The following is a 114389-nucleotide window of genomic DNA, read 5'->3' as shown; positions in this document are numbered from 1 at the left end:
ACGCGCCGCCGTCGCCCTCGGGCCCACCGAGGCGGCAAGCAGATTGTCGTCATCAGCCCAATCAACGCTTGCGCAATCATCTGCCCTCTCGTAAATTGTTACGTTATAACCTTGGAGGCCCACAATGAAACTTGGCATTCACCCCGATTACCGCACTGTGCTGTTCCACGATGTAGCCGCAGACGCTTTCTGGCTTATCCGCTCCACAGTCAGCACGGACAAGACCTACACTCACGAAGACGGCAATACCTACCCCTACGTTGCCCTCGATGTGTCCAGCGCTTCCCATCCCGTCTATACCGGCAAAGAGCGTCGGGCCAAGACCGAGGGTCGAGTAGCCGGTTTCAACAAGCGTTTCGCCGGTTTCGCTGGCAAGGCGAGCTGATGGCCCGCCGTCATTCAATCTCCACCACGCCATTAGCGGGCTCCCTGCTCTGCCGCTCGGCGGCGTGGCGTATGGGCCTGGCGCTGGTCGTATTGACGCCCCTGTGGTTGGCTGTGCTGTGGGCGGTCGCCCTTCCATGAGCGCAGACCTTCGGCTTGACAAGCTACTTCTGGCCTACGACGGACGCGCCGCGCTGAACGACCTCAGTGGTCGCTTCAGCGCTGGCAGCCTCACAGCGATCGTTGGTCCGAACGGCGCCGGCAAATCAACGCTTTTGAAAGCCATGGCTGGGGTGCTCAAGCCTAGCCAGGGCAGCCTGGACCTGGGTGGGCTCGATAGTCGAGCGCTGGGCTACCTGCCGCAGATCGCTAACCTGGAGCGCAGCTTTCCATTGACCGTCGCGGACGCCGTTGCCATGGGGGCTTGGGCCAGTCTGGGCGCCTTTGGCGGCATGAGCCGCGCGCAGGCTGCCCGGGCCCAGGCTTGCCTGGCGGCGGTAGGGCTGCCAGGTTTCGAGCGCTATAGCATCAGCATGCTGTCGGCGGGCCAACTGCAACGTGTGCTTTTCGCTCGGCTCTTGCTGCAGGACGCCCCGGTGTTGCTGCTCGATGAACCCTTCACCGGGGTCGATGCCCGAACCACGGAGGACCTGCTTCGGCTGATCCAGGGTTGGCACAGGGAGGGCCGCACGGTGATCGCCGTACTGCATGACCTGGAGCAGGTCCGCGCGCACTTCCCGACCACTCTGCTGCTGGCAGGCCGGGCGGTGGCCTGGGGCCCGACGGTCCAGGTGCTCACCGACGAAAACCTGCGTCATGCTCGTGCCTTGGCGGCGGCCGCCACCGAGCGGCAGACGTTCGCCGACCCGCTAAGGGCTGCCTGATGTCGCTCTATAGCCTGGCCCTGGAGCCCTTCGCCAACTTCGGCTTCATGCGCCGCGCGCTGGTCGCCTGCCTGGCCCTGGGGGTGGGCTCGGGCCCTGTCGGGGTACTGCTGATGCTCAGGCGCATGAGCCTGGTGGGCGACGCCATGAGTCATGCCGTGCTGCCCGGGGCCGCGGTAGGTTTCCTGCTCGGTGGTCTTTCACTGCCTGCCATGGGGTTCGGTGGCTTGGTGGCGGGCCTTACCGTGGCTTTGTTCGCGGGCCTTGTCAGCCGCGTCACCAGCTTGAATGAAGATGCCAGTTTCGCCAGCTTCTACCTGACGTCCTTGGCCGCAGGGGTGATGATCGTATCCTCGCAGGGTTCCAGCGTGGACCTGCTGCACGTACTGTTCGGCACTATCCTGGCCATCGATACCACGGCGCTTACCCTGGTCGCGGGCATCGCCTCGTTGAGCCTGCTGACCCTGGCGTTGATCTACCGGCCGCTGGTCATGGAGTGCTTCGACCCAGGCTTCCTGCGTGCCGTCGGCGGGCGGGGCTCGCTATACCACGTCCTGTTCCTGACGCTGGTGGTGTTGAACCTGATCGCGGGCTTTCAGGCCTTGGGAACCCTCATGGCGGTGGGCATGATGATGCTGCCGGCCACTGCCGCCCGCTTCTGGGCGCGCTCGCTGGGGGCCCTGATGGCTGTTGCCGCCTTGATCGCCAGCCTTTCGGGCCTGCTCGGGTTGGTCCTTTCTTACCACCTGGGCGTGGCCTCCGGCCCCGCCATCGTGTTGGCGGCCAGCACCTTCTATGGCCTCTCACTGCTGTTTGGCCGCGGCGGGCTGCTGCGACGCCTGGCTTCCTCTCCTTCCTCGCCCCTTGAGCATCCCTGATGAACCTGAACATGTTTTCCCGCGGCCTGACGGCCGCAGCCTTCATACTGTGTAGCCTGATGGCTCAGGCCGAGCCCTTGAGGGCGGTGGCTTCGTTCACCCTCCTTGCCGACATGGTGCGCAACGTCGGCGGCGATTACGTGCAGGTCACGTCCTTGATCGGCCCCAATGGTGATCCCCACGTCTACGAGCCCTCGCCCGCCGACGCCCAAGCCTTGAGCAAGGCCGACATCGTGTTCGTCAATGGCCTGCACCTGGAAGGCTGGATGGACCGCCTCATCCAGGCCTCCGGCTATCCAGGCCAGCCCGTCGCGCTGGCCAGCGGTGTTCCGATCCGGTCCATGGAAGAAGACGGTCAGCGTGTTGTCGACCCGCACGCCTGGACAAGCGCGGCCAATGCCTTGTTTTATGTCGATAATATCGTCGCCGCGTTGAGCCAGCAGGATCCCGCCCATGCGCCTGCCTATGCCCGCAACGGCCAGGCCTACCGGGCGCGCCTGCAAGCGCTGGATGCTTACGCCCGCGAACAGATCGCCAGCGTGCCTCAGGCGCAGCGCAAGGTGCTTACCTCCCACGATGCCTTCGGCTATTTCGGCGATGCCTACGGCGTGACCTTCCTTGCACCCCTGGGCTTGTCCACCGAGAGCGAGGCGTCTGCCGCGGATGTGGCCCGGTTGATTCAACAGATCCGCCAGGTCCAGGTGCGGGCCTACTTCATCGAGAACGCTGCTGATCCTCGACTGGTGCAACAGATCGCCAAGGCCAGCGGCGCGCACCCTGGCGGCGAGCTCTATGTGGAAGCCCTGAGCCCAACGGATGGCCCAGCGCCCACCTATGAACGCATGTTGCGCTACAACGTGGATCTCATGGTCGCTGCCATGAAATCAGGGCCCACGTCCCGCTGATGGGCGAAGCTCACCAGCGCCGTGCAAGAAGGCCCGTTCGGAAACTGAAACAATCTGAAACATCTGTGCGGTTCGCTGTCCATGGGGGTATCTCACCACAGGTCCCGTCATGAAAGCTGTCCATCCCGATCAACGCTCCGAACCACTCATTCAACTGCGCAACCTCAAGATGGCCCGCTCCGCTCATGCCTATGTGCGTGGCAGCACGGTGCAATTCTATGAATGGTTGCATAGTCAGCCAGGCCGCCGCTTGCCCAACGGGCCGCCGGTCTGGATCTGCGGCGATTGCCATGCCGGTAACCTGGGCCCTACTGGCGACCTGAAGGGCCGCATAGACATCCACATCCGAGACCTGGACCAGACGGTCATTGGCAACCCGGCCCATGACCTGGTGCGCCTGGGCCTGTCGCTGGCTACCGCTGCCCGTGGGTCGGACCTGCCCGGCGTGGTGACGGCCTACATGATCGAAGAAATGGTGCGTGGCTATGAAGAAGCCTTCGAGCAGGATGCCGAGGAAGAGCCCGAGCGGCCGGCCCAGATCAAGGCAGGAATGCGCAGCGCCGTTGCCCGCACCTGGAAACATCTGGCCAAGGAACGGATCGAGGACCTGCGCCCTACCCTGCCACTGGGCAAGCATTTCTGGCCGCTTTCCAAGGAAGAGCGGAAGGCCGTGCAGAACCTGTGCGCGAGTCCTGAAATCCATGGCCTGGTGACCTCTTTGAAAGGACGCTCCCGCAACGATGAGGTGGAGTTGCTGGATGCCGCTTACTGGGTGAAAGGTTGCAGCTCGTTGGGGCTGTCCCGATACGCAGTGCTACTGGGCATCGGTACGGGCGACGATCAGGAATTCTGCCTGATCGATATCAAGGAAGCCGTCGGCGCCGCGGCGCCGCGGGTGAACCGGGCGCCCATACCCCGTGACAACGCCCGACGGGTGCTGGCCGGGGCCCTGGCTTTGTCGCCAGGCTTGGGCAACCGGATGGTGGCCATCCGCATGCTCGAGCGTGGATTTTTCATCCGCGAACTGCTGCCCCAGGACATGAAGCTGGAACTGGACGAGCTTGATCAACGCCAGGCCATGGGGGTAGCGGCCTACCTTGCCCGGGTGGTGGGCATCGCTCATGCGAGGCAGATGGACATGGCCACGCGCCTGGCCTGGATCAAGGACCTGCAAGCCAACCGCTCGCGCACGCTCAACGCGCCTTCATGGTTGTGGTCGAGCGTGGTGCAATTGGTTGGCAGCCATGAACGCGGCTACCTCGAGCACTGCCGTCGCTACGCCCTGGAACATGGCCGCGAGCGATAGAGGCCCGCGGTTGTCCGAAAGTGTCCGCGACCGGGCCGAACCCTGCCTGTTGCGGATCTACCCAGCTCTCTAGGATGGACTGCACCCCACCACCGAGCGTTAACCATGAACAAGCGCGCGTTGATCGTGATCGATGTACAGGAATCCTTCCGACACACCCCTTACTGGTCGGACGCCGACCTACCCGCCTACCTGGCTCATCAACAGCGATTGATCGACCACGCGGTCAGGGAAGGCATCGCCACGGTGCAAGTACTACATGTGGGCCACGGGCCGTTCGCATTGGCCTCTGGCCATGTGCGCACGCTCCAAGGCCTGGACTTCACGCCGGATGTGACCATCCACAAGCAATACCACAGCGCTTTGGCCGGCACGCCATTGGCCGCCTGGCTGCTCGAGCGTGGCATTCGCCAGCTGACCGTGAGCGGCATCCGCACTGAGCAGTGTTGTGAAACCACCACCCGGCATGCTTCAGACAGCGGCTTTTGCGTAGACTTCGTCAGCGAAGCGACCCTCACTTTTCCCATGACCCATGCCCGCAACGGCCGCACCTACAGCCCGGCGCAGATCCGCGAACGCACCGAGCTGGTGTTGGAAAAGCGTTTCGCACGTATCCTGTCGGTCGCCGAAGCGACGGGAGGCTAGGCATGACAACACGGCCGGTATTGTTCATCGTATTGCCCAACCTGCTGATGCTCGACCTGGCCGGCCCTGCCGAAGTGCTACGCCTGGCCAGCAAGCTGGCCGCGCCGAAAGATCCGCGCTTCCACCTCGCCTACGCCAGCCCGGCCTCTGGCGTGACCACCTCCATCGGCCTGCCGCTGGCGGGCCTGCCCACGCTGCCCGAGCGCCTGGCTCCAGGCACCCTGGTGGTACTGGCCGGTGTTACCGCGGGCGACAACGATGAGCAACGGCAAGCCGGGGAAACAGCGGCAATAGCCCTGGACAGCTGGCTGCGCCAGGTCTGGGAGCCGTCCGGCGAGCGTTTGTTGTGCGTCTGCGCCGGAGCCTTGAACGCGGCCCGGGCCGGCCTCCTCGACGGCCTCTGCTGCACCACCCACCACGGCCTATGCGCGCCGCTGCGCGCCCTGGCGCCGCGCGCCCGCGTTCTCGAAGACCGGCTCTACGTGACCGACGGTCGGGTCAGCACCAGCGCTGGGGTCACCGCCGGTATCGACATGATGCTGCAACTGGTGGCCGAACTGGGCGATGCGCGCCTGGCCAGTGCGGTGGCTCGGGAATTGGTGGTCTATATGCGTCGGGGTGGCGGCGACCCGCAGCTTTCAGCCTGGACCAGTGGCCGGAACCATCTGCACCCGGCCGTGCACCGGGTGCAGGATGCGGTCAGCGCCGCCCCGTGCGAACCTTGGGACCTGACCCGCATGGCGGGCATCGCCTGCACCAGCGGACGGCACCTGAACCGGTTGTTCCAGGAGCATGCAGGGGGCAGCCCACTGGATTACCTGCACCGCCTTCGAATAGCCGTGGCTCGCGGCCTGTTGGCGCAGCCCGCGCTGGACATGGAAGTGATAGCCGAGCGCGCGGGCTTCGGCTCGGCCCGCCAGTTAAGGCGAGTATGGCGAAAATACGAGGCTACCCCTCCGTCACAGGCCAGGCCGGCGGCAAGCGGCAGCCATTGAAACCCTGACGCTCATACCGCTGGCGTTTGCTGAAAAGGCAGCTAGGGTGAGAAGGCCGTCACACTATGGCCCCTCTGCCCACTCTTCAAGGATTGAATCATGGCTGCCTACAACCCTCTGGAAACCGCAAGTTCCACCACTCGCTATGCGCCCGGAAGCGTTGTCGTTGACGTGGCAGGCTTCGATGACGTCAACCAAAGCATCGCTGTGCAGGCCAACGGCAAGATCCTGGTAGCCGGCTTCAGCTTCTATGGTGGCCCTATCGAAACGGCCTATGACTACTCAGTGGTGCGCTTCAACGCTGACGGCACCCTGGATACCGATTATGGCCTCAACGGCCGTAGCCTGATCAGCGCCGAGGTTCCAATCGATGAAGGCTACAGCCTCACCGTGCAGAGCGATGGCTCGTTGCTGGTACAGACCCCCGCCCATCGCAACGGCAATGACAGTTTCGGCCTCAGCCGTCTGCTCCCCAATGGCACCGCTGACGCTGCGTTCAACGCCAACGCCAAGGCCGGTATCCCCTCAGGCCTGGGCAGCGAAGGCACCCGCGTGACCGTCAACGATGACGGCAGCCTGTTGATCAGCCAAAGCAGCGACCAGGGCGCCGTGCTGGTTCAGCTCAACCAGGACGGCACCCTGGACAGCCGTTTCGGCGACGATGGCGTGGTTTACCTGGCCGAAGGGTTGAGCTTCAACGGCGAAGTGCATTCCGTGGCCTTGGACAACGGTCAGTTTCTCCTCGCCGGAGACTTCGATAGCGGCAATGGCTATCACTATGGAATTGTCCGAGTGAACGCCGACGGCACCCTGGACGCCAGCTTCGGTGACGCTGGCCAGGTCGTGTTCGGCGATGAGGTACTGACGGACTACCGTGGCGCGCTGGCTGTGCAGGCTGACGGTAAGATCGTGCTGGCTGGCAGCAATGAGGGCTATGCTGATTTCCAGGTGGTGCGTCTGAGCGTCGATGGTCAGTACGACAGCAGCTTCGGCGACAATGGCGTGGCCAGCATCGATACCCAGGGCGAATATGATTCGGCCCGTTCGATCGCAGTACTGCCTAACGGCAAGCTTTTGATTGCCGGGGTGAGCGACCTGGGCAACGGCCAGACTGTCGACTTCAACGCCGACTATGGGCTGGTTCGGCTCACCCCAGAAGGCGAGCTCGATCTGAGCTTCAGCAGCGAAAGCAACCTTTCAATCGAAGGCTCGATCAACGCTGACCTGCTCCAGGGCCGGGACCTGGCTGAAATACTGGACGGCGCGGGTGGCAATGACCTTTACCAGGGCAACGGCGGTCGCGATAGGCTCTACCTTGGCGATGGCGCTGACGTGATCCGCTTCCTGTCCGTTGAGGACAGCTACCGCACCGCTACACAAAGCGCCAGCGACACGCTGATCCGATTCGACGCCAATGAAGATCGCATCGATCTGATCGGCCTGGGATTCACAGGGCTGGGCAATGGGCACAACGGTACGCTCGCGGTCGCCGTAAAGGGCAACCAGACATTCCTGAAAAGCTACGACTACGATGCCCAGGGCCACCGCTTCGAGCTGGTACTCAACGGCAACCATGCAGGGCAGCTCGATCAAAGCAATGTGCTGTTTGCCCCGGTGAGCGTCCTCGGCGGCAGCGGTGGTGACACCCTCCAGGGCTCGGCGGTCAAGGAAGTGCTCTTGGGCCTGGCTGGGGCTGACCGCTTGAACGCCGGCGCCGATGACGATGTGCTCATCGGCGGCGAAGGCCGCGATTTGCTTACCGGCGGCAGCGGGCGGGATGTGTTCCGCTTCACCTCGTCCACGGATAGCTACCGGGACGCCAGTGCCAGCCACGCCGACATCATCACTGACTTCGACGCCTTCGAAGATCGCCTGGACGTCTCTGCCCTGGGCTACACAGGGCTGGGCGATGGCCGGGACGGTACGCTCCAGGTGAGCTATAACGCCGCCTTGCATCGCACGTTCATCAAGGATCTGACCCCGGACGCCCAAGGCCAGCGATTCGAGGTATCCCTGGCGGGAGACCTTGAGTATGACCTGGATGCGTCCAATTTCCAGTTCAGCGAAGGCGCGCCGGCACTGGTGGCCCTTGGTGTGCAGGAGGAGTACGTCTGAGCCGGTTCGGCAGCTTCGCTACCTTCCACGGCGAGTGGCCGATAAGCCACTCGGCCCTCCCTGGTGGGCGCTTGCGAAGCAAGCGAGCTTCCGGCAGTTCGGGGCCTGCCGCGGCCTCACCCGCTGGCCCTATCCTCGTTTCTACACCTTGAACCGCCCGGCCAGATCACTGAGCCCGGCGGCCAGGCGCGACAGTTCCTGGCTGGCGGCATGGGTCTGTTCCGCGCCGGCTGAGGTACGGATGGAGAGGTCGCGGATACGGACCAGGTTACGGTCCACCTCCCGGGCAACCTGAGCCTGCTCTTCCGCAGCGCTGGCAATGACCACATTGCGTTCGTCGATCGCAGCCACCGCATGAGAGATCGCGCCCAGGGCATCGCTGGCGGCATGAGCCTGCTCCTGGGTCTGCCTGGCCTGATCGGCGCTGGTCAGCAGCGCGTCCACGGTCTGGGTGGTACCTGCCTGGATGGTCGCGATCATGGATTCGATCTCACGAGTCGACTCCCCGGTACGACTGGCCAGGGAACGTACTTCGTCGGCTACCACGGCGAAGCCACGCCCGGCTTCGCCTGCCCGGGCCGCCTCGATGGCCGCGTTCAGGGCCAACAGGTTGGTTTGCTCAGCGACGGCGCGGATCACATCCAGTACCCGGGTGATGTTATGGGCCTGGGAAGCCAGGGTACGAGCGTGTTCGGAGGCGCCCAGCACGTTGTCCGTCAGCGAGCCGATCGCCGACAGGGTGTCGCCCAGTTGGCCTTGGCCACGTCGCGCGGTTTCGCTGGCCGAACGGCTTTGCTCGGAGGCTGAAACGGCATTGGTCGCCACCTGGTCCACCGCCTGACTCATCTCGGTGACGGCCGTGGCGGCCATCTCGATCTCGTCGTTCTGTTGGGCAAGCCCCGTGGCGCTCTCGCTCATGACCGCGCTCATCTGTTCGGTGGACGAAGCCAGTTGTTGGGCGGACTGCATGATCTTGTCCAGGGTCTGGCGCAGAGTGCCTTGCATCGAGGCCATGGCTTGCAGCAGAAGCGCCGCCTCATCGCCGCCGCGGGTGTCAAGACGTTCGGTGAGGTCGCCCGAAGCGATGGACTGGGCAGCCACTACCGCGGCCTCCAAGGGCTTGGTCAGGCTACGGGTGAGGCGCCAGGAGAGCAGTACGGTCAAGCCCAAGGCCAGGAAAACGGCCGCCAGGGTAACAGTGCGAGACTGTGCATAAAGGGCATCTTCACGCTGGTCGTGCGCCTGGGATTCATCTAGGTTCTGTTGCTGCAACGCGGCGGACAGGTCGTTCATTCGGGTGCCCGCTTCGGTCATGGCATCCACGACCATGCGGCGCGCGCCGTCTACGTCCCCGGCCAGTACCAGCGCTTCCACCTGGTGGGTTTGCTGCAGATAGTCGCGATACAAACGGGTAAGCCCTTCGTAGCTGGAACGTTCGTTCTCGCTGCCCACCATCGGGCGGTAGGTTTCGAACAGACCGTCCAGCTTGCCGCTGATCTCACGGATGGTCGACTGCGTTTGCGCCGCGGCAGCAGGCACGGCCACCAGACGGAGAACCTGAAGGCGCAAGCGTGCCAACTGCAAGGCGATGGCGTCACTGGTAACGATCCCCGGTACCCCTTCGCTGGTTACCAGCTTGGCCTGGGTACGGATGTTGGCCATCTGATAAAGGCCGAACAGGCCAAGGGCAGCCAACACGGTGGCGATAACACCGAAGCACAAGATGCTGCGCTTGGCGATTTTCAGGGATCGTAGGTTCATGGGAGGTCCGTGGCTGGAAGGGGCATGGCGCCGGTCTGCCTGGTTAGCGGCACGGAAAAGAAAATATTTAGCCGCGCCAGCCGCGCGCGGCTGAACGGGCTTCGCAGGCCCGTTGCTGTGTGACCCTCAGCCCTCTACCAAGGCTCGCAATAACCTGACCGCGCTGTCCGGGCTACTGAGCACGGGCCCGGCGAACGCCGCTTCGCAGGCCGATACCGCGCTGCTCATGGAAAACTGCGCCAGGCAAAGCACATCGTAGTGGCCACGCAGCTTACCCGCCGTGGCAGCGATCAGTTCGTCGTGCCGAGTGACGTCTCCGGCCTGGAGCGCGGCGAGGGCGCCCTCGCAGAGCACAGGGCTTACCTTTGGCTGGGTAGCGCCGATGCTGGGGCCTGCCTGAGCGAGCGCGACGCTCTGGGCGGCAAAGTCCGCGGCAATAGCGTCCGCCGCGGGCCCGAAGGTGGTCAGCGCGGCGATACGCGACCCTATGTTCAACGCCTCGCGCACCATGGCCTCGTTGGGCTTGAGCATGGGAATCCGGTATCGCCGCTGGCAGCTGGCGATGGCATCGGGATAGGAAGAGCACGTGAAGAGCACCCCGTCGGCATCAGCGCGGACCGCGTGCTCGGCCAAGCGCCAGAGCCGCTCGGTCAATGCAGGCGTCACGTGCCCTGCCGCATTGGCATCCACGGACAGTGAATCGTCCCAGAGGTTGAAACAACGGGCCTGGGGCCATAGACGCGCAAAGCCTGCATTGACAGGGTCCATTGCCAGCCGAGTCGCATGGATCAGAAATATACGCTTCGTGCTCATGAAAGCTCCCTGGCGACCCTCTGTCGCTCCTGAATAGATGCTCCCCGCGGTTCGCCTGCTTAGCCACCGGGCCCGGGCTGATGAGGCGGGGTTACCAACGCACGTTAAAGATTGTTTCCAGCTCCCGAATCGCCGCTTCGCTCAATGGGGCGGGTCGCGGTCGCACTTGCAGCCACAGCCGTGCCGTTTCCTCCAGCTCTTCCATGGCGAAGCTGGCTTTGCTGACAGAGGTTTCCCAGATTACCGGCCCCAATCGTTCGAGCATGACCCCACGCACCTGGGCCGCCAGGGCCGCCACCTCGTCGGCGACCTCGGCCGCACCCGGTCGACGATAAGGAACCAGAGGAATTCGACCTACCTTCATCACCTGGTAGGGCGTGATAGGCGGCAGGATGGCTTCCTCGCGCCAGCAACCGGCGAGCGTCAAGGCTACCAAGGCCGTGGCGTGGGAATGCACCACAGCCTGGGCCTGGGCATTGTTTTCGTAGATGCGTCTATGCAACGCGAGTGTTTTCGATGGCCTGTCGCCCGATACCCATTCGCCGGCCGAGGAGACCTTGGCAATGGCGGCCGGATCAAGGCGTCCCAGGCACGCATCGGTCGGAGTGATGAGCCAACCGTCTTCCAGCCTGGCGCTGATGTTGCCGGCGCTTCCTACGCAATAACCCCTTGCGTACAGGCTTTGGCCGGTATCGCAAATCTCTTCGCGGAGCTCGGATTCGGTACTCATCGCCATCCTCGGGCTGTGGTGACGTTGGCCACTGAGCACCGTCACGCTTGAACACAGGGTGAGCTTATCAGTTTTTCAAAATAACGAAATACAATTTAGTATCTGCGAGTTTTACTTGAAGAGATGGCGACAGGCCTTTGACGAGAGCGTCTCGATCAGATAATCGGTCCCAAGAAGCTAACCGTCTGTCCGTGCAGGAGTTTCGGCCTACCAGTTGTCGAAATGACCGGTAGAAAAGGGTTATGCCTTCAAAAAAATTGTATTGCGGGTGTTTACAGAACAATAACGCTCGCCGTACCGTTGAGCATCAGAGTGGCTCGAACTACAAGAAATCACAATCGGAGAGCAACAGATGAGCAAGCGCATTGCATTCGTTACGGCGGGCATGGGCGGACTGGGCACTGCGGTATGTCAACGCCTTACCAGGGACGGTTTCACCGTGATCGCGGGATGTGGGCCGGACTCGCCTCTCAAGGAGGACTGGCTGAAGACGCAACAGCGCCTGGGCTTCGATTTCATCGCCGCCGAAGGCAACGTGGCGGACTGGGAGTCGACCAAAGCGGCTTTCACCAAGATCCGTGACGAGGTAGGGCCTGTGGATGTTCTCGTGAACAATGCCGGAACGGCCTGCAATGTGGTCTTTCGCGACATGCGCCCGGATGACTGGCAAACGGTCATCAACACCAACCTGAACTCTTTGTTCAACGTTACCAAGCAAGTGATTGACAGCATGACTTCCCGAGGCTGGGGGCGGATCATCAATATTTCCTCGGTCAATGCGCAACTGGGCCAGGTCGGCCAGGTCAACTACTCCACCGCCAAGTCGGCAATCCGCGGCTTCACCCGGGCTTTGGCCCGCGAACTGGCGTCTCGCGGCGTCACGGTCAATACCGTTTCGCCTGGTTACATCGCTACGCCCAGGCTCAAAGCGCTGACCCGCACGGAATTGATGGATCGTATCGTCCATGAAATCCCGGCCCGGCGGCTAGGGACGCCGGAAGAAATCGCTGCCATGTGCTCTTGGTTGGCATCTGATGAGTCGGCCTTCGCAACCGGAGCGGACTTCTCCATCAACGGTGGCCTGCACATGAGCTGATGCGCCTCAAGCGCTCTCCCCAGTGATAAACATAACAACAATTGTACTCTGGCATTAGGAGATACATATGCTCTCTGTTCTTGGCTACGGCATGATTATCACCTTCATGGTGCTGATCATGACCAAGCGCCTGCCACCCCTGGTGGCCCTGACACTGGTCCCGATCATATTCGCCATCATTGGCGGTTTCGCCCCGGACATGGGCCCGATGATGGTCGAAGGGCTGAAAAAGGTCGCGCCCACGGCGATCATGGTGATGTTCGCCATTCTGTTTTTCGGGCTGATGTTCGATACCGGCCTGTTCGACCCCATCATTCGCGCATTCATCAAGATCATCAAGGGTGACCCGGCCAAGGCCGTGTTCTTCGCGGCGCTGCTGGCCGGCCTCGTGTCGCTGGATGGAGACGGCTCGACTACCTACATGATCACGGTCACCGCCATGCTGCCGCTGTTTCGTCGGCTGCGGCTCAATCCCCTGATCCTTCCCTGCGTGGTGATACTGGCGGCGAGCGTGACCAACCTGCTGCCATGGAGCGGGCCTATGGCACGGGTGGCCGCGGCGTTGCAGGTCGAAACCTCAGAGCTGTTCATTCCGCTCATCCCCTCGATGATCATCGGTTTCCTCGGTGTGTTGCTGCTGGCATACCTGTTGGGACTGAAAGAGCGCCAGCGTCTAGGACTGCTGCGAGCACCGGGCAATCCCCTGCGCAGCACGAGCATGGACGAAGACATGGGCGACCTGCTTACACTGAGTGATGAGAACGCTGAGCTGCGTCGCCCGAAGCTGTTCTGGTTCAATGCGCTACTGACCCTGGCGCTGATGACATGCCTGGTGATCGAGCTGTTGCCGCTGCCCGTGTTGTTCATGGTCGCCTTCTGCATTGGCCTGACCATCAATTATCGACAGATGGATGAGCAGCGCCGGCGCATTTCCGCGCACGCGCCCGCCGCGCTGACCCAGATATCCATCTTCATCGCCGCTGGTATCTTCGCCGGGATTCTCTCCGGCACCGGCATGGTCAAGGCGATGTCCAGCTCTCTGCTATGGGCGCTGCCAGACGCTTGGGGCAATTACCTGGCGCCGATCACCGCGTTACTAAGCATTCCCGGCACTTTCTTCATGTCCAACGACGCCTTTTACTATGGCGTACTGCCTGTGCTGGCGCATGCCGCTGAAGCCTATGGCATTACCGCAGCGGAAATTGGCCGTGCGTCCCTGATCGGGCAGCCGGTGCATCTGCTGAGTCCGCTCGTAGCCTCAACCTACTTGCTGGTGGGCCTGGCTGGCGTGGAGTTCAGCGATCATCAGCGCTACACCATGAAGTGGGCATTCGCGCTGAGCTTCCTGATCATGGCAGCCGCGATGCTGATGGGGTTGTTCCCGCTCTACTCCTCGCTATAGGGGTCTGGACGCCGCCAGGACGCGGCTTCGGTGAGCACGAGCATGGCCTGGGGATATGGTAGATTCACTGCCTCCCCCTACGGCTGTGTAGGGCCGACCTACATGGGCAGCGCCAGAAGACTGACATGAAAAGAGACCTTGCCGAACACCTTGCGCCGCGCATTATCGAGCTGGCGCGTGCGCGCTCGATGAAAGCGGGTGAGCCGCTTCGTGAAGAAGCTTTTGCCAAGGAGTTGGGGGTATCGCGCTCCCCGATCCGCCGGGGCTTCGCCCTGCTCGAACAACTGGGGCTGGCACGCAAGGAGCCCAATCGCGGCTTCTACCTGACCCGTAACGCGACCACTATCGAAGCCGCCTCGCTGCCGCCGGAAAGTGACCCCTACGAGGAGCTGTACCTACGAGTAGTGGATGACATGCTGCGCGGTGATATCAAGCACAGCTTCTTCGAAGCCGAGCTGCTGCGGCGCTATGAGATCCCGCGAGGGCAATTGCTGAAGGTGCTCAACCGGTTGGCCAGCGAGGCCATGATCGAGCGCCGCGCCGGTCAGGGCTGGGAGCTCAAGGCGTTTCTGCATGACAGCGATGCCCACATTCAGAGTTATCGGTTCCGCATGGCCATCGAACCCTTCGCGCTGCGTGAACCCGGCTACACCGTGGACAAGCGTGCCTTCAGCGCTGCCCGGGCGCAGCAGCAACGCCTGCTCGACGGAGATATCTTTACCCTCTCTCGGGCACAGTTGTTCGACATCAACTCGGCATTCCATGAGCTGCTGGTGCGCTGCTCCGGCAATGTCTTCTTGCTCGAAGCCATTCGCCGGCAGAACCAGCTTCGCCGGTTCATGGCGTACCGCTCGAACCTGGAGCGAACCAGGTTCATAGGCCAGACCCAGGAACACCTCCACCTTATCGACCTGATCGAGGACGGCAGCCGCGAGGAAGCGGCGAATTTCCTGCATCACCATCTGGACGTAGTGAGCCATCTGAAGGCCGAACAGGACCGCCGGGCCGAGGCGGCTCAAGGAGAACGCGAGGCTGCCACCCCGCCAGTGCTGGCCCTGGGTCTTTAATTCGCCACCTTGAAAGCAGCATCCCCTGCTTTCGCTGTTGCATAAATTGTTTTTAGATGTAATAAGGTACAAACAAACCGTACCCGGCTTGCTTTGGTGTAAAGGCACCGATTCCTACTCAGACGCTTCAACAAGGAGAAAAACAATGCGCATTCTGGTTCTGCCCTGCGACGGTATCGGCCCGGAAATCATCCAGGCCTCCATGTCGGTCTTGGAAGTGGCCAACGAAAAATTCGGCCTGGACCTGTCCTTCGACTACGACGATGTCGGTTTCACCAGCCTGGAGAAATACGGCACTACGCTTCGCGAGGAAATCCTGGAAAAAGCCAAGACCTATGACGGGGTTATCCTGGGCACGCAGTCTCATGCAGACTATCCAGCGCCGGAGAAAGGTGGCCGCAACGTATCGGCAGGCTTCCGTATCGGCCTTGACCTGTATGCCAACGTTCGCCCGGCGCGTACCCGCCCGTTCCTGGCCTCGAACATGAAAGAAGGCAAGAGCTTGGACCTGGTGATCATGCGTGAGGCCACCGAAGGCTTTTACCCCGACCGCAACATGACTCGTGGCTGGGGCGAAGTGATGCCTTCCCCTGACATGGCATTGTCGACCCGCAAGATCACTCGGCATTGCAGCGAGCGCATCGCGCGCCAGGCGTTCGAACTGGCCATGAAGCGCCGCCGCAAGGTGACCGCGATCCACAAGGCCAACAGCTTCCATATGACCGATGGGCTGTTCCTGGAATGCGTACGCAACGTGGCCAAGGAATTCCCGGAAGTGCAACTGGACGACCTGTTGGTGGACGCGTCCACCGCGCACCTGGTGCGCAACCCCGAGCGCTTCGACGTGCTGGTGGCCACCAATTTCTATGGCGATATCATCAGTGACCTGGCCAGCGAGCTGTCCGGCAGCCTGGGTCTGGCCGGCTCCATCATGGCCAGCAACATCCATTGCTGCGCCCAGGCCCAGCACGGTTCGGCACCAGACATCGCCGGCCAGGACAAGGCCAACCCGGTGTCGATGATGTTGTCCATCGCCATGATGCTGCACTGGATGGGCGAGCACCGTAGCAGCGGCAAGCTGCAGGAAGCCGCCGCTGCCATCGACAAGGCCGTGGACCTGGTCCTGGAAGACCCTGCCAAGCGTACTCCGGACCTGGGTGGCAGCCTGGGCTGCGCAGCCTTTGGCCAGGCCGTGGCCCAGGCGCTGCGGGGCTGATTCGCCACCGCGCCTGCCCTTGACGCACCCGCCCTCTTCGCCGGGGCCGGGCGCGCCGACCAGAAGCCCATAACGACAAGAAGGAGACAAGCTATGGCAAAGCCGCTGTTAGGCTGCATAGCAGATGACTTCACCGGTGGCACGGACCTGGCCAGTACGCTGGTAAACCATGGCATGCGCACCGTGCAGGTACTGGGCGTGCCACATGGCCCCTTGCCTGACGACATCGATGCCGTGGTGGTGGCCTTGAAATCGCGCACCACCCCGGCCGAGTCGGCGGTGGCCGAGTCCCTGGAGGCTCTGGAGTACCTGCGCGGGTTGGGTTGTACACAATTTTTCTTCAAGTACTGCTCGACCTTCGATTCCACCGCCCAGGGCAATATCGGTCCGGTGGCCGACGCCCTGGCCGACGCTCTGGGCGCCGACCTCTGTATCGCCTGTCCCGCCTTCCCGGATAACGGACGCACCCTTTATCTGGGCAATCTGTTCGTAGGCCAGGTGCCGCTCAACGAGTCGGGCATGCGCGACCACCCCCTGACGCCCATGACCGATGCCAATCTCAAGCGCGTCCTGCAAGCGCAGACAGACCGTAGGGTCGAGCTTTTACCATGGCCGACGGTACGCCAGGGCGTGGCCGCCATCGTCGACCAATTGCGCGCCATGCAGGCCAGCGGGGCGCGCTACGCCATCGCTGACGCCCTTACCAACGAGGACCTCATGAATCTGGGCCAGGCGGTAGCCGATCATGTTTTGGTCACGGGAGGCTCAGGTGTCGCACAGGGTTTGCCGGCCAATTTCCGTCAGCGCGGCCTGCTGCCTGACATCGCCCAGGCCTCGGCCTTGCCCGCCGTTTCAGGGGCGAGCGCGGTGCTGTCTGGAAGCTGCTCGACCGCGACTCGGGGTCAGGTGGCCCACTGGCTCGCAACGCGCCCCGGCTACAAGCTCGATGTTCTGGCCCTGGCTGCGGGGGAAGATCAGGTGAGCCAGGCCCTGGCCTGGGCAGAGCGTCATTTGGTGGAAGGGCCGGTTCTGGTCTACGGCAGTGCCGAGCCGGAGGAAGTTCGCCAAGCGCAGGAGCGCCTGGGCGTAGAGCGGGCCGGGCAATTGATGGAAGCGGCCCTGGCAAAAGTGGCCATCGGGCTGAGCGAGCGTGGCGTAGGCAAGCTGGTGGTCGCCGGTGGCGAAACCTCGGGCGCGGTGGTGAAGGCGCTGGGTGTGGATACCCTGCGCATCGGCGTCACCATTGATCCGGGGGTGCCCTGGACGCTTGGCTCCGGGACCCGGGCACCCGTCGCCCTGGCATTGAAATCCGGCAACTTCGGTAGCACGGACTTCTTCATCAAAGCATTGAACATGGCGCCCTGATCCGGCGCTCTGTTCGCCGTCGTTACGTTTCAAGGCTCAACCATGCCCAGCTTGGCTTTCCTTCGCGACAAAACCTGGTGGCCCACGCCCATCATCGGCGTGTGCGGAGGCTGGCTGGCCAGCCTCGTGCACTGGCCACTGCCCTGGATCACTGGCGCCTTGATCGGTGTCACTCTGAGCCGCTGCAGCGGCTGGCGGCTAGCGGCGATCCCCCATGGCCGGCCCGCTGGCCAATGGATCATCGCCACGGCGGTCGGGCTGCACCTGACCGCACAGGTGGCGCAGGAAATACTGACTCACCTGCCCCTGATGGCCATTGCCGCCGTAACCACCATCCTCCTGGCCTTGATCGGTATCCTGCTGCTGCACCGTCTTGGCATGAACAGGGAAACCGCGTTCTTTGCGTTCATGCCCGCCAACTTCGCCGAGATGATCAACCTGGCCGAGCGCTACCAGGCCGATACCAGTCGCGTGGCAGCCGCGCACAGCTTGCGTCTGGTGCTGATCGTACTGGTGGTGCCGCCTACCATGCTCTGGGGCATGAGCGCCGGAGCTCCGGCTCCATACCCAGCCGCGCCACCGGACTGGTACTGGCTGGCGCCTCTGCTGGCTGGTGGGCTGGTCTGCGGCATGGCATGGAAGCGCGCCGGCTGGCCGAACCCCTGGATGTTCGGCCCGCTGATGCTCTGCGCCACGCTCACCGCAAGCCTCGACCTGGTTACCAGCCTGCCCGGCTGGTTGAGCCATCTGGCTCAAGTGTTGATCGGTTGTACGCTGGGTTGTCATTTCGACCGAGCGTTCTTCCGCCGCGCGCCGACCTTTCTACTGCTCTCGACGGCCTATACGCTTACCACCCTGGCTTGCACCTTCGCCGTGGCCTGGCTGCTGTCGTGGTGCTTCGCCCTGCCCTTCGCCACCCTGGCCCTGGGGATGACCCCAGGCAGCATGACCGAGATGTACCTGACCGCTGAAACCCTTGGCCTGGCGGTCGGAACGGTAACGGCGATGCAAATCCTGCGCTTGGTGGTAGTCATGGCCGTGGCCGAGCCTTTCTATCGGCGGTGGCGCAGGCGTGGCGGAGCATGAGCGAGCGGCCGGGCGTCAGCCGCGACCCACGAAAGGCATCTGGGTGGCCATCAAAGTGTGAAAAAGCACATTGGCGTCCAGCGGCAGCCCAGCCATGTACACCACTGCCCTGCCTACCAGTTCGGCGTCGATGAGCGGCTCGACCGCTATCTCGCCATTGGCCTGAGGCACGCCCTTTGCCATCCGCGAGGCCAGGTCGCTCATGGCATTGCCGATGTCTATCTGCCCTACGGCGATGTTCAGCGCGCGGCCGTCCAGAGCCGCGGCCTTGGTCAAGCCAGTGACGGCATGCTTGGTGGCGGTATAGGCGATGGCATTGGGCCGAGGCGCGTGGGCGGCGAGGGAGCCGTTGTTGATGATGCGTCCGCCTTGGGGTTGCTGTTCACTCATCAGCTTGAACGCCTGTTGCAGGCAATAGAACATGCCGTTGAGGTTGGTTCCCACGACCGCCTGCCACTGCTCGGGGGTCCACTCCAGGAAAGAGCCCGGCGGGTTGCCTCGACCAGCGTTGTTGAACAACAGATCCAGCCGACCGAAGCGCTGGCGAATGACCTCGAACAGGCGCCCGACCGCGTCCGGGTCGCTTACATCGGTCGCTACCGCTATGGCTTGCCCTGCGGGAAGCGCCTCGATCACTGCCACTACTTCCTCCAGCGGGCCCAGACGCCGCCCGGCCAGTACCAGCGCATAGCCTTCGGCGGCCAAGGCACAGGCTACGGCCTTGCCAATGCCACTGCCAGCGCCCGTGACCAGTGCGATTCCTTTCATATCGGACTCCTTTGTTCTGGAAAGGTAAAGGTCGACAGGGGCTACGGTCTCGGAACCGCCGCCTGAGCCTGGGGCTGACTCAAGCCACTACCGAAAAATGCTCTACCTGCGGTGGGCTGATGAAGAATTCGCCAACGATGGCCCGCCATTGCTCGAACGCCGGAGACTGGCGAAAGTCCAGGGTATGGTTTTCCACAGTTTCCCACCGGATTTGCAGCAGTACCCGGCCAGGTGATTCGATCCCGCGAATCACCTCATAGCCGAGGAAGCCCTTGGCGTTGGCGATCACCGTAGTGACGCCTCGCACAATAGCGGCTTCGAATTCGGCGCTACGCTGCGGGTCGATACGCAGCTCTGCCACTTCTATGATCATCAATACCTGCCTCTATGACGTCTGGAAAGTAAGGGTCAGCGTTCGCTGTAGAGCACGCCGCCCCGCGCCTTGTTGTTCGGGTCCGACTCGACGATCTGCACCACTACCTTGTCCCGGGGCACGTCGAAGCTTTCGATCACCGCGTCGGTGATCTTCTGCATGAGCATTTTCTTCTGTTCATGGGTACGGCCTTGAACGGCATAGACAACGACTTCAGGCATGGGCGTAACTCCGTGGATATAGCGGGTTTGGGTTCAGGCGGTTCAGCTGGCGTGCTCGGCGGCGATTGGACGGGTTTCGCCGGTTTCCACCAAGGTACGGTTGGCGTCTACCGAACCATACACCCAAAGGATCTTCATGGATTGGGTTTCAGAGGCATTGCGAAAGCGATGGGGCACCCCGGCAGGGATGAAGGTGACGTCCTGTGGCTTGACCTCGAAGGATTCGCCGTCGATGTCGAACCAGGCATGGCCTTCGATGAGCATCACGGTTTCTTCGCAATTGTGATAGTGGAACGGGATCTTCGCACCGCCCTTGAATTCAGTGAAGCCGGTGATAAAGCCGGTGGCGCCCAGGCCCTTGGTTACCAGTGGCGTGGTGGCCGCGCCACCGCCCCGGTCGTGCTTGGCGATCGCTTCAGGCTTGAGCAACCAGGCGTTGGATGACGTCTTGATCATAAGTGGTCTTCTTGTAATTAATGGTTGGGGCCTTGCCAGACCGTCTTGATATTAGTGAACTCCCGTATACCGAAGTCGCCAAGCTCGCGTCCGTAGCCTGATTGTTTGATGCCGCCGAACGGCACCCGTGCATCGGAGGCCACCAGGGCATTGATGAATACGGCACCGGCCTGGATCTGCCTTGCCAAGGCGCGGGCCCGCCCCAGGTCACTGGTCCAGAGTGCGGCGCCCAAGCCGAATTCCGTGGCATTGGCGATCTCGATGGCTTGCCGGGCATCCTCGACACGGATTACCGCGGCTGCCGGCCCGAAGGTTTCTTCGGTGGCCGCGGCCATCGCGGGTGTTACATGATCGAGCACTGTCGGAGGGTAGAAAAAGCCCGGGCCTGGAAGCGGCTGCCCGCCGGTGAGCAGTTTGGCGCCAGCCTCGACGCTACGAGTGACCTGGGCGTGAATGTCTGCTCGCAGGCTGGCCCGTGCCAACGGCCCCACCTGGGTATCCCGCGCCGCGGGGTCGCCGACCTTGAGCTTCTCCACCCCGCTGACAAAGGCGTCGACGAAGCGGTCTGCGACGCTCTGTTCGACGATGAAGCGTTTGGAAGAAATACAGCTTTGCCCGGTATTTGAAAAGCGCGCCTTGACGGCGGCGGCGGCCGCAGCCTCGATATCGGCGTCTGCCAGCACGATGAAAGGGTCTGACCCGCCCAACTCAAGCACCTGCTTTTTCATCAGCGCGCCTGCCTGGGCGGCCACCAGCTTGCCCACCGCCGTGGAACCGGTAAGGGTAACCGCGGCAATGCGCTCATCGGCCAACACGGCCGCGACCTGGGATGAGTCGATCAGCAGGGTGCCAATCAGCCCTTCCGGCAGCCCGGCTTCGACGAATAGCTGTTCAAGTGCCAAGGCACAGCCCGGGACGTTATTGGCATGCTTGAGAATGGCGCCATTGCCTGCTGCAAGGGCTGGCGCGGCGAAACGGATGAACTGCCAGAACGGATAGTTCCACGGCATCACGGCCAAGACTACGCCCAAGGGGTCGAACACCACTCGGCTATCCGCCGCGTTGGTACTCACCGCAAGGTCCGCCAGGAAGACCGGGGCCTGTCGGGCATAGAACTCGCAGGTAGCCGCGCATTTTTCGATTTCACTTTCCGCCTCGGTGATGGGCTTACCCATCTCGCGAGTGATCAGCAAGGCATAGGCCGCTTGCCTTTGGCGAAGCACGTCGGCAATACGCAGCAAAGCACCGCACCGCTGCTCGATATCGACCTGTGCCCAGGCGCGTTGCGCTGACTCTGCCCGGGCCAGTATGTCCTCTAGCTCGGCGCAGCTATGCAGTTCGTAGCGTTGCAAGGGTTGCTCAGTAGCGGGATTGGTGGAAACAAGCGTCATCGGGGGCTCCATTGTTCATTGTTATACCGAGTGAGTACGGGCTGGATACTGCATGAAAGGCCCTACACGCGCATTTAGTACTTTGTTGCGACGATATACCATTTTGGACGATAAGGGACAATAAATTGTCAGGACATCCCTGCCCATCCAGGAATGTCCAAGCGTCAGTCACGGTTTTTATACGTCGACCCTTAAGGGCATTTATGTATGAGAGATGCTCGCGAACCTGAATCTGAAGGTTCAGGGTATGCTGATGCGGCCTTCCTTTCCCGCCTCCCGGTAACGGCTTTCCAGCACCTCTGCCAGGCACAGCTTGGCCTGGTCTTCGCCGTGTATGAGGCGGATTTCCTTGGGCCACTGCTTCATGCGGGTGACGAAACCGACCAGGTCGGCCTGGTCCGCATGCGCCGAGTAGCCACCCACACTGTCGATACCGGCGCGGATGTCGATGCGCTCCCCCTCCAGCATCACGAAGCCGCCTTCAGGGCCGTGGGTCTGGATGTCGCGCCCGGGGGTGCCCTGGCCCTGGTAACCGACGAAGACCACATTGTGCCTCGGGTCGCCCAGCATGGCCTTGAGGTAGTTGACGATGCGCCCGCCCGAACACATGCCATTGCCGGCGATCACGATAGCCGGCCGTGCGGTTTCGGTCAGATGCTGCACGATGCGTGTATGGTCTTCATGGCTGTCCACGGTGATCAACTGTTTGAAAGACAGCGGTTTGCGCCCCTCTTCCAGGCGGTGCTGGGCATCTTCGTCCCAGTAACCCTGCAACGCCTTGTAGGTTTTGGTGAAGCGGCTGGCCAAAGGCGAGTCGAGAATGATAGGCACCTTGGGCCAGTCGATATCCGGGGCGCCCCTGTTGCCGCCCTTCGCATCCTCGTTCTCACCTGTTGGCGCGGCGGCCTCGGTTTCGTCGTGAAGAATTTCTTCCAGTTCGTAGAGTAACTCCTGGGTCCGCCCGATGCTGAAGGACGGAATCAATACAGTCCCCTGGTCGGCCAGGGCCCGTTCGATGGCGACCTGCAGGCGCTCTCGCCGGTGGGCACGATCTTCGTGGCGGCGATCGCCGTAGGTGCTCTCCAATAGCAGCAGGTCGGCCCGCTCCGGCGGTACCAGATCCGGCAGGATGGGTGAATGAGGCGCTCCAAGATCGCCGCTGAACACAATCCGCTGGCTATGCTCTTCATTCCCAGGCTCACCCAGGTCAAGCTCCACATAGGCCGAACCAAGCACATGCCCGGCAGGCTGCAGCCGCAGCTTGCAGAGGGCCGTATCGGTTTCATGCACGGTGAACCAGTTGCCGTAGGGCAACGGAAAGATTCGCTGCTCCACCACTTTCAGGTAACGTTCCAGTTGTTCCTGGTCACGGCTGATGGACAGGCGGAAGGCATCTTCGAGCACGATAGGCAGCAACTGGGCCGAAGGCTCGCTGCACAGGATAGGCCCCTCGAACCCGGCAGCCAGGAGGTTGGGGATGCGCCCCACATGGTCTATATGCACATGTGTGACCACCAGGGCCTTGATTCCCTCTATGGGAAAGTCCAAGCCCAGCGGGTCCTCGCCAGCCAGTCCTTCATCGACGCCCTGGAACTGGCCGCAGTCGATGAGCAGGCTGAAGGTATTATCCAGCCAAACCTGGTGGCACGACCCGGTGACGCCCTCGGCGGCGCCATGGTGGATCAATTTTACAGAGTTCATTGAGGGTCCTTGGCAAATGGGCGGTTACGCCGGATGGCCTGGATAAGGCCGATCATCCAGCGCCTGCGGCGTCCCGATTTGGGCAACGAAGCCGCGGCCTTAGTTTCCCTGCTCGATAGCCAGCTCATTGGCCCTTTTCACCAGCTTCGCTGATTCCCATCGCGGTAACGCCAGCGGTAGATCCGCTATAGTGCCGCCCTACGCGCGTTCCGGACCCCATGCCATGCATAAGCTCAAGCGCTACGAAAAGCTCGCCGATGAAATCGCCGCGCTGATACGCTCCGGCGTGCTGGCTCCCAATGAACGGGTGCCCTCGGTCAGGTTGGCCTGCCAGAACTACGGGGTCAGCCCGGCTACCGTGTTCAAGGCGTACTACCTGCTCGAAGACCGCGGGCTGATCCAGGCGCGGGCGCGCTCGGGTTATTACGTTCGCGCGCTGGCGCGGGACTCGCTAGCCGAACCGGAGATCAAGCGCCAGGAGGGTATTGCCCAGGACGTGGACGTAAGCGAACTGGTATTTTCAGTGCTCAGCTCCCTGCGTGACCCCCATACCGTGCCCTTCGGCTCCGCGTTTCCCAGCGCCGATCTGTTTCCCCTGCCGCGCCTGGCCAAGTCCATGGGCCAGGCCCTGCGACGCTTGTCGGCTCATCAGATCATCGCTGACCAGACCAACGGCAACGACGCACTGAAACGCCAGATCGCCCTGAGGTACACCCTGGCTGGGGTCATGTTGCCCCTGGAAGAGCTGGTCATCACTACGGGTGCCATGGAGGCGCTCAATCTGTGCCTGCAGGCGGTCACCTCGCCCGGGGATCTGGTGGCGATCGAGGCTCCGGCTTTTTATGCGTCGCTGCAGGTGCTGGAACGTCTCAAGCTCAAGGCCGTGGAGATTCCAGTGCATCCTCGGGACGGTATCGATCTGGATGTACTGGCCGATACCCTCGACAAACTGCCGATAAAGGCCTGCTGGTTCATGAGTTCCTTCCAGAATCCCATGGGCGCCAGCCTGAGCGATGGGCGCAAGCGCCAGCTCGTGGACCTGCTGCATCGCCATGGAACGCCACTGATCGAAGATGACGTATACGCCGAGCTGTACTTCGGCGACCACCCCCCAACGCCGATCAAGCACTATGAGCGCGATGGACTGGTCATGCATTGCGGTTCGTTTTCCAAAAGCCTGGCCCCGGGTTACCGGGTCGGCTGGGTCGCGGCCGGGCGCTTCGCCAGCAAGGTGTTCCAGCTCAAGCTGATGACCACCATCTCGCCGTCGGTGCCAGCGCAGGCGGCAATTGCCGATTACCTGCAGCACGGCGGGCATGATCGCCATTTGCGCAGGCTAAGGCACGGCCTCGAAACCCAACAACAGGCCATGCTCCTGGCGGCCTCTCGATACTTTCCCGCGCCGACCCGGGTCACGCGCCCGGTAGGCGGGTATTTTCTCTGGTTCGAGTTTCCCGCCCAGGTCGACGCGCTCAAGCTCTTCAGGCTGGCCATGGCAGAGGGCGTGAGCCTGGCACCCGGGCCGATCTTTTCGGCGACGCGCTCGTTCGGCCACTGCGCTCGGCTCAATTATGGCCATCCATGGACCGATGAATCGGAACGGGCCATGCAGCTGCTCGGGCATCTTATTGAATCATTATCGTGAGCAACCTTGGCTGCGCGTGGAGCGCGGCACGGGGTAACTCACGAATACCGCGGGCTTGAACGAAGTTGACCGTTGTAGTGCCTGTCCATAAGACAAGGGCGCATTTTTGCCGGTGCCCACTATAATGCGCTTCCTTCACCGACTATTGCCCTATGAAAAACACTTTCCTTGCCCCGCTGTTGTCGTTGCTTGTCGCTTTTCCTGCATTTGCCGATCCGCCCGCCACCTTCGCCGAAGCCAAGGTTATCGCCAAGCAGAAGATTTACTTCGACCAGGCCAACAGCGACCTGGGTGAACTCTATTGCGGCTGTCACTGGACCTGGACTGGCAAGTCCGGCGGACGAATCGATGCACAGTCCTGCGGCCTGCAAACCCGCGCCCAGGAAACTCGCGCCAAGCGTACCGAGTGGGAACATATTGTTCCGGCCTGGACCTTCGGCCAGCAGAGGCAATGTTGGCAAGACGGCGGTCGGGAGCATTGCGTGAAAGACGACCCTGTCTTCCGTGTCATGGAAGCCGACCTGTTCAACCTTTACCCCTCCGTGGGCGAAGTGAATGGCGACCGCAGTAATTTCAACTATGGCATGGCGTCCGGCGTCGCGCCGCAATACGGCCAGTGCAAAACCCGTGTGGACTTCGAGCATCGAACCGCTGAGCCACGCGATGAAGTCAAGGGCCTCGTGGCCCGCACCACCTTCTACATGTTCGATCGCTACAACTTGAGCATGTCCAGGCAACAGCAACAACTTCTAATGGCGTGGGACAAGCAATTCCCGGTGACCGCCTGGGAGCGCGAACGCAACACGCGGATCGCCGCCATCATGGGCCATGACAACCCTTTCGTTACCAAACAGCGAGCCTGGAGCCTGGGCTATAAACCTGTGGGCGATGGCGTGGTCAGCCCGGTACCGATGCGGCCGACCACGCAGCCCAAGCAGGACAATTCAGCCTCGAAGGCCGCGCCCGGCTCGATCATCGGAAACCGGGGCAGCCATGTCTATCATCTGCCTGAAGGCTGCCCGGGGTATACCCAGGTCGGAGACAAGAACCGGATCAACTTCGCCTCCGAGGCCGAAGCGGTCAAGGCGGGCTACCGCAAAGCTGGCAACTGCCGATAGCGACCGGGCGCCTATTACCGACGCCCTGGTCTGAGCGAGGCTGCCGGCGACGGCTTCGCTCAGATGACCCGTATCATTGCAGCCAGGATTCAACAGTTTCGGCGCCGTATTGGGCCTTCCACTCTTTCAGCACTTTATGATTGCCGCCTTTGGTTTCCACCACTTCGCCGCTTTCAGGGTGCTTGTAGCGTTTGACCTGGCGTGCCCGGCGGGTCGCTTTTTCCGGCTCTGGGGCCGGCGCGCGAGTACGCCGGGAAGAACCCTGCGGATCGAGAATCTCGACGATATGCTTCAAACTAAAGCCATATTCGCCAAGCAGGTCGCGCAGTTTTTCTTCGAACTCGACCTCGCGCTTGAGGCCTTCATCGTTCTTCATGTTTTCAAGCTCTGCGAGCTGCGCGGCGAGCTGTTGTTCAAGGGCACGGAATTCTGCGAGGCGCGACATAAGATAATCCTTCGAGTTGGAGCCCACGAGTATAGGGAGTGCTGTGCATTTCTGATAGTAGAGCAATTGAAAGATACGAATGTCTCGTCGAAGAACTACAGCAGTCTCCATATCGACCTACTTCAATGCGTTGCGCTGAACATACGCGCGCACATTTCTTGCCGGCACATAGACTTGCGCCGAGCCCGCCGTCGAAGTTTGCAGGATTTCCACTGCCATGTCCTGCCTGGAGAGCCGACAGCCACGGATCAGTTGGTAGTCGCCCTGCTCGAGGCGCTCGATGGGTGCCGCGCTGTCACAAAGTAGCGACCCCTTGGGAAGTGTCCGGTCAGCACCGTGGGCGCTCTGGACACTCGCTACAAAAAGCCCCATGCACACCAACGTACCCTTTTTCATATGCGCTTCCTTAGCTTGCGAAAGCGCAATGAAAGACCAAAACCGAAATATTTTCCACTGCCAGGTTCGTCACATGAAAGTGGCAGCCCTTAAGGCTGTGAGCGAATGCTTAGGGGCTGCCGTAACCTGGTCGCCCCTGGGGCGTCTGCATCCCTGAGGCAGAGAAATGAACAATGAGTCCCGAAGCCATGCTTTTCAGCAGCGTGGTCGCGGATCTATCACCGTGCAGCGCGGCAAGGTAGGCCAGGGAACGCCAAGCCTGGGTCAGGAAGAGCTGATTCCCGCGATTGAAGATCTCCGTGATCTACGGCCTCAAGGCGTGCCAGGGTCCGCCAATGGCGCGCGTTCGTCCAGGAGTTCGGCGAGCGCGTCGGCCACGTCGCCATCCAGTTCAGCGATATCCTCTTCGGCGTCGTCCAGGTCATTCAATGGCGATTCGTCAGCGCGCCAGGGCCAAGGCATGTGAAGCGGCCGTGCCAGGCCGCTGTGGTCGGAAATACAGTGAGCGATCATGGTTGAAACTCCTCAGCGAAGATAGAAGCTCTTCCTTTAGTCCTCCGGAAAGGCCGAAGGTTACAGGCAGCGACGATCAGGCTGACCCTCCCGCTCCATTACTTGGCGAACAACTGGTGCATATCCTTGAAGGCTTTGAACTCAAGCGCATTGCCACAGGGATCGAACAGGAACATGGTTGCCTGTTCACCCACCTGGCCCTTGAAGCGGACATAGGGCTCGATCACGAAGGCCGTACCACGAGCCTGGAGCCGTTCTGCCAGTGCTTCCCACTCTGGCCAGCTCAATACGATGCCAAAGTGCGGCACCGGCACCTCGTGACCATCCACTGCATTGGTATGAGCCGCCTCTTGGCTCGCGGTTCTGGGGTGTTCGTGGATCACCAGCTGATGGCCGTAGAAATCGAAGTCGACCCAGTGCTCGCTGGAACGCCCTTCGGCCAGGCCGAACGTTTGGCCGTAGAAGGCGCGCGCCGCGGCCAGGTCGTAGACGGGGATCGCGAGGTGAAAGGGAGATAGGCTCATCCAGTAACTCCTTATCGGGCTGACAACGACGTACCGGCTTCAAGGTCTTGGCAGAAATCCGGCTATGCCGCACTTTAGCCGTTGGCCAATCAACAAGAAAAACAATATATTTTTGCGAGACCCACAAATTAATTCGATCAATGATCCGTGAATTGAGAACCCTGATCGCGGTAGCGCGTGAAGGTACGTTCGCAGCGGCCGCTCAAAAGATCGGCCTGACCCAGGCCGCCGTCAGTGCGCAGATCGCCCGCCTCGAAGCGGACATCGGCGTCCGCTTGTTCGACCGAACCGGGCGCACGGCTGTCTTGACCCCTACGGGTCATCGAACCCTCCTGCAAGCACAGGAAATGGTCACGCTGTACCAGAACCTGGGCTCCCCTGCCCCTGAACCCCAGCCGCCGAGGATGGTTACCCTGGGCGCGATCGCGTCGGCGCAACGAACGCTCCTCCCTGGCGCACTGGCTGGTTTCCATGGGCGATACCCGGACGTTCGTACCCGCGTTCTGCCGGGCCTGTCGATGACATTGCTGGATCAGTTGGATGCAGGTGACATCGACATGGCGGTCATCATTAATCCCGCCTTCTCGCTGCAGAGCGACCTGCGCTGGACGCCGATCGCGCGGGAGCCCTACCGTTTACTGGTGCCCAGGGATACACCAGATGCCCACTGGCGCGACCTGCTCGCTTCGCAGCCCTTCATCCGCTACGACCGAGCTTCGTTCGGAGGCCGGCAAGTGGACAGATTCCTGCGCAGCCTGCCAGTCGTGCCCCAGGAGCGCTGTGAACTGGACGAGCTTGAAGCCATCACCGAGCTAGTGGCCAAGGGTATCGGGGTAGCTCTGGTGCCGCAGACACTGGGGCATCAGGGCTGGCCGGAAAGCGTCCGGGCCATGGATCTGGGAAAGCACGGTTTCCATCGCGACATCGGCTTGGTTCACCGACCCGAGCGGACCCTGAGCGACCTTGCGCGGATATTGGCCGGGCTAATCGAATCATCAGCTTTGAAACTGGGCGAAAACCCACCCACGAAGGCCATCTTACCAGGTGAAACTCAGTCGCCCACCGACGGACTTAAGGGAATCGTCAAAGACTGTTGAGAGCTTGCCTGATCACTTCCGCCATAACGATGCCCGGATGAGGCCCAGGGATCGCTCGAGCATGGCAAGGGTCCGAAGGAAGGGGCCGGTCATTCAGGAGGCGGTTATGGCGAATCTACCGGTGTGGCTGCAGGCCGGGCTGTGGGGGCTGTTGGCGGGCGGTGCGCTCCTGATAGGGGCAGTCGTCGCGTATTTCATCAAGGTGCCGCGACGGCTGATCGCCGCAGTGATGGCTTTCGGCAGCGGTGTGCTGATTTCGGCGCTGTCCTTTGAACTGATGCAGGAGGCCTACGAAAAGGGCGGTTTCGATTCCACAGCGTTCGGGTTTCTCACCGGGGCAGCGGTCTATACCCTGGCGAACTGGGTACTCGCTAGCTACGGTGCCAGGCACCGAAAACGCTCAGGCGAGCGCCAGCCCTCGGAAGCGGACGACCAAGGCAGTGGCGCCGCCATTGCCATCGGCGCGCTCCTCGATGGCATTCCCGAGTCCATCGTCATCGGGCTGTCGATGCTTGAGGGCGGGGCCGTGAGCAAGGTCGCGGTCATTGCCATTTTCCTCTCCAATATCCCGGAAGGCCTGGCGAGCGCGGCGGGCATGAAACGAGCGGGACGCTCGGCGGCCTATATATTTGGCGTGTGGGGCAGCATTGCGCTGGCTTCGGGCATCGCGTCACTGGTCGGCTATACGCTGTTCCGCGACCTTTCACCGGATGTGGTTGCCGCCACCACTGCCATCGCGGCGGGCGCCATCCTTTCCATGCTCGTGGATACCATGATCCCGGAAGCGTTCGAGGAAACCCACAACTTCGCCGGGCTCATCACCGTGGCCGGTTTCCTGGCGGCATTCGTCCTGAGCAAGCTGGAAGGCTAGCCATGGTTAGGCTCATTCTTACCGCAAGGGCACTACCTTGGACTTCTCCGGTCCCATCACCGCTCCGATCGCCTCGCGCAGCGCTTGCTGACTGAAAGGCTTGGCTAGTACGTGGCGAGGTCTGTCGACCTCAGACAGTTCCGCGTAGCCAGTGGCCAGCAGGGCCGGCATCCATGGCCATTCCATGGCTGCAACCTGGATAAGCTGGGTGCCGGTCATTCCAGGCATCATCTGGTCCGTGATCATCAGATCAAAGCCCGTCGAGGCCCGTAGGGCGACGAGTGCAGCCTCTGGAGTGCTGGTCACTGTAACTTTATGGCCCAGGTCCTCGAGCAAGTCGCATGTGTTGGCAAGCACCAGAGGGTCATCGTCGACCAATAGGACCGAGAGCGCCCGTACACCTACATTTGCAGGGGGTTCGACCGTACTGGCTACTGTTTCGATTGACGGGGCGGTCTGACCAACCGGCAACCAGAGCTCGATACAGGTACCTTTACCCAACTCGCTGTGTATTTCGAAGCGGCCGCCAGACTGCTCGGCCAGACCATGGGCCATGGAAAGGCCTAGACCAGTACCCTTGCCGGGCCCCTTGGTGGTGAAGAACGGCTCGGTAGCCCGCCTCAGCGTTTCCGGGCTCATGCCCGTGCCGGTATCCCGGACGCTAAGCACGACGTACTCGCGTTCCGCCTCCTGGGGCGAGGGGCAAGCCAGACGCAGTTGCCCCTCGATGAAGATGGTCCCCCCAGCGTGCATGGCGTCCCGGGCATTCACGACCAGGTTCATCAACACCATTTCAAGCTGATTGACGTCCACATAGGCCGGCGGCAGGCTCAAGGCGAAGCGGCATTCGATCGCAATGCTGGGACCGGCTGAGCGCTGCAAGAGGTCACGCAGGCCGAGGACGGTTTCGGCAAGCCCCGCCGAGACGGGCTTGAGCTCCTGTTTCCGAGCGAACGCCAGCATGCGTTGGGTCAGGGCCGCGCCGCGCTGAGTGGCCATTAGCGCATTGTCGATCAGCTTTTCGGCACGGGGAATGTCGCTTGGCAAGCGGGCGCGCAGCAATTCCAGGCTACCGCTGATCACGTTGAGCAGATTATTGAAATCATGGGCAACGCCACCGGTGAGCTTGCCCACCGCTTCCATCTTCTGCGCCTGCCGAAGCGCAGCCTCGGCATTCTTCCGCTCGGTGATATTGATCAACCCGCCGATGATCAGCGGGCCTTGGGACGTTTCCTCCCAACGGACCGAAGCCAGGACGTCGATGAACTTGCCATCGCGGACCACCAACCGGTATTCGGAATTCAGGCATTCGCCAGTCTGAAGCAAGAACGGCCAATCCTGGCTCAACAATTGCCGGGCCGAGCTTTCGGTCATGAAACTGGTCAGCGGTCGGCCTATGACATCCTCCCGCCGATAACCCACCAGCCTTAACCAGGCGTCGCTCACCGACTCCAAGCGACCTTCGCTGTCCAGCGCATGCAGTGGCAATGGTGTCTTGCTGTAGAGGTGGCGCAGTCTGGCTTCACTCGACCGCAAGGCCTGGGCCTCCCGCTCACCCATCATCGCCATGCGCCTGTCGTGAAGGGAGGCGGCTAGCCCGAGAAAAAGAATGATGAACGTGGAACCTGCGACCGAGATGGCGAGGGTCAGCAGGTCCAGTTCGCTGCCTGGCGGTAACGAGACGGCGTCCTCCATGGGCGTGAAGTTGGCGCCTGCCATAGCGGTGTAATGCATGCCCGCCACCGCTACGCCCATGGCGAGTGCGGATATCGCCTGGAACGAGAGCCGCCTGGCCTGGGCGGACAGCCACAGCGCAACCGTCGAAGCGCTGATGGCAATGATGAAGGACAAGACTACCCAGCCCCAGGTATAAGACAACTGGGCATGCAAGGTCATTGCGGCCATGCCCATATAATGCATGGCGCCGATACCGAGCCCCATGAACACCCCGCCAGTTGCCAGCGTCCGCCGATTGAGCTTGCCGGCTGCTACCGCGAAGAAGCTGATGGCCGTGACCGCGATCGGCACCAGCAGTGACCCCAGCGTAAGCCCCAGGTCGTACTGGATTTCCATGCCCGGCATGCCAAACGCCAGCATGCCGACGAAATGCATCGACCATACGCTGCCGCCCATGCAAAAGGCGGCGGCGCAGAGCCAGATCCGCGACATCGAGCCGCTCGATGCCCGCGCGCGACCGGCCAGGTCCAGCGCGGTGAACGAACCGGCGATGGCGATCAGCACCGAAAGGCAAACCAGGGAAACGCTATAGGTCGTGTGCATAGGCATCATCTGCATCGTGTTTGGCCTGGCTCAGGGTGGGTCCGCGCGCCGATGGCGACTACACACCGGGGCGATCGCACAGGCGCCCGGACGCCCGAATGCTGACGAAGCACCCATGAAAGTATGTTACTCAATTGGAGCCTTGGTGGCTGCCGGTCGTTCACGCGGTGGAAGCCGTGCTGCCGCCAGGATCTTTCTCCACCGGTGATGCTGGGCTTGTACGTGAACCGCGCCGCCGAAGCTCGGCCGCTCGGGCCAGAGCTCGCTACCGGCCCTTTGGCTACCATGCGATACTAGCGCCGAGGACGACCTCACCCACGTCGGGCGATCATCCGGGACGGCCCGGTTCACGGAGAACCGAGCATGGCTTGGATTTACCTGATCCTGGCAGGCGCGCTGGAAGTGCTCTGGGCGTTTGCCATGAAAACCTCCGAGGGCTTCAGCAAACCCCTGCCCACCCTCGTGACCCTGGTGGCGATGACGGCAAGCTTCGGCCTGCTGAGCGTCTCCATGAAGACGCTGCCCCTGGGCACGGCCTATACACTCTGGACAGGCATTGGCGCAGTCGGCGCCTTCCTTGTAGGCATCTTCGTACTGGGAGAGCCGACCACGCCCATGCGCCTGGTCGCGGCGTCGCTGATCATCGGTGGCTTGGTGATGATGAAGCTGGCCTCGGGGTGAGCCCAATGACCAGGCCGGGCCAGGCTGAGCGACGCGTTCCCCGTGGGGCGGAAGACGCGCCGCCCAGCGTTCACCCCATGGACGCCAGCCAGGCCTTCCATCCCCTCCATTGGCTGATGTCCGTTGCGCCCTCAAGGCCGTCGGATTCGCAGATGAACCCCGTTTCCCAACGGCCGTCGCTCAGCTCCACCTTGCCCAGGCCCAGGGGCGCGGGTATCCCGGTCAGGAAGGAACCCAGTTCAGCGCTGGGCAACTGCCACACCTCCACGGCAATGGCCACTCCGCCGTCTCGTACACGTACCATGCCTGGACGCTTCACTGGCCCTCCCGCCAAGGCGTACAGACGGTACGCAGCGGCACTTTGGGTAGCCTCCAGCAGTACGCCGCCTCGCTGCCTGAGCTGCCAGTTCAAGGGCAGGCCATCGAGGTGAGCACCGCAGACCACCACCCGGGCTTTGTCGTTACGGGCCAGGGGAGCTGGGGCCGCCAACCCTTGATAGGCGTTGCCAAGGCTCAGCAGGTATTGGTCCGTAAAGGCCCTTGCGAAGAGCGTGATGCCCCAGGGCAGCCCGTTGGCCATCCGGGCACTGGGCAGCGCCACGGCGGCATAATCGAGCAGGTTCATGAAGTTAGTGTAGTGGCCCAGTTCGGCGTTGCGCAGTACAGGCTCCTCGGCCAGTTCGGCCAGGGTAACGGGCCGCCCGATGGTGGGGGTGAGTATGCAGTCCAGACCGTTCACGACACGATCACACTGAGCCTTGAGCGCCTGCAGTCGATACTGAGCGCGGAAGGTTTCCACCCCTGTCATTCCGGGCGCCTTGGCCAGCACCGCATGGATCACCGGCAATAGCGCCTGCGGCTGTGCCGCGGCCAGATCCCCGACCACGCTATAGCGCTCGGCCACCCAGGGTCCCTCGTACAGGAGCCTGGCCGCGTCCAGGAATGGAGACAGGTCGATGGTGACAGGCTCTCCACCCAGCGCCTGCAGCCGTTCCACGGCATCGCTGAACAAGGCCGGGCCTTCGGCGCATCCGAAGAATTCCAGGTCCTGCTGGCGAGGAATACCGAATCGGAAAGTGCCGACACGTCCGTAGGCGCTCCCATCGTTCCAGGCCGGGTTGCTTCGGCTGTAGTCATCCGTGGGGTCGGCTTCTGCCAGCAAGGCCAATAACCGACTGGCTTCGGCTGCCGTTTGGGTGAAGGTGGTTACACAGTCCAGCGTACGACAGGCCGGCACTACGCCCGCCGTGGAGATCAGGCCCTTGGTGGCCTTCAGGCCCACCAGGCCATTGAGCGCCGCCGGCACCCGGCCGGAACCGGCGGTATCGGTACCCAGGGCGAAACTGACCAGGCCAAGGGCTACCGCTACCGGCGAGCCAGCACTGGAGCCGCCCGAGGGATAATCGCGCAGTACGCTGTTCACGCATGCCCCATAGGGTGAGCGGGTGCCGTTAAGGCCCGTGGCGAACTGGTCCAGGTTGGTCTTGCCCAGCGGAACGGCGCCAAGGTCGATCAACTGCTGCACGACGGTGGCCGAGCGCTCAGGTGTATAGGCAAAGGCCGGACAGGCAGCGGTCGTAGGAATGCCAGCGAGATCGATATTGTCCTTGATCGCAAAGGGTACGCCGTATAACGGCAGGCTTTCGATGGACGAAGCTTCAAGCGCTTCCAGATACGGCTGCAACTGCGCCGTGGTCAACACATGGATGAACATGTTGTAGTCGGGGTTCATCGCTTCGGCTTGATCACGTAGCCCAAGGATCAGTTGCCGGGGCGTCACGTCGCCGCTCAGGTAGCGTTGGCGCAGCGAATCGAGTTGAAGAGACGGGTTCATGCTGCGACTCCATTGGTTGACGGCTCGATGACAACGACACGTTGGCCAGCCCGCACGGCGGCGCCGGGCTCGACTTTCACTTCGCGCACTACGCCAGCGCAGGGTGCTTGCAGCGGTATCTCCATTTTCATGGACTCAAGGACGACCAGGGTAGCCCCGGCCTCTACCTGGTCACCAGGCCTGACCTGGGCCTGCCACAGGTTCCCGGCGATAGGACTTTCCACACTGAGCAGGTGCACAGGCAATACCGCCTCCTCGGCCTGCTCAGTCATGACTTCGGGACTCTCGAAATGCGCCTGGCCGCTGTCTACCCAGCGCTGGCGCTCCGCCGCGAACGCGGCCCGTTGCCGCTGGCGGAACGCGCAGATGCTGTCGGCCTCCTCCGCCAGAAAAGCCTGGTAGTCGGCCAGCCGCAGCTGACTCTGCTCGATATGCAATTCGAAGCGGCCCAGGGGGAAATCCCGGCGTATGCGCTCAAGCTCCACGGCCGTCACGGGGTAGAAACGGATCTGGTCGAAGAACCGCAGTAACCAGGGCTTACCGCCAAAGGCCGGCACCTCGCGGTAGCGATTCCACATCTGCAGGGTGCGGCCCACGAACTGGTACCCGCCGGGCCCTTCCATGCCGTAAACGCACATGTAGGCGCCGCCGATGCCCACCGAATTCTCCGCCGTCCAGGTGCGCGCAGGGTTGTACTTGGTCGTGACCAGGCGGTGTCTCGGGTCCAGCGGCGTAGCTACGGGCGCGCCCAGGTAGACGTCACCCAGGCCCATGACCAGGTAGCTGGCGTCGAACACTGTACGCTGTACCTCATCCAGGTCGGGCAGATCGTTGATCCGACGGATGAACTCCAGGTTGCTGGGGCACCAGGGTGCGTCCCTGCGCACCGTGGTCATGTACTTTTCAATCGCCAATTGGCAGGCCGGGTCGTCCCAGGACAGTGGCAAGTGGACTATCCGCGAGGGCACCTCCAGGTCGGTCTGCGCGCAAACCACGTCCCACAGGCACGCGACTGTCTCAAGCAGTTGCCGCAGGGGCAAACGCTCCGGCTGGTAATGCACTTGGAGCGAGCGGATGCCTGGGGTCAGGTCAAACACTCCCGCCAGCCCCGCCTGCTCCAGCACCTGCATTAATGCATGTGCGCGAAAACGTAATACCAAGTCGAGTTCGGGGTCGCCGATCTCCAGAAGCAGATGCGTATCACCCGCCACCCGGGCGACCAGCCGGGTATCGCCGCTGCCCACGTCCATGACAATCGGGGAACCCAGTATCCCCGCTGGTTCTGGCGCTGCAGGGCTCACCTGTTCCTCGCTCTGCAGCGGCGCGGTGGCCAAGGCGCGGGCGGTAGGGATATCGGTGGGCACGAAGCGTACCTTGTCTCCAGCCTTGAGCTGGCCCAACTGCCAGAGATCCGCTTCGATCACCGTGACCAGGCAAACGAAGCCGCCCAGGCTCGGACCATCCGGCCCGAGGATCACCGGCATGTCACCGGTGAAATCCACGGCGCCGATGGCGTAGGGGTTGTCATGGATATTGGACGGGTGCAGGCCCGCCTCGCCACCGTCCTGGCGTACCCACTCCGGCTTGGGCCCGATCAGGCGGACCCCCGTGCGGCTGGAGTTGAAATGAACTTCCCATTCGGTGGCCAGGAAGGTCTCGACGTACTCGGGCGTGAAGTATTCCGGGGCGCCATGGGGCCCGTAGATCACCCGTAGTTCACGGATGGCGGCGAGCGGCTTCCGAGGGGGCAGCCTGGCGCCGACCGTCTCGTCAAGCAAGGGCGCCAGGTGCAGCACATCACCGGCTCGCAGCGCCCGCCCGCCGTGCCCACCGAACTGCCCGAGGGTAAAGGTGCTCTTGCTGCCCAGGTAGCGGGGCACTTGAATGCCGCCGCGTACACAGAGATAGGCTCGTGCGCCCGCGCCCGAGATGGCGCCGAGGCTCAGTACCGAGCCCGCCCGGACCAGCAGCGCGGTATCCATCTCGGCAGCGCGGCCATCGACAGTGACGGGCAGGGCCGCGCCTGTGACTGCCACTACCGCGTCGGTATTGAAACGCAGCGAGGGTCCGGCCATGGTGATTTCCAGCGCCGCCTCGCCTTCGCTGTTCCCTAGCAACAGATTGCCCAGGCGCAGTGCCCGACTGTCCATGGGCCCGGACGGCGGAACGCCGACGGCCCAGTAACCCTGGCGACCCGGAAAATCCTGTACGCTGGTCTGGGTACCGCCATTGAGCACTTCCACCGTAGCGGCCCGGTACACCAGTTGCTCAAGGCAGCGGGTCCAGGGTTGGCCCTGAGCGAAGGGCGCATCCTGCAGGACCTGCTTGAGGTAGGTCCGATTCGTTTCCACGCCATAGACCAGGGTGCTATCGAGCGCCTCTTGCAGTCGCGCGCAGGCCTGTCCACGGTTCTCGCCCCAGGCGATCAGCTTGGCGAGCATTGGGTCGAAATAGGGCGGGACCTCGCAGCCGGCCTCTATCCAGGTGTCCACCCGAAGCGTTTCGCCATCGGCCTCCGGGAACTGGACAGCGGTCAGCAATCCCGGGCTTGGCTGGAACTCCTTGCCTGGGTCCTCGGCGTAGAGCCTCGCCTGGACCGCATGCCCCCGTGGTTGCAAGCGGCTGGCCAGCGCCTCAAGAGGGGGCAACGCACCGGCAGCCAGCTCGACCATCCAGCGTACAAGGTCAATGCCCCATACCTGCTCGGTCACGCCGTGCTCCACCTGCAGTCGGGTGTTGACTTCCAGGAAATAGAAACGCTGCGCCTGGGCGTCGAACACGAACTCCACGGTCCCCGCGCTACGGTAGTCCACTGCCTTGGCCAGCCGCACCGCGGCTTCGCACAGGGCTTCGGCTATCCCTGGCGCGAGATTCGGCGCGGGCGTTTCTTCCACGACCTTCTGGTTGCGACGCTGTACCGAGCAATCCCGTACACCCAGGGCGATGACGCCCCCCTGCCCATCGCCGAAGACCTGTACCTCCAGATGTCTGGCGCGCTGGATGTACTTCTCGATGAACACGCCGCTGTCGCTGAAATTGTTCTGGCCAAGGCGGCGAACCGCCTCGAAGGCTTCCTCCAGTTCACTGGCCGAACTGCACACCCGCATGCCGATTCCGCCCCCGCCCGCTGTGCTTTTGAGCATGACCGGGTAACCCACATGGTCGGCGGCGACCAGCGCATCCTCAAGGGTGTCCAGTAAGTCCGTGCCTTCGAGCAGCGGTACGCCATGGGCCCGGGCCAGGGCGCGGGCGGTGTGTTTGAGGCCGAACAGCTTCAGCTGTTCCGGTGTCGGGCCAACGAAGGCGATACCCGCGTTTTCACAGGCCTCGGCGAAGGCCGCGTTTTCGGAAAGAAACCCGTACCCGGGATGGATAGCCGTGGCGCCGGCCTGGCGGGCGGCGGCAATGATCTTGTCCACCGCAAGGTAGGTGCTGGCCGCCGCGCCCTCCCCGAGGCTGATGGCCTGGTCGGCCTGGGTGACATGACCGCTGGCCACGTCGGCCTCGGCATAGACCGCGATGCCCTTGACCTTCATCTGGCCAAGGGTGCGCAGGATCCGGCAAGCGATGGCGCCGCGGTTGGCGATCAACAGTGATTCGAACATGAGTAGCCCCTGAACGGCCTGCGCCGTTCGGCTGGGTTGTGGGTCGTCCCACAGTGCTTACGAGGTCTTGGGGCCGTCCCCAGACTGAATCATGAATGCGGGCGGAAACGGTCGGGCGGCTCGCAGCGATACAGAAAACGGCCCGCCCGGACCTGGCAGCACAGGTACAGCCATTGCCGCAGCAGGCGCGCCCAACACCTCAGGCCCATATCGTCAACTCCGCCGGAGTCGGGTTATAGCCGTTGCAGGGGTTGTTCAGCTGGGGGCAGTTGGAGATCAGCACCCAGACGTCCATCTCGGCACGCAAGAGCACATACTTGCCAGGCGCGGAAATGCCGTCTTCGAACGTCAGGCCGCCCTCGGGCGTCACCGGAACGTTCATGAAGAAATTGATGTTGGGGCTGATGTCCCGCTTGCCCAGGCGGCCATCATGGGCGCAGGCGCGCAGATAGTTATCCCGGCAGCTGTGCATATGACGCTTGTCCAGCGCATAGCGAACGGTATTGCTCTCTTGAGAACAGGCGCCGCCGAGGGTGTCATGGCGTCCACAATTATCATCCACCAGGGTCAGCATCGGGCGGCCCAGGTTCGAATACAGCACGCTGCCCTTGCCCAGGTATACATTGCCCTGCCGGCGCAGGGTCCGCTGCACGTCATAGCGCTCGCGGGGGTTGGCGGCGCTGTAGAATAGCGTGTCGATGGCCTGGTTTCCTTCCAGGTCGAGAATGCGTAGCGTCTGCCCGGCTTTCACCTCAGTGAGCCAAGGCTCGCCTGCCGGCACGGTTGCACGGTAAAGGGCCGTTTCAGGTTGCAGTGGCGCGTTCATGAGGTTCCCCTTCAAGCGAAAAGTCGTTCGGTGTTGACGAAGCCGCGCTCGTTCTCCGGGCGTGAGACGCGGCAGTGCTCGGCAGCGCTGGCGTCGGCCTTCATGAAGGTCAGCTGTACCGGCTTGGGGGCGTACTCTGCGTATGGGTCCATGGGGTGCTGCAGGGCGGTGATCACGAAGAGCGTGTCCATGGGCGCGTAGAGCTCGATGCACTGCCCTGCCCTGGAGTTTCCTTCGACGAAATGCAGCCCGCCTTCGGCGTCGACGTCAACCCGGCTGAAAAGGTTGAGCACCATGGTCAGGTCGCTCAGCCCAAGGCCCCACTTGCCCATTTCCACCAACAGATTGTCCGCGCCGTTGCGGAAAAAGCCGTTGCGCAGTTCCTGGTAGCGCCCTTCCCCATATTTTTCTCGCACTTCTTCAGCGCAGAGCACGCCGCCGATGCTGTCGCTCCAGCCGCAGGTGTCCCGGACAATGGCCGCCAGCACCCGCCCCATGTCTGAGTACAGACAGTGCCCGGCGGTAAGCTTGGCGGTGTGCTGGCATTTAAGGCTGTCTGGCAGGTTCAGGCGCTCGGTCTTTTCGCGAGCGTTGAACAGGGTAAGGCTCACATTGGCGCCGCCTTCCAGATCGGTCACGCGCAGCAGCTGGCCACGCTTGAGCACGAAGGAGGCATGCCCCCCGCCTGGCAGCAGCTCTTCGGAAAACACAGTCGGTTCATTCATAGGTCAGGGCCTCGTTTCATGGCATGGCAGACGATAACGACGCGGCAGTAGCCTGATGGCCGTCGATACGTTTGCCATTGAGTGGAAGGTCGTAGGTGACGCGCGCGCCGAAGGCCAGCGGCGCATGTGGGTCGATGCGGACTTTGTCGAATACCATCAGGCGGGTGCCCAGGCTGAAGCCCTCGCTCAGGTCATGGGTAACCATGAAGACCGTGAGCCTGGTCTCTTTCCACAGTTCCAGCAGCAAGGCGTGCATGTCTTTACGAATGCCGGGGTCCAGCGCACCGAATGGCTCGTCCAGGAGCAGGATCCGCGGTTTCATGATCAACGCCTGGGCAATGGCAAGCCGTTGCTGCATGCCGCCGGACAGCTGCGCCGGGTATTTTTCCAGCGCGGGCCCCAGCCCTACCCTATGCAGCAGACCGGCCGCCTGCTCGCGTGCGGCGCGCTTGCGTCGGTCGAACAGCCGCCCAACCCAGGGCGCGCTCGGCAATTCCAGGCCCAGTGCCACGTTGTCCAGCACAGTCAGGTGCGGAAACACCGAATAGCGCTGGAACACGACCCCGCGGGTGGGATCCGGCTCCGCCGAAAGCGGGCGGCCGTCGAGCAGGATCTGGCCCTTGCTGGGCCGTTCTTGCCCTAGCAACAGGCGCAGGAAGGTCGACTTGCCGCACCCGGAGGTACCGACCATGGTGCAGAACTCACCTTCCTCCACGCTCAGGCTCAAGCCTTCGAGCACAACGTGGTCGCCGTATTGCTGCCAAACATTCCTGACTTCGATGAAGCTCATGCCCTCGCCCCCTCGTACCAAGGGAACGCACGATGGGTCAGCGCCTTCAAGCTCCAGTCCATGAGCCAGGCCAGCAGGGTGATCCAGACCACATACGGCAGGATGACATCCATCGCCAGGTAGCGCCGGACCAGGAATATGCGATAGCCCAGGCCGTCTTCCGAGGCGATGGCCTCGGCGGCGATCAGAAACAGCCAGGCCGAGCCCAGCACCAACCGAAGCGAGATCAGCAGGCGTGGCAGCAGTTGCGGCAGTACCACTCGCAGGATGAGCGTCCAGGTGCTGGCCCCAAGCGTCTGGGCCTTGATCAGAAGCTCGGCCGGGATCTCCCGGGCACGTTGCTCCAGGTCTCGGGCCAATAGCGGAGTGATGCCGATCACGATAAGCATCACCTTGGACAACTCACCCAAGCCGAACACGATGAACAGAATCGGCAGTATCGCCAGGGGCGGAACCATCGACAGCACTACCAGCACGGGCGACAGGGAAGCGCCGACCATGGGCAGCGTGCCCGCCGCGATACCCAGGCCCAGGCCCAGCCCGGCGGCGATGGCAAGCCCCATCCCCAGCCGCTGCAGGCTGGCAGCCGTGTCCTGCCACAACAATACCGCTCCACTGCGCTTGTCTTCGCTGAAGGCCAGGCGTTTGACGGCCTCGCTCATCTGTCCCGCGCTGGGCAGCAGCTTGTCATTGGGGTTTTCTGCAAGACGCTGCGCCGAACCCAGCAGGTAGGCGCACAGCACCAGCACGAAGGGCAGGATCACCAGCATCAGACGCATCGGGCGGTCCGGCTGTCGGTTGATCAATCGCATAGGAAGACTCCTGCTCACAGCGTCCCGTCAGCGGCCATCTGCACGAAGGTCGGGTCGAAGCGCAGCTTAAGGTTGGCTTCATTGCCGCGAGTCACGCCGTTGGGGAAGGCCATACCCACCGCATCGCTGTCAGGAGCGCCTTCTCCTAGCAGGCCATGATCGAAAGAGAACTGCGCCACCTTGGCCATGGTCTTGGGCAAGTCCGGGCTGGTCACGAAAGCGAGGGCCTGCGCCGGGGTGTAGAACAATCGAGTAGTCTTGAGCTGGCCCCTGAACCCTTCCAGGTCAGTACCGGAAGCCTTGGCCATGTGCTCCAGCGCGGCATCGGCGCTGGTATTGCCGGCATTCATCAAGGCCACCACCTCGAACCAGGCGCCAGTCAGTGCCTTGCCCAGCGCGGGGTTGTCCTTGAGGGTCCGGGTGTTGACCACCATCATGTCCAGGATCTCGCCAGGGATCTGGCTGGAGTCGAATACCTCGCTGACCTTCGGCACTGCCTTGATGCTGGACAGCATCGGGTTCCAGGTGGTGACAGCCTGGACCGTCTCGGTATTGAAGGCCGCGGCGATGTCCGCGTCGGAGGTATTGACCACCTTGAGGTCACGCTCGCGAAGCCCGACGGTGTCCAGCGCGCGGGCCAGCAGATAGTGGGACACCGACAGCTCGACCAGGTTGACGTCCATGCCCTTGAGGTCTTTCAGGGTTTTGCCGGCGCCCTTGATCACGATTCCGTCATTGCCGTTGGAGTAATCGCTGACCACCAGGGCGGTGCTGTCCACACCCCCGGCAGCGGGGATGGTCAGCGCATCCATGTTGGTCATGGTGCAGCCATCGAACTGGCCAGCGGTGTACTGGTTGATCGATTCCACGTAGTCGTTGAGCTGGGTGATCTTGACGTGGATACCGTATTTGCTGGCCCACTTGTCCATGATTCCCTGGGCCTGGGCGTATTCCCACGGCATCCAGCCGGCGTAGATGGTCCAGCACACCTCGAAGTCTGACTTGACCGCCGCCAAGGATGAGGTTGCGGTCAGCAGGCTGATGCCGGCTGCCATGAAAGCGGATAGAACGGGCTTTCTCATGGTGGGACTCCAATTGACGGTTAGCGGACAGGAGCAGCGCATCACCGCGTGGTCGGTGGTCTGTCTCCCGGGCTTTTATCCCGCCGTGTAACCTCAATTGGAGGTCGTCAGCTCTCGGTCCAGACATTCGCCGCAGCGAACCGGAACCCTAGCCGACCTTTTTCATATTGTAGTGCGCTCAGCTTGCACTGCTCCTGCACGACGATCTCAATGCGACCCTTGTGCCAACATTGGCGCAAGGTAGCAAAATGACCAGACAGCCCTGGTTCCAGCGGCTTGTAGCCTGATTCGGCGGCCCGTTGGCCCGATCGCTGGGCCAGCGGGAAAGCGCCGCTGCGTCATTTCAGGGCGCGGCGCGCCAAATGCGGGCAGTCAGTCATGGCAAGACCGATGGATGGCATTGCACAATGGACATGGACCGCTCGCAATTGTGGCCGGGCCTCGCAACCCCATTAATTGCAGCCTGTCGAAGCAGAAACGGAGCCGTCGCCGATGAAAGTCTTGTTCATGTGCCCCCATAACAGCTGCCGCAGCATTCTTTCCGAAGCGTTGTTCAACCATCTGGCGCCGCCAGGCCTGGAGGCAGTCAGTTCCGGCAGTTTTCCCAGCGGTCAGGTCAATGCGCGTGCACTGCAAACCCTGGAGGCGGCCGGCATTTCCACGGTCGGGTTGAGCAGCAAGGCGTCGGACGCCTTTGAAGCGTCCCCTCCGGATATCGTGATCACGGTGTGTGACCGCGCCGCTGGCGAAGCCTGCCCCGTGTTCTTCGGCCCGGCATTGAAAGCTCACTGGGGCCTGGCCGACCCATCGCAAGCGACCGGTTCGCAAGCGCAGATCACAGCGGCGTTTGAAACGACGCTCGCCAGGATTCGCCAGCGAGTCGGTGCGTTTCTAGCCTTGCCGCTCGATTCCATGGACGCGGAGAGGCTCAAGACCAAGCTAGGCCGAATCGGGTCACTTTGAAGATCACTTACGCGTGCGTTTGCCTGAGCGCAGGATTCATTCGCCTTGGGGCACTTCGCAACGCCTTCGTCATCGCACTTTCATCAGTTCGTCCAACCGCGTCGTATAGCTCTGGCTCATCAGCGCTCGCCGCATGCCCCAGTCCGGGTCGAGCGGTACGGCGGCGGTCCGCATCGTCCCCCTGCCCCAGCGGGCGTTGATTTCGTCCACCAGGCTCATCAGGCGGTCGCTGGCCGTCGGCGGGGATACCGTGAACAGGTCCTGGGTGTATTCACCGCGCTGGCATAGCTCCAGCAACATGACCTCCGCCTTGCTGTAGCGAAAGCCGGGCCGGTAAACCCGTTCCAGCGCCTCACAGGCGTAGCGGGTCATCAGCCGTGTGTCATCGGTGGGATAGGGCAGTTCCACCACCACGCCATTGACATATTTGGCTTCCTCTGGATTGAACAGGCCGGTACGGATGGCGACGCGCATTTTCTTGCAGAGCGAACCCTGGCCGCGCAGTTTCTCGGCGGCGCGGAAGGTGTAGCTGGCCACGGCCTCTCGTATGGGCTGCAGGTCACTCAGGCGATCACCGAACATGCGGCTGCAGCAGATTTCCTGGCGGGGCGGGTCGACATCTTCCAGCTCCAGGCAGGAGGTACCGGCCAGTTCCCGGGCCGTTTTCTCGATGACCACACTGAACGTGCGGCCGAGGGCGCGGGCGTCCGCTTGGGCCAGGTCCCAGGCGCTGCGGATGCCCAGCGGTTGCAGATGCGCCTTCATCCGTCGGCCCACGCCCCATACCTCGCCAACGTCGCAGTGTTTGAGCACCCAATCCCGTACGGCAGGAGCACGCAGGTCCACGACCCCGCCGGTCTGCCTCTGCCAGGTCTTGGCGGCGTAGTTGGCCAGCTTGGCCAGGGTCTTGGTAGGCCCAATGCCCACGCCTACCGGAATGCCAGTCCACTGGCCGATGCGGGTGCGCATCTGGCGGCCCAGCTGTTCGAGGTTTTGGCTGACACCTGTGAGCTCGGCGAAGGCTTCATCGATGCTGTATACCTCCAGGCGCGGCACCATGGCCTCGATGATGGTCATTACCCGCTCGCTCATCTCGCCGTAGAGCGCGTAGTTCGAGGAGAACGCCTTGATGCCATGTCGGCGCAGGATGTCCCGGACCTGAAAGTACGGCTGGCCCATCTTCACATAGGGCTTGGCGTCGGCCGAGCGGGCGATGATGCAGCCATCGTTGTTCGATAGAACCACGATCGGTGTCCTCGCCAGGTCCGGCCGGAACACGCGCTCGCAGGATGCGTAGAAGCTGTTGCAGTCGATCAGGGCGAAGGTCGAATCGTGCTCAGCCATGGTCGGGCTCGCTGTGGCGAAGTTCAAGCGGGAGGGTCATTCAGGGTACTAATAGAAGCCGGTCGTGAACACACTGAAGCTGTATGTATTTACAGTATTACAGGCTTGGCAAGTCCGGCAAGGTCTGTTCCTTCAAACCACCGCGAGGCAATGTTTCATTCCAACTGGGTGTCTTGGGAGCCATGCTTGCGCTTATTGCGTTGATATTTCACACACTCCTGGGTGTATGCGCCGCGCGAATCGGCAAAGCGTTGAAGGATTCCGGTCGGTTTCCCTTGGCCAACTACGCGTTCGCGGCAGTAATGACCGCCTTGGCGGCAAGGCTGCTGCTGCTTCAACGGCCGGCTTGAGCCGTCTCTCGAAGGAGATCTACCATCGCGAACGCCAGATCACGCCTTCACATCATGGCTGCGCAGGCTAAAGGTCACCACCCCCCAGATCTGCAACTCATCACCGTCGAGAATGTAACGCGGCGGGTAGCCACGATTTTCGGACAGCAAGGCCACTTCCCCGCTCCGCCGGTGCAGGCGTTTGCAGACCGGCTCGCCATTCACCGCGGCAATCACCACCTGCCCGTGGGAAGGCTCGATGGCGCGGTCGACGATCACCAGGTCGCCATCGAAGATCCCCGCGCCCACCATGCTGTCCCCTTCGATGCGTACCAGATAAACGTGCGGGGCTCTCAGGCTCAGCAGCTCATCGAGGGAAATCGCGCGCTCCAGGTGATCCGTGGCTGGCGACGGAAAGCCCGCCGGAACGCGAAAGGAATAGATCGGCAAGCGTGCCGAGCAAGGGCCAAGACGGCCAAGGATGGTTGCCATGGGAGGTTAGCCAATTACTGTAATTTTGTACAGTTAACCTTTTACCAGTACCCGTGGTCAATATGAGATGACTCGGGAAACGATAGGTGGCAGTTGTGTGTGGACGGTTTGTGCAAGACCGCAGCCTGGCGGACTACGTGGACTGGTTGGGCAGTACAGCAACCAGTGGCTACGACGGGGTGCCGCTGGAGCGGTACAACGTGGCGCCTACGGCAACAGTCAACGTGTTCCAGGGTGACGGCGACGGCCTGCTGATTTCTTCCCTGAAGTGGGGCTGGCTGCCCTTCTGGGCCAAGGGCAAGCGACCACCGGCGATCAATGCCCGGGTGGAAACCGTGTCATCGAGCGGATTCTTTCGCGACGCCTGGCCCAATCGGCTGCTGATACCCGCCGCCGGCTGGTACGAGTGGGTGAAAGACCCAAGAGACGCGAAACGTAAACAGCCTTATTTTATCCGGCTCAGATCTGGCGAGCCCGTGTTCTTCGCGGGCATTGGCCGCAGCGACGAGGGCTTCGTGATCCTCACCGCTGACTCCATGGGCGGCATGGTGGACATCCACGATCGGCGTCCCATTGTGCTTGCCCCTGAGCTGGCACGGGAGTGGATGGACCCGGCCACCTTGCCGGAACGCGCCGAGGCCATTGTCCGCAATGAAGGCGTCGGGGTGGAGGCCTTCGAGTGGTACCCGGTGGACAAGGCGGTAGGAAACGTACGTAATCAGGGGGAACAGCTGGTGTTACCGCTGGACCGGGGGCCGGAGTGGTGAGGCACCATTGACCCAGGCCTGCACGGTCGCTGCATGATAACAGCCCCGCCCTGCTCAGGTTCCGGCACTCCCGGTTGATAACGACGAGGTAGCTTGCCCTGACCGGCCTCATGCCCCGGATTTTTGCCCATGCTGATCGCCCCCTACCCGACCAACGAGACCGCGCGCGTGGAATTCCTCCGCACCGTGCTCAAGCCAGCGGTATTCGAAGCGCTCTCGCCCTATTTCGACCGCGCCCTGGCAGGCGAGCGCAGCACCCGTGATGACATCCGTTATGACGAGAATGACGGCCGAATCTGGCGCGCCACCTACATTCCGGACGTGCGCGATGACACTGTGATGGGCTTCTTCGTGAGGTCGCAGGACGTGACCGAACAGAAGCGCAAGGAAAAGACTCTGACCGACAGGGCTTTGCTCGACCCCTTGACGGGCCTGCCCAATCGCGCTGCCCTCGTCGAAAAGCTGGCCGAAACCGTGGACTTGGCGGAACGGGGTCAGACCGATTTCTCGCTGTTCTTTCTGGACCTGGATGGACTCAAGCGGGTGAGCGACGAATACGGCCACGACCTGGGCGACGAATTGCTGTGCCAGGTCGCCGAGCGGCTTCGCCAGAAAGTACGCCAGTATGACACCGTGTGCCGCCTGGCTGGGGATGAATTCGTGGTCATCGCCTCAGGCGCGAAGGCCCAGGACACCTGTGAGCGAATCGCCGGGGCCATGTGCGCGACACTGTCCCAACCCTTCCATTTGCGCGGTCAGACAGTGCGCATCGGCACCAGCGTCGGCGTTGTCGTTTGCCCTGCCTATGCCCAGGTCACGCCAGAGCAATTGCTGGCCAACGCCGACACCGCCATGTACGACGCCAAGCGCCGGGGGCGCAACTGCTACCGATTCGCGCCAGCGGTATCGATGCAGGACGGACATGGCTAGGCAGGTCAATCCAGTCACCGATGAAGGATTGGCGCCATTACCATCTGATAGAAGCGGGCACGTTCTGCTTTCTATTTACATGCCGATGTCATGACAACGAAGTACCGACCGTAAAATCAGGCGAAGAGCGTCAAGGACCCCAGCAAGGCGGCTGCCACGAACATGACCATGCAGGTACCGATACTCCACCCGATGGACGCTTTCTGGTTGTCGCCGTAGTCGACATTGAGCAGCCCGCACAGCAAATAGGTAGATGCCACCAGGGGGCTGAGCAAATGCACCGGCTGGCCAATCAGGCTGGCGATAGCCATTTCTTTCGCCCCTATCCCATAGTGCGCCGCCGTTTCCGCAAGGATCGGCAATATCCCGAAGTAGAAGGCATCGTTCGTGAGAATATAAGTGAACGGCATGCTGATGATTGCCGTGAACACGGACATGTAATGCCCGGCGGAGGCTGGAACCACTTTGACCAAGCTGTCCGATACGGCCTTGATCATCCCGGTGCCGGACATCACACCTACGAATATACCGGCGGCGAAGATGAGCAAGGTTACCGCCAGTACGCTGCCCGCGTATTTTTCCACCACCGTTTTCTGCGCTTTCAAGGTCGGGTAGTTGACGACCAGGCCCAGGCTGAATGCGATCATGAACAGGATGGGAAGCGGCAGCAGGTTCATCATCATCAGAGCGATCAGTGCTACGGTAAGCGCAGCGCTGAAACAGAACCGCCAGCCTGAAAGCCGGGCCTGCTGCAATTCTCCGATGCGTTGGGCGAGGTTGACGGGGGTCACGCCCAGACGAGCGCGCTCACGCCGCCCAAGTATGAAGGACACCACCAACACCCAAGCCAGGCCGGCCAGCATGATCGGAAGCATCTCGACGAAGAGTTCGGTAATGTCCACATGCATGGCACTGGCGGCACGGGAGAAAGGCCCAGCCCAGGGCAGTATGTTCATTACGCCTATGGTCAGGAGCAGCACCGTGGCCATTACCTGAGGGCGGATGCCGGTCTGTTTGTACAGTGGCAGGAGCGCGGCGGTAGTGATGATGTAGGTGGTCGCACCATCGCCGTCGAGGCCAACGCAGATCCCCAGGATCGCCGTACCCATCACAATCTTCTGAGGGTCGCCTTCGACGATTCGCAGCACTCGTTCAATCAGCGGGTTGAACAGGCCAGCGTCGGTCATCATGCAGAAGTACAGGATGGCGAAGGTCAACATGATCCCGGTAGGCGCCAACATCTTCAGGCCGTCGAACATCATCGGACCCAGGGAGCTGGCGAAGCCGCCAAGGCAGGCGAAGGTGATCGGGACCAAGATCAGCGCAACCAGAGGCGACAGGCGCTTGGACATGATCAGGTACATGAAGCATGCGATCATGGTATAGCTCAATAGCGTAATCATGAAGCTCTCTTCTTATTGGTGGCCTAGCTATCGGTTCACGCTTGTCACTGGCGCGCTGAACTTGCGCGTGGCGGTGCATGCCGCCATGCTTCGCTTCAGCCAGTGTGGTGGGAGTACATGGGCTTGCCGGTGTGTGGCAGTTGCGCTGTCAGAACGTGGCCGGTCGCTGACTCGGTGATGTAAAGAGTGCTGCCGTCGGCCCCGCCGAAGGCCAGGTTGGTTACCGTCCGCCCTGGTGTGCAGGCTTTGATCCGGTAAAGAGGCACCGCATGGGGGTCGAAGACCCAGACACACCCATTGCCTGCGTCACAGACGTACAGGTTGCCCTCGCTGTCTAGCGCCATTCCGTCCGCCCCACTGACACCGCCTGCCATGGCGGTGAAAATACCGACCTTGGAAGTAGTGCCATCGGCTTGAAGAGGTAGGCGCCACACCGCGTTTCCGCGGGTCATGGCGACCAGCAGCGCCTTCTCTTCGAGGTCCATCACTAGCCCATTCGGGCTGGGCCCATTGTCGAGCAGGCAATCGAGGCGTTGCTGCTGGAAATCGAAACGAAACACACGACCGCTGGGGTCATGCATGCCCGTCTGGCCCTGATCAGTGAAATACAGACGCCCCTGGCGATCGAAGAAAAGATCATTCACCCCTTTAAAGCTCTCGCTGCGCCTGTGGGTGAGGAAGGGCCGGACACTGCCATCGCGCGGATCGACGATCAGAATTCCTTGCTTGTAGTCGGCAACGAACAAGCGCCCATCCCTGTGTACCTTCAAGCCGTTGGGCCAGCCGTCGTATTCGACGACCAGATCCCAGTTACCTTCCGATGAAATTCGGAAAATACGTCCGTAAGGAATATCAGTGACGTACAGGTTGCCAGCCTGATCGAACGCAGGGCCTTCGAGAAAACTCGTCACACACTGGCCTGGCTTATTCGCTCTGACCCAATCGGAATCACCCTTACGCCAGTAGGCTTCGGGCAACCGGGCAAATACGCGGGTAGGGATGTCCTGAGGCGGAGCATAAAGGCTCATGAGGCAGTCTCCGGCGGCAGCTGTAGCATGCACAGCCCATTGTTATAATTGTTCTGAACAGCAGAACGTCATTGCTTTATGCAGAACACTTTTTCAGACCTTCGTGCTACCTGTCAAGCCTCGCCCTTTTAGCAAGACCCACCTCTGATACGACCTCTATTGCGGGCAAGCGGGATTGACAGTTACCAACTCATGCTCTAATACTGAAAAAAGAACGATATTCCGCCTGACAGAACAATCATAAAGCTGGCCTGCGTAGCGTTGGCATTCATTGACTGTTCACGCCAGGCCCTCCACCCATCAGGAGAACCTTCATGCACCATGGGTCAGACATCGACATCCTCATCAGTGAAGTCGCGCCGCGGGATGGGTTGCAGAGCGTCAAGGCGACCATGCCTACCGAACTCAAAAAACAGTGGATCACTGCCCTGGCAGGAAGCGGGTTGAGGGAAATCGAAGTCGGTTCGTTCGTTTCGCCGAAACTATTGCCCCAGATGGCTGATTGCGCTGAACTGGTAGCACATGCCCGGACGATTTCTGGGCTGTTCGTCACGGCCTTGGTGCCAAATCTGAAAGGCGCCCAGGCGGCGTTCGAAGCTGGCGCCCAGAAGATAACCATGCCCATTTCGGTCAGCGAACCGCATTCGCTTTCCAATATCCGCAAAACTCACGCGCAAGTTTTCGACGAGGTGAAATCAGTCGTCGCGCTGAGGAACGAGCGCTTTCCAGATATCCAGATCGAGGCGGGGCTTTCCACGGTATTTGGCTGTTCCATTCAGGGCGTGGTGACCGATGATGACAGCATCGCCATGGCGCTGAAGATGGCGGAGCTGGGTGTTGATGAAGTCGGGCTTGCCGACTCGGTGGGATATGCGAATCCCGTTCAGGTTCGTCGTTTGTTTACCCGCTTGCGTGCCGAGCTGGGCGCCCTGGCCGGTAGCGCGCACTTCCACAACACCCGTGGTCAGGGCCTGGCCAATGTGGTCGCGGCGCTCGAGGCAGGCGTCACCACCTTCGATGCTTCCCAGGGCGGAATTGGCGGTTGCCCCTATGCCCCGGGGGCGTCGGGCAACATCGTGACCGAGGACCTGGTGTACCTACTGGAGTCGATGGGCCTGCGCACCGGGGTGGACATCGACCGCCTGGTCGCCGCTCGGCAATGGCTCAAGGAAGGCCTGCCCGGCGAATCACTGTACGGTTTCATTCCTGACGCCGGCGTGGGCAAGAACTTCAAGTATGCCAGGGAGGCCGTATGAGCCAGACACAAGGCAAGCAACTACCCCTGACTGGCGTTCGTGTCATCGAGTTCGTGCACATGGTGATGGGCCCTACATGCGGCCTGGTGCTGGCCGATCTCGGGGCGGAAGTGATCAAGGTGGAACCTGTCCCGGAGGGGGATAACACCCGACGCCTGATGGGCTCCGGGGCCGGTTATTGGTTGACCTACAACCGCAACAAGAAAAGCTTTGCCGTGGACATCAAGTCCGAAGAAGGAATGGCGGCGGTTCAAAAGTTGATCGCGACCGCGGATGTGGTGACGGAAAACTTCAGGCCTGGCGCAATGGAGAAACTTGGCCTGGGCTATGAGCAGGTCAAGGCGATCAAGCCCGATATTATCTATAGCTCCATGAAAGGCTTCCTGCCGGGGCCTTATGAAAACCGTACCGCCTTGGACGAGGTAGTACAGATGATGACGGGGCTTGCCTACATGACCGGCCCCGTAGGTCGACCTCTTCGCGCGGGCGCTTCGGTCAACGACGTAATGGGAGGCATGTTCAGTGCCATTTCGGTGCTGGCCGCGCTGCTGCAGCGAAAGGACAGCGGCAAGGGGCAGTTCGTACAGACGGGCCTGTTCGAGAACTCTGCCTTCCTCGTAGCCCAGCACATGATGCAGAAGGTCGTTACCGGCGCTCCGGCCGCGCCCATGCCTAGTCGGATTTCTGCCTGGGCCATCTATGACGTGTTCGACACGGCCAAGGAAGGAGAGCAGGTATTCATCGGGGTGGTCAGTGACAGTCAGTGGAGCGCTTTCTGCCAGGCGTTCGACTTCCCGGACCTGGGCGCTGATCCGTCTCTGCAGCGCAACAACCAACGCGTTCAGGCTCGCGATCGCATCATGCCCGCCGTACGTGCCAGGCTTGAGCAGATGGACAAGGCCAGCGTGATGAGTCTTTGCGAGTCCGCGGGGCTACCCTTCTCGCCTATCCAGCGTCCGGAAGACATGTTCGACGACCCCCACCTGAATCAGTCGGGTGGCATGGCGCAGCTGGAACTGGCCAATGGACAGCTGACCAAGGTGCCCATGTTGCCTTTCGAGATGGACGGGCAGCGGTTCGGCGCACGTTTACCAGTACCGCCGCTTGGCAGTCACTCGCGCGAACTGCTCATCGAGCTCGGTTACAGCGATGGCGACGTGGACAGGCTTCACGAAACCGGAACCGTGAAAGCGGACTGATCCGCAAGCAGGCCCGCCGAGCGGGCCTGCGGGCTTTGCGGTAGAAGCCGCCGAGGCCGGGCACCACTGAACAAGATAACAACAATATCGAGGTAGACCGTCATGACGAACGTCACGACTGCTGCAGCGCCCTTGGCGGCTGCTGAAACCGAAGTGTTGAGCGCCGTGCAGAAGCGCGCCTTGCGCAAGGCCGCCTGGCGCCTGATTCCTCTGTTGGCCCTGGCCTATTTCTTCAACTATCTGGATCGCACCAGTGTCGGATACGCCGCACTGCAAATGACCGATCAACTGGGCCTGACCGCCGCCCAGTTCGGCCTGGGCGCCGGCATTATGTTCGTTGGATACTGCCTCTGCGAAGTGCCGAGCAACCTGGCCATGTACCGCTTCGGCGCCCGGCTTTGGATGGCGCGCATCATGATCACCTGGGGCCTGGCCGCGGCTGCCACCGCCTTCGTGATTGGCCCCTACAGCTTCTATGCGATTCGATTGCTTCTAGGCATCGCCGAAGCGGGTTTCTTCCCAGGGGTGATCTTCTTCCTTACCTTGTGGTTTCCGTTGCAATACCGCACCCGGGTGCTGGCATGGTTCACCGTTGCCACGCCCATTTCCTTCCTGGTGGGCGGACCGCTGTCGGTCTGGCTGTTGCAGATGCATGGCCTGCTGGGCCTTGCCGGGTGGCAATGGATGTTCATCATCGAAGGCATACCGGCCTGCATCCTGGGCCTGGTGACCTTGAAGGTACTGGCCAACCGGCCAAGCGAAGCCAGATGGCTGGACGCGCAGGAACGCGAGGCGCTGGCGGGCCTGTTGGCCGCCGAAGGTGACAAGGCGCAGAAGCGCCATGCCTTCACCGCCGCCCTGAAGGATCCACGGGTCTGGATCCTCAGTAGCATCACCTTCAGCTTTACCATCGGAACCTATGGCATTGGCATCTGGTTGCCACAGATGCTGAAAGGCCAAGGAGTCGAGCTGGGTCTTATTGGCTGGGTCGCGGCGGTCCCCTACTTTTTCTCCACCGTGGGGTTGCTGATGTGGGCTCGACATGTGGATAGAACAGGCCGCGGCATCGCCAATCTAGTGACTGCGCTGGTACTGGCCGGCCTGGCGTTGATCTTGACACTGAAAATGAACGCCTTGGTGCCAGCCATGATCGGGATCACCCTGGCCATGGTGGGTACCATCTCGGCCAAGACCATTTTTTATACCTTGCCGGCCAAGTTCCTGAGTGGCCAAGCGGCCGCCGGGGGCATAGCCTTGATCAACTCCGTCGGCGCCTTTGGGGGCTTCGTTGGGCCTTTCGTGATGGGCTACTTGAGAGAAGCTACTGGATCCTTCTCGGCTGGCTTGATGGCAATGGCTTGTATACTTTTCATCGCCGCCATCATGGCCGGGTGCCTCAAGCTGTACATGCGCGATGCCTGAACGGGCAGTGCCGGCTCCAACCTGGCAGGTTCGGGCTTTTACAGGTTAAAGTCGTTTTACCTCGGCCAACCTCGAAATGCGAGGGTTGGCCTTTTTTCCAGGTAAGGCAGCGTAATGAACGACACAGACTTGAGCACGACAACTGAACCGGATACCACTACCGAAGGCGGCGTAGCCGCTGTGGATCGTGCCTTCGCCATCCTCGCTGCATTCGACGCAAGCCGCGCAAGCCTGCCATTGGCGGAACTCTCACGGCGCACCGGCTTGTACAAAAGCACCATCCTTCGGCTGATGACTTCCCTGGAGCGAGGCGGCTATGTACGTCGCCTGGGCGATGGCCAGTTCGCGGTAGGCCATGAACCGCTCAGGCTGGCTCAGCTGTATCAAAGTTCGTTCAATCTCCGGGAAATCCTGTACCCCATCCTCCAGTCGCTTTCAGAGGAATGCGGTGAAACCTCTTCTTTTTATGTGGCCCAAGGAGATTCCCGGGTAGTGCTGTTAAGGGTCGAGCCTCGCCGCGCGGTACGCGTTGCGATCCACGAGGGGGATCGGTTCCCGATCTCAGCCGGCGCGTCCGGCAAGGTGCTGCGCGCCTTCGGCTCCGCCCAAGACCCTACCCTGGCCGAAGTCAGGGCGAAGCTGTGGGCTGAATCCTATGGGGAACGAGACAAAGAGACGTCCGCTATCTCGGCGCCTGTATTCGGCTACCCTGATGATTTACGTGGCGCGCTTACGCTTTCGGGCCCCTTGCAGCGCTTCGATGCCACTCGCATTGCGCAAGTGCGGAATGTAGTGCTTGCAAAGGCAGCACAAGCCAGCACGGCGCTTGGTGCAGCCAGCGAGCGTTTTAGCGACGCCCTGACAACCCTGCGCTCCCTCGAAGGCTGACCCTCTGGTAATCGGCCAAGCCATTCAATCCGCTCTATAGTTATTCTTTTTTGGTATTTAACAGATAGTTCTTATAACGATAATGTTCGGGCATATCTTCTCTTAACCTCATGAGAGCCGGAGCGCTGTATGCCCGCCGCATCCCTCGCAGCACCTTCCAAGCAAATATTCGATATCCGCCCGTTCGATGGCCAGGTAGGCGCCGAGATTGTCGGGCTGGACCTGTCTTACCCTCTCGACGATGCGGATTTTCGTCGCGTGCATCAGGCTCATCTGGATTATCACGTGGTGGTGTTCAGGGACCAGCGCATTACCCCGGAACAGCAGATCGCTTTCAGTCGTCGCTTCGGCGTACTGCAGATTCATGTTCTCAAGCAGTTCCTGCTGCCGGGGCATCCGGAAATTCTGATCGTTTCCAACATCGTGGAAAACGGTGTGCCGGTGGGCCTGGGAGATGCGGGCAAATACTGGCACTCGGACCTGTCCTATAAGGCACTCCCGAGCCTGGGCTCCATGCTCCATGCTCAGGAGCTGCCGAGCGAAGGGGGCGATACCCTGTTCGCCGACATGCACCGTGCCTGGGATACCCTGCCCAGGCACTTGCAAGCGGCGATCGAAGGGCGCCAGGCAGTGCATTCCTACACGGCACGCTACAGCGAAGGCAAGGATGCCGCGAACTGGCGCCCTACCTTGACCCCGGAACAGCTGGCCCAGGTAGTCACGGTCGCGCATCCGGTGGTGCGTATTCATCCGGAAAACGGGCGCAAGGCGCTGTTCGTCAGCGAAGGTTTCACCACCCATATCGTCGGGCTTCCCGAAGACGAAAGTCGCGACCTGCTTGCCCAGCTGTATGCCCACAGCGTGCAACCGGACAACCTTTATCGGCATGCATGGCAGCCCCACGACATGGTGTTCTGGGACAACCGTTCGCTGATCCACCTGGCCACTGGCTGCCCCAATCACCTGCGCCGCAAATTGTATCGCACCACCATCCAGGGCGACGCGCCGTACTGACCAGGAGTTTCACATGAGCGCTGCATTGCCAGGCCACACGGCCAGCGAGGGCACCCTGTCGCCTGCCGAATTGCATGCCGCCCCAGATCCACTGCTGAGGGTCGCGAACGTCAGCCTTGAATACCGCACCAGCGAACGTGTAGTGCGCGCAACCCATGAGGTAAGTTTCGAAGTCGATCAAGGAGACCGCTTCGTGCTCCTGGGCCCGTCCGGTTGTGGCAAATCGACCTTGCTCAAAGCCGTCGCCGGCTTCATCAAGCCGGCACGGGGTGAGATCCTGCTCGCCGGCAAGGTCGTTCGCGAGCCGGGGCCGGACCGGATCGTGGTATTCCAGGAATTCGACCAACTTCCGGCCTGGAAAACGGTTCTGGAAAACGTGATGTTTCCCCTGCTGGCTTCGCGGACCCTCAAGCGGGCCGAGGCCAGGGACCGGGCGTACCTGTACCTGGAAAAGGTCGGGCTTGGCGCCTTCGCCAATGCCTATCCGCATACGCTGTCCGGCGGCATGAAGGCGCGAGTGGCGATTGCCCGGGCCCTGGCGATGCAACCCAGCATTCTGCTGATGGACGAACCTTTCGCCGCGCTGGATGCGCTTACCCGTCGCAAGATGCAGGAAGAACTGCTTCAGCTGTGGGGCGACGTAGGCTTTACCTTGCTGTTCGTGACCCACTCCATTGAGGAAGCCCTGGTGGTGGGAAATCGTATCCTGTTGCTGTCGCCGCATCCGGGCCGGGTTCGCGCCGAGATCAACAGCCATCAATACGACCTTCGCAGCCTGGGGGGTGCTGAATTCCAGGCCAGCGCCCAGCGCATCCACCGCTTGCTGTTCGACGAAGGGGACAGGTCGCAGGCCAGCACGGATGTGGACTTCCGTAGCCTGCGCATCGCTTATTGACCTTGCAGAGCCAGCCCGACATGAGCCGACCTACGCCTGTGCGCCAAGAATACGAAGTGGCGCTGGAACCCTTTATCCCTTCCGAACTGTCACGCGCCCTGCCCCTGCCCCAACGCATCTGGCGCCACGGCTGGGTGCGCAAGACCCTTATCCTGCTCGCCCTGGCGTTGCTGTGGGAGGTGGTGGCGCGCATACAAGACAACGACCTGCTGCTGCCCAGCTTCCTGCAAACCGCCGAGGCGTTCGCGAGGGGCATGGCCAGCGGCGAGCTGCCTGGCAAGATCTGGCTATCGCTGACGGTACTGGTCAAGGGCTATGTGATCGGCATTGCCCTGGCGTTCGGCCTGACCACCCTGGCGGTGTCGACGCAACTGGGCCGCGACCTGCTGAGTACCCTGACCTCCATGCTCAATCCTCTGCCGCCCATCGCGCTGCTGCCTTTGGCACTGCTGTGGTTCGGCCTGGGCCAGAACAGCCTGGTCTTCGTACTGGTGCACTCGGTGCTCTGGCCTCTGGCGCTCAATACCTATGCCGGATTCCTCGGTGTATCGGAAACCCAGCGCATGGCCGGACGCAACTATGGCCTGCGGGGCATTCGCTTCATCGCCTACATCCTCGTTCCCGCGGCGCTGCCGTCCATCCTGGCGGGGCTGAAGCTGGGCTGGGCATTCGCCTGGCGCACCCTGATCGCCGCCGAACTGGTGTTCGGTGCCTCATCGGGCAAGGGCGGCCTGGGCTGGTACATCTTCCAGAACCGCAACGAGCTCTACACCGACAAGGTCTTCGCGGGGCTGGCGGCGGTGATCCTGATCGGCCTGCTGGTGGAAAACCTGCTGTTCGCCAGCATCGAACGGGTCACGCTTCGGCGCTGGGGCATGCAACGCACCTGACCCGGTACCTCCAGCGAAACCAGGCCCGCCTCGAACATGATCCTGGCCAGACCGGCCCACTACCCATGACGTGAGTACCTTCATGACCTCCCTGAAAAAGCTTTCCCTGGCCTTGGGCCTGATTGGCGCGGCATTCGGCGGCAGCGCCCAGGCCGAGGGCAAGATCAGCATCGCGCAGCAATTCGGCATCGGCTACCTGATCCTGGATGTGGTGCGGGACCAGCACTTGATCGAGAAGCACGGCAAGGCCGAAGGCCTGGATATCACCGTTGACTGGAGCAGCATCTCCGGCGCCACGGCCATGAACGAAGCGCTGCTGGCCGGCGCCCTGGACGTCGTATCAGCCGGCGTACCTCCCATGTTGACAGTGTGGGACCGTACCCGTGGCAGACAGAACGTGAAGGCTATCGCCTCGCTCGGCTCCATGCCCAACTACCTGCTGAGCAATCGTCCGGAGGTCAAGACACTCAAGGATTTCACCGACAAGGATCGTATCGCCGTGCCCGCGGCAGGCGTGGGCTTCCAGTCGCGTACCCTGCAACTGGAAACGGCGAAGGTATTTGGTAACGAGGACTTCAAGCGATTCGACAGCTTGTCGGTAAGCCTGCCCCACCCGGACGCCACCTCGGCGCTGATCGCCGGTGGCTCGGAAATCACCGCTCACTTTTCCAGCCCTCCTTTCCAGTACCAGGCGCTGGAGAGTGGCAAGGTGCACAAGGTGCTCAGTTCCTACGACATTCTGGGTGGCCCGGCGACCTTCAACGTGCTCTACACCACCCAGGGATTCCATGACCAGAACCCGAAGACCTATAGGGCGTTCTATGCCGCCCTGGTCGAGGCTGCGGAGCTGATCCAGGCGGACAAAGCCGCAGCCGCCCAGACCTACATTCGGGTGGAGCAATCGAAGTTGCCCCCCGCGCTGGTCGAGAAGATCGTCAAGGACCCGGAGATCGACTTCACCGTAGTACCGCAGCGCACCTTTATCTATGCGGAAAAACTGCATGAACTGGGTGTATTGAAGAACAAGGCCGACAGCTGGAAGGACTACTTTTTCGAAGAAGCCCACGGTGGGGCGGGTAGCTGATCGAGCGCCCGAAAGGTGCAACGGCGACTTGAAGTAGTGCGCCGCGCGCTTATCGTCAGCCCGACTCGCTTCGAGCGCAGCGGCGTTCTTTGCCAGCGACTGCCGTTCGTTTGACATCTTTTCGCCCATGTTCGCGGCAAACTCCGAAAGCGGCCTGTGAATTGCTCTTCTGCCAGCGCTTGCCTTCCGGCAAGCGTCAGCCAAGGAGAACGCGATGAACTCAGCAGGAGAGTTTCCGTTAAGTGAAGCACCCGCTTCGGCCAGGAAAGGATTGCTGTCCATTTCCATGGTGCTGTTCAGCTTTACCTTCTTCACCGGCACCATGTTCGCGGGTGGCAAGTTGGGAATGGCCTTCTCTTTCACTGACATGCTATGGGTCGCCTTCATCGGCAACAGCCTGTTGGCACTATACGCGGCGGGGCTGGCGTTCATTGCCTCGCGCAGTGGCCTCAATACCGTGTTGATGGGGCGCTTCTGCTTCGGCGAGGCGGGCAGCCGTCTTTCGGATTTTCTGCTTGGGTTCGCCGAACTGGGGTGGTATGCGTGGGGCACCGCGACCGTTGCCATCGTGCTGGTGAAGATTCTCGGGCTCAGCGAAGGGTTGACCACGCCGCTGATGGTGCTGTTCGGCTTTGGCTTCAGCATCACGGCGCTGGTTGGCTACAAGGGCCTGGACGTATTGTCCCGGGTGTCGATACCGCTGATGTTCGCCCTGCTGATGGTTTCGATGTACCTGGCCACAGGCCATGCCGGGGGCTTCAAGGGCCTGGCCGCGGTCATCCCCCACGAAACCATGAGCTTTTCGGCGGCTGTCACCATGGTGTTCGGCACCTTTGCCAGCGGCGCGACCCAGGCCACCAACTGGACGCGCCTGTCGCGCACCGGGCGGGTGGCGATCATTGCCAGCGCCCTGAGCTTTTTGCTCGGCAATGGCCTGATGGTGGTCGCCGGGGCCTGGTGCGCCATCGTTTACCAGCAGGCCGATATCGTCGAGGTGATGATTTTGCAGGGGCTGTCGTTCGCCGCGGTGATCATGCTCTGCCTCAACCTCTGGACCATCCAGGGGCCGACCATCTATAACGTTTCTGCCGCGGCCTGCCATCTGTTACGTACACCACGCCGCCGGACAATGACCCTGATTTCCGCGGCCGTGGGTGTGGTGCTGGCCATTGGCGGGATGTACGAGCTGCTGATTCCCTTCCTGGTGCTGCTGGGTTCCATCATCCCGCCAGTGGGGGGTGTGATCATGGCGGACTTCTGGTATCGCCATCGGGGCAAGTACCCTGTACTGGCCACGACCCCACTGCCGCGCTACAACTTCAAGGGGCTGCTCGCCTATGCCGTGGGCGCGGTCTTGGCCTATTGCTCGCCCTGGGTAGCGCCATTGATAGGTATCGCCGTGGCTGCTGTGTGCTATATCGGCCTGATGCCGTTCAACGGCAGCCGCGCCGGAAGCTGGTCCAGGGCGCATGCTTATACCAAGGAGTTACCATGAATATTCTCAACGCCCGCCTGCGCGGCAAGCCAGGCCTGTATCGCATCGGCCTTCAGGGCGATCGGATCGCCGCCGTCACCCCCCAGTCCGGCGTGCTCCAGCCAAGCACCGGCACCGACCTGGACGCTGGCCAGAACCTGGTCACCGCGCCCTTCGTCGAACCGCATATTCATCTGGACGCCACCCTGACCGCGGGGGAACCGTCCTGGAACATGAGCGGCACCCTTTTCGAAGGCATCGAACGCTGGGCCGAGCGCAAGGCCGTGGTAACCCATGAAGACACCAAGGTCCGCGCGCGGCGGACCATCGACATGCTGGTCGATCACGGCATCCAGCACGTGCGCACCCATGTGGATGTCACTGATCCAAGCCTGGCCGCGCTCAAGGCCATGCTGGAGGTGCGTGAGGACGCCAGGCACCTGATCGACCTACAGATCGTCGCCTTCCCCCAAGAGGGTATCGAGTCCTTCAAGGATGGCCGTGCGCTCATGGCTGAGGCGATTGCCATGGGCGCGGATGTGGTGGGTGGGATTCCCCACTTCGAAAATACCCGCGAGCAAGGCGTCGCGTCGATCAGATTCCTGATGGACCTGGCCGAGCGCACCGGCTGCCTGGTAGACGTCCATTGCGATGAAACCGACGATCCGCAGTCAAGGTTCCTTGAGGTGCTCGCCGAGGAGGCCCGAGTGAGGGACATGGGGGAAAGGGTCACGGCCAGCCATACCGTGGCCATGGGTTCCTATGACAACGCTTATTGTTCCAAATTGTTTCGCCTGCTCAAGGCCTCCCGGATCAACTTCGTCTCCTGCCCCACGGAGAGTATTCACCTCCAAGGGCGCTTCGATACCTACCCAAAACGGCGGGGGGTTACCCGGGTAGCCGAGATCGACCGGGCCGGCATGAATGTCTGCTTCGGCCAGGACTCCATCGTCGACCCTTGGTATCCACTGGGCAATGGCAATATCCTGCGCATCCTCGAAGCGGGCCTGCATATCTGCCACATGCTTGGCTACGAAGACCTGCAGCGTTCCCTTGACCTTATCACCGACAACAGCGCTCGCGCGCTGCATCTGGGCGAGCGCTACGGCCTGGGGGTTGGCCGGCCAGCCAACCTACTGATGCTTTCGGCGCCGGACGATTATGAAATGGTTCGTAGCCAGGGGCAGGTACTGACTTCGATCCGTGCCGGCAAGGTGCTGATGCAGCGCACCCCGGCGCGCGTCGAACGCTTCGGCGCCTAGCCTGGGCTTGCTTGGGGAACCACGGAGGGCGCCTTTGCTCCCTGCTTGAACCATCGCTTCGGCGAAGCGCTGGAACCGTAGCGGCCGGCTCTAGGGCAGCCCCCCTGTCGCGGCCCACGGGAAAAAACCGGCTGGTGGGCTATGCTCTTAGGTACTCAGTTTTACCTAAGAACAACAAGGATGAGCCATGCTATCTCCGCTAGAGCTGCGACACATTATGGAAAACGCGTTTCTGCCTACTGTCTGCAAGTGCGAAATCGATACGGCCGGCATGATGAACCTGAAGCTGATCAATGCCCGCACCAATGAAGCCATTCTGGAAGAACGAAACATCCGGACGGCCGACCTGTCTTCAGCGCGGGAAATCGCGACCTTTGTCGCCGAGCTCAAGAACAGGTTGTCGACCATCACCGTGGTTAACCCCGAGCGCAGGCGCCATCGGCGCTAGGGCGGCCAGACAGCGGTAGGGCCCGAGCCACCCTGGCAGAAGCAGGCGCAAATCATCGAGGCGAGTGGCGCGCTGGGCAATATCCCGAATCCCTCCGGCCTGTCGAGCAGCGCTGCTCCTGTCCATCAGGCTCGGACACCGCCTGGCGCCCTTGCTCAGCACGCTTCCAGCAACTACCCTTCGTAGCTTCACCAGGCGGCCTGCCTACCCCATGTCGCCTGGCATCGCGTCACTCGCCTACCTGCCCAGAGCCCCTGAAGCCCTTGATGACCGCCTCGCTGCCGTATTTCCTTCGTCGCCTGCTCCGCCCTCTGCTCGACCCCTTCCGCCGCTTTCGCCATGCCCGGCTGATCCATGCATTGCGGGTGTCCATCGGCCTGGTGGCCACTATCCTGCTTACCACCGGCATCCACCTGCCCCATGGGGAATGGGCATCGGTGACCATGCTGATCGTGATCGGTGGGCTGCAGCATCATGGCAACATCAGGCGCAAGGCCACCGAACGCGCCTATGGGACCTTGATCGGCGCGGTCATAGGGCTGGCCATCGTGGCCCAGCAAAGCTACCTGGGCTGGCCGCTGCTCACCTACGTGTTGATGTCTTCGGCGTGCGGATTCTTTGCCTACCATGCCATCGGCAAGGGCGGCTACACGGCGCTGCTTTCAGCCATCACGATATTCATAGTCGCCGGCCATGGCGACAACCCCATGTCGGATGGCCTCTGGCGCACAGTCGACATCCTCATCGGCAATGTCCTGGCCCTGGCCTTTTCCTTTGCGCTGCCGCTCTACGCGGTGTACTCCTGGCGCTACAACCTGGCCAGCACCCTGCGCGAATGCGCCGCGGTGCACGGGCGGATCATCGCGGGTGAAGCCGTTACCAGCGACGCCCACCTCAAGCGCATGCGCAACCTGAGCGCTTCGCTGGTGCAACTGCGCGGCCTGATGGCGTCGGTGTCCAAGGAAGTGCATATCTCGCAAACCGAACTGGACGCGCTGCAGCGAAACCTGCGCTTGTGTATTTCTTTCCTGGAAATTCTCGCCGACACCCGCCCGCCAGCGGAGGACCTCGCCGCCATGGCTGCGTTGCGTGACTCGCTACAGGCCGAGCACCGTTTCATTCGTCGACAACTGGTCGCCATGGCGCGTGCCCTGCGTGACGGCCACAGCGAGCGACTGCTACGCGTTGAAAGCCTGGCTGGCCAACCACTCGAAGCCCTGCCCTATCCTGCGCTGGACGGCTACCGAGCAATGACCCGGCAATTGGCCGCCAACGTCGACGACATGCGCCACCGTCTGGCCAAGACGGCCCCGCGCTGGAACTTCGCCCACACGCCCGAGGACGCCGTGCCCCATGACTGAACCACGCCTTGAACGTGTACTGCTGACCAATCAAGTCGAACGGGCGTCAGGTTGAATTCCGAACGACGGGTTCTAGTCACAGCCCGGCCAGGAATTTCGACCACGGTACCCGGCCAGAGCGGATTTTACAGGGTACAAAGCACCTACGTGTCCAAGGAAACGTAGGCGAGCAGTACAATGCTGATGAACAGCGTAGTGCGCATGATTGCGGATTCCTGGCCCACTAACTTCAGCGCCGCTGCCGGCGCCGCGCTGATGGAGCTGCAGTGGACTAGCACGGCCGTGTCACTTTCTACCCTAGTGAATGCCTGCGTGTACCGCGCAGTAGCTAACCGCTCCACCGCTCATGTTGCTCAGGAATCCGCGTGTTGGCGAGCGCCTGGACCAGTCCTAGCCCCCGAGAGGTGCGTCGCTGCTGGCGCGTAGTGATAAGATGGGCTGTGAGATCGCAGGCGCAACCGTATGCCTACCGCGTCCATGCCTGCCGAGAGCACCCTGGTGCAATCTTAGGTGGACGACTGCAATCGTTTGCTGCCAGCGGCAATGGGCCCCTATCGACCCATAGACGCCAATAGCGACAACAGCCCCCCTCAGGCTGCCAGTATTTTTTTAAGCTGACACAAGGTCACATGCAGGCTTGGTTTTCTGCAGTTGGAACAATGAGAAAGGTGATAGTGGCCGGATCAAATCTCACCCGCCCAGCTGCTACCTGTACAGCGTCGAACGCCGGCACCGTATCATTATCTGATACCGCCAAAACCTTCCCATTGAGCATTACATCCTTCGTCGACAGACCTGAGCTTGAGGATAGTGTATAGCGCTCGGAGGGAATAGGCAGCTCGATGCTACTTGCATTAGTTTCATCGTTGTTGATCACCAACAAAGAAACGCTTCCTGGAACCGAACGCGTGCAATGGGCATAGATATGCAAACCCACACGGTTTTTCAAGCCTGCCTCCAACACTGCCGCCCCCATGGTCTTGCTCCACAAGGCGGCGGCCCAGTAGTTCGGACGCGGAGTAAAATCATGCTCGTCGATCAGGCCATAGTCGCTTGCAACGAGCGTATTATGGGCGACCATCTGGACTCCTTGTTTGGCCAGGCGACCCAATTGGTCTAGATAACGAAACGTGTCTCGGAATGTGGCCGCCCATGGGTTGCCACCACAGGCGGCGTCTCCCGTTTCGGTGAGCCAGATCGGCTTTCCAGGCTCAAAGGAATCTCTGAGCTTTCGGTAAAAAGCAAGACTGATCTCTGTGCGCTCAAGCCATTGCTCACTCAACGCCGCTTGCTCTGTTGTCTGACTAGCAGGCGCACAACGCTGGGAAACAGCACTGTAATGATGGTAGGAAAAACCATCTATCCCACGTCCGGCGGCGCTAAGAAGCTCTGAGGTATCAACCATGGGCAACCCGGTATGGGACATTCCCCAGTCAGCGTCGTTTTCCCCGACCGAGCCTGGTCCGAGTATTTGTATATCAGATGCAGTTTTGCGAAGAAACTTATGGAAAACTTTGAAATCCCGACCGTACGCTGCGGCATCGTACCCCGGCGGAGCACCTCCGATCGCCGGAGCGTTAGGCTCATTCATGAACTCAGCCGCAGCAATATGACCATTTATTTCACGAGTGTAGGCAAGGAAGCGCTCCGCCTGTGCACTTGTCCAGGCACCGCTGCTGTCACGCACGCCCGCACTGATTGCAAACGACGTAATGATGGGGGCATCTACTTCATTTGAAAAATCGACCAGTTTTTTCCACTGCTCCCGGCTCAATACTCCTCCAAAACCATCCGGTATCTTGGTTGGAAGCGTATCCGACTCAGGGAAATACGTGTTGTTCGCCCAGCTACCACTAGTACGAACATATGCGGGCGACAAGGCTGCTGCAAGGTTACGTAGACGTTTATTATTGAGATCAACCGGTGGTCTGTAGCCAAAGAGCTCTGGATTCATGCCCTTCGAGCCCGATGCCTTTGCCTCTCCCTGCTTTTCGAGGACAGGACCTATATCAGCATATGGCTTCCAGAACCTGCCCCCAGTGACTTCAACCATCTCAACGTTGTATGACTGAAAGCGGTCGTCGACCTTCCCGATCAGAGGCAAATACCTTGGTGAAATCGAAGAATCTTCCCCGTCCGCGAGAGCATACCCATAACTACCCGAGAAGAGTGTCAAGGCCAATACTCCTCGACATGCCAAGCCGCGCCCTATCATTTTCCATTCCTTCTTATTTTGAGCAAGACATTGTTAGAATTTCGACACAATTCTGTAGATCACAGATACTCCATCCGCGCCGTGCAATTAAGCTGCCGAAGGGCATAGGACAATATCCCTAGGTAGACACGTAGATGTCAATCTTAAAAGGCCAGACCGGGTGTCTTTGAAAGCATGTTTTTTTCTGATGACAGGCATCTCGACAAGCGATGAGCAACCAATTGACGATTTCATAAATACGACGCTATAACCTAATTAACACCCGATGCGTGCGCCGAAGCGACATCTTGGCTATAAAAGACGGCTGACCTTATAGTTAACATATACACGTTCGCCCTATAGGCGTCAGCCTCAATATGTTCGGCTCAGAAGTATCGCTCGGCAATTAGAAAACTCGAACTATAATTACAAGAAGGCGATTTTCCTGATGTCATTTAATGCTACGCGCTCTATTTTGACTATCACCATCCTGACCATGGTAAGTTCAGCTTCTTTCGCAGATGACTTCTATGAGCAGGATGGTGCGCTTCGGCTGCGCTTGCGTAATGAATTAAGGCGAGCAGACAAACCGAGCGCAGCTCCAAACAACGATATCTATGCATGGGTGCAGGGGGTAGCATTAGAGTACAACAGCCCGTATGCTTGGGAACATGCGGGGATCGATGTAGGTTTTTTTAGAACGCAACGCCTGGCTACACACGATGATTGGAGCACTCGCTGGTACCTGGATGGGCAAGATAGCTTCAATCTTTATACCGCAGCGATCAAAGTGAAGGTAGCAGATAACCTCAAGCTTAGGATAGGAAGGATGGTCACGGACTCAGCGTACAGCGGTCAAGATGACATCCCTCTTATAAACTCGAGTTCCCAGCGCACGCAACCTACCATGTCGGATGCTGCGCTTGTAAAATACAGCGCCACATCCAATCTAGACATATATGGAATGTATCGATTTGGTGTTTATTATTACCCGGACGTGTCAGAGGGCGTACACAAGGCAGGACCGATAAACCCTAATACTTATGAATATGACACCTTGCGCCCACAATATCTTACATCTGCGGTTTATCGCAATGGACTTGACACTTATGCGCTGACCCTCTCTTGGCAGAACGACGTAGCAGCTCAGGCCATGACCCGGATATCCCAGCGATACGCTGTCGGGAAAGATAACAGGCATTACTTTAAACCTGAGTTCGTTGCTTTATATGCAAAGTTGAATGGTACTTCAGCAAGCTATGAAGGCGCAGACGAAACTTACGTGCTTGGGGGAAGATTCAACTATGTGAGCGATAAAGGATGTGCATTTTTAGCGATCGGCAAGACCGGGGGCAAGCTCTACAGACTGTCGGGGGTTGACACCGATGTCAGTTACACCTACGACCTCAGTATCGACAGGAATTATAATAACATGTGGTCCTGGCAGGCAGGCTACTTATGGCAACTGCCGAACGATATGCAAATTGGGGTCTCGCAGCTTTTTACTAATGGTTATGAAGACTACAAAAATGACGTTCGGGTCAAAGGCACTGCAACCGGAGTGCTGGCTGGCTACAATCCAAAATCTGGACCATTGAAAGGTTTCCGATCAACCGTAATTATTAGTTCTGCCAGAGAAGATCGTCAAGGCAGCAGGCTTGGAAATCACCTCGACTATTACGACGTAAAACTCAACTTTCAATACGACCTCAACCTGTTCTAGCCGAGAGACATCTTGTTCAGCCATGAATGCGCGCCATAGGATGCAGGGACTAGTCGAATTTTCCCTTGACAGCTATAAGATCAGCTTCGAAATCTCAAAAAGACGTGTGATTTTGGAACCAGCGTCAGTGGCTGGCCGCATCGGGTCTAGGCGCCATTCATCATGGCGAAACGGTAAGAACAGTCAGCTAGAGGCAACCAGATGCTCAAAATGTGTTTACAGTGCTTTCTCATCAAAAGCCATACAGGGCTACCGGATTGTCATGAAGGATCTGAGCGCGAATTTTCTCTTCCGGCGCCCAATTCGCTAGAAGGTCGAGGATCAAGGCATCGTCGGGCTTTTGCTCCATGGGAAGCGTGGGATGAGGCCAATCGCTGCCCCAGAGCATCCGCTGTGGCGCTCGCTGGACCAGTGCTTGGGCAACGGTTCCAACATCGGAATAGGTCGGCGCGCCGACCTTTGAGCGAAGATAAGGCGCCGAGAGCTTCACCCAGGCGCGGCCCGTGTCGATCAACGTTGACAGAGCGCGAAACGCATCCGATGACAGACCGTCCGGTTGAGGAACATGTCCCATATGGTCGATCACTACCGGAGCCGTTAGCCTCAATAAGCGCGGGGTAATTTGAGGAAGCAACGGTCCAGGTGCCACTTGCACGTTCCACCGCAGCTCATTGACCCTCGGCGCCAAGCGCTCGAGATCGTCCAGGGCTGTATTTCCGACGCTAAGGTTGAAGCGTATTCCCCGTACACCTGCCTTATGCATGCTCGCCAGGGCTGCATCCGTTACTGAGGCGTCCACTACCGCCACGCCTCGGGCATTGCCTTGGCTTTGCAGTAGTCCGTCCAGCATTACGCTATTGTTGGTTCCGTAGGTGGAAGGCGTGACTATGACCATGCGGCCTATGCCAAGCCGATTTTGCAATCCACGGTAGTCTTCCAAGGAAGCGTTCGGTGGAAACAGCGTTGCCTCTGGCACAGGCGGGACCCGGTTGTCATATAAGTGCATATGACAGTCAACGCTACCGGCCGGCAGCGTTAATTTCGGTTGGTTCTCCCCTTCACTGAAAGGTACGCTGGCCAGCACCTCGGTACAGGCGGTCAAGCCCAGCACCCCGCCCGCCTGCAGAAAACGACGACGCGTAAACGACATTGCAATTCCCTCGATTATTGTTGTTGTGAGCGCTCCCCTGTCATCGAGGAGCGCTTGGCGACCGAAGCCTCAGGGGCGACCGGGTGCCGCCGTGGTAGAGGCCTTTGCCTGTTCTTGCTGGCGTTTGCGGCCTATGACTACCACCATGATGCCGGCCACGGTGCACAAGGCTGCCAGAGGCATAAGGGCAAGCGCGTAGCTGCCTGTGGCGTCGTGAATGGCGCCATAGGCGTTGACCATCAGACCGCCGCCGATAAGGTTGGCCATGGCCCCAACCGCAGCCAGGCCCGCGGCAGCGGTAGAGGACGAAAGCCAGCCGGATACGAGCGCCCAGAATGGCCCTTTCATTGAATAGGCACCCACCAAGACCATCGTGAGCATCACGACCGTGGCCGCGAGAGACGAGGTGAACAGGGTCATCAATAGCCCCGCGGCGATCAGCAACATGGTCATTGCGGTGTGCCAACGACGCTCACCGGTCCGGTCGGAACTGCGGCCCCAGATGATCATCACTACCGAAGCGATTCCATAAGGGATGGCGTTGACCAGACCAATCTGCATCGAAGTCAGACCGAAGGTCTTGAGCAATTGCGGAGCCCAGACGCTCATGGTGCTGCCGGCAGCCGAGGCCCCGGAGTAGATCAGGGACAACACCCAGATGTCCTTGTGGCGCAGCAGCTTCCACAGCGAAATATGGCCAATGGCAGTCTTTTTCGCGCCCTCCTCCCGAAGGCGTCCAATCAGCCAGCCGCGTTGCTCATCACTGAGCCAGGCGGCCTGCTCTGGCCGATCCGTCAGGATGAACAGGCAGGCGATGCCGAGCAGCACGGCAGGTATGCCTTCCAGCAGAAACAGCCAATGCCAGCCACGCATGCCCATCCAACCGTCCAGGCTTAACAGAAGCCCGGATAAGGGTGAGCCAAGGAAGTTGGCCGCTGGAATGGCGACCATGAAGATCGCCACCATACGCGCACGATAGGCCGCCGGTAACCAGTAGGTCAGGTACAGCAGCACGCCAGGGAAAAAGCCGGCTTCGGCCGCACCGAGCAGGAAGCGCATGACGTAAAGCGAGTTTGCGCCCTGGACGAAAGCCGTGCCCGCTGAAATCAGGCCCCAGGTGATCATAATCCGGGCAATCCAGATACGAGCGCCATAGCGCTGCAGGGCCAGGTTGCTCGGAACCTCGACAAGGAAGTAGGCGAAAAAGAACAGGCTACTGGCGAAGCCGAATATCTTTGCCGACAAACCCAGGTCCTGATTCATCTGCAAGGAGGCCATGCCGATATTGCCGCGGTCGATGATCGCGATCAGATAGCAGACGATAAGAAAGGGCAACAGGCGCCAGGCAACGCGTTGCATGGTGCTCCGTTCGAGCTCGTCCGGCTGGGCCGCTGTTTTGGTCATGATGTTCTCCAATTGTTATTTTTTCTGGAGTCAAGCGATCAGGTAGCGCGCCGTCCGGCGTGGGCAGCGCGCGGTCTTAGGCAGTCAGTTGTTGATCAGATGCCTATTGACCACACAACGCGGGTCCAAGGGTTTGTCAGCCCAGGCATCGAGGATCTGCCCCAAGGCTACCAGCCCTACCCGGTCGCGGGCTTCGGCCGTGTTGGCGCCGACATGAGGCGTGGCGACCAGGGTCGGCAGCCCCCACAGCGGGCTATCGGCGGCTGGGGGTTCTGGATCGAACGTATCCAGGCCAGCGCCTGCGATCTTGCGTTCGCTCAAGGCCTGCACCAAGGCTTGAGTATCGATCAACTCCCCTCGTGCGGTGTTGATCAGGATGCTTCCTGGACGCATCCGCGCCAACTGGTCAGCGCCGATCAGGTTGCGATTGGTGTCGGTCAGTGGGCAATGCAAGCTAAGAATATCGCTTTGGGCCAGGAGACGATCGAAATCGTCTTCCCGCTGCACATGCGCGCGCTCCGGGAGTGCTTTTAGGTAGGGATCGAAAACCTTGACCTTCATGCGCAGCGGTTCGACCAGGTCCATGAGAATACTGCCGATGGCGCCCAGCCCGACCAAGCCCAGGGTCTTGCCAAACAACTCTATGCCGTTGGCTGATGTCTTGTCCCAGTGACCGTCTCGCATCCGTGCGTCCAGCAGGGCGGTTTGCCGGGCCACGCTGAACATCAAGGCGAAGGCGTGTTCGGCCACCGACTGGGCGTTGGCGCCAATGGCAGTGGTGACGGGAATACCGCGCTCGGCCGCGGCCTGAATATCGATCGTGTTGTAGCCTACACCGTGCTTGGCGATGATCTTGAGCTTGCTGGATGCCTTGATCATGTCTGCGGTCAAGTTACCTTGGCGAACGATTATCGCGTCGGGCTGCTCAGCGCGAATGATCGCCTCGAGTTCGGCAGCAGGAAGGTAAGGCGTGGTAGGGATGACGGTAACACCGTTTTCGGCGGCCAGCGTCATGGCGGCTGGCGAGAGCTCAGGGCCGGTGATCAAGAGAGTGAGGGGCATTGGGGGCACCTTATTATTGTCAAGAACGTCTGCAGCCGGTTGGGCTGACCAGGCGATTACCCTAGCATAATGGAATGGCGTTGCAATAATAACCTGATTTGTGCGCAAGGACGCTTCCACTCAGCTAGGCGCGGGTGCTTTAATCGTGCGTAATGAAATGGCGTTCTACACCAGTGCCATCTTCATATTTGATGGCACCCAATAAAAATCGACAGAGGTAGGTCACATGAGCATTGGATTTCAAGTCTTGGAACGAAACCGCAAGGTTGGCGAAGAATGGGTTGCACGGTATCGGGAGGTTCCGGTAGCCAACGTCAGTGACTCCATGAACCGCATGACGGCCGGTGGCGCCCGCCTACGCCCCATGCACCGCCAGGGCGTGCTTGCCGGTCCGGCCCTTACCGTAAAGGCCCGTCCGGGTGACAACCTGATGCTTCACTACGCTATCGATATCGCCGAGCCTGGCGATGTAATCGTCGTCGATGCCGGTGGTGACCTGAGCAACGCGCTCATTGGCGAGATGATGGTGGCCTACGCAATCAAGCGTGGTGTTGCCGGCATCGTCATCAATGGGGCTATCCGCGATGCTGCCAATATCGGCGCCGGGGATTTCCCACTGTTCGCCGCTGGGGTCACCCACCGTGGGCCTTATAAAGATGGCCCGGGTGAAATCAACGTACCCATTGCCATCGACGGCATGGTGATCGAACCGGGCGACCTGGTCATCGGTGATGACGATGGACTGCTCTGCGTGCCCTACCAAGAGGTCGCCGAGGTCTACGCTCGTGCTGCGGCCAAGCACGCCGCAGAAGCCGCTCAGATGGAGCAGATCGCCCAAGGTACCAACGACCGCTCCTGGGTACTGGAATCATTGAAGAAAAAGGGTTGCTTGCTGCCAGGCTGATTTCACGCCCATCGACGCCAACACAGCCCCGGCCATAGCGCCGGGGCTGTTCTTTGCAGACCTGGCTACCGCTCTACCTCAGTGGATTAAGCTGAGCATTTTGTCCTGCAGGCTCGCGCTTGGCCGGATCGCCGAGCCAGATCATCAGACAGGTTCCGACCAGCAGAATGGACGCCACTGCAAAGAAGGGCACCGTAAAACTCTGGGTCGCATCCTTGATCAGGCCGATCAGGAATGGTCCGGCGAATCCCCCCAAGTTACCGATGGACACGATCATGGCGAGTCCGCCCGCCGCGGCCCGGCCCGTCAGGAAGGTCGATGGGATCGCCCAGAACGTGGCTTGGAACGACAAGATACCAGCCACCGCTACGCACAAGCTCGCGATCTTCAAGATGGGCTGATCGAACAGCGCGGCCCCGACCAACGCCAGGGCCGCCACTGTCAATGCTGCCACCACATAGGGCAAGCGATGTGCGCTGCGATTGGCCAGGCGGGCCCACAGGGTCATGGAGATGGCGCCCAGCAGGTACGGCAATGCCACCACCAGGCCAACTACACCGCTGCTGATACCCAGCCCCTTGATGATCTGCGGCAACCAGATACCAATGCCGATAGAGCCGACGATGCAGCAAAAATTGATTGCCGCAAGCGTGAATACCTTGGGATTGGTCAGCGCGCCGCGCAGGGTGTTGCCATGGGTGGCGCCTATGGCGCTTTGCTCTTGGGACAGCCGCGCGGTCAACCAGGCTTTTTCGCGAGAGCTTAGCCACCGTGCCTTGGCCGGAGTATCCACCAGGACAAATAGGCAGGCGATACCTAGTAGCACTGCGGGCAAGGCTTCGGTTACCAGCAGTAGCTGCCAGTTCTTCAGCCCCCAGACGCCATGTTGTTCGAGCAGCCATCCGGAAAGCGGCGAGCCGACGATGTTCGCCACCGGAATGCCAAGCAGGAAGGTGGCGGTCGCCTTTGCCCGCCACTTCCCAGGGAACCAGTAGGTGAAATACAGGTACACCCCAGGCGTGAATCCCGCTTCCGCCAACCCCAACAGGAAGCGCGCGATACTGAAACTGATCGGCCCCGTCGCGAACGCAGTGGCCATGGAGATAAGTCCCCAGGTGATCATGATCCGGGCAATCCAGATACGCGCGCCGAAGCGTTGCATCAGGAGGTTGCTGGGAATCTCGAACATGAAGTAGCCAAAGAAAAACAGGCCAGCCGCCCAACCGAACATGGTGGCCGTCAGCCCCAGATCCTGGTTCATGCTGATCGCGGCGAAGCCGACGTTGGTCCGATCCAGGTAACTGACCACGTAGCAGATGAAAATGAAGGGAACGAGACGCCAAAGGATGCGACGCATCAAGCGTTCACCCTCGGCGTCGTTAAGCGATTCCTCGGCATGGAAACTGGCATGAGACATAGGTCACCCGTTTTTGTCGTTATTGGGTCGGTCGGCTCAGCTATGGGAGAACATAGCCAGACCCGGGCTCTGGACGGGCACCTGGAGAATGCTTCCCGTCTCTGATTCGGTGATGAACAGCGTTCGCGCATCCGGGCCACCGAACGCAAGGTTCGTGTTACTGATGCCGGCGCAGGAAACGATGCGCTGCAAAGGCTCGGCGACTCTGGATAGTTTCCAGACCGAGCCAAACCCGGTATGTGCGACATACAGGTTGCTCTGCTCATCCAGTGCCAGCCCGTCCGGACCGCCGAGGCCGCCGTGGAGTTGAGCGAACACGCCGACCTTGCCGACCATTGCGCCGTTCCCCAAGGGTATCCGCCAGACTTGCTGGGCCCGCGTTACGGCGACCAGCAGATGATTCAGGTGCGGGTCGTAGACGATCCCGTTAGGGCTCGGAATCGTATTCAACAGGCAGCTCAACTGGCCGTTGGTATCGAGCCTGTAGACGCGGCCGCTAGCGTCCTGCAGGCCAGTCTGCCCCTGGTCAGTGAAATACAGATCACCATTAGGGGCGAAGACCAGGTCGTTCACCCCCTTGAAACCTTCCGAGCCCGCTGATTCCAGCAATGGCTCTACCACCCCAGTGAGCGGATCGAGTACTAGGATGCCTCGTTTGTAGTCAGCGATGAAAACCCGGCCATCACGGTGAATTTTCAGACCGTTGGGCCAGCCGTCGTACTGGCAGACAAGCTCCCACTCTCCAGCTGGCGAGATTCGGAAGATACGCCCATAGGGAATGTCCGTTACCCAGAGATTTCCCTGGCGATCGAACGATGGTCCTTCAAGAAAGGAGTCGATTTCTCGCCCCTGGCGATTGGCATTGGCGCAGGAAGTGTTCCGCGGATTGCGGAATCGCTGCGGCAGGCGAGTGAACAGGATCGTCTCAGACGAAGGGGGCGGTGCGAAGAAGCTCATGCATGCTCCTGACACGGAAAGACCGCTGGGCGGCCATTTCTTAAAATTATTTTGCGAAACGCCATTTCAAAATAGACCATAAAATCGAGCGAGACCACCCCTAAACGGGCCGCTAATCGCCAATACAGGTGATCGACTTAGGGTATTGACTGCGACACCAAGCTATGACTACCTATAAAAAGGAATAGCGTTTCAAAAATAACAAAAAGGAGTCTGGCTATGCCCGTCACTCGTTTGCGCGCGCTGTGCATTCACTCGTCGTCTTTCAAGGCGCTCTCTTTGACACTGGCGCTGGTCGCCTTGAGCCCCGTGGCCAAGGCGGAACAGAGCAAGGTCACCCTCGCGATCCAATACGGTTACGCCTACCTGCCCGTTACCGTCGCGGACAAACTCGGTCTGTTTCAAAAACAGGCAGCCGCCCATGGAGAGAAGGACACTACATTCGAAATCAAACGCATCAGCGGGGCCCCGGCCATCAATGATGCATTGATCAGCGGTAACGTCGATATCGGCGGCTATGGTTTGTCCGGTACCTTGATTGCCTGGGAAAAAACCCGCAAGTCCCTGGATGTACGAGCGTTGTGCGCGCTGGTGGCTGGAGACAACGGTTTTTTCGTGAATGACGCTTCGGTCAAATCCCTGGCCGACCTCAAGCCTGAAGACAAGATCGCCGTGAACTCGCCCAGTGGCCAGCAAGCGCTTCTGCTTCAGATGGCAGCCGAGCGTGAATTCGGGCCTGGCCAGAGCCACAGACTCGACAATCTGATGGTCAGCCTTCCGCATCCTGATGCTACCGCCAGCCTGGTCAATAAAACCGGAATCACCGGTTACATCGGGCCTAATCCGTACAGCTATCAATTGGCGAGAGACTCTCGCGTTACCAAACTCTATGACTTCTCCAAGGCCCTCGACCTGCGCATGACCAGCGGCGTCCTTACCACCACAGGGCGCTTCGTCAAGAACAATCCCCAGCTCAGTGCCTCTGTGGTCGCCGCCATCGACGAGGCCCAGGCGTACATCCGAAGCCAGCCGCGCAAGGCTGCGGAGCTTTACCTGGCCAGCGAGTCATCCAGCCTTTCCGTGGACCAGATCGAGGACATGCTGCACCAGGTTGAAAGCGAGTGGTCCGTACAGCCGGTCGGGGTGATGGCGCTCGCGACCTTCATGGTGCGTTCGGGGGCCTTGAAACTCACACCCCCGGCTTGGCAGGACGTCTTCTTTGCCCCTGTTTCAAATGGGGAGGGAAGCTGATGAACGGATTGTCCTACAACCGAGTGCCGGATGAGGTAGTCACTCGCGCGCTGCTCAATGTCCGCGATGTGACCTTGCAGTACAAGACCCGGGACCAGCTCATCACCGCCACCCACCAGGTGTCCTTCGACGTACAGCGAAACGACCGTTTCGTTCTGCTGGGTCCTTCCGGCTGTGGCAAGTCCAGCTTGCTCAAAAGCGTGGCAGGCTTCATCGAACCGGTAGCGGGTCAGATATGCCTGGACGGCCACGTTGTACGCTCCCCTGGCCCAGATCGCATGATGGTCTTCCAGGAATTCGACCAGCTCATGCCCTGGAAAACCGTCTTGGGCAATATCATCTTTCCAATGCGGGCTACCGGCCGTTTCCCTCGTGAGGAAATAGCCGACCGCGCCGCACGTGCAGCGACCAAGGTTGGGCTGGGCAAATTCTTCGACGCTTATCCCCATCAGCTCTCCGGTGGCATGAAACAGCGTGTAGCCATAGCCCGAGCGCTAGCCATGGAGCCAGCGATGTTGCTGATGGACGAGCCCTTCGCAGCGCTTGATGCACTGACCCGTCGACGCATGCAAGAAGAGCTGCTCGGGCTATGGGAACAGTCGCCATTCACACTGATGTTCGTCACGCACTCCATCGACGAAGCGATCGTGCTGGGTACTCGCGTCCTGGTACTTACGCCTCATCCTGGGCAAGTACGCGCTGAACTGGACTGTAGTGCCTTCAGTTTCGCTGACCAGGGCACTCCAGCGTTCAGTCACCTGCAGCAGCGTATCAGCCATATGCTCTTCGGCCATAGCGAGACAGCCCATGAATAAAGTCGTCCAACCGCGCGCGGATATCGAATATGCCCCGGTGGCGCCAGGCCAGATAGGAGACGTTGCCCGCCGCCTAGGCTTGCGGGAACGCCTTTTCGCCCAGACAGGAGTGCGGCGTACCCTGGTGCTGGTCGCTTTGGCTTTGGTGTGGGAGCTGTATGCTCGCTACCTGGACAACTCATTGATGTTCCCGACCTTCAGCGAGACGGTGGTGGCCATGGTCCAGGACGTCCTCAGCGGCGTACTGCCTCAGGCTGTAGTCAGCTCATTGAAGGTATTGCTGATGAGCTATGCCCTGGCTATTGGTCTGGCGGCAGTACTGACATCCCTGGCTGTTTCAACCCGCCTGGGCACCGATGTATTGGCTACCCTCACGGCGATGTTCAACCCTCTACCCGCTATCGCTATCCTGCCCCTTGCCATGCTGTGGTTCGGCCTGGGGATACAGAGCTTGATGCTGGTCATCGTTCATTCGGTCTTGTGGGCGGTTTCGCTCAATACCTATTCTGGCTTCCAATCGGTCAGTCAGACCCAGCGAATGGCTGGACGAAACTACGGGCTACGCGGGCTCAAGTTAGTCGTGAGCATCCTGATTCCGGCAGCGATACCCTCTATTCTGGCCGGCCTGAAGATTGGCTGGGCATTTGCCTGGCGCACCCTCATCGCCGCTGAACTGGTATTTGGCGTGTCGGGTAATTCCGGCGGCCTGGGTTGGTACGTGTTCCAGCATCGCAACGCCTTGGAAACACCCAATGTCTTCGCAGGCCTGCTTATGGTCATCCTGATCGGCCTGGTGGTCGAGGGCCTGGTATTTCGCAGCATTGAAATGCTCACGGTGCGCCGCTGGGGCATGCAGGGCTGATTCGCTTCATTCCAATAACAAGATCATCGCGCCCCATCATGGGGCCACAGGAGCTTCTACCTTGAAAAGGACCACTTCGCTCGGCCAGCTGGCCTGGGCTGGCGTCGGCGGCTGTCTGGCAACCTTCTCGGCGCATGCTGAGGTTATCGCCGACAGCCATGCCAACCTCTCGCTGCGCAACTTCTATTTCAATAGTGATAACCGCGACGGTACTGCGGCGCCCTCGAAAACCGAAGAGTGGGCACAGGGGTTCCTGCTCGATTTTCGCTCAGGCTATACCGAAGGCACCGTAGGGGCTGGGGTCGATATCATGGCCATGATGGGGCTCACACTCGACAGCGGCACGGGCCGGCATTCAGGAAGTACCATGATCCCGTCGGACGGGAGCCAGGCTGCAGATCAGTGGAGCAACATGGGCGCGACGGCCAAATTCAAGCTGAGCCAGAGCGAGCTGCGTATTGGACAGCTGATGCCGAAGATGCCGGTATTGCTCGCCTCGGATGGTCGGCTGCTGCCTCAGACTTTTCAAGGCGCGCAGATTCAGTCCAAGGACGTGAAAGATTTCACATTGATCGCCGGGGCCCTCAACCGCGCCAAGGGGCGAGCCTCTACCGATCTTACTGGCATGGCCGTCAGCGGCGGCACTCAGGAAAGCGATCGTTTCTACTTCGCCGGCGCTGACTATCGCGCTACCGAGGCGCTGATGCTGCAGTACTATGTGGGGCAGCTCCAAGACTACTACACCCAACAGTTTGTTGGGCTTACCCATTCATTTCCATTGACTGAGATGAGCTCCTTGAGCACAGACGTGCGCTATTTCCGCACCCGCTCCGAGGGCGCCAACGCAAGTGCCTCGGGCCGAAGCCTCGGTTATACCGTTGCCGGCTACACGCAAGATGGTGATGGCGAAATCGACAATGACCTGTGGAGCGCCGCATTTACCTACCGCCTGGGCGGTCACGCGGTCACGCTGGGTCTGCAAAGCGTTTCAGATGACAGCAACTTCGTTCAGCTAAACCAGGGCTCGATCGATAAGGGGGCCGGCGGCAGCAGCCTTTACCTCTGGACTGACAAGATGCTCCTGAGCTTTACCCGGGCTGGGGAACAGACGCGGTTTGCGCAATATGCCTATGATTTCGCAGCCAACGGCATTCCAGGGCTGAAGGCTTCCTTGATCTACTTGAAGGGCGACAGCATCCAGACCACCGGCGGCCAGAAGCAGGAGGAGTGGGAGCGCGACTTTTCCCTGGACTATGTCGTTCAGGGCGGGACGTTCAAAGGGCTCGGAATAGCATGGCGTAACGCAGAGTCTCACTCCGAGGCTGCTCGCAATGGAGACCAGAACCGGGTCATTCTCAACTACACCTTACCTTTGTTCTGACAAACCCGGAGCGTAACTTGCAATCTCCCCACGCCCCGGTTCGGCCCGATTGGCTGGCCAAGGTCCAAGAAGCGCCGTTGGACCCGGACCGCATGATCGTCGATGCGCATCACCACCTGTGGGATCGCCCTGGCCAGCGCTATCTGATCGAGGATTACCTCGCTGATATACAGAGTGGACACAACATTGCCGCCTCGGTCTACGTCCAATGCCGCTCCATGCTGGCACTGGATCGTTCAGAGCCGTTCCAGCCAGTGGGCGAGGTCGAGTACGCCAACGGCGTCGCCGCGCAGAGCGCCAGTGGCGCTTTGGGCACGCGACGGTTATGCGCTGGCATCATTGGCGGCGCGGACCTCATGCTTGGCGAGGGTGTTCAACCGGTGCTGGAAGAGATGCGTCAGCGGGCCGGCAATCGATTCTGCGGTATCCGCAATACCACGGCCTGGCATCCGGACCCAAGGCTGGTTTCCAATCCCAAGCCACCGCCACCTGGGCGTCTTGGCGAGCCAGCTTTTCGCCGCGGCCTGGCCGTGGTCCAGCGCATGGAACTGGTACTGGATATCTGGGCCTACCACACCCAGCTGAACGAAGTGCTCGCGCTCGCGCGCGACTTTCCTGATCTTGTGATCGTCATCGACCACCTGGGTGGACCACTGGGCGCGGGTTGCTATGCGGACCAACGAGCCCAGGTGTTCGCCAGCTGGGCAGCCAGTCTCGAACGCCTGGCCCAACAGCCCAATCTGCGCCTCAAGTTAGGCGGGTTAGGCATGAAAGTGGCCGGGTTCGACCTCGATGCCGCACCGCTGCCGCCAACTTCCCAGGCGTTGAGCCAAGCCTGGCGACCTTACCTGCTGACGGCAATCGATTGCTTCGGGGTTGAACGCTGTATGTTCGAAAGCAATTTTCCGGTGGATAAAGGCATGGTCAGCTACGGGGTATTGTGGAACGCCTTCAAGCGCACTGTGGAAGACTTTACCGAAAGCGAAAAGGATCGTCTGTTCAGCGGTACGGCGAAGGATGTCTACGGGGCAGGTCTTATGGTCGATGATCTGATACCGTTCCAATAGACGCAGCGGCCGACTGTAGCGCTCGGTGTACAGGCCTCGAGTCGCCATGACTCAAAGGTTGCCTCGGCAATGGTGTCGCTGACGGTAAATCAACGGGATATTCGGAACCCTGACATTCCGAAGTAGAGAGGCGAAGACGAAAGATGGCCAAAGCTGCCGATGTGGTTGTTAAATGCCTGGAAAACGAAGGGGTCGAATATGTGTTCGGCATTCCCGGCGAAGAAAACCTTGATCTGCTGGAGTCTCTGCGCAAGTCCAAGATCGAACTGGTGCTTACGCGGCACGAGCAATCAGCCGGTTTCATGGCCGCGACCTATGGACGCCTGACCGGCAAAACCGGGGTCAGCCTGTCGACCCTGGGCCCCGGTGCCACCAACCTGGTCACTGCCAGCGCCTACGCCTACCTGGGCGGCATGCCGATGATGATGATCACTGGCCAGAAGCCGATCAAGAAGTCCAAGCAAGGCCGCTTCCAGATCATCGATGTATGCGGGATGATGGCCCCGATCACCAAATACACCCACCAGTTCGCCTCGGCAGACAACATTCCGGCCCGCATGCGTGAAGCCTTCCGCCTGGCTGAAGAAGAAAAGCCCGGCGCCGTGCATCTGGAGTTGCCTGAAGACATTGCCGCTGAACAGACCGACTCGTTGCCGATCCCGCCAAGCCTGCACCGCCGTCCGCTGGCCGAGCACAAGGCTGTGGAGGCTGCCGTGCGCAAGCTCCAGCATGCCCGTAATCCCATTCTGGTGATCGGCGCCGGGGCCAACCGCAAGATGACTGCCAAGGTACTCAAGCAGCTGATCGACAAGACCGGCATTCCCTTCATTACCACCCAGATGGGCAAAGGGGTGGTCGACGAACGCCATCCGCGCTTCCTGGGCAACGCGGCGCTGTCGTCCGGTGACTTCGTTCATCGTGCGGTCGAGGCTGCGGACCTGATCGTCAACATCGGCCATGACGTGATAGAGAAGCCGCCCTTCTTCATGGCGCGTGGTGGTACCGAAGTCATCCACATCAACTTCCGCTCCGCCGAAGTCGATGCCGTTTACTTTCCTCAAGTAGAAGTGATCGGCGACATTGCCAACGCCGTCTGGCAGATCAGCGAAGCGCTGACGGAGACCTCGCACTGGGACTTTGGCCGCCTGATGATGATTCGCGAAGCGAACGAAGCGCAGATTGCCGAGGGCGCCAGCGACAACCGCTTCCCCGTCTATCCGCAGCGCCTGGTAGCGGATATCCGCCGCGTACTGCCGTCTGAAGGGATCGTCGCCCTAGACAACGGAATCTACAAGATCTGGTTTGCGCGCAACTACAAGGCGCACAAACCGAACACGGTTCTGCTCGACAATGCCTTGGCCACCATGGGCGCTGGCCTTCCCTCCGCCATGGCGGCACATTTGGTGTATCCGGATCGTCCGGTCATCTCTGTCTGCGGCGACGGTGGCTTCATGATGAACAGTCAAGAGTTGGAAACCGCGGTACGCCTGGGCATGCATATCACCGTGGTGATCCTGCGTGACGATGGCTATGGGATGATCCGCTGGAAGCAGGCCAACATGGGCTTCACTGATTTTGGCCTGGACTACGGCAACCCCGACTTCGTCAAATACGCCCAGGCCTATGGTGCCGAAGGCCATCGCGTTGAAAGCGCCGAGAGCCTGCTGCCCCTGCTCGAACACTGCATCAGAACTCCAGGCGTTCACGTGATCGACTGTCCGGTCGACTATAGCGAAAACGATCGTATTCTCAACAGCGAACTGCGCGAGCGTAGCGCAGCGGTCTGACCCCAGGCGGGGAGTCGCTGGTGCCCTCCCCGCTCGTTTCCATACAAGCCTTGCCGTGAATGATGGCGCCGACCAAGCCATTGGTCGATAATGCGTTTCCTTTGTCTATAGCATCTTCATTCGAGGTTTTCACCATGTTGAAAGCGCGGCCGCGCCCAGCGGTAAACGGTGTCGCTTCGGCGGATCGTGTGCTCACCGTGCTCTCCGCGTTTCAGATCGGCGATACTTCATTAAGCTTAGTGGAGCTGGCCGAACGTACCGGGTTGATCAAAAGTACGATCATGAGGCTGATGGTATCGTTGGAAGATCATGGCTTCGTGACGCGAATGGCAGACGGACGTTACCAGTTGGCGAGCGAAGTGATGCGCCTCAACGCCGTTTACCAAGACGCTCTGGACCTGGAGCGGCATGTCATGCCGCGGCTTCATCATTTATCTGAACAAACCGGCGAAACCGCGTCATTCTACGTACGGCACGGCGCGTATCGAATGTGCCAATACCGAGTGAACTCACCTCACCGCCTACGGTTAAACATGCAACCTGGCGACATGCGCCCTATGGACGAAGCCGCTGGCGCACAGGCGCTGCGTGCTCCTTTCGAGGTGGGGATCGCCCTGGAAAGGCCCTATTATTCCTGCGGCGCCACCGACCCCCATGCAGCCTCGGTCGCCCTTCCTATCTATGGCGCCCAGCGGGAGCTGATGGGCGCGCTCGTCATTTCAGGGCCGGCCAGTCGCCTGACAGCTGAAAGCGCCGAACGCTTCAAAAGCCTGTTTTTCGAAACGGCGCGCGACCTGATGCGAAGTCTTGGCTACAAAGGGCCGAGGTGACAAGGCTCCGCCCTTTATGCCACGGGGTATTTCAAACTGGGCTTGCCCCTGCTTTTCGAGAAATCTGCCAAGCCTCATCGGAACTCATAGTTCAAAAGTACACTGAAATGCGACGCTCCGAAGTTGGCATGAGAGAACCATGGGGCGAACCTACAGGGAGTTCACTTTCGGATTCAACCGCACCAGAACCTGCCTGGTATTGCCGCCACCGAGGATACTCATCACGTCGACCACCCGGACGGGAGCCTTGGGGTCGATACTCAATTGAACGCCGTCGTTCTTACCTTTGAATAGCTTGACCAACAGCTCGCAGCTATCAACGAGCATTGGTGCATCGGCGCGCATTTTGCTTTCACAGCCCTTTTGCCAGCTCTTCAGGCTTGATTCAAACCACGCCTGACGCTGTTGATCAGCGCTGCCGACAGTCGGGTCCAGAGGCGTGCCGTAGCGTTTTGCGAGCAATACGCTACGTTTGACCATACCTTGCTCGTTGAAGGTGACCTTGAACTCGCTCAACTCGGCCCAAGCAAATGCATTCTGCAAGCCTTGCGCTACCCCGCCAAGCAACTCAAAGGCGGCCATTTTATCGCCGTGCTGCAAGTCGCTGACCGTACGGCGAAGGTCTTTGACATTATCCATACGGTAGCTGGCTGTGAAGGTGAACAGATCTGGCATGTCCACCAATGCCTCACCGGTAGCCCGGCTGGCGTCGTCATCCACGTCCAGCGACAATGTCACGTCGAAAGGTTTGAGCTCATTACGACCGCTGCTCAATAGCGGGCCGAAGTTGCTCATGCCGCTCAAGCCAGCGCCCATGCCGATCATGCCGGCCACCGCGCCGAGTTGCTGCAAACCTTGCAGCGAGCCCTTGGATGCCTGGATGCCGGTGGCCTCGATGTGCACACGGGTACGACTGTCACTGTTGACCAGGTCGGTCACGGTCACCCTTTCAGCACGCAAACCGCCTGCCTTGCCGTCACCCAGCTCAATGTCCTTGATGACAATCGTGCCGCCTAGTGGCGAAGAGCTCACAGACGCCCAGCTCAGGCTTCCATTGAGATGGTTGTCATATACAAAGTCATCCAAGTGGTTCTGTGCCTGCTTGCTTGCATAGGCGCACAAGCCGAAATAGCCGGCGGCGAGCAGGGCTACCGCCGTTGCCGGGACAAGCAGTTTTTTCTGAATCATGGCGCATCCCCCTGAATGTTCCGATCAGGCCAGGCCTGTTTGATGACTTGGCGCGCTGCGTCGGGCGTCCAACTGTCGTCACCCAGCTGCATGCGCATGATCTTCAGTGGGTCCCGCAAATCGGTGCAGCCGCTTTCAGTGCAGGCTTGTAGGTAAGCGACCGCCACCAGGGTGAGCGGCAAGTCCTCACCGTCTCGCTTGACCGGGTCCAGGGTGACTTCGCCTTTGGCCAGGAACCAGCCGTTCTCCGGCTTGAGACCGGCGCCGACCATATTGAGCTGGGACTCATAGGGGTAATCGGTTTCCCAACCCTCTCCCTTCTTGCCGACGATGTGCACGATCTGGCTGTACTCGGCTTTGCCGCCGGCCAGCAGACGCGCATAGCGTCCTCCAGAAACCGGTGCATAGCTGACATCGGCGAGCAAGCGAGACCGAATGTATTTAGGGTCGCGACTTTCGGTCTTGAGTTTGGCGAATTGCTCGAGTTGGCGCTGGGCCTGGTAGCCGGCCTGCTCACGCCTGTTTTGCTCTTCGTACTGGCGCTGGCGGTCGGCTGCACGTTTCTGCTCGACCAGCTGCGCCTCATGCATGAAGACATAGTTACTGGCATTCTGCGGATTGAACTGCCAGCTCTTGCTGCGCCAGTTGCGGCTGATGGGTGCTTCATAAAGCCAGGCGTCGCGGTCATTCTTGATAAGACCTTGGGGGACATCCCGAACAGCAATGAAGTTGACGCTTGATGTCTTCGGCTGGATTTTATCCAGCGCACCAAGTGCAGTGAATACCGTCGGTTCAATGGATTCAAACTGGCGGAACAGTTCTTGATTTTCAGTCACAGCCACTACCGCAGGGCTGCGTGTATCCCAATAGCCACTCCAGTTGTAAGGTGCTCTGAGCAGATAAAGTGTGCGGCTGGCCGGGTCGCTGGCGAGCAACATCAAGGCCCTTTTCTGGTCGTCGAAACCCACGATGGGTAGCGCCGGCGCTTGGTAGTTGAACGGGATGCCGTGATGGAAGCTTCCTTCGTATTCTTTCAACTTCACCCCATCGGCCCGCATCAGCACCACTACCCCTTCGCCGGCAGCGTAGCCATCTGGATCGCAAGCGACGCCGGTGGACCGGGCCGTCACATACTGCGCATCACTCTCTGGCTTGTAGGTGGTACGGAACAGACAACCGTTCTGGTCCTTGATCTGGAAGAAAAAGGCGGCGGCGTTGATTGCTTCGGTCTCGGCCGGAGGCGTCCAGCCGGACACCGCAAAAACCGCTGTTACCGGTGGGGGGGTGGTTAGTGCTCGAGACGGAGTCGGCTCAGACGACTGCGGCGCCTGAGCCGAAGCGGCAGGTGGCGCAACAGGAGCGGAGGCCGCTGCCGCGGGCGCTGGAGCTTCAGGTTGAGCAGGCGCAGGAGCGGGAGCGGCCTGCGTAGGTGCAGGGGCTGGCGTTTGCACAGGCGCAGCCATTTCCGGGCCCGACACGACCGGAGCCGGCATTCCGGCTGCATGACTGAGCCAACCCTCTTCCTTGGCGGCCGTGCCGTTTGCGGCGGTCTGGCCCTTGGCGTCGGTACTGTGCCAGTTTATCGTGGAGGCACCAGGACATTGGCTGGCCAGCAGGCCACCCAGCTTGGGCAACAGGCGCGCTACCGCATCGTTGGCTGGCGTTCCGGCGAAGACAAAACGAAGCGGCAACGGGTTCGTGCACCATGGTTGGGTGTCGGTGTGATCAACGAATACTTCAACGTTTTCACCCTTGGAGAAGGCCAGGCGATAGGCGGAGGCCTCAGCGCCTCCACAGACGGACAACGTCAAGAGCGCCAACGGCAGGTGCTTGCTCAGGTTTTTCATCAAATCAGTTCCCAAGCGCCATCACCCGCCTGACAGGCCTTGACCGTTTGCTTTTCAGCGGCGCCCCCCTTGGCTTTGACGTCATAGTCAACGGTCCGGCAGGTGGTTTGTGCGGTCAGGGTGTCTTCTACCGGTTTAGCATCAATGGCATCCAGATCCACGCCTTCTCGAGCGGCGCTGGCAGCGTCGAGCTTGTCCAGGTCGGTGGCGCTATCGACCGGGGCTTGGGAGACGATACCGCTCGCTGCCTTCATGGGCTTGGGCGCTATAGCCTCCACCAGAGGGGCATAGACATAGCCCACGGTAACGCCACGGCGGCCGACCATGATCCAGTCATTGTGAGTACGACCCAGGGCCGTGAACGTCGAACTGGGCGGCAGCCCTCCGACTTTTTCGGCATTGCTGTCCGGCGCGCTGCGCAGGTTCGCCGACTTGATGGTCCGGTAGGGTTTGTTCAGCACCGTCATGTCAGTGACAGGCCGAATTTTCGGCAGGCGCTTTATGCCACTTGGCGAGCTTCGGATTCGGTTTTCACTGGCGTGATTTGCGCGCTGCTGCCACTGTGGCTGGACGTCCAGCTGCTGGCTTGACCGTCCGGGTTGGTACTCAGCACTTGCTGGGTTTGTGCAGCGAGGGCCAGGCGATCACGTTCGTCCAGCTTTGCACCGATCACCTTGCCCAGCAATCCGCCTGCCAGGCCACCGATCAACATCGCTGCAGTGCGCCCGCCTCCTGCGCCAATGCGGCTGCCGATCAGCACGCCAGCCGCGCCGCCGAGTACGGTGCCCATGTTTTCCTTGTTCGCCCAGTCGTTACCCGACGTGGCACAGCCGGATGACAAACCTATGCTCACTGAGAGCAATACAGCTCCGGCTCTTTTTGCAAAACCCATCGCACAGTCCTCTGGCGTAAATGAGAGATCTGCAAGGACGAGTTAGCACACTGCATAGTCGATCAGCCTTCATCCTTGAAGAGGTGCGCGGATTACACACAAATTTGAAACGCGTCACAACCGTTTTATGAATTAGAAGCGATACGGGCATGACTGAGCAACAACTTGCTTGCAGCAACCTTCTCAAACGGTTCATGGCATATCGACATGCCGCGATCACGCAACCTGAAAGCGCTGTTGAGCCGCGGATTGATTGGACCTTTCAGGCCAAGCGCATTGCGCAAGACTTGCAGGAGGCTCGATCCTTGCGACCCAAGCCCCAGCGAATGCGGGTAGCTTCAGGACTTGACTGGTTTTCCCACCAAGACTGTCATCGGAAGTGGGTTCTGCGAACCTATCGTAAAAGCCTTTTTCAGCCTCTAGGCCATATGGATATTGAGTGAACGTCTTATATGGCCATTTCTCGGCACTGGATATAAGCAGCCTCTCGAATCAAAGTTCACCACGAGCCGTAGTGCGTGAAGTCAAGTAGCGAATCGGTTGTATCGATGACCACCGCCTGCCTGCATAAAGCACTCCGGCGCGCGGCATCTAACACAGCCTGACAAGCCAGCGATTCGGCGGTGGATACCGGTGCTGGGTTCCTTTTCGTCAGCATCACCAACCACTGTGCATAGAATTGATCCCATCGGCCACGCTCGCTTGGTACTCGTTCGCTGATCGCCAACGTCGCCAACGGCGTTATCTCCGTAGTGGCTACTTTCGTCGGCATCTGGCTGCTCGGTCGCGTAAACCGCCGCCCCATGCTGTTGATCGGCCTGGTCGGCACTACCGCTTCGCTGCTACTGATCGGGATACTGTCCCTGGTGCTCGAGCCAGGCCTCACCCGCGGTTTCGCCATCCTGTCCCTGACCTTGGCTTTCCTTGCCTTCCAGCAGGGCGCCATCTCGCCAGTGACCTGGTTGATGCTGGCGGAAATCTTCCCCATGCGCATCCGCGGCTTCGCTCTGGGCATGTCCGGCTTTGTGCTTTGGCTGGTCAACTTCCTGGTAGGCTTCTTCTTCCTGCAGCTCGTGGCATGGTTCAGCATCTCCAGCACCTTCTTCCTGTTCTTTGCCTTGGGACTGGTCGCCCTGACCTTCGTGTTCCGCTATTTGCCGGAGACCAAGGGCCATTCGCTAGAGTCACTCGAACGCTATTTTCGCAAGCTCGGTTGACGTCCCGCCTGCCTCTGTTCTTCATCGTTATTGCATCCAGGAGTCATATCATGAAAATCGCCATCGATCCCTATATGTACCGCAACCTGAGTCTCACTGAGACCTGTCGGCGGGTAGCGGAGTCGGGTTTCGAGTACGTCGAGCTCTCGCCCCGGGAAGACTTCCTGCCTTGGTGGAAGCGCCCCCGAGCGCACCCCGAGCGCATTGGCGAATTCAAGAAGGCGCTCAAGGACCACGGCTTACAGGTGGCTTCGCTGCTGCCATGTACCGCTGGGCCAGCCCTCACGAGGATGAGCGCCGAGCCGCGGTCAATTACTGGAAAGAAGCTATCCACGTGGCGACTGAACTGGGCTGCGATACCATGAACTCCGAATTCGGCCGCGGTCCCTCGCCCGAACGCGGCCACAAATTGAGTTGCTGCGGCGGTAGCCACAGTCATGAATCCAGCGAAGCAGCCTGGTGGCGCTCGATGGAAGAGCTGGTGCCGATCTTCGAGCGCGAAGGCATCACCCTGAACATGGAGCCGCATCCGGAAGACTGGTGCGAGACCCTGCACCCGGCCATCGATATGCTGAAAAGCATCGGTTCAGCCAACGTCAAGTTTCTCTACTGCGCGCCTCACACCTTCTATTTCGGCGAAGACATGGCCCAGATGATAGCCTAGGCCGGCTCGCTCATCGGGCACGTACACATTGCCGATACCTGGAACCACAAGGCATCTTCGGGCCTTCGTTATATCGTCAACCCGCCGGGCGCCCAGGTGACCGTGCATCAACACATGAATATGTATCAGGGCGAGATCGATTGGGATCTGTTCTTTGCTTCGCTGGCCAAGACGGGCTTCGATGGCATAGTCACCTCCTGCGTATTCGGCTGGGAGGAGCGTGCCGGTGAGTCAGGCCGCTTCATGCGCCAGGAGATCCAGAAATACGTCGACAGATACTGGGCGCCGCATCGTCGGGCCAATACGGAGTAAGTTCAGCTCTTGTTCGTTTACCCTGACCCTTAGGTCAGCGTATCGAACAGCGGTGTCAAGGCACAGAACAACGAGGCGAGGCCTCCTTTCTCCGGAAGCATCTTGAAACGAATTCTCAAACCGCCTGGCAAGAAAACCGAGAATTCCGATGGGCCAAGATAAGTCGTACGCGTGGTGCTGCCCAAACCCTGACGGGCTACCGGTGCCTCGTGCTGACCACGGAATGGAAGACGGACATGTATCGCAGACGGATTATCCAGTTGGGTTCGGCCATTGGCGCCGGACTGATGCTTCCAGCGGCAGCGTCGCCCTCGCCCTCGCCCTCGGACAGCTCGAGTCTGCTTATCAAGAACGCCCAGTTGATCACCATGGACCCTACGCTGGGAGAACTGGACCAGGCTGACGTTCTTATTGAAAACGGGATAATCCGCAAGATCGGTAAGGCTCTGTCGGCCACTGGGGCGAAGGTGCTGGATGGCCAGGGAATGCTTATTCTGCCTGGGCTGATCGACACCCATTGGCACCTCTGGAACAGCCTCTTGCGCAGCAGCGCACCGGTACCGGGAGGCCCGGCGTTCTTCGAAACGCAGCAGACCCTCAGCAAACGATTTACGCCAGCCCTGACCGAGTTGAGCGTACGACTTGGTCTCGCGGATGCGATCAATGCCGGGTTCACTACGGTCAATAGCTGGTCACATAATATCCGCAGCCCGGAACATGCCCAGGCAGAACTTCGAGCTTTGGCGGGATCGCGGATCAACGCCCGCCTGTGGTACGGCTATGCACAGGATCTACCCCCGGCCTCCCCCATGGATTTTGCCGACATCCAGCGCGTACACACCCAAATCCAGAACATGCCCCAGGGGCGAATCGATCTTGGATTGGCGGTACGTGGCCCTGAGCGCACCGACGTTCCCATATGGGTAGCCGAGTTCGAATTCGCAGCGAAGCAATCGCTGCCCATTTCCACCCATGTCGCTGTAACCAAACAGATGCAGAAGCAAAAGGCCATTCAGCAACTTGCGAGTCGCGGTCTTTTGTCATCGCGAGTGCAGCTGGTGCATGCAACCCATGCCGATCCAGAGGATTTGACGAGCATTCGCGAATCCGGGGCATCGGTCTGTGTTACACCGCTGACCGAAATGCGCGTCGGCTATGGCTTGCCACCCGTGGCAGCGCTTCATCGGGCAAAGGTGCCGGTAAGCCTTGGGGTGGATACCCTTGTGCTCAGCGGCAACGCGAACCCCTTCATGCTCATGCAAACCTGTTTGAACCTTGCGCTGGCCACCACCGGTGACGAGCAGGCGATGACTGCCCGCGATGTCCTTCATTGGGCGACACAAGGGGCTGCGGACATCATGGGATTAGGGGAAAAGATCGGCTCGATCACCGTCGGTAAGCAAGCGGATCTGATCATGGTCAACACCCGGAATATCGGTATGTTCCCGGTAATCGATCCGGTGAACTCGATTGTCCAGTCCGCGTCGCCTGCCGTGGTGACCAGCGTTATCGCCAACGGCAAGCTGGTGAAGCATAACGGGGTACTGGTCGGGGTAGATCCGCAAGCGCTGGCAGGCGAGGCATGGGAAGGCGTTCGTCAGTTGCTGCAACGCCAGCCATCCCGATCCGTTTGATCGGTCTCAGGGCCAAGGACGCTGCTAGCCGCTGCTGCGCAACCGACGGACTGGCGAAGTCGCCCCTTGAGAGCAGGCGGCCTTCCTTTATAGAGGCCAATGCGCCGATTCGAACTCACCCGCCTGTCCAACCTACCCACGTCGATCGTCGAGGTTTTGCGATAACCGTACACCGCTGCGCTTTCCAGCCAAGCATGTTGATCAAGCCAAGCAGACGATGATCTTGCTCTGCTCTGGCCGATCGAGGGTCGGCGGGAAACTGACCCAGCGCGGGCCTCCTCGTCAGGCTTGGAGGCGCCTACAACACCAGACGTGACTCATCTGTGGTTTGAAACCGCAAGACAATCGCGGCGGTATGGAATCATCGCGTGCCTGGGAATAAACCCTTTGCACACGCATAGCTTTCCGTTAACATCTGGTATACCGTAATACGATAAACCACTCGTATCAGTCATCTGGCTATAAGGGGAACCCCATGGGCTTCGAGATCCGCAAGATCGTGACGTATACCGAGCAAACCTTTATCGAAGGTGGTAAGGCAGCCGATAAGCCGGTGACCATGGTTGGACTGGCCGTGGTCATCAAGAACCCATGGGTTGGCGCCTTCGTTGACGACCTCAAGCCCTTGATCAAGGCCAACTGCTCTGACCTGGGTGCGCTGATGGTCGAGCAATTGGTCGCTGCCATTGGCGGTGCCGGGCGCATTGAAGCCTACGGCAAGGCGGCGGTCGTGGGGGCGGACGGCGAGATCGAACACGCCTCGGCAGTGATTCATACCCTGCGTTTCGGCAATCACTATCGCGAGGCAGTACAGGCCAAGAGCTACCTGAGCTTCACCAACAAGCGCGGCGCGCCAGGTACTTCAATCCAGATCCCGATGATGCATAAGGATGATGAAGGGCTGCGTTCCCACTACATCACCTTGGAGATGAAGATTGAGGATGCCCCTCGCGCCGACGAGATCGTCGTGGTTCTAGGCGCAGCCGATGGTGGTCGTCTACATCCGCGTATCGGCAATCGCTACATGGACCTTGAAGAACTGGCTGCGGAAAAGGCACAGCAGTGATGGACAGTCAGGCCACTCAGCGGACAGCCGCGGGCACTGCGTTCCAGGTGACCGGGGAAGGCGAACCCGTGGTGCTGATCCACGGTGTTGGCTTGAATAAAGCCATGTGGGGCGGTCAGGTTGTAAGCCTGGCCGAACACTACAGGGTCATCACCTATGACATGCTCGGCCACGGTGAAAGCGCCATGCCTGGCCCGGACAGCGGGCTCGACGCCTACGCCAACCAACTGGCCGAATTGCTGGACCATCTGGGTATCAAAAACGCCCATGTGGTGGGCTTTTCCATGGGCGGGCTGGTCGCTCGGGCCTTCGCGCTGCATCACCCTACGCGTTTGGCATCGCTGGTCGTACTCAATAGCGTTTTCGCGCGCACGCCCGAACAACGAGCCGCTGTGGTAGAGCGTACCCGCCAGGCTGCGGAGTTCGGACCCAACGCCAACGTCGAGGCGGCGCTGGCCCGATGGTTCAGTCGCGAATATCTGGCTGCCAGCCATGCGCAGGTGGACAACATCCGCCAGATCCTGGCCAGCAACGACCCTCTGGGCTACCTGACCACTTACAGCCTGTTCGCGACCCAGGACATGTACCGAGCCGACGAGCTGCCGGCGCTGAGGGTGCCTACGCTGGTAGCCACCGGTGAACTGGACACCGGCTCGACGCCGGAAATGGCGCGGCAACTCGCGGCACGCATCCCCGGCGCGCAGGTTTCCATCCTGGCCGAACAACGCCACATGATGCCGGTTGAATCGCCCAGACTGGTCAACCAGCTGCTGGTCGACTTCCTGGCTAACGTCAAACGCCTGTCTGTACAGGCTGAGGGGAATGTCGCATGACTCTGGTCCGTTTTCAGATGTGTATCGGCGGCACTTGGCAAAGTGCCCGCTCAGGACGTACCTTCCAGAGCCTCGACCCCTCCACGGGCCAGGCCTGGGCCGAGCTGCCCGACGCCGACGAAGCCGATGTGGATGTGGCCGTGAAGGCTGCGCAAGCAGCCTTCGACAGCCTGGAGTGGCGTGGGCTGACTGCCACTGCCCGTGGTAAATTGCTACGCCGCCTCGGTGACCTGATCGCCGAGAACAAGGAACACCTCGCACAGTTGGAAAGCCGCGACAACGGCAAGCTGATCCGCGAAACCCGCGGGCAGGTGGGCTATCTGCCTGAATTCTTCCATTACACGGCGGGCCTGGCCGACAAGCTCGAAGGCGGCACCCTGCCCCTCGACAAGCCCGACCTTTTCGCCTACACCGTGCACGAGCCCCTGGGGGTAGTCGCCGGGATCATTCCCTGGAACAGTCCCCTGTACCTTACCGCCATCAAGCTGGCGCCGGCGCTGGCAGCGGGCAACACCATCGTGCTCAAGCCCTCGGAGCACGCCTCTACCACCCTCGTCGAACTGGCGCGACTGGCGCTGGAAGCCGGCATCCCGCCAGGCGTCGTCAACGTAGTCACCGGTTACGGCCCCAGCACCGGCGCCGCGCTAGTGCGTCACCCACTGGTGCGAAAGGTGGCGTTCACCGGCGGCGCGGCCACTGCCCGCCATGTGGTACGCGGCACCGCCGAAAACTTTGCCAAGCTGTCGCTGGAACTGGGTGGCAAGTCCCCCAACATCATCTTCGCCGACGCCGACCTGGACAGCGCCATCAATGGCGTTGTCGCCGGGATCTATGCCGCCTCCGGACAAAGCTGTGTCGCCGGGTCACGCCTGCTGGTGCAGGCCGAGATCTACGACACCTTCGTCGAACGCCTCATCGAGCGTGCCCGCCGCATCAGGATTGGCGCGCCCCGCGAGGAGGCCACCGAGATGGGCCCCATGGCCACCGCACAACAGCTGGGCGTGGTAGAGCGGCTGGTGGGCGAAGCCGTGGCCGAAGGCGCGGTATTGCGCATGGGCGGCAAGCGCCCCGATGGGGACAACCAAGGCTGGTACTACGAGCCCACCTTGTTCGAATGCGACCGCCACTCGATGAAAATCATGCAGGAAGAGGTCTTTGGCCCGGTGGCCTCGGTGATCCGTTTCAGCACCGAAGCCGAGGCGCTCGAACTGGCCAACGACTCGGAGTACGGCCTGGCTGCCGGCATCTGGACCCGCGACCTGGGCCGCGCCCACCGCCTGGTCCGTGATGTGCGCTGCGGGATCATCTGGGTGAACACCTACCGCGCGGTATCGGCCATGGCCCCGATTGGCGGCTTCAAGAACAGTGGCTACGGCCGGGAAAGCGGCATCGATTCGGTGCTGGCGTATACAGAACAGAAAACGGTATGGATCAACCTTTCGCAGGCCCCCATGCCAGACCCATTCGTAATGCGTTGAGAGGTAAGGCGGCAATGATCGAAGCCCAAGTATACAAAGAGGTGATGGCCTCCTTTCCGTCCGGCGTCACCGTAGTCACTACTTTGGACGCTGAAGGTGACCTGGTAGGCATTACCGCCAGCGCCTTCAGCGCCCTCTCGCTCGAGCCGGCGCTGGTATTGTTCTGCCCCAACTACAGTTCCAACACCTACCCTGTGCTGATCGAACGCAAGCGTTTCGCGATCCATCTGCTGTCTGGGGAACAACAGGCCCAGGCGTTCGCCTTCGCCAGCAAAAGCAAGGAGAAGGCGCGCGAACTGCCATGGACACTCAGTGCCCTGGGCAATCCGATCCTCGAAGGCGCCACGGCCATCATCGAGTGCGAGCTGTGGCGCGAATACGAAGGTGGAGACCACGCAATCATCGTGGGGGAAGTGAAGAACCTGATCCTGCCCACCGAACCTGTCACGCCGATGATCTATCACCGCGGAAAGCTGGGCGCCCTGCCGGTGTTCTGCTGAACCGTTAGCATGAGGTAGCTGCGCATGATCAGGCTTTTTCGCGAGCAAGCGTTCATTGCCGGTCGTTGGCGTGATGCAGCGCCAGGGATTACTCAGGCGGTGTATAACCCAGCAACCGGTGCGGTGGTCGGCCATGTACCAGAGTTCGGCGCAGCTCAAGCGCAGGAGGCGATCAGCGCCGCCGAGGCCGCCCTGCCCGCCTGGCGCGCCATGAAGGCCGGGGACCGCGCCGCGCTTCTCAAGCGGTGGCACGCCCTGGTGCTGGAGCACACGGAGCCGCTGGCCGCCCTTCTTGTGGCAGAGCAAGGCAAGCCATTGGCCGAGGCTCGGAGCGAGATTCTCTATGCCGCCAGCTTCATAGAGTGGTTTGCCGAAGAAGCACGTCGGGTGTACGGCGATATCATCCCGAGTCATAAGGAGGACGCGCGCATTTTGGTGACCAAGGCACCGGTAGGCGTGGTTGCGGCCATCACCCCTTGGAATTTTCCCGCCGCGATGGTTACCCGCAAACTGGCGCCTGCCCTGGCGGCGGGCTGCACCTGCATCCTCAAGCCAGCACCGGACACGCCCTTTACAGCGCTCGCCTTGGTGGCCTTGGCCGAGGAAGCCGGCCTACCTCCGGGCGTGATCAATGCGATCACCGGCGATGCCATTGCCATTGGCGGGGTATTGACGGCTAGCCCGGTGGTGCGCAAGTTGTCGTTCACAGGCTCTACCGCCGTAGGCAAACACCTGATGGCCCAATGTGCGCCAACCTTGAAAAAGCTGTCTCTGGAGCTGGGCGGGAACGCCCCGTTCATTGTCTTTGACGACGCCGATCTGGAGGCCGCCGTCGAGGGCGCGTTGCTGGCGAAGTTTCGCAACGCTGGGCAGACCTGCGTGTGCGTGAATCGGTTCCTGGTGCAGGCCGGGATTCATGACCGTTTCGTGGCCCGGCTCGCCGAATGTATGGGTGAGCTGGTCGTCGGCGAAGGCACCCAGCCCGGGGTTACCCAAGGACCGCTGATCAACCAGGCGGCCGTGGTGAAGACCGAACAGCACATTGCAGACGCGCTGGAGCACGGGGCACGCCTACTAAGGGGAGGCGAGCGGCATTCACTGGGTCATGGGTTCTTCCAGCCTACCTTGATAAGCGAGGCCACGGCGGCGATGCGGGTCGCCCGTGAAGAAACCTTCGGCCCACTGGCCGCGGTGTTTCGCTTCACCGATGAGCCAGAAGCGGTTGCCCTTGCCAACGACACGGATTCAGGCCTTGCTGCTTACTGCTATACCCGCGACCTAGGGCGAGCGTTTCGCATGAGTGAGGCGTTGGAGTACGGCATGGTAGGCATCAACGAGGGGTTGATCTCCACGGAAGTGGCGCCCTTCGGTGGAATCAAGACGTCAGGGCTAGGGCGCGAGGGCTCGCGCTACGGCCTCGAGGACTATCTGGAGGTGCGCTATACGCTAATGGGCGGGCTTGCGGCGCGTCCCTCGGCTGCCTAGCCTGAGTACGCAGGGTCGACAACTGTTGAGGTTCAGGCCTGCCAATGAAAAGATATGCACTCTCTCCGCTTTACCTGAGTTTACAAGAGCACTTATGAAACGCACGCCACTCGACGACAGCTTCAAGGTCAATCGCAATCCCGTGACACTGCGCGAGATCGTGCTCGACAAACTTCGTAGCGCCATCATGAACTTTCAGTTGCTGCCCGGTGACCGCCTGGTGGAGCGCGACCTGTGCGATCGCCTCGGCGTGAGTCGTACGTCCGTGCGCGAAGCACTGCGCCACCTGGAATCCGAAGGCCTGGTCGAGTTTGCTGACGCCAAGGGCCCTCGCGTGGCGATCATCACCCTGGAAGATGCCTGCGACATCTACGAACTGCGCGCCGCGCTCGAGGGCTTGATCGTGCAGTTGTTTACCCTGCGCGCCAAGGCCAGGAACATTCGCGCACTGGAAAAGGCCCTTTCGGTAAACCGTCAGGCACTCGAAGAAGGTGAGCTGGCTCAGGTTCTGGATTCGGTGCAAGGCTTCTATGAAGTACTCATGGAAGGCTGCGGCAACCAGGTGGCCGCTACTCAGCTGCGCCAACTGCAGGCGCGCATCAGCTACCTGCGGGCAACGTCCGTGTCCCAGGAAAACCGCCGTGGCGCCAGCAACCATGAGATGGAACGCATGGTTGAGGCGATCAAGAGCGGTGACCCGCAAGCGGCCTTCCAGGCTTCGGTGGATCACGTTCATGCCGCCGCCCGAGTGGCGCTCGATTACCTGCGACAGAAGCAGGAGGGCGACAGCCGCCCGCGCGACATGAGCGAACCGTTGCCCGTGCCTCAACCCGCGGTAGGCCGCTGACATGCCCGCGCCTCGCTATTGCTCGCAATGCGGCGGGGCCGACCTTCAGCAGCGCTGCCCTCCTGGCGATACGCACCCGCGCCTGCTATGCGCCGGCTGCGGTTTCATTCACTACGTGAACCCGAAAATCATCGCCGGCTGCATCGTGGAGCACGGGGGGCGCTACCTGCTGAGCCAGCGCGCCATTGCTCCGCGTCCGGGCACCTGGACCCTTCCTGCGGGCTTCATGGAAGCCGGCGAAACCACCGAACACGCCGCGCTACGAGAGGTGTGGGAGGAAACCGGCGTACAGGCCCGTATCGTTGCACCCTACTCTATCTTCAGCGTACCGCGCATCAGCGAGGTGTACATTGTCTTTCGTGCGGCGCTGGTGAGCATGGCAGACACCTGGGGCAGCGAATCGCTTGACCGGCGCCTGTTCCTCCCGGATGACATCCCCTGGGATAACATCTACTACCCTGCCATCCGGCAGATCCTGGAGCGCTACATCCACGAACGCGCGGCCGGGGTTTACGGGTTGTACATGGGCAATGACGAAGATGGGCAGGTGCATTTCGTGCGGTGAATGAGGGTGATGTTCCCGGGTTTCCCTGGAGCCTATGGGCCGACAGGGGCGGCCATCCTCTAATCCCGGGAACAAACACTCAACCATCAGCCAGCGCTCAAACCCCCTCCACGATGACGATCCTGGCCACCCCTGCCCCTTCCCGATGCGCCGCGGCCGCCTGGTACTCTGCCGAGTTATAGCAGGCCACGGCCTGTTCGTAGGAATCGAACTCGATCACCACATTGCGGGGCGCGGCCGGGCCGTTTTCCATGGCTTCGCAGCGCCCGCCACGGGCCAGGAAGCGTCCACCATAACGTGCGAAGGCCTCTGGCGCGCGGCGGGTGTATTGGGCGTATTGCTCCGGGTCGGTCACGTCAACGTGGGCGATCCAATAACCTTTCATGCGGTGCTCCTCATGGTCATCAATCTGTATTATGGTATACCAACTTATATTAGTACACGTACCGAGAGTGCCATGCCCTTCGACAGCATAGAAGCAATCCTTGAAGACTACCGCCAAGGCAAGATGGTGTTGATGGTCGATGACGAAGATCGGGAAAACGAAGGTGACCTGCTGTTGGCGGCAGATCGCTGCGACGCGGCAGCCATCAATTTCATGGCCCGCGAAGCCCGGGGGCTGATCTGCCTTACCCTCACCGACGAGCACTGTCAGCGCCTCGGGCTGGAGCAAATGGTACCTACCAACGGCAGCGGTTTCAGTACCGCCTTTACGGTGTCCATCGAAGCGGCGACCGGGGTATCCACGGGTATTTCCGCCGCGGACCGCGCCCACACCGTGGCCGTTGCAGTCCATCCCGATTCACTGGCTAAAGACATTGTGCAACCCGGTCATATTTTCCCGGTGCGGGCCCGAGATGGCGGTGTGCTCACCCGCGCCGGTCACACCGAGGCCGGATGCGATCTGGCACGCATGGCGGGGTTCACCCCGGCCTCGGTGATCGTGGAAGTCATGAACGATGACGGCAGCATGGCTCGCCGGCCTGACCTGGAAGCCTTCGCAAAAAAGCATGACATTCGTATCGGCACCATCGCCGACCTGATTCATTACCGCTTGAGCACCGAGCACACCGTGCAGCGCATCGGCGAACGTGAACTGCCCACTGTGCACGGTACCTTCCGTCTGCTCACCTACGAGGATCGCATCACAGGTGGCGTTCACATGGCCATGGTGATGGGCCAGCCTCTGCGCACCCAGCCCACGCTCGTGCGCGTGCATGCCATTGATCCGTTGCGCGACCTGGTGGGCGCCGAGTATACCGGCCCTCCCAACTGGACCCTCTGGGCGGCTCTGCAGAAAGTGGCTGAAGCGGGCCAAGGCGTGGTGGTGATTCTCGCTCACCACGAGTCTTCCCAGGCTTTGCTTGAGCGAATACCCCAGCTGACGCGCGCGCCCAAGCGCTTTACCCCGGGGTCGACACGCACCTACTCGGAAACGGGTACTGGGGCGCAGATTTTGCAAGACCTCGGTGTGGGCAAAATCCGGCACCTGGGTCCCCCCATCAAGTACAACGGTCTCGCCGGGTATGACCTGGAGGTGGTAGAAAACCTCCCTTTCGAGCCTGTGTGAGTCCCATCCGTACTGACCCGCGCAAGGAAGACCTTGCGCAAATCTTGGAATACCATAATATGATATTCCAGACCAAATTGATCAGGGCATCGCGTTCATACTCATAACTGATGCTCGGTCCGGTCTCCTTTCATGTCCACTGGACCACTGCTCCCGAATACACGCGGGCGCCACATAGCCCGCATAAACACAACAAGCGAGGGCGACATTATGGTGTTCAAGAAACAGACGATCGCGGCATGCATTGCCGGGCTGCTGACGCTCGGCAGCGCGACCTGCAACGCCGACGTACCCTTGAGTTTCGTCAGCTGGGGCGGCACGACCCAGGACGCCCAGCGCGATGCCTGGGCGACCCCCTTCAGCAAGGCCAGTGGAGTGAAGGTGGTGATGGACGGGCCCACCGACTATGGCAAGCTCAAAGCCATGGTTGAAAGCGGCAACGTGCAGTGGGACGTCGTGGACGTAGAAGCCGATTTCGCCCTGCGCGCCGCCGCCGAAGGGTTGCTGGAACCGCTGGACTTCTCGGTGATCAAGCGGGACACGCTGGACCCGCGCTTTGTGTCCGACAACGGCGTAGGCTCGTTCTATTTTTCTTTCGTGCTCGGTTACAACCAAGGCAAGGCGGGCAACAAGCCGCCCCAGGACTGGACTGCCCTCTTCGACACGGCGAGTTATCCTGGCAAGCGCGCCCTCTACAAATGGCCAAGCCCCGGCGTGCTCGAACTGGCACTACTGGCCGACGGCGTAACACCGGACAAACTCTACCCATTGGACCTGGACCGCGCCTTCAAAAAACTCGACACCATCAAATCCAGCATCGTGTGGTGGGGCGGCGGCGCGCAGTCCCAACAACTGCTGGCCTCAGGAGAGGCCACGCTGGGGCAGTTCTGGAACGGCCGCCTCTATGCCCTGCAGGAAGATGGCGCGCCGGTTGGGGTGAGCTGGAAGCAGAACCTGGTCATGGCAGACTTTCTCGTCATCCCCAAAGGCTCGAAGAACAAGGATGCCGCCATGCGCTTCCTCGCGGCGGCCAGCAGTGCCAAGGGGCAGGCGGATTTTTCCAACCTTACCGCCTACGCCCCGGTGAACAACGACAGCATTGCGCGCCTGGATTCGACGCTGGCGCGTAATCTGCCCACCGCCTACGCCAAGGACCAAATCACCCTCGACTACGCATACTGGGCCAAGAACGGCCCGGCTATCGCTACACGGTGGAACGAATGGCTGGTCAAGTGAAGCTACAAACTGCCGCCCCTTCGCCCGTTTCAACTGCTGTCACCCATGCTTCCGGTCGTGGAAGCACGGGTGAGCGAGCATGGCGAGGAAGCGGGAACCTACTCCCGGCCCTGGCCTTCCTGGGGCTATTTTTCTTCGCGCCCCTGGTCGGCCTGCTGTTGCGCGGGGTGCTTGAGCCTGTGCCGGGGCTGGGAAATTACGAGCAACTGTTCGCCAACTCGGCCTACGCCAGAGTGCTGCTCAATACGTTCTCCGTGGCCGGCCTGGTAACCCTGTTCAGCCTGCTGCTGGGTTTTCCGCTTGCGTGGGTGATTACCCTGGCGCCACGGGGGTGGGGCCGCTGGCTACTGAACGTGGTACTGCTATCGATGTGGACCAGCTTGCTGGCACGCACCTACGCCTGGCTGGTTCTACTGCAAGCCTCGGGGGTGGTCAACAAGGCGCTGATGGCGCTGGGCGTCATCGACCAGCCCCTGGAAATGGTGCATAACCTCACCGGCGTCGTAATCGGGATGACCTACATCATGATTCCGTTCATCGTGCTACCGCTGCAAGCCACGATGCAGGCCATTGACCCCATGGTCATCCAGGCGGGCGCCATTTGCGGTGCCTCCCCCTGGACCACCTTTGTCCGGGTGTTTCTGCCGCTGTGTAGGCCAGGGCTGTTCTCCGGCGCGCTCATGGTGTTCGTGATGTCGCTAGGGTACTACGTGACCCCGGCGCTGCTCGGCGGTGCTCAAAACATGATGCTGCCCGAGTTCATTGTGCAGCAGGTGCAATCCTTCCTCAATTGGGGTCTGGCCAGCGCTGCCGCGACTCTGCTGGTCGTCATCACGCTGGTGCTGTTCTACGTCTATCTCAAGCTGCAACCGGAGTCTCCGGTGGGTACTGTCAACGGGAGGTAATGCACATGTTGCTCACTGCCAACGCCATCGGCCCGCGCCTTCGCTGGGGCCTATACCTCTCCACCGGCGTGATCGCGCTGTTTCTGCTGTTGCCGGTGATGTTCATCGTGCTGTTGTCGTTCGGCTCTTCCCAGTGGCTGGTATTTCCGCCGCCGGGGTGGACGTTGAAATGGTACACACAGTTCTTCGCCAATCCCGAGTGGATGGGCGCGGCTTGGTCGAGCCTCAAGGTGGCATTGCTGACCACCGTGTGTGCGGTCGCGCTGGGAGTACCCACGGCCTTCGCCCTGGTGCGAGGACGATTCATCGGGCGCGAGTTACTGTATGCGCTGTTCACCCTGCCGATGATTGTTCCGCTGGTGATCATCGCGGTGGCGGTTTATGCGCTGTTTCTCAAATTGGGGCTCACCGGCACACTGTTCTCCTTCGTAGTGAGCCATGTGATCGTTGCGCTGCCGTTCACCATCATCTCGATCATCAATTCGCTCAAACTGTTCGACCGCGCCATTGAAGACGCTGCGGTGATCTGTGGGGCCTCGCGACTGCAGGCAATCCTGCAGGTGACGTTTCCAGGCATTCGACCGGGCCTGATCTCCGGCGGGCTGTTCGCGTTCCTGGTGTCTTGGGATGAGGTAGTGCTCAGTGTGATGATGGCCAGCCCTACCCTTCAAACATTACCTGTAAAAATGTGGACCACCCTTCGCCAGGACCTTACTCCGGTAATCGCTGTCGCCTCGACATTACTGATTGGCCTGTCGGTTCTGGTCATGCTTATCGCCACCGGCCTGCGCCGCCGCAACGAAGCCCGCGCTCTGGAGTTGCAATGAACGCCATTCTTACGCCAACGCCGCACACCACGCTGGTAAGCTTGCGCCAGTTGAACAAGCACTATGGCAATTTCACCGCTGTGGACAATCTCTCGCTGGAGATCGCAGATGGCGAATTCCTGACCTTCCTGGGTTCCAGCGGATCGGGCAAAAGCACCACGCTGTCCATGCTTGCAGGCTTCGAAACGCCCAGTTCAGGAGAGATCGACGTCGCCGGCCGCTCAATGGTGAACGTGCCGCCTCATAAGCGTGACATTGGCATGGTGTTCCAGCGGTATTCGCTGTTTCCACACCTGTCGGTGCGCGACAATATCGCCTTCCCCCTGGCCATTCGCAAGCTACCGGCGGCCGAGCGGGATAAGCGTGTAAATGCCATGCTCAAGCTGGTTCAGCTTGAAGCCTTTGCCCACCGCCGCCCAGGGCAGCTGTCTGGTGGTCAGCAGCAACGGGTGGCGATTGCCCGGGCATTGGTCTACGAGCCGCGGATCCTGCTGATGGACGAGCCTTTAGGCGCGCTGGACAAGAAGCTGCGCGAAGACTTGCAGGATGAGTTGCGCCAACTGCACCGGCGACTGGGCATCACTATCGTGTATGTGACTCACGATCAGGAAGAAGCTATGCGCCTGTCTCAGCGCATCGCAATCTTCAGCCACGGAAAGGTGGTAGGCCTGGGCAGTGGCGTGGAGCTTTACCAGAACCCGCCCAATGCATTCGTTGCATCCTTCCTGGGCAACTCGAACTTCCTCCAGGCTACTGCGACCGGTCACGCCAGTGCCGTGTTCGAAGGCCAGGCGATCAGCATCCGGCCGCAAGCCCAGACGAGCAGCCAGCAACCCGTGCTGCTAATGGTGCGACCCGAAAAGGCACTTGCCCTGAGCCAAGTCGAGGCGGCCGCTTCCCCCTTGCCCCCGGGTTGGAACGAAGTACCGGCCATCGTGAGCGAAGTGTTGTTTCTGGGTGAAAGCCAGACCTGCTCGGCTGTGACCGCCAGCGGCGCCGCACTTACGGTGAAAGCGCTGTCCGCCTGCGGCATGGCCCTGACTCCGGGGGAGGCCATCCGTGTACGCTGGGCGGCTGCTGATGCCTGTGTGTATACGGAGTGGGCAGCTTCGGATTTGAAAAAGGGCTGAGTCGCATCAACCGCGCCCATCGGGAATGGCCCAACCCTGGCCAGAACGCCCATTTTCATTCGCATCTGACCAGCTCCAGATTCACCTGCCCAGTGAAAACATCTATGGCAGGTGATCGAGTGGTTCATCGGCAAGGTATAACGCCCTCGGCCGTCGCGTAGCGACCGGGCTTGCTCGCGACCAGCCTTATGCAAGGCAGCACGACCGTCGCGACCAAGCCTGGCTGTTATGCGCGGGCGAGCACTCGCCGCGCCTTGATTGCCGCTTGGTCATAAGCGAGCCAGAAGTACAAAGGACAGGTGATCGCTATTCCTACTACCCATGAGAGGTCCGCTCCAGGCACCAGGTTGGCGTAAGGCCCGACAAACAACGCCGTGTTGGCAAACGGCAGCTGGGCCATGATGCCAACGGCGTAGGCTCCGATGGCGTGACCATCGAAGCGGCCGTACAGGCCACCGTCGCCACGGAACAACGAAGGCACATCGTAGAAGCCGTACTTGATCAGGTAGAAATCGATCAGGTTGATGGACGCCCATGGCACCAGAATCAGCAGCAGCGCCAGGATCAAGTCGATAAATCGGCTTATGAAGTCTGCCGGCGCGCCAAGTGCGATGGAACAACAGGCGGCAAGTACCCCAGTCGATAAGGCCACTTTCACCTTGACAGTGGGCGTCCAGCCGGCGGCGAAGGTCTGGATCGAGGTGATGATCGACAACACCGCGCCGTAAAGGTTAAGGGCATTGTGGCTGATGATGTTGAGCAGGAACAACAGCATCAAGACCGGGCCCAGCGCTCCGGTAGCCTGTTCTACCGCCTGCATGGCTTCGGTACCCGGGGCGCTGGCCAGCACCACCATTGCGCCGAAGCTGAACGACAGGATGGTGCCCAGGGTCGCGCCCAGATAGGTAGCGATAAATGGCTTCCATACGCCCACCGATGGCGGCAGGTAGCGCGAGTAGTCACTGGTGTAAGGGGAGAAACTGATCTGCCAGATCACCCCGAGGGACACTGTGGCGATAAAGCCGCTGAGGTTGAAAGCGCCACGACTGAGAAAGTCGACCGGCAACGGTTGCGTGAGCACCATGGTGAAACCCGCCAGCAATGCCAGTCCCATCACCCAGGTGCCCAACCTGTTGAGGCCGTGAATGAAGCGGTAGCCCAGCACGCCGATCACGGTCGCAGCCAACGCACCCAACAGGATCCCGCTTTCAAGCGGCACCACTGGCGCCAGACTGTGAATCGACTTTCCCGCCAACACGATATTGGAAATGAAAAACCCTATATAGATCAGGGCCGTGAAGCCTACGATCAGCAACGCGCCATAGCGGCCGAACTGGCCGCGGCTTTGTACCATCTGTGGAATGCCCAGTCTCGGGCCCTGAGCGGATGCCAGCGCGATGACCACCCCTCCGAGCGCGTTGCCCAGCACGATGGCAAGCAAGCCCCAAAGGAGATTGAGGTGGAAAACCTGAATCACCATGGCACCCGTTACGATCGGCAGCGGTGCGATATTGGTGCTGAACCAGAGCGTGAAGAGATCGCGAACATTGCCGTGGCGGTCGCTGAGGGGCACCTGATCGACCGTGTGGTTTTCGATCAAGGTAGAGCGGTTGTGATCCGACATTCGGGGGTCTCGTGTCTGTCTGTTGTTGTAGTTGTATGGAGCCAAACCGGGAGGCCCCATGGGCAGCCTCCGACTGAAACACCGTATTATGGTATTCCAAAAACCTCAACCCTAGTGGCTAAGGTTTCTGGCATAGAAAACCTCAAAGTCAGTTTCCTAGTCTGACCTGTTCTGACCTGCCGTGAAGCGCGTGCCAGCCTGAACATGCAAAAGCGCTTGCGAATTTTCGTATTACGGTATACCAATATAGGGCCGTTTCGATCTACAGGGCAGCGCCCTGTCGCTGCTTCGGCATTCATAACAAGCACAGGTAGGCCGAAATGAAATTTTCGCTGTTCGTACACATGGAGCGCTGGGATGAACAGGTCAGTCACCGCCAACTCTTCGAGGACCTGACCGAGCTTACCCTCATGGCTGAGGCCGGTGGGTTCAGCACCGTGTGGATCGGGGAGCATCACGCGATGGAATACACCATCTCCCCTAGCCCGATGCCATTGTTGGCCTACCTGGCCGCTCGCACCACTCGCATTCGCCTGGGTGCTGGCACAATCATCGCGCCCTTCTGGCATCCACTTCGCGTTGCCGGTGAATGTGCCTTGCTCGATGTGATCAGCAACGGCCGCATGGAAGTAGGCTTGGCCCGGGGTGCCTACCAGGTGGAGTTCGACCGAATGGCCGGCGGAATGCCTGCATCCAGTGGCGGCAATGCTCTGCGTGAAATGGTCCCGGTAGTTCGCAAGCTGTGGGAAGGTGACTATGCCCATGACGGAGATATCTGGAAGTTTCCCGTTTCCACCAGTGTGCCCAAGCCGATCAATACCCCGCCGATCTGGATCGCCGCGCGGGACCCGGACTCCCACAACTTTGCGGTCAAGCATGGTTGCAACGTAATGGTCACCCCGCTGATGAAGGGCGACGAAGAAGTGGTGGACCTGAAGAACAAGTTCGAAGCCGCGCTGGCCAACAATCCTCAAGTGCCCCGGCCACAGCTGATGGTGCTGCGCCACACCCACGTGCATGCCGAAAGCGACCCTGAGGGCTGGCAGGTCGGCGCCACCGCGATCTCGCGCTTTTATCGCACCTTCGACGCCTGGTTTGGCAACAAGGAAACGCCAGTCAATGGCTTCCTGCAGCCCAGTCCGGAATCCAAGTTCGCCGAGCGCCCCGAGTTCCAGCTGGAGAACATCCGCAAGAACACCATGATCGGCACGCCAGGCGAAGTGATCGAGCGTATTCGTTACTACCAGGAACTGGGCGTGGACGAGTTCAGCTTCTGGTGCGACAACAGCCTGCCGCATGAAGAAAAGAAGAAATCCCTGGCGCTGTTCATTGAACAGGTGGTGCCGGCGTTTCGGTAAATGGGTGTTCATTCCCGTGCTGCGCCCAGTCCCGCAGGTGAGTGCAGGACGAGCGCAGACCGGAAATGGATCGGCGTTAGAATGCTTCGCTTCTCCCGAAGCTTACGCCCGCCTCTCACCTAGCTATAAAAACAAGACTCAGTGGTTGTAAGCCCGTTCATTGTGCTCCCCCAAGTCCAGCCCAAGCTCTTCGATGGCGTCGTGGGCGCGCAGGCCGGTCACGGCTTTCACCCCTTTGAGGATGATCCAGCTGCCGACGAAGCAATAGACGAAGGTGAACCCCACGCCCTTGAGCTGCGCCACCACCTGAGTCGTCATGTCGACGCCTTCGACCAGGCCGCCCAGCGTGGGCACGCAGAACACACCGGTGAGCACCGCGCCGATGATACCGCCTACGCCATGGAGCCCGAACACATCCAGGGTGTCGTCATACCCCAGGCGTTGCTTCATCACCGTAACACTCAGGTAACAGCACACCCCGCACAGCAAACCGATGGCCAGCGCGCCGCCTACACCGACATAGGCACAGGCGGGCGTAATGCCTACCAGCCCAGCGAGGGCACCGCTGGCCAACCCCAAAGCACTTGGCCGGCCCGCCTTGAGCCATTCAGTCAGCAGCCAGCCCACCACGCCCGCGCAGGCGCCCAGCTGGGTATTGATCATCACCATCCCTGACAGGCCGCTCAGCCCGCCAGCCGAGCCGATGTTGAAGCCGAACCAGCCAACCCACAGCATGGCCGCGCCCACCATGGCCAGGCACAGGTTGTGGGGCGGCATGGGTGTGTGTGGGTAGCCCTTGCGCTTGCCCAGCATCAGGCAGGCTACCAGTGCGGCCACGCCGGCGTTGATGTGCACTGCAGTGCCGCCAGCGAAATCCAGTACCCCCCAGTTGTGCATCAGCGCCCCGGCGCCCCCCCACACCATGTGGGCGATGGGTGCATACACCAGGGTGAACCATACGGCCATGAACAGCAGCGCCGCAGAGAATTTCATGCGCTCGGCGAAGGCCCCGGCAATCAGTGCGGGGGTGATGATGGCGAAGGTCATCTGGAAGGTCACGAACACACCCTCGGGAATATCCCCTACCAGGCTGTCGGGGGTCATGCCACTCAAGAAGGCTTTGCTCAACCCTCCGACGAAACTGTTGAAGCTGACCTGCCCCTCCACCATACCGGTGCTGTCCACCACCAGGCTGTAGCCGTAGATCGCCCATAGCACGCCGATCAGGCCCGCGATGCCGAAGCATTGGGTGAACAGTGACAACATGTTCTTGGCCCTGACCAGGCCACCATAGAACAATGCCAATCCCGGCAGGCACATGAACAATACCAATACAGCGGCGGTAATCATCCAGGCGGTACTACCTGTGTTGAGCGTGGGGGGTTCGGCGGCCTCGGCCGCCGTGGCGGCAACGCCAAGAAGAACGAAGGCAAAGCAGCTTCGGCTGATCATTGTTTGCTCCTGCTAACGAGTGGGATCGGCAGGCCTATAAAGGAAGCGCAACGGCCCTGTGGACAGGGCTCTAGGAGCACCCCCGCCGCGGTGCATGCGGCGAGGGCTGTAGCACTCAGTACTGTTGCCCGGGAATCCAGCTGGTGCCGGCCAGGGGCACCCTGGCCATTGCGGCAGACTCCACCGTCAGGGCCACCAAGTCCTCGGGGTCCAGATTGTGCAAATGAGACTTGCCGCACGCGCGCGCCATGGTCTGCGCTTCGAGCACCAGTACGCGCAGATAATTGGCCAGGCGGCGGCCACCTTCGACCGGATCCAGCCGCTGGGACAGCACCGGGTCCTGGGTGGTGATGCCGGCCGGGTCCCGACCGTTTTGCCAGTCGTCGTAGTAGCCTGCGGCCGAGCCGAGCATGCGCAACTCCTCATCCAACCGGGGGTGATTGTCGCCCAACGCCACGAGGGCGGCCGTACCGATGGCCACCGCGTCGGCGCCCAACGCCATGGCCTTGGCCACATCGGCGCCGTTGCGGATGCCCCCCGATACGATCAACTGCACGGTGCGGTGCATGCCCATCTCCTGCAAGGCTTGTACGGCTTGGGGTATGGCTGGAAGGATGGGAATGCCCACGTGCTCGATGAACACTTCCTGCGTGGCAGCAGTCCCCCCCTGCATCCCGTCGAGCACTACCACATCGGCGCCGGCTTTGACCGCTAGCTTCACGTCGTAGTAAGGCCGGCTGGCGCCGATCTTCACGTAAATGGGCTTTTCCCAATCGGTGATTTCGCGCAGCTCGGCGATTTTGATCGCCAGGTCGTCCGGCCCGGTCCAGTCCGGATGGCGGCAGGCTGAGCGCTGATCCACCCCGATAGGCAAGGTGCGCATGCCTGCGACCCGTTCGGTCACCTTCATGCCCAGCAGCATACCGCCGCCGCCGGGCTTGGCACCCTGCCCCAACACGATCTCGATGGCGTCGGCTTTGCGCAGGTCATCAGGGTTCATGCCATAGCGGGACGGCAAGTATTGGTAAACCAGGTGGCGCGACTGGCCACGCTCCTCAGGCGTCATGCCGCCATCGCCGGTGGTGGTGCTGGTCCCGGCGATAGACGCACCACGGCCGAGGGCCTCCTTGGCATTGGCTGACAGCGCGCCGAAGCTCATGCCGGCGATGGTCACCGGGATCTTTAGGTGAATCGGCTTTTTGGCGAAGCGCCCACCAAGGATCACGTCCGTGCCACACTTTTCCCGGTAACCTTCCAGTGGGTAGCGGGAAACACTGGCCCCTAGCAGCAGCAGGTCATCGAAGTGAGGCAGCTTGCGCTTCGTGCCGCCACCGCGAATGTCATAGATACCGGTTTCCGCGGCGCGTTGGATTTCCTGAATGGTAAGGCGATCGAACGTGGCAGACTCGCGCAGTACCGGTGGGGTTTTATCAGTCATGGTAGGGCTCCAGATCAGTACGCCGAGGCATTGTCGACTTTGAAGTTGTACAGCTCACGGGCCGAGCCGTAGCGCTTGAAGTCAGTGGCCCTTTCATTCAGGCCCGCCCGATTGAGCAGTGCCTGCAACTCTTCCACATGCTCGGGGCGCATGGCCTTTTCGATGCAGTCCGAACCCAGCGAGGCCACGGTGCCTTTTACGAAAATGCGGGTTTCGTAGAGAGAATCGCCGAGCGCATCGCCAGCGTCCCCGCACACCACTAGGCGCCCGGCCTGCCCCATGAAGCAGCTCATGTGGCCGATACTGCCGCCGACCACGATGTCCACGCCCTTCATGGAAATGCCGCAGCGGGCGCCAGCATCGCCTTCGATCACCAGCAAACCGCCATGGGCCGTGGCGCCTGCGGCTTGGGACGCGCTGCCCTTGACCCGAACGTAACCGCTCATCATGTTCTCGGCGCAGCCCACGCCCACGTTGCCGTGTACCGTTACGGACGCATGCTGGTTCATGCCGGCGCAGTAATAACCGGCATGGCCCTGAATATCGATGGAAACCGCTTCGTTCACGCCTACGGCCAGGTTATGGGCGCCGTTGGGGTGAGTCACCAGCCATTCGCGCTCCTCCACCACCTTGGCCTGGTCGTGCAGGGCCTGGTTGAGTTCACGCACGGTGGTAGTAGAGAGATCAATCATTTTCATAGAAGTACTCCTTCAGGCCGAAGCGCGTTCCCAGATGTACATGGTGGCAGGGGTGGGCTCCCACACCTTGGCGTGTTCAATACCCGGCAGGCTTGCCAATGCCTGGTACTCCGAGGCCATGGCCACGTAATCTTCAGTTTCGGCGAGGATGGCGGGTTTGCAGGCAATCGGGTCGCGGATCACCGCGAAACCGTTGCGGGTGCCGATGGCGAAGGTGAAGAAGCCGTCCAGATCCTCAAGCGATTTATCCAGCGCCTGCTTGAGGGTGTCGCCCTGGCGCAGTCGCCAGGTGAGGTAACCGGCGGCCACTTCGGTGTCGTTCTCGGTTTCGAAGGTAATGCCTTCAAGGCGCAGCTTCTGCCGCAACCTCGAATGGTTCGACAGCGAACCGTTGTGTACCAGGCACAGGTCGGCGCCGGTGGAGAAAGGATGGCTGCCCTCCATGGTCACGGCGCTCTCGGTGGCCATGCGGGTATGCCCGATGATGTGGCTGCCTTTCATGGCGGCCAGACCGAAACGTTGAGAGATCTCCCTGGGCAAGCCCATACCCTTGAGGATTTCGATGCTCTGCCCGGCGCTCATGATGCGCAGTTCGGGTGCCATCTCAGCCAGCGCAGCGCGGAGGATGCCTTCTTCGGCATGCACTTTCAAAACGGCTGCGCTAGCGTTCTGGAACCAGTCCAGCTCCAGGTTCAGCTGCGTTTTGAGCTGCGCCATCAGCGCTGCGAAGTCGTAACCGTCTGCCTTCGCCTGAAGGGTCAACTTTATCCACCCATGCGCTACTTCATCGCCATAGATCGCAAAGCCCGCGCTGTCCGGCCCGCGGTCGGTCATGGCTTCAAGCATTGGCTCGAAGAGCGCCCCCAGCCGGGATTCCAGCGCTGGGTTTTTCAAGTACAACCCTACGATTCCACACATACGAACCTCGCTTGATTCAAGGCGACCAGGGTTTGAGCTGCAAGCTGCAAGCTGGCCGCGCAGACAGGTAATTTGGATGTTCACTGCCGAGCTGCTTTTACGGACGGTGTGAGGCTTGATGCCTGCGGCTAGAAGAACTCGGTATACCGCTGGATTTCCCAGTCGCTCACGTGACGGCTGTATTCCACCCATTCCATACGCTTGAGCCGGATGAACTCGCCGACAATCTGCGGCCCGAGCACCTCGCTGAACAGAGGGTCGGCCTCCAGAGCGTCACAGGCCTCCTTGAGGGATTGCGGCAGGGTCTTGATGCCCCGGGCGGCGATCTCTTCCAGGCTCAGCTTGTAAAGGTTCTCGTTGCACAGGGTGTCAATGGTCAACTTGCGGTCGATGCCATCCAGGCCGGCAGCAATGATGGCCGCCGTCACCAGGTAGGGGTTGCAGCCCGCATCTGGCAACCGGAACTCCAGCCGCCCATAGGGCACCCGCACCATGGCCGATCGATTGTTGGCGCCGAAGGCGATGAACGCCGGCGCCCAGGTGGCGCCGGACAGGGAGTTACCCACCACCAACCGTTTGTACGAGTTCACCGTGGGCGCAGCGAAGGCACACAGGGCTGACCCATGAGCCAACAGCCCCGCAGCGAAGTGGTAGGCCATTTTCGACAACCCCATGCCGCTGGGGTCGCTGGCGTCGTGGAACAGGTTCTTGCAGTCGACACTGGCCAGCGAAAGGTGGAAGTGCATGCCGTTACCCGCGCGCTTGGGGTCGGGCTTGGGCATGAAGGAGCAGATCATGCCCATGTCGTTGGCGATTTCCCCCGCTGCCATGCGGAAGAAGGTAAAGCGGTCCGCGGACTCCATGGCCTCGGAATAGGTGTAATTGATCTCGAACTGCCCGTTGGCGTCTTCGTGATCGATCTGATAAATATCGAAGCCCACCGGTTGCAGCGCTTCGGTCAGGCGTTCCAGGAATGCCCGCGAACGGGACAAGCCTTTGTAGTCGTAGCAAGGCTTGTCCAACGCATCACTGGCATCCACCAGTTGCAGCTTGCCCTCAGGCCCGCGCTGAAACAGGCTGAATTCAGGTTCCAGGCCGGTATTGAGCGTCCAGCCACGTTGGGACAACCGTTCCACCTGCTGCTGCAAGACGTAGCGGCTGTCATAGGGCCAGGGCTGACCTTCTACGTGGCCGATACACACCACCCGCCCATAGCCGGGCTGCCAGGGCACTGGCATGAGCGAGGCCAGGTCGCCCTTGGCCATGAAGTCTGGGCCATGGGGCTCCATGCCCATGCCGCAGATGGCGAACCCGGCAAAACCCGCTCCGGCTTCGGCCACCGCTTCGAGTCCACTGATCGGCACCGACTTGGTTTTCGCCGACCCGTGAATATCCACGAACTGCGCCAACACGTACCGGATGCCATGCTCTTGAATCAAACGCTGGGTCTGGACGGGCAACATTGCTTTTGCTCCTAAGACGTCGGGAAGACTAGCCTGCATATTCAAAGCAGGAAATTTATTTTCTCCTTGGGAATGCAACACGCTTGCCAATGTGCACCCAGGCTGTCAAAACAAGCCATCGCACTGTATTTATGGGAAAATCCGTTTACCTTAAGGAAACAGCAAAAGGGTCAAAGCGTCGATTCGCCCATTCCTGGTGCGAAAATAACTTTAATGACTAGAAACCGTGCAGATCACCTCATGAATAGCGCACCGGAACAGCCCCCCCGTTTAAAACTCGAGCAATACCTAGGCATGCAAATCAAGCGTCAACGTCAGGCACAGGAGCTGAAGCTGGCCGATGTCGCCCGCATCGCCGGTATCAGCCAAGGTATGTTGAGCAAGATCGAAAACGCTCAGGTGTCCACCAGTCTGGATACGCTTAGCCGACTGTGCGACGTGCTCGGGATGCCGATGTCCAGACTCTTCAGTCAATACGATCAGCAAGGCGGCAGCGCGCTTCTAGTGAAAAAGGATGAAGGATTGGAAGTGGTCCGCCGGGGTACGGAAAAAGGACACACCTACCACCTGCTCAACCATACCCGCGGGCCGAAAAAAAGCTTCGAGGCCTATATGGTGACCATGGACGACGCCAGCGAAGAGTTCCCGACGTTCTCGCATCCAGGTACTGAGTTTCTTCATCTATTGGAGGGCGAATTGGTGTATCGCCATGGGAATCAGCTTTATCGGATGGAGGCCGGCGATAGCCTGACCTTCGACGGGGATGTACCGCATGGGCCAGAACAGCTGGTACAGGTGCCGATCCGTCTGTTGTCGATCATGAATTACGGCACCGAAGGGTAAGCCCATCGAAGCTAATATTTCCTGCTAAGAAAAATATTTTCATAAACTGCTAGACAGCTTTCAACCCCTCCCCTATAAAAGCACCCACAGGAATAATTATTTCCTTGTGGGTATTTTTTTCCTGCAAGCCGCCCTTTGCTCATCGCCAAACCGCCGTGACGACCTGCCCGTCGCCTAAAAAGGAGTCACCATGCAAGCACCTGTTTGTGCGTTCACTTTGAAAATAAGCTGTCCGGCCATGTCCGGCATCGTCGCTGCTGTCAGTTCATACCTGGCCGATGCCGGTTGCTATATCGCTGAAATGGCGCAGTTCGACGACGAAACCAGCGGCACATTCTTCATGCGGGCGGTGTTCCGGTTCAACGATGGCTTGAGCGGTGATATCGGTCAGGTAAAGGTGGGCTTCAGCGACGTGGCCATGCGCTTCAGTATGCAGTGGGAACTGTTCGACAACCGTCGGCCTATGCGTGTGTTGCTGATGGTAAGCAAGTTTGACCACTGCCTCAGCGACCTGCTCTACCGCCATGCCAAGGGTGAGCTGCACATGACGATCACGGCGGTGGTGTCCAACCATCTTGAACTGCGGCCCATGGCCGAGCGGGAAGGCATCCGCTTCATCTACCTGCCGGTCAGCCGCGACACCAAGGCCGCTCAGGAAGCCGAGCTCATGCGCATCGTCGACGACACCGAAACCGACCTGGTGGTGCTGGCCCGGTACATGCAAATCCTCTCCGACGACCTGTGCCAACAGCTGGCTGGCCGCGCTATCAACATTCATCATTCGTTCCTCCCTGGGTTCAAGGGCGCCAAGCCCTACCACCAGGCTTACGAACGCGGCGTGAAGCTGATTGGCGCCACGGCCCACTACGTCACCAGCGATCTGGACGAGGGACCGATCATCGAGCAGGAAGTGCAGCGCGTGGACCACGCTTACCTACCCGACGATCTGGTGGCGATCGGCCGGGACACTGAAACCGTGGCGTTGTCCAGGGCGTTGAAATACCACCTGCAGCACCGGGTGTTTCTCAACCAGGACCGAACGGTGATCTTCCGATGAACGCGCCCCTGTTGATCGACGGAAAGGCGGCTGCCGCCCGCGCGCTCGCCGAGGTGAAGCTCGCAGTGGCGCAGCTGAAGGTGAACGGCATCACGCCGTGCCTGGCGGTGATTCTGGTCGGCAGCGATGCAGCCAGCGACGTATACGTGCGCAACAAGGTGCTGAGAGCGACCGAGGCCGGCATCCGTTCCCTAGAGCACCGGTTGCCCGCCAGCATTGGCAACGTTCAACTGCTGGGGCTGATCCACAGCCTGAACGCGGACCCGGGCGTGCACGGCATCTTGTTGCAGTTACCCTTGCCGCCCCACATCACTGAAAGCGCCGCCCTGCAGGCAATCGATCCGCGCAAGGACGTGGATGGCTTCCACAGCGAGAATGTAGGCGGGCTAAGCCAAGGCCGTAACGTGCTCACCCCGTGCACCCCCACCGGCTGCATGCAGTTGTTGCGCGATACCCTGGGCGACCTGCGCGGTAAACATGCGGTGGTGATCGGCCGCTCGAACATCGTGGGCAAACCCATGGCCGCCCTGCTGTTGCAGGCCGATTGCAGCGTTACTGTGGTGCATTCGCGCAGTGTCGACGCCCAAGTGCTATGTCGCCAGGCCGACATCGTGGTAGCCGCTGTCGGCCGCCCCCGGATGATCGATGCCAGCTGGCTCAAGCCCGGCGCAGTGGTGATCGACGTTGGCATCAACCGCATCACCGAAGGCGGCCATTCCCGGCTGGTAGGCGATGTGAACTTCGACAGTGCGCTTACCACGGTGGCTGCCATCACGCCAGTGCCCGGAGGCGTCGGCCCTATGACAATCGCCTGCCTGATGAAGAACACGGTGATCGCCGCCCGACAGCAAGCCCATGCAACGGAGGCTCCATGCCTTTCAATCTGCTGAAATACGGCCTCGGTTCCGACTACCCATTGGAGGTAGACCTGCCGCCGCCCAAGGCGCTCAAGCCCAGCTACGATGTGGTGATCATCGGTGGGGGCGGCCATGGTCTGGGCATCGCGTACTACCTGGCCAAATACCATGGCATCACCAACGTGGCAGTACTGGAAAAAGCCTACCTGGGCGGCGGCAATACGGCGCGCAACACCGCCGTGATTCGCTCCAATTACCTCACCAGCGAAGGGGTAAAGTTCTACATCGAGTCGGTGAAGCTGTTCGAGAACCTCTCCAACGAATTCGATTTCAATGTGATGTACTCCGAACGCGGCCAGCTCACGCTGGCCCACACGGACGCGACAGTGCGCGCGTTTCGCCAGCGGGCCGAGGTGAACAAGCACTTCGG

104 protein-coding genes, 1 pseudogene and 1 riboswitch (1 of these 106 only partly in view) are annotated in these 114389 nt (G+C 60.7%); of the genes and pseudogenes, 63 read left to right on the top strand and 42 right to left on the bottom strand.

Annotated features, from left to right (window positions below):
- The first annotated feature begins 124 nt into the window (after window positions 1–124).
- The 8 genes from ACP691_RS19360 to ACP691_RS19325 all read left to right on the top strand — a co-directional run bounded on the left by ACP691_RS19360 (window position 125) and on the right by ACP691_RS19325 (window position 8112).
- Complete coding sequence (locus ACP691_RS19360) at window positions 125–385, top strand: type B 50S ribosomal protein L31 (protein WP_426153033.1); 261 nt, start codon at window positions 125–127, stop codon at window positions 383–385.
- Between the two features lie 136 nt (window positions 386–521).
- Complete coding sequence (locus ACP691_RS19355) at window positions 522–1268, top strand: metal ABC transporter ATP-binding protein (RefSeq protein ID WP_426153035.1); 747 nt, start codon at window positions 522–524, stop codon at window positions 1266–1268.
- On the top strand, window positions 1268–2146 hold the full coding sequence (locus ACP691_RS19350) for a metal ABC transporter permease (RefSeq protein ID WP_426153037.1): 879 nt from the start codon (window positions 1268–1270) through the stop codon (window positions 2144–2146). The genes ACP691_RS19355 and ACP691_RS19350 overlap by 1 nt, the downstream gene beginning before the upstream one ends.
- Window positions 2147–2157: 11 nt before the next feature.
- Entirely contained in the window at window positions 2158–3051 is an 894-nt protein-coding gene (locus tag ACP691_RS19345) for a metal ABC transporter substrate-binding protein (RefSeq protein ID WP_426153312.1), read from the top strand.
- A 109-nt stretch (window positions 3052–3160) separates the two neighbouring features.
- Entirely contained in the window at window positions 3161–4357 is a 1197-nt protein-coding gene (locus tag ACP691_RS19340; RefSeq protein WP_426153039.1) for a DUF2252 domain-containing protein, read from the top strand.
- A gap of 105 nt (window positions 4358–4462) precedes the next feature.
- A complete protein-coding gene (locus tag ACP691_RS19335; protein WP_426153041.1) occupies window positions 4463–5002 on the top strand; it encodes a cysteine hydrolase family protein in 540 nt (179 codons plus the stop codon).
- A 2-nt stretch (window positions 5003–5004) separates the two neighbouring features.
- Window positions 5005–5997: a GlxA family transcriptional regulator gene (locus ACP691_RS19330; protein WP_426153043.1), complete on the top strand. Its 993-nt coding sequence runs from the start codon at window positions 5005–5007 to the stop codon at window positions 5995–5997.
- 99 nt (window positions 5998–6096) lie between these two features.
- Window positions 6097–8112 carry a M10 family metallopeptidase C-terminal domain-containing protein gene (locus tag ACP691_RS19325; protein WP_426153045.1) on the top strand — a complete coding sequence of 672 codons (2016 nt, stop codon included), beginning with the start codon at window positions 6097–6099 and terminating at the stop codon, window positions 8110–8112.
- A 141-nt stretch (window positions 8113–8253) separates the two neighbouring features.
- Here ACP691_RS19325 and ACP691_RS19320 read toward each other — a convergent pair whose 3' ends face one another.
- The 3 genes from ACP691_RS19320 to ACP691_RS19310 all read right to left on the bottom strand — a co-directional run bounded on the left by ACP691_RS19320 (window position 8254) and on the right by ACP691_RS19310 (window position 11416).
- Entirely contained in the window at window positions 8254–9873 is a 1620-nt protein-coding gene (locus tag ACP691_RS19320) for a methyl-accepting chemotaxis protein (RefSeq protein WP_426153047.1), read from the bottom strand.
- A gap of 126 nt (window positions 9874–9999) precedes the next feature.
- Window positions 10000–10686: an aspartate/glutamate racemase family protein gene (locus ACP691_RS19315; protein WP_426153049.1), complete on the bottom strand. Its 687-nt coding sequence runs from the start codon at window positions 10684–10686 to the stop codon at window positions 10000–10002.
- A 91-nt stretch (window positions 10687–10777) separates the two neighbouring features.
- Window positions 10778–11416: an aldolase gene (locus ACP691_RS19310; RefSeq protein ID WP_426153051.1), complete on the bottom strand. Its 639-nt coding sequence runs from the start codon at window positions 11414–11416 to the stop codon at window positions 10778–10780.
- A 352-nt stretch (window positions 11417–11768) separates the two neighbouring features.
- Between ACP691_RS19310 and phbB the strand changes: the two genes are divergently transcribed.
- The 6 genes from phbB to ACP691_RS19280 all read left to right on the top strand — a co-directional run bounded on the left by phbB (window position 11769) and on the right by ACP691_RS19280 (window position 18648).
- On the top strand, window positions 11769–12512 hold the full coding sequence (gene phbB, locus ACP691_RS19305; RefSeq protein ID WP_426153053.1) for an acetoacetyl-CoA reductase: 744 nt from the start codon (window positions 11769–11771) through the stop codon (window positions 12510–12512).
- A gap of 67 nt (window positions 12513–12579) precedes the next feature.
- Window positions 12580–13914: a CitMHS family transporter gene (locus ACP691_RS19300; protein ID WP_426153055.1), complete on the top strand. Its 1335-nt coding sequence runs from the start codon at window positions 12580–12582 to the stop codon at window positions 13912–13914.
- Between the two features lie 125 nt (window positions 13915–14039).
- Window positions 14040–14981 (top strand): GntR family transcriptional regulator, encoded by a 942-nt coding sequence (locus ACP691_RS19295; RefSeq protein ID WP_426153057.1) that lies wholly within the window; start codon window positions 14040–14042, stop codon window positions 14979–14981.
- A 145-nt stretch (window positions 14982–15126) separates the two neighbouring features.
- Window positions 15127–16197 carry an isocitrate/isopropylmalate dehydrogenase family protein gene (locus ACP691_RS19290; protein WP_426153059.1) on the top strand — a complete coding sequence of 357 codons (1071 nt, stop codon included), beginning with the start codon at window positions 15127–15129 and terminating at the stop codon, window positions 16195–16197.
- Between the two features lie 93 nt (window positions 16198–16290).
- Entirely contained in the window at window positions 16291–17562 is a 1272-nt protein-coding gene (otnK, locus tag ACP691_RS19285; RefSeq protein ID WP_426153061.1) for a 3-oxo-tetronate kinase, read from the top strand.
- Window positions 17563–17604: 42 nt separating this feature from the next.
- Entirely contained in the window at window positions 17605–18648 is a 1044-nt protein-coding gene (locus tag ACP691_RS19280; RefSeq protein WP_426153063.1) for an AbrB family transcriptional regulator, read from the top strand.
- A 15-nt stretch (window positions 18649–18663) separates the two neighbouring features.
- Here the strand turns inward: ACP691_RS19280 and ACP691_RS19275 are convergent, their stop codons facing one another.
- The 6 genes from ACP691_RS19275 to ACP691_RS19250 form a co-directional block, all read right to left on the bottom strand.
- Window positions 18664–19416 carry an SDR family oxidoreductase gene (locus ACP691_RS19275; protein ID WP_426153065.1) on the bottom strand — a complete coding sequence of 251 codons (753 nt, stop codon included), beginning with the start codon at window positions 19414–19416 and terminating at the stop codon, window positions 18664–18666.
- 79 nt (window positions 19417–19495) lie between these two features.
- Window positions 19496–19789 (bottom strand): antibiotic biosynthesis monooxygenase family protein, encoded by a 294-nt coding sequence (locus ACP691_RS19270; RefSeq protein WP_426153067.1) that lies wholly within the window; start codon window positions 19787–19789, stop codon window positions 19496–19498.
- A gap of 35 nt (window positions 19790–19824) precedes the next feature.
- The gene (locus ACP691_RS19265; protein WP_040263533.1) at window positions 19825–20010 is read right to left on the bottom strand and encodes a tautomerase family protein; all 186 of its coding nucleotides are present in this window, start codon (window positions 20008–20010) and stop codon (window positions 19825–19827) included.
- 42 nt (window positions 20011–20052) lie between these two features.
- On the bottom strand, window positions 20053–20466 hold the full coding sequence (locus ACP691_RS19260; protein ID WP_426153070.1) for a cupin domain-containing protein: 414 nt from the start codon (window positions 20464–20466) through the stop codon (window positions 20053–20055).
- A 17-nt stretch (window positions 20467–20483) separates the two neighbouring features.
- The gene (locus ACP691_RS19255; RefSeq protein ID WP_426153072.1) at window positions 20484–21857 is read right to left on the bottom strand and encodes an NAD-dependent succinate-semialdehyde dehydrogenase; all 1374 of its coding nucleotides are present in this window, start codon (window positions 21855–21857) and stop codon (window positions 20484–20486) included.
- A 240-nt stretch (window positions 21858–22097) separates the two neighbouring features.
- Window positions 22098–23558 carry an MBL fold metallo-hydrolase RNA specificity domain-containing protein gene (locus tag ACP691_RS19250; protein WP_426153073.1) on the bottom strand — a complete coding sequence of 487 codons (1461 nt, stop codon included), beginning with the start codon at window positions 23556–23558 and terminating at the stop codon, window positions 22098–22100.
- A gap of 223 nt (window positions 23559–23781) precedes the next feature.
- On the opposite strand from ACP691_RS19250, the gene mapR reads away from it, so the two are divergent.
- Both mapR and ACP691_RS19240 read left to right on the top strand, forming a co-directional pair.
- The gene (mapR, locus tag ACP691_RS19245) at window positions 23782–25203 is read left to right on the top strand and encodes a GntR family transcriptional regulator MpaR (RefSeq protein ID WP_426153075.1); all 1422 of its coding nucleotides are present in this window, start codon (window positions 23782–23784) and stop codon (window positions 25201–25203) included.
- A gap of 152 nt (window positions 25204–25355) precedes the next feature.
- Entirely contained in the window at window positions 25356–26321 is a 966-nt protein-coding gene (locus ACP691_RS19240; protein WP_426153077.1) for an endonuclease, read from the top strand.
- 73 nt (window positions 26322–26394) lie between these two features.
- On the opposite strand, the gene ACP691_RS19235 is transcribed toward ACP691_RS19240, so the two are convergent.
- The 4 genes from ACP691_RS19235 to ACP691_RS19220 form a co-directional block, all read right to left on the bottom strand.
- Window positions 26395–26766 carry a histone-like nucleoid-structuring protein, MvaT/MvaU family gene (locus ACP691_RS19235; RefSeq protein WP_040263546.1) on the bottom strand — a complete coding sequence of 124 codons (372 nt, stop codon included), beginning with the start codon at window positions 26764–26766 and terminating at the stop codon, window positions 26395–26397.
- A 117-nt stretch (window positions 26767–26883) separates the two neighbouring features.
- Window positions 26884–27162: a hypothetical protein gene (locus ACP691_RS19230; RefSeq protein ID WP_426153080.1), complete on the bottom strand. Its 279-nt coding sequence runs from the start codon at window positions 27160–27162 to the stop codon at window positions 26884–26886.
- Between the two features lie 312 nt (window positions 27163–27474).
- Window positions 27475–27675, bottom strand: a complete 201-nt coding sequence (locus tag ACP691_RS19225; RefSeq protein WP_426153082.1) for a hypothetical protein — start codon at window positions 27673–27675, stop codon at window positions 27475–27477.
- Window positions 27676–27773: 98 nt separating this feature from the next.
- A complete protein-coding gene (locus tag ACP691_RS19220) occupies window positions 27774–28199 on the bottom strand; it encodes a VOC family protein (RefSeq protein ID WP_426153084.1) in 426 nt (141 codons plus the stop codon).
- Between the two features lie 140 nt (window positions 28200–28339).
- On the opposite strand from ACP691_RS19220, the gene ACP691_RS19215 reads away from it, so the two are divergent.
- Window positions 28340–29296 carry a LysR family transcriptional regulator gene (locus ACP691_RS19215; protein ID WP_426153086.1) on the top strand — a complete coding sequence of 319 codons (957 nt, stop codon included), beginning with the start codon at window positions 28340–28342 and terminating at the stop codon, window positions 29294–29296.
- 106 nt (window positions 29297–29402) lie between these two features.
- The gene (locus ACP691_RS19210) at window positions 29403–30167 is read left to right on the top strand and encodes a ZIP family metal transporter (RefSeq protein ID WP_426153088.1); all 765 of its coding nucleotides are present in this window, start codon (window positions 29403–29405) and stop codon (window positions 30165–30167) included.
- An 18-nt stretch (window positions 30168–30185) separates the two neighbouring features.
- On the opposite strand, the gene ACP691_RS19205 is transcribed toward ACP691_RS19210, so the two are convergent.
- Complete coding sequence (locus ACP691_RS19205) at window positions 30186–32447, bottom strand: MHYT domain-containing protein (RefSeq protein ID WP_426153090.1); 2262 nt, start codon at window positions 32445–32447, stop codon at window positions 30186–30188.
- 363 nt (window positions 32448–32810) lie between these two features.
- Here ACP691_RS19205 and ACP691_RS19200 point away from each other — a divergent pair, with 363 nt between their 5' ends.
- Window positions 32811–33128, top strand: a complete 318-nt coding sequence (locus ACP691_RS19200) for a DMT family transporter (protein WP_426153092.1) — start codon at window positions 32811–32813, stop codon at window positions 33126–33128.
- A gap of 70 nt (window positions 33129–33198) precedes the next feature.
- Here ACP691_RS19200 and atzF read toward each other — a convergent pair whose 3' ends face one another.
- From atzF to ACP691_RS19165, 7 genes are all read right to left on the bottom strand, one after another.
- The gene (atzF, locus tag ACP691_RS19195) at window positions 33199–34962 is read right to left on the bottom strand and encodes an allophanate hydrolase (protein ID WP_426153094.1); all 1764 of its coding nucleotides are present in this window, start codon (window positions 34960–34962) and stop codon (window positions 33199–33201) included.
- Window positions 34959–38567, bottom strand: coding sequence for an urea carboxylase (gene uca, locus ACP691_RS19190; RefSeq protein WP_426153096.1), 3609 nt, complete (start codon window positions 38565–38567; stop codon window positions 34959–34961). The genes atzF and uca overlap by 4 nt, the downstream gene beginning before the upstream one ends.
- 199 nt (window positions 38568–38766) lie before the next feature.
- Window positions 38767–39393 (bottom strand): urea amidolyase associated protein UAAP2, encoded by a 627-nt coding sequence (locus ACP691_RS19185; protein WP_426153098.1) that lies wholly within the window; start codon window positions 39391–39393, stop codon window positions 38767–38769.
- An 11-nt stretch (window positions 39394–39404) separates the two neighbouring features.
- A complete protein-coding gene (locus tag ACP691_RS19180; RefSeq protein ID WP_426153100.1) occupies window positions 39405–40118 on the bottom strand; it encodes an urea amidolyase associated protein UAAP1 in 714 nt (237 codons plus the stop codon).
- 16 nt (window positions 40119–40134) lie between these two features.
- Complete coding sequence (locus ACP691_RS19175; RefSeq protein ID WP_426153102.1) at window positions 40135–40908, bottom strand: ABC transporter ATP-binding protein; 774 nt, start codon at window positions 40906–40908, stop codon at window positions 40135–40137.
- A complete protein-coding gene (locus tag ACP691_RS19170) occupies window positions 40905–41720 on the bottom strand; it encodes an ABC transporter permease (protein ID WP_426153104.1) in 816 nt (271 codons plus the stop codon). Before ACP691_RS19170 ends, ACP691_RS19175 begins: the two co-directional genes overlap by 4 nt.
- A gap of 14 nt (window positions 41721–41734) precedes the next feature.
- Window positions 41735–42802: a putative urea ABC transporter substrate-binding protein gene (locus tag ACP691_RS19165; RefSeq protein WP_426153106.1), complete on the bottom strand. Its 1068-nt coding sequence runs from the start codon at window positions 42800–42802 to the stop codon at window positions 41735–41737.
- Window positions 42803–42864: 62 nt separating this feature from the next.
- A riboswitch (guanidine-I (ykkC/yxkD leader) is annotated at window positions 42865–42965 on the bottom strand.
- A gap of 329 nt (window positions 42966–43294) precedes the next feature.
- Between ACP691_RS19165 and ACP691_RS19160 the strand changes: the two genes are divergently transcribed.
- On the top strand, window positions 43295–43765 hold the full coding sequence (locus ACP691_RS19160; protein ID WP_426153107.1) for an arsenate reductase ArsC: 471 nt from the start codon (window positions 43295–43297) through the stop codon (window positions 43763–43765).
- Between the two features lie 69 nt (window positions 43766–43834).
- On the opposite strand, the gene ACP691_RS19155 is transcribed toward ACP691_RS19160, so the two are convergent.
- On the bottom strand, window positions 43835–45109 hold the full coding sequence (locus ACP691_RS19155) for a Y-family DNA polymerase (protein WP_426153109.1): 1275 nt from the start codon (window positions 45107–45109) through the stop codon (window positions 43835–43837).
- Window positions 45110–45498: 389 nt separating this feature from the next.
- Window positions 45499–45930: a LexA family protein gene (locus ACP691_RS19150; RefSeq protein ID WP_426153111.1), complete on the bottom strand. Its 432-nt coding sequence runs from the start codon at window positions 45928–45930 to the stop codon at window positions 45499–45501.
- Between the two features lie 95 nt (window positions 45931–46025).
- Between ACP691_RS19150 and ACP691_RS19145 the strand changes: the two genes are divergently transcribed.
- The gene (locus tag ACP691_RS19145; protein WP_426153314.1) at window positions 46026–46697 is read left to right on the top strand and encodes an SOS response-associated peptidase; all 672 of its coding nucleotides are present in this window, start codon (window positions 46026–46028) and stop codon (window positions 46695–46697) included.
- Window positions 46698–46826: 129 nt separating this feature from the next.
- Window positions 46827–47627: a diguanylate cyclase domain-containing protein gene (locus ACP691_RS19140; protein WP_426153113.1), complete on the top strand. Its 801-nt coding sequence runs from the start codon at window positions 46827–46829 to the stop codon at window positions 47625–47627.
- Window positions 47628–47743: 116 nt separating this feature from the next.
- On the opposite strand, the gene ACP691_RS19135 is transcribed toward ACP691_RS19140, so the two are convergent.
- Together ACP691_RS19135 and ACP691_RS19130 are read right to left on the bottom strand one after the other, a co-directional pair.
- Complete coding sequence (locus tag ACP691_RS19135; RefSeq protein ID WP_426153114.1) at window positions 47744–49030, bottom strand: CitMHS family transporter; 1287 nt, start codon at window positions 49028–49030, stop codon at window positions 47744–47746.
- A gap of 95 nt (window positions 49031–49125) precedes the next feature.
- Window positions 49126–50058, bottom strand: coding sequence for an SMP-30/gluconolactonase/LRE family protein (locus ACP691_RS19130; RefSeq protein WP_426153116.1), 933 nt, complete (start codon window positions 50056–50058; stop codon window positions 49126–49128).
- Window positions 50059–50372: 314 nt separating this feature from the next.
- On the opposite strand from ACP691_RS19130, the gene ACP691_RS19125 reads away from it, so the two are divergent.
- The 12 genes from ACP691_RS19125 to ACP691_RS19070 all read left to right on the top strand — a co-directional run bounded on the left by ACP691_RS19125 (window position 50373) and on the right by ACP691_RS19070 (window position 63251).
- Complete coding sequence (locus ACP691_RS19125; RefSeq protein WP_426153118.1) at window positions 50373–51314, top strand: hydroxymethylglutaryl-CoA lyase; 942 nt, start codon at window positions 50373–50375, stop codon at window positions 51312–51314.
- The gene (locus ACP691_RS19120; RefSeq protein WP_426153120.1) at window positions 51311–52513 is read left to right on the top strand and encodes a CaiB/BaiF CoA transferase family protein; all 1203 of its coding nucleotides are present in this window, start codon (window positions 51311–51313) and stop codon (window positions 52511–52513) included. Before ACP691_RS19125 ends, ACP691_RS19120 begins: the two co-directional genes overlap by 4 nt.
- Before the next feature lie 102 nt (window positions 52514–52615).
- Window positions 52616–53935 (top strand): MFS transporter, encoded by a 1320-nt coding sequence (locus tag ACP691_RS19115; RefSeq protein WP_426153122.1) that lies wholly within the window; start codon window positions 52616–52618, stop codon window positions 53933–53935.
- A 114-nt stretch (window positions 53936–54049) separates the two neighbouring features.
- Window positions 54050–54823 carry an IclR family transcriptional regulator gene (locus ACP691_RS19110; RefSeq protein WP_426153124.1) on the top strand — a complete coding sequence of 258 codons (774 nt, stop codon included), beginning with the start codon at window positions 54050–54052 and terminating at the stop codon, window positions 54821–54823.
- A gap of 129 nt (window positions 54824–54952) precedes the next feature.
- Window positions 54953–55837, top strand: a complete 885-nt coding sequence (locus tag ACP691_RS19105; protein WP_426153126.1) for a TauD/TfdA dioxygenase family protein — start codon at window positions 54953–54955, stop codon at window positions 55835–55837.
- Window positions 55838–55850: 13 nt separating this feature from the next.
- The gene (locus ACP691_RS19100; RefSeq protein ID WP_426153128.1) at window positions 55851–56732 is read left to right on the top strand and encodes an ABC transporter ATP-binding protein; all 882 of its coding nucleotides are present in this window, start codon (window positions 55851–55853) and stop codon (window positions 56730–56732) included.
- Between the two features lie 20 nt (window positions 56733–56752).
- Window positions 56753–57622 (top strand): ABC transporter permease, encoded by an 870-nt coding sequence (locus ACP691_RS19095; RefSeq protein WP_426153130.1) that lies wholly within the window; start codon window positions 56753–56755, stop codon window positions 57620–57622.
- A gap of 82 nt (window positions 57623–57704) precedes the next feature.
- Window positions 57705–58706, top strand: coding sequence for an ABC transporter substrate-binding protein (locus tag ACP691_RS19090; RefSeq protein ID WP_426153132.1), 1002 nt, complete (start codon window positions 57705–57707; stop codon window positions 58704–58706).
- A 214-nt stretch (window positions 58707–58920) separates the two neighbouring features.
- Entirely contained in the window at window positions 58921–60201 is a 1281-nt protein-coding gene (codB, locus tag ACP691_RS19085) for a cytosine permease (protein ID WP_426153134.1), read from the top strand.
- A complete protein-coding gene (codA, locus tag ACP691_RS19080; RefSeq protein WP_426153136.1) occupies window positions 60198–61442 on the top strand; it encodes a cytosine deaminase in 1245 nt (414 codons plus the stop codon). Before codB ends, codA begins: the two co-directional genes overlap by 4 nt.
- 187 nt (window positions 61443–61629) lie before the next feature.
- Entirely contained in the window at window positions 61630–61890 is a 261-nt protein-coding gene (locus ACP691_RS19075) for a DUF1652 domain-containing protein (RefSeq protein ID WP_426153138.1), read from the top strand.
- Between the two features lie 266 nt (window positions 61891–62156).
- Window positions 62157–63251: an FUSC family protein gene (locus ACP691_RS19070; RefSeq protein WP_426153140.1), complete on the top strand. Its 1095-nt coding sequence runs from the start codon at window positions 62157–62159 to the stop codon at window positions 63249–63251.
- Window positions 63252–63876: 625 nt separating this feature from the next.
- Here ACP691_RS19070 and ACP691_RS19065 read toward each other — a convergent pair.
- Window positions 63877–65427 (bottom strand): hypothetical protein, encoded by a 1551-nt coding sequence (locus ACP691_RS19065; RefSeq protein WP_426153142.1) that lies wholly within the window; start codon window positions 65425–65427, stop codon window positions 63877–63879.
- Window positions 65428–65893: 466 nt separating this feature from the next.
- Between ACP691_RS19065 and ACP691_RS19060 the strand changes: the two genes are divergently transcribed.
- A complete protein-coding gene (locus ACP691_RS19060; RefSeq protein WP_426153144.1) occupies window positions 65894–67168 on the top strand; it encodes a hypothetical protein in 1275 nt (424 codons plus the stop codon).
- Window positions 67169–67400: 232 nt separating this feature from the next.
- Here ACP691_RS19060 and ACP691_RS19055 read toward each other — a convergent pair whose 3' ends face one another.
- From ACP691_RS19055 to ACP691_RS19045, 3 genes are all read right to left on the bottom strand, one after another.
- The gene (locus ACP691_RS19055) at window positions 67401–68318 is read right to left on the bottom strand and encodes an amidohydrolase family protein (RefSeq protein ID WP_426153145.1); all 918 of its coding nucleotides are present in this window, start codon (window positions 68316–68318) and stop codon (window positions 67401–67403) included.
- Between the two features lie 69 nt (window positions 68319–68387).
- Window positions 68388–69722, bottom strand: a complete 1335-nt coding sequence (locus ACP691_RS19050) for an MFS transporter (RefSeq protein WP_426153147.1) — start codon at window positions 69720–69722, stop codon at window positions 68388–68390.
- Between the two features lie 84 nt (window positions 69723–69806).
- Window positions 69807–70784, bottom strand: a complete 978-nt coding sequence (locus tag ACP691_RS19045; protein ID WP_426153149.1) for a hydroxyacid dehydrogenase — start codon at window positions 70782–70784, stop codon at window positions 69807–69809.
- Between the two features lie 226 nt (window positions 70785–71010).
- Here ACP691_RS19045 and ACP691_RS19040 point away from each other — a divergent pair, with 226 nt between their 5' ends.
- Complete coding sequence (locus ACP691_RS19040; protein WP_426153151.1) at window positions 71011–71688, top strand: RraA family protein; 678 nt, start codon at window positions 71011–71013, stop codon at window positions 71686–71688.
- Between the two features lie 73 nt (window positions 71689–71761).
- Here ACP691_RS19040 and ACP691_RS19035 read toward each other — a convergent pair whose 3' ends face one another.
- Window positions 71762–73105 (bottom strand): MFS transporter, encoded by a 1344-nt coding sequence (locus ACP691_RS19035; protein WP_426153153.1) that lies wholly within the window; start codon window positions 73103–73105, stop codon window positions 71762–71764.
- A gap of 36 nt (window positions 73106–73141) precedes the next feature.
- The gene (locus ACP691_RS19030) at window positions 73142–74062 is read right to left on the bottom strand and encodes an SMP-30/gluconolactonase/LRE family protein (protein WP_426153155.1); all 921 of its coding nucleotides are present in this window, start codon (window positions 74060–74062) and stop codon (window positions 73142–73144) included.
- A gap of 219 nt (window positions 74063–74281) precedes the next feature.
- Here ACP691_RS19030 and ACP691_RS19025 point away from each other — a divergent pair, with 219 nt between their 5' ends.
- The 7 genes from ACP691_RS19025 to ACP691_RS18995 all read left to right on the top strand — a co-directional run bounded on the left by ACP691_RS19025 (window position 74282) and on the right by ACP691_RS18995 (window position 82055).
- Entirely contained in the window at window positions 74282–75313 is a 1032-nt protein-coding gene (locus ACP691_RS19025) for an ABC transporter substrate-binding protein (protein WP_426153157.1), read from the top strand.
- The gene (locus tag ACP691_RS19020) at window positions 75313–76128 is read left to right on the top strand and encodes an ABC transporter ATP-binding protein (RefSeq protein ID WP_426153159.1); all 816 of its coding nucleotides are present in this window, start codon (window positions 75313–75315) and stop codon (window positions 76126–76128) included. Before ACP691_RS19025 ends, ACP691_RS19020 begins: the two co-directional genes overlap by 1 nt.
- On the top strand, window positions 76121–76990 hold the full coding sequence (locus ACP691_RS19015) for an ABC transporter permease (RefSeq protein ID WP_426153161.1): 870 nt from the start codon (window positions 76121–76123) through the stop codon (window positions 76988–76990). Before ACP691_RS19020 ends, ACP691_RS19015 begins: the two co-directional genes overlap by 8 nt.
- 61 nt (window positions 76991–77051) lie before the next feature.
- Window positions 77052–78371: an OprD family porin gene (locus ACP691_RS19010; protein ID WP_426153163.1), complete on the top strand. Its 1320-nt coding sequence runs from the start codon at window positions 77052–77054 to the stop codon at window positions 78369–78371.
- Window positions 78372–78388: 17 nt separating this feature from the next.
- The gene (locus ACP691_RS19005; protein WP_426153165.1) at window positions 78389–79438 is read left to right on the top strand and encodes an amidohydrolase family protein; all 1050 of its coding nucleotides are present in this window, start codon (window positions 78389–78391) and stop codon (window positions 79436–79438) included.
- A gap of 143 nt (window positions 79439–79581) precedes the next feature.
- Complete coding sequence (locus ACP691_RS19000; RefSeq protein ID WP_426153167.1) at window positions 79582–81225, top strand: acetolactate synthase large subunit; 1644 nt, start codon at window positions 79582–79584, stop codon at window positions 81223–81225.
- A 134-nt stretch (window positions 81226–81359) separates the two neighbouring features.
- The gene (locus ACP691_RS18995) at window positions 81360–82055 is read left to right on the top strand and encodes an IclR family transcriptional regulator (protein ID WP_426153316.1); all 696 of its coding nucleotides are present in this window, start codon (window positions 81360–81362) and stop codon (window positions 82053–82055) included.
- A 150-nt stretch (window positions 82056–82205) separates the two neighbouring features.
- Here ACP691_RS18995 and ACP691_RS18990 read toward each other — a convergent pair whose 3' ends face one another.
- From ACP691_RS18990 to ACP691_RS18975, 4 genes are all read right to left on the bottom strand, one after another.
- Window positions 82206–82994 carry a hypothetical protein gene (locus tag ACP691_RS18990; protein WP_426199751.1) on the bottom strand — a complete coding sequence of 263 codons (789 nt, stop codon included), beginning with the start codon at window positions 82992–82994 and terminating at the stop codon, window positions 82206–82208.
- A 245-nt stretch (window positions 82995–83239) separates the two neighbouring features.
- Window positions 83240–85090 (bottom strand): hypothetical protein, encoded by a 1851-nt coding sequence (locus ACP691_RS18985; protein ID WP_426153171.1) that lies wholly within the window; start codon window positions 85088–85090, stop codon window positions 83240–83242.
- Window positions 85090–85557, bottom strand: a complete 468-nt coding sequence (locus tag ACP691_RS18980) for an SH3 domain-containing protein (RefSeq protein ID WP_426153173.1) — start codon at window positions 85555–85557, stop codon at window positions 85090–85092. The genes ACP691_RS18985 and ACP691_RS18980 overlap by 1 nt, the downstream gene beginning before the upstream one ends.
- Window positions 85558–85589: 32 nt before the next feature.
- A complete protein-coding gene (locus ACP691_RS18975; RefSeq protein WP_426153175.1) occupies window positions 85590–85880 on the bottom strand; it encodes a glycine zipper domain-containing protein in 291 nt (96 codons plus the stop codon).
- A gap of 818 nt (window positions 85881–86698) precedes the next feature.
- Between ACP691_RS18975 and ACP691_RS18970 the strand changes: the two genes are divergently transcribed.
- From ACP691_RS18970 to ACP691_RS18925, 10 genes and pseudogenes are all read left to right on the top strand, one after another.
- Window positions 86699–87199: an MFS transporter gene (locus ACP691_RS18970; protein ID WP_426199757.1), complete on the top strand. Its 501-nt coding sequence runs from the start codon at window positions 86699–86701 to the stop codon at window positions 87197–87199.
- 50 nt (window positions 87200–87249) lie between these two features.
- Window positions 87250–88175: pseudogene (locus ACP691_RS18965) on the top strand (sugar phosphate isomerase/epimerase family protein).
- A 368-nt stretch (window positions 88176–88543) separates the two neighbouring features.
- Window positions 88544–89809 (top strand): amidohydrolase family protein, encoded by a 1266-nt coding sequence (locus tag ACP691_RS18960; protein ID WP_426199755.1) that lies wholly within the window; start codon window positions 88544–88546, stop codon window positions 89807–89809.
- 475 nt (window positions 89810–90284) lie between these two features.
- Window positions 90285–90875: an amino acid synthesis family protein gene (locus ACP691_RS18955; RefSeq protein ID WP_426153179.1), complete on the top strand. Its 591-nt coding sequence runs from the start codon at window positions 90285–90287 to the stop codon at window positions 90873–90875.
- Window positions 90875–91708 (top strand): alpha/beta fold hydrolase, encoded by an 834-nt coding sequence (locus tag ACP691_RS18950; protein WP_426153181.1) that lies wholly within the window; start codon window positions 90875–90877, stop codon window positions 91706–91708. Before ACP691_RS18955 ends, ACP691_RS18950 begins: the two co-directional genes overlap by 1 nt.
- Complete coding sequence (locus ACP691_RS18945) at window positions 91705–93186, top strand: aldehyde dehydrogenase (protein ID WP_426153183.1); 1482 nt, start codon at window positions 91705–91707, stop codon at window positions 93184–93186. Before ACP691_RS18950 ends, ACP691_RS18945 begins: the two co-directional genes overlap by 4 nt.
- 14 nt (window positions 93187–93200) lie before the next feature.
- Window positions 93201–93686, top strand: coding sequence for a flavin reductase family protein (locus tag ACP691_RS18940; protein WP_426153185.1), 486 nt, complete (start codon window positions 93201–93203; stop codon window positions 93684–93686).
- Window positions 93687–93710: 24 nt separating this feature from the next.
- A complete protein-coding gene (locus ACP691_RS18935; RefSeq protein WP_426153187.1) occupies window positions 93711–95171 on the top strand; it encodes an NAD-dependent succinate-semialdehyde dehydrogenase in 1461 nt (486 codons plus the stop codon).
- A gap of 94 nt (window positions 95172–95265) precedes the next feature.
- Complete coding sequence (locus ACP691_RS18930; RefSeq protein ID WP_426153189.1) at window positions 95266–96018, top strand: GntR family transcriptional regulator; 753 nt, start codon at window positions 95266–95268, stop codon at window positions 96016–96018.
- 1 nt (window position 96019) lies between these two features.
- Window positions 96020–96583, top strand: a complete 564-nt coding sequence (locus ACP691_RS18925; RefSeq protein WP_426153191.1) for an NUDIX hydrolase — start codon at window positions 96020–96022, stop codon at window positions 96581–96583.
- Between the two features lie 97 nt (window positions 96584–96680).
- On the opposite strand, the gene ACP691_RS18920 is transcribed toward ACP691_RS18925, so the two are convergent.
- A complete protein-coding gene (locus ACP691_RS18920) occupies window positions 96681–96968 on the bottom strand; it encodes a DUF1330 domain-containing protein (RefSeq protein ID WP_426153193.1) in 288 nt (95 codons plus the stop codon).
- A gap of 72 nt (window positions 96969–97040) precedes the next feature.
- Between ACP691_RS18920 and ribBA the strand changes: the two genes are divergently transcribed.
- The 5 genes from ribBA to ACP691_RS18895 all read left to right on the top strand — a co-directional run bounded on the left by ribBA (window position 97041) and on the right by ACP691_RS18895 (window position 102251).
- Window positions 97041–98153 (top strand): bifunctional 3,4-dihydroxy-2-butanone-4-phosphate synthase/GTP cyclohydrolase II, encoded by a 1113-nt coding sequence (gene ribBA / locus ACP691_RS18915; RefSeq protein ID WP_426153195.1) that lies wholly within the window; start codon window positions 97041–97043, stop codon window positions 98151–98153.
- Between the two features lie 210 nt (window positions 98154–98363).
- On the top strand, window positions 98364–99389 hold the full coding sequence (locus ACP691_RS18910; RefSeq protein ID WP_426153197.1) for an ABC transporter substrate-binding protein: 1026 nt from the start codon (window positions 98364–98366) through the stop codon (window positions 99387–99389).
- Window positions 99374–100294, top strand: a complete 921-nt coding sequence (locus ACP691_RS18905) for an ABC transporter permease (protein ID WP_426153199.1) — start codon at window positions 99374–99376, stop codon at window positions 100292–100294. The genes ACP691_RS18910 and ACP691_RS18905 overlap by 16 nt, the downstream gene beginning before the upstream one ends.
- 5 nt (window positions 100295–100299) lie before the next feature.
- The gene (locus tag ACP691_RS18900) at window positions 100300–101121 is read left to right on the top strand and encodes an ABC transporter permease (RefSeq protein WP_426153201.1); all 822 of its coding nucleotides are present in this window, start codon (window positions 100300–100302) and stop codon (window positions 101119–101121) included.
- Entirely contained in the window at window positions 101118–102251 is a 1134-nt protein-coding gene (locus tag ACP691_RS18895) for an ABC transporter ATP-binding protein (protein ID WP_426153203.1), read from the top strand. Before ACP691_RS18900 ends, ACP691_RS18895 begins: the two co-directional genes overlap by 4 nt.
- A 226-nt stretch (window positions 102252–102477) precedes the next feature.
- Here the strand turns inward: ACP691_RS18895 and ACP691_RS18890 are convergent, their stop codons facing one another.
- On the bottom strand, window positions 102478–103875 hold the full coding sequence (locus ACP691_RS18890) for a purine-cytosine permease family protein (protein WP_426153205.1): 1398 nt from the start codon (window positions 103873–103875) through the stop codon (window positions 102478–102480).
- A gap of 320 nt (window positions 103876–104195) precedes the next feature.
- On the opposite strand from ACP691_RS18890, the gene ACP691_RS18885 reads away from it, so the two are divergent.
- Window positions 104196–105233, top strand: coding sequence for an LLM class flavin-dependent oxidoreductase (locus ACP691_RS18885; protein ID WP_426153207.1), 1038 nt, complete (start codon window positions 104196–104198; stop codon window positions 105231–105233).
- A 138-nt stretch (window positions 105234–105371) separates the two neighbouring features.
- Here ACP691_RS18885 and ACP691_RS18880 read toward each other — a convergent pair whose 3' ends face one another.
- The 5 genes from ACP691_RS18880 to glnT form a co-directional block, all read right to left on the bottom strand.
- Complete coding sequence (locus tag ACP691_RS18880) at window positions 105372–106685, bottom strand: ammonium transporter (RefSeq protein ID WP_426153209.1); 1314 nt, start codon at window positions 106683–106685, stop codon at window positions 105372–105374.
- Between the two features lie 115 nt (window positions 106686–106800).
- Window positions 106801–108123: an FMN-binding glutamate synthase family protein gene (locus ACP691_RS18875; protein ID WP_426153211.1), complete on the bottom strand. Its 1323-nt coding sequence runs from the start codon at window positions 108121–108123 to the stop codon at window positions 106801–106803.
- Between the two features lie 14 nt (window positions 108124–108137).
- Window positions 108138–108821, bottom strand: coding sequence for a protein glxC (locus tag ACP691_RS18870; protein WP_426153213.1), 684 nt, complete (start codon window positions 108819–108821; stop codon window positions 108138–108140).
- Window positions 108822–108833: 12 nt separating this feature from the next.
- A complete protein-coding gene (locus tag ACP691_RS18865; RefSeq protein WP_426153215.1) occupies window positions 108834–109739 on the bottom strand; it encodes a class II glutamine amidotransferase in 906 nt (301 codons plus the stop codon).
- A gap of 128 nt (window positions 109740–109867) precedes the next feature.
- Window positions 109868–111202, bottom strand: coding sequence for a type III glutamate--ammonia ligase (gene glnT / locus ACP691_RS18860; protein WP_426153217.1), 1335 nt, complete (start codon window positions 111200–111202; stop codon window positions 109868–109870).
- A gap of 240 nt (window positions 111203–111442) precedes the next feature.
- Here glnT and ACP691_RS18855 point away from each other — a divergent pair, with 240 nt between their 5' ends.
- The 4 genes from ACP691_RS18855 to ACP691_RS18840 all read left to right on the top strand — a co-directional run.
- Window positions 111443–112045: a helix-turn-helix domain-containing protein gene (locus ACP691_RS18855; RefSeq protein WP_426153219.1), complete on the top strand. Its 603-nt coding sequence runs from the start codon at window positions 111443–111445 to the stop codon at window positions 112043–112045.
- Between the two features lie 190 nt (window positions 112046–112235).
- Complete coding sequence (gene purU / locus ACP691_RS18850; protein ID WP_426153221.1) at window positions 112236–113102, top strand: formyltetrahydrofolate deformylase; 867 nt, start codon at window positions 112236–112238, stop codon at window positions 113100–113102.
- Window positions 113099–113992: a bifunctional methylenetetrahydrofolate dehydrogenase/methenyltetrahydrofolate cyclohydrolase FolD gene (gene folD / locus ACP691_RS18845; protein WP_426153223.1), complete on the top strand. Its 894-nt coding sequence runs from the start codon at window positions 113099–113101 to the stop codon at window positions 113990–113992. The genes purU and folD overlap by 4 nt, the downstream gene beginning before the upstream one ends.
- Window positions 113974–114389, top strand: the 5' portion of a protein-coding gene (locus ACP691_RS18840; protein ID WP_426153225.1) for an FAD-dependent oxidoreductase. 823 nt of this gene lie beyond the right edge of the window; the window shows 416 of its 1239 coding nt (coding positions 1–416); its start codon is at window positions 113974–113976; its stop codon lies beyond the right edge, outside the window. Before folD ends, ACP691_RS18840 begins: the two co-directional genes overlap by 19 nt.

The sequence above is a fragment of the Pseudomonas sp. DC3200b2 genome, assembly GCF_049895785.1.
GTDB lineage: Bacteria > Pseudomonadota > Gammaproteobacteria > Pseudomonadales > Pseudomonadaceae > Aquipseudomonas > Aquipseudomonas massiliensis.
The sequence above is the reverse complement of the archived record's forward strand: the minus strand, read 5'-3'. Positions and strand labels throughout refer to the sequence as shown.

Excerpts from the sequence above, each read along its gene's own strand:
- ACP691_RS19125 (WP_426153118.1), top strand. The coding sequence starts at position 50,373 with ATGCACCATGGGTCAGACATCGACATCCTCATCAGTGAAGTCGCGCCG.
- ACP691_RS19350 (WP_426153037.1), top strand. The coding sequence starts at position 1,268 with ATGTCGCTCTATAGCCTGGCCCTGGAGCCCTTCGCCAACTTCGGCTTC.
- ACP691_RS19035 (WP_426153153.1), bottom strand. The coding sequence starts at position 73,105 with ATGTCTCATGCCAGTTTCCATGCCGAGGAATCGCTTAACGACGCCGAG.
- ACP691_RS18950 (WP_426153181.1), top strand. The coding sequence starts at position 90,875 with ATGGACAGTCAGGCCACTCAGCGGACAGCCGCGGGCACTGCGTTCCAG.
- ACP691_RS19225 (WP_426153082.1), bottom strand. The coding sequence starts at position 27,675 with ATGATCGCTCACTGTATTTCCGACCACAGCGGCCTGGCACGGCCGCTT.
- mapR (WP_426153075.1), top strand. The coding sequence starts at position 23,782 with ATGCATAAGCTCAAGCGCTACGAAAAGCTCGCCGATGAAATCGCCGCG.
- ACP691_RS19255 (WP_426153072.1), bottom strand. The coding sequence starts at position 21,857 with ATGACGCTTGTTTCCACCAATCCCGCTACTGAGCAACCCTTGCAACGC.
- ACP691_RS19310 (WP_426153051.1), bottom strand. The coding sequence starts at position 11,416 with ATGAGTACCGAATCCGAGCTCCGCGAAGAGATTTGCGATACCGGCCAA.
- ACP691_RS19185 (WP_426153098.1), bottom strand. The coding sequence starts at position 39,393 with ATGAACGCGCCACTGCAACCTGAAACGGCCCTTTACCGTGCAACCGTG.
- ACP691_RS19155 (WP_426153109.1), bottom strand. The coding sequence starts at position 45,109 with ATGGCTGAGCACGATTCGACCTTCGCCCTGATCGACTGCAACAGCTTC.
- ACP691_RS19050 (WP_426153147.1), bottom strand. The coding sequence starts at position 69,722 with ATGACCAAAACAGCGGCCCAGCCGGACGAGCTCGAACGGAGCACCATG.
- ACP691_RS19160 (WP_426153107.1), top strand. The coding sequence starts at position 43,295 with ATGAAAGTCTTGTTCATGTGCCCCCATAACAGCTGCCGCAGCATTCTT.
- ACP691_RS19200 (WP_426153092.1), top strand. The coding sequence starts at position 32,811 with ATGGCTTGGATTTACCTGATCCTGGCAGGCGCGCTGGAAGTGCTCTGG.
- ACP691_RS19220 (WP_426153084.1), bottom strand. The coding sequence starts at position 28,199 with ATGAGCCTATCTCCCTTTCACCTCGCGATCCCCGTCTACGACCTGGCC.
- ACP691_RS19015 (WP_426153161.1), top strand. The coding sequence starts at position 76,121 with ATGAATAAAGTCGTCCAACCGCGCGCGGATATCGAATATGCCCCGGTG.
- ACP691_RS19230 (WP_426153080.1), bottom strand. The coding sequence starts at position 27,162 with ATGAAAAAGGGTACGTTGGTGTGCATGGGGCTTTTTGTAGCGAGTGTC.
- ACP691_RS19165 (WP_426153106.1), bottom strand. The coding sequence starts at position 42,802 with ATGAGAAAGCCCGTTCTATCCGCTTTCATGGCAGCCGGCATCAGCCTG.
- ACP691_RS19250 (WP_426153073.1), bottom strand. The coding sequence starts at position 23,558 with ATGAACTCTGTAAAATTGATCCACCATGGCGCCGCCGAGGGCGTCACC.
- ACP691_RS19330 (WP_426153043.1), top strand. The coding sequence starts at position 5,005 with ATGACAACACGGCCGGTATTGTTCATCGTATTGCCCAACCTGCTGATG.
- ACP691_RS19280 (WP_426153063.1), top strand. The coding sequence starts at position 17,605 with ATGCCCAGCTTGGCTTTCCTTCGCGACAAAACCTGGTGGCCCACGCCC.
- ACP691_RS19290 (WP_426153059.1), top strand. The coding sequence starts at position 15,127 with ATGCGCATTCTGGTTCTGCCCTGCGACGGTATCGGCCCGGAAATCATC.
- ACP691_RS18855 (WP_426153219.1), top strand. The coding sequence starts at position 111,443 with ATGAATAGCGCACCGGAACAGCCCCCCCGTTTAAAACTCGAGCAATAC.
- ACP691_RS18985 (WP_426153171.1), bottom strand. The coding sequence starts at position 85,090 with ATGAAAAACCTGAGCAAGCACCTGCCGTTGGCGCTCTTGACGTTGTCC.
- ACP691_RS18935 (WP_426153187.1), top strand. The coding sequence starts at position 93,711 with ATGATCAGGCTTTTTCGCGAGCAAGCGTTCATTGCCGGTCGTTGGCGT.
- ACP691_RS18900 (WP_426153201.1), top strand. The coding sequence starts at position 100,300 with ATGTTGCTCACTGCCAACGCCATCGGCCCGCGCCTTCGCTGGGGCCTA.
- ACP691_RS19105 (WP_426153126.1), top strand. The coding sequence starts at position 54,953 with ATGCCCGCCGCATCCCTCGCAGCACCTTCCAAGCAAATATTCGATATC.
- ACP691_RS19020 (WP_426153159.1), top strand. The coding sequence starts at position 75,313 with ATGAACGGATTGTCCTACAACCGAGTGCCGGATGAGGTAGTCACTCGC.
- otnK (WP_426153061.1), top strand. The coding sequence starts at position 16,291 with ATGGCAAAGCCGCTGTTAGGCTGCATAGCAGATGACTTCACCGGTGGC.
- purU (WP_426153221.1), top strand. The coding sequence starts at position 112,236 with ATGCAAGCACCTGTTTGTGCGTTCACTTTGAAAATAAGCTGTCCGGCC.
- ACP691_RS19235 (WP_040263546.1), bottom strand. The coding sequence starts at position 26,766 with ATGTCGCGCCTCGCAGAATTCCGTGCCCTTGAACAACAGCTCGCCGCG.
- ACP691_RS19335 (WP_426153041.1), top strand. The coding sequence starts at position 4,463 with ATGAACAAGCGCGCGTTGATCGTGATCGATGTACAGGAATCCTTCCGA.
- ACP691_RS18975 (WP_426153175.1), bottom strand. The coding sequence starts at position 85,880 with ATGGGCACCGTACTCGGCGGCGCGGCTGGCGTGCTGATCGGCAGCCGC.
- ACP691_RS19265 (WP_040263533.1), bottom strand. The coding sequence starts at position 20,010 with ATGCCTGAAGTCGTTGTCTATGCCGTTCAAGGCCGTACCCATGAACAG.
- ACP691_RS19075 (WP_426153138.1), top strand. The coding sequence starts at position 61,630 with ATGCTATCTCCGCTAGAGCTGCGACACATTATGGAAAACGCGTTTCTG.
- ACP691_RS19095 (WP_426153130.1), top strand. The coding sequence starts at position 56,753 with ATGAGCCGACCTACGCCTGTGCGCCAAGAATACGAAGTGGCGCTGGAA.
- ACP691_RS19260 (WP_426153070.1), bottom strand. The coding sequence starts at position 20,466 with ATGATCAAGACGTCATCCAACGCCTGGTTGCTCAAGCCTGAAGCGATC.
- ACP691_RS18905 (WP_426153199.1), top strand. The coding sequence starts at position 99,374 with ATGGCTGGTCAAGTGAAGCTACAAACTGCCGCCCCTTCGCCCGTTTCA.
- ACP691_RS18940 (WP_426153185.1), top strand. The coding sequence starts at position 93,201 with ATGATCGAAGCCCAAGTATACAAAGAGGTGATGGCCTCCTTTCCGTCC.
- ACP691_RS19180 (WP_426153100.1), bottom strand. The coding sequence starts at position 40,118 with ATGAATGAACCGACTGTGTTTTCCGAAGAGCTGCTGCCAGGCGGGGGG.
- ACP691_RS18920 (WP_426153193.1), bottom strand. The coding sequence starts at position 96,968 with ATGAAAGGTTATTGGATCGCCCACGTTGACGTGACCGACCCGGAGCAA.
- ACP691_RS18890 (WP_426153205.1), bottom strand. The coding sequence starts at position 103,875 with ATGTCGGATCACAACCGCTCTACCTTGATCGAAAACCACACGGTCGAT.
- glnT (WP_426153217.1), bottom strand. The coding sequence starts at position 111,202 with ATGTTGCCCGTCCAGACCCAGCGTTTGATTCAAGAGCATGGCATCCGG.
- ACP691_RS19060 (WP_426153144.1), top strand. The coding sequence starts at position 65,894 with ATGTCATTTAATGCTACGCGCTCTATTTTGACTATCACCATCCTGACC.
- ACP691_RS19130 (WP_426153116.1), bottom strand. The coding sequence starts at position 50,058 with ATGAGCCTTTATGCTCCGCCTCAGGACATCCCTACCCGCGTATTTGCC.
- ACP691_RS19115 (WP_426153122.1), top strand. The coding sequence starts at position 52,616 with ATGACGAACGTCACGACTGCTGCAGCGCCCTTGGCGGCTGCTGAAACC.
- ACP691_RS19205 (WP_426153090.1), bottom strand. The coding sequence starts at position 32,447 with ATGCACACGACCTATAGCGTTTCCCTGGTTTGCCTTTCGGTGCTGATC.
- ACP691_RS19055 (WP_426153145.1), bottom strand. The coding sequence starts at position 68,318 with ATGTCGTTTACGCGTCGTCGTTTTCTGCAGGCGGGCGGGGTGCTGGGC.
- ACP691_RS19340 (WP_426153039.1), top strand. The coding sequence starts at position 3,161 with ATGAAAGCTGTCCATCCCGATCAACGCTCCGAACCACTCATTCAACTG.
- ACP691_RS19315 (WP_426153049.1), bottom strand. The coding sequence starts at position 10,686 with ATGAGCACGAAGCGTATATTTCTGATCCATGCGACTCGGCTGGCAATG.
- ACP691_RS19135 (WP_426153114.1), bottom strand. The coding sequence starts at position 49,030 with ATGATTACGCTATTGAGCTATACCATGATCGCATGCTTCATGTACCTG.
- ACP691_RS19325 (WP_426153045.1), top strand. The coding sequence starts at position 6,097 with ATGGCTGCCTACAACCCTCTGGAAACCGCAAGTTCCACCACTCGCTAT.
- ACP691_RS18960 (WP_426199755.1), top strand. The coding sequence starts at position 88,544 with ATGGACCCTACGCTGGGAGAACTGGACCAGGCTGACGTTCTTATTGAA.
- ACP691_RS19240 (WP_426153077.1), top strand. The coding sequence starts at position 25,356 with ATGAAAAACACTTTCCTTGCCCCGCTGTTGTCGTTGCTTGTCGCTTTT.
- ACP691_RS19045 (WP_426153149.1), bottom strand. The coding sequence starts at position 70,784 with ATGCCCCTCACTCTCTTGATCACCGGCCCTGAGCTCTCGCCAGCCGCC.
- ACP691_RS19150 (WP_426153111.1), bottom strand. The coding sequence starts at position 45,930 with ATGGCAACCATCCTTGGCCGTCTTGGCCCTTGCTCGGCACGCTTGCCG.
- ACP691_RS18995 (WP_426153316.1), top strand. The coding sequence starts at position 81,360 with ATGTTGAAAGCGCGGCCGCGCCCAGCGGTAAACGGTGTCGCTTCGGCG.
- ACP691_RS18910 (WP_426153197.1), top strand. The coding sequence starts at position 98,364 with ATGGTGTTCAAGAAACAGACGATCGCGGCATGCATTGCCGGGCTGCTG.
- ACP691_RS19070 (WP_426153140.1), top strand. The coding sequence starts at position 62,157 with ATGACCGCCTCGCTGCCGTATTTCCTTCGTCGCCTGCTCCGCCCTCTG.
- ACP691_RS19215 (WP_426153086.1), top strand. The coding sequence starts at position 28,340 with ATGATCCGTGAATTGAGAACCCTGATCGCGGTAGCGCGTGAAGGTACG.
- ACP691_RS18925 (WP_426153191.1), top strand. The coding sequence starts at position 96,020 with ATGCCCGCGCCTCGCTATTGCTCGCAATGCGGCGGGGCCGACCTTCAG.
- ACP691_RS18945 (WP_426153183.1), top strand. The coding sequence starts at position 91,705 with ATGACTCTGGTCCGTTTTCAGATGTGTATCGGCGGCACTTGGCAAAGT.
- ACP691_RS19140 (WP_426153113.1), top strand. The coding sequence starts at position 46,827 with ATGCTGATCGCCCCCTACCCGACCAACGAGACCGCGCGCGTGGAATTC.
- ACP691_RS19295 (WP_426153057.1), top strand. The coding sequence starts at position 14,040 with ATGAAAAGAGACCTTGCCGAACACCTTGCGCCGCGCATTATCGAGCTG.
- ACP691_RS19360 (WP_426153033.1), top strand. The coding sequence starts at position 125 with ATGAAACTTGGCATTCACCCCGATTACCGCACTGTGCTGTTCCACGAT.
- phbB (WP_426153053.1), top strand. The coding sequence starts at position 11,769 with ATGAGCAAGCGCATTGCATTCGTTACGGCGGGCATGGGCGGACTGGGC.
- ACP691_RS18865 (WP_426153215.1), bottom strand. The coding sequence starts at position 109,739 with ATGTGTGGAATCGTAGGGTTGTACTTGAAAAACCCAGCGCTGGAATCC.
- ACP691_RS19120 (WP_426153120.1), top strand. The coding sequence starts at position 51,311 with ATGAGCCAGACACAAGGCAAGCAACTACCCCTGACTGGCGTTCGTGTC.
- ACP691_RS19345 (WP_426153312.1), top strand. The coding sequence starts at position 2,158 with ATGTTTTCCCGCGGCCTGACGGCCGCAGCCTTCATACTGTGTAGCCTG.
- atzF (WP_426153094.1), bottom strand. The coding sequence starts at position 34,962 with ATGAACCCGTCTCTTCAACTCGATTCGCTGCGCCAACGCTACCTGAGC.
- ACP691_RS18880 (WP_426153209.1), bottom strand. The coding sequence starts at position 106,685 with ATGATCAGCCGAAGCTGCTTTGCCTTCGTTCTTCTTGGCGTTGCCGCC.
- ACP691_RS19040 (WP_426153151.1), top strand. The coding sequence starts at position 71,011 with ATGAGCATTGGATTTCAAGTCTTGGAACGAAACCGCAAGGTTGGCGAA.
- ACP691_RS18980 (WP_426153173.1), bottom strand. The coding sequence starts at position 85,557 with ATGACGGTGCTGAACAAACCCTACCGGACCATCAAGTCGGCGAACCTG.
- ACP691_RS19300 (WP_426153055.1), top strand. The coding sequence starts at position 12,580 with ATGCTCTCTGTTCTTGGCTACGGCATGATTATCACCTTCATGGTGCTG.
- ACP691_RS18930 (WP_426153189.1), top strand. The coding sequence starts at position 95,266 with ATGAAACGCACGCCACTCGACGACAGCTTCAAGGTCAATCGCAATCCC.
- ACP691_RS19030 (WP_426153155.1), bottom strand. The coding sequence starts at position 74,062 with ATGAGCTTCTTCGCACCGCCCCCTTCGTCTGAGACGATCCTGTTCACT.
- ACP691_RS19275 (WP_426153065.1), bottom strand. The coding sequence starts at position 19,416 with ATGAAAGGAATCGCACTGGTCACGGGCGCTGGCAGTGGCATTGGCAAG.
- ACP691_RS18870 (WP_426153213.1), bottom strand. The coding sequence starts at position 108,821 with ATGAAAATGATTGATCTCTCTACTACCACCGTGCGTGAACTCAACCAG.
- ACP691_RS19170 (WP_426153104.1), bottom strand. The coding sequence starts at position 41,720 with ATGCGATTGATCAACCGACAGCCGGACCGCCCGATGCGTCTGATGCTG.
- ACP691_RS19270 (WP_426153067.1), bottom strand. The coding sequence starts at position 19,789 with ATGATCATAGAAGTGGCAGAGCTGCGTATCGACCCGCAGCGTAGCGCC.
- ACP691_RS19000 (WP_426153167.1), top strand. The coding sequence starts at position 79,582 with ATGGCCAAAGCTGCCGATGTGGTTGTTAAATGCCTGGAAAACGAAGGG.
- ACP691_RS19355 (WP_426153035.1), top strand. The coding sequence starts at position 522 with ATGAGCGCAGACCTTCGGCTTGACAAGCTACTTCTGGCCTACGACGGA.
- ACP691_RS18885 (WP_426153207.1), top strand. The coding sequence starts at position 104,196 with ATGAAATTTTCGCTGTTCGTACACATGGAGCGCTGGGATGAACAGGTC.
- ACP691_RS18875 (WP_426153211.1), bottom strand. The coding sequence starts at position 108,123 with ATGACTGATAAAACCCCACCGGTACTGCGCGAGTCTGCCACGTTCGAT.
- ACP691_RS19025 (WP_426153157.1), top strand. The coding sequence starts at position 74,282 with ATGCCCGTCACTCGTTTGCGCGCGCTGTGCATTCACTCGTCGTCTTTC.
- ACP691_RS18895 (WP_426153203.1), top strand. The coding sequence starts at position 101,118 with ATGAACGCCATTCTTACGCCAACGCCGCACACCACGCTGGTAAGCTTG.
- ACP691_RS18955 (WP_426153179.1), top strand. The coding sequence starts at position 90,285 with ATGGGCTTCGAGATCCGCAAGATCGTGACGTATACCGAGCAAACCTTT.
- uca (WP_426153096.1), bottom strand. The coding sequence starts at position 38,567 with ATGTTCGAATCACTGTTGATCGCCAACCGCGGCGCCATCGCTTGCCGG.
- ACP691_RS19210 (WP_426153088.1), top strand. The coding sequence starts at position 29,403 with ATGGCGAATCTACCGGTGTGGCTGCAGGCCGGGCTGTGGGGGCTGTTG.
- ribBA (WP_426153195.1), top strand. The coding sequence starts at position 97,041 with ATGCCCTTCGACAGCATAGAAGCAATCCTTGAAGACTACCGCCAAGGC.
- folD (WP_426153223.1), top strand. The coding sequence starts at position 113,099 with ATGAACGCGCCCCTGTTGATCGACGGAAAGGCGGCTGCCGCCCGCGCG.
- ACP691_RS19175 (WP_426153102.1), bottom strand. The coding sequence starts at position 40,908 with ATGAGCTTCATCGAAGTCAGGAATGTTTGGCAGCAATACGGCGACCAC.
- codA (WP_426153136.1), top strand. The coding sequence starts at position 60,198 with ATGAATATTCTCAACGCCCGCCTGCGCGGCAAGCCAGGCCTGTATCGC.
- ACP691_RS19090 (WP_426153132.1), top strand. The coding sequence starts at position 57,705 with ATGACCTCCCTGAAAAAGCTTTCCCTGGCCTTGGGCCTGATTGGCGCG.
- codB (WP_426153134.1), top strand. The coding sequence starts at position 58,921 with ATGAACTCAGCAGGAGAGTTTCCGTTAAGTGAAGCACCCGCTTCGGCC.
- ACP691_RS19320 (WP_426153047.1), bottom strand. The coding sequence starts at position 9,873 with ATGAACCTACGATCCCTGAAAATCGCCAAGCGCAGCATCTTGTGCTTC.
- ACP691_RS19110 (WP_426153124.1), top strand. The coding sequence starts at position 54,050 with ATGAACGACACAGACTTGAGCACGACAACTGAACCGGATACCACTACC.
- ACP691_RS19100 (WP_426153128.1), top strand. The coding sequence starts at position 55,851 with ATGAGCGCTGCATTGCCAGGCCACACGGCCAGCGAGGGCACCCTGTCG.